Genomic DNA, 115343 nt, shown 5'->3' with positions numbered 1-115343 from the left:
AGATTTTCTCGAATCGCTCCCGGTCTTCGGCGGTGTCAATCGAGTCGGGCGAGGTGCCCCAGATTTGGGTCTGCGGCGAGTCGCAGATGGGCAGCGCCTTTTGCAGCGGCAGGGCCAGCTTGAGCGGGGTCTGGCCACCAAACTGGTTGATAATGCCAGCGGGCTGCTCCGCTTCGATAATATTCAGCACGTCCTCTTTGGTGAGTGGCTCAAAATAGAGGCGATCGCTCGTGTCATAGTCCGTAGAAACCGTTTCCGGGTTGGAATTGACCATGATTGTCTCAAACCCTTCGGCTTGCAGCGCAAAGGACGCATGGCAGCAGCAATAGTCAAACTCGATGCCCTGCCCGATGCGGTTTGGCCCGCCGCCCAGGATCATGACCTTGCGCCGGGTTGAGGGCAAGACCTCCGACTCTGGCGCGGCGGCTTGTTCCGAACCTGCGTCTCCATTGACCACTTCGACGGGTGTTTCGTAGGCGGAGTAGTAGTAAGGCGTTAGCGCCTCAAACTCGGCGGCGCAGGTATCTACGGTTTTATAGGTGGGGACGATGCCCAGGGCCTTGCGGAAAGCGCGAACCTCGTCTTCGGTGGTTTTGGTGGCAAAAGCAATTTGGCGATCGCTAAAGCCCTGCTGCTTGATCGCCAGCATTTGCGCTTGAGTGAGGCTGTTGAGCGGGGTGCGCTTGAGGAATTTCTCTGTTTCCAGCAGTTCTGCCAGCTTGTCAAGAAACCACGGGTCGATGGCAGTGAGTTCGTAGATTTCCTCCACCGTCATGCCCATCAGCATGGCGTGGCGCAGCGTAAACACCCGATCCGGGTTCGGAGTCCGCAGACCCGCACGAATTTGCTCCAGGCTGGGCAGTTTTTCGGTTTTGTCGCAGCCCCAGCCCGCGCGGCCCGTTTCGAGCGATCGCAGCGCTTTTTGGAACGATTCTTGGAACGTGCGCCCAATGGCCATCGCTTCGCCCACCGACTTCATCTGCGTCGTCAGCACGGGCTGAGAACCAGGAAATTTCTCAAAGGCAAAGCGAGGAATTTTCGTCACCACGTAGTCGATCGTGGGTTCAAAACTGGCGGGCGTTTTCTTGGTGATGTCGTTGGGGATTTCGTCGAGCGTATAGCCCACCGCCAGTTTGGCCGCCATCTTGGCAATTGGGAAGCCTGTCGCCTTGGAAGCCAGCGCCGAACTGCGCGACACGCGGGGGTTCATCTCGATCACGATGAACTCGCCCGTGTCGGGGTTCACCGAAAACTGAATGTTGGAACCGCCCGTTTCCACCCCGATTTCGCGGATGATCTTGATCGACGCATCCCGCAAGCGCTGATATTCCTTATCCGTCAGGGTTTGCGCCGGAGCAACGGTGATCGAGTCGCCCGTGTGAACGCCCATCGGGTCGAAGTTTTCAATCGAGCAAATAATCACAACGTTATCTGCCAGGTCGCGCATCACCTCCAGTTCGTATTCCTTCCAGCCCAAGAGTGATTTTTCGATGAGAATCTGCGACACCGGGCTGGCATCTAGACCCGACTGAGCAATTTCCTCAAATTCTTCCTGGTTGTAGGCAATGCCGCCGCCCGTGCCGCCGAGGGTAAAGGCGGGGCGGATAATCAGCGGGTAGGAGCCGATTTCCTGGGCGATCGCCCTCGCTTCGTTCATGGTTTGCGCTAGCCCCGACGGGCAAACCGGCACGCCAATCCGCGCCATTGCTTCCTTAAACAGCTTGCGGTCTTCCGCCATCTCGATGGCAGGCAGCTTTGCGCCGATCAGCTCTACGTTGTAGCGCTCCAGCACGTCAGTTTTGGCCAGCGCCACTGCTAGGTTCAGCGCTGTCTGTCCGCCCATCGTCGGCAGCAGCGCATCAGGGCGCTCCTTTTCGATCACCTTTTCCACCATTTCCGGGGTCAGCGGCTCGATATAGGTGCGATCGGCCGTCTCCGGATCGGTCATGATGGTTGCCGGATTGGAGTTGATCAGCACCACTTCGTAGCCTTCGTCGCGCAGCGCTTTGCAGGCCTGGGTACCAGAATAGTCAAACTCGCAGGCTTGCCCAATCACGATGGGGCCAGAGCCAATTAGAAGAATTTTGCGGATATCAGTACGGCGGGGCATAGCGGCAGCCTGGGGAACTAGCGGAAATCCAAAACATTGTAGAGGGTTTCTCGCAAAACAGATTGTGCTTTTATCATCATCTCCAGATTTGTCAGCAGGTTAACCCAACCTGCCTCGAACGCTGAGCGGTTTAGCAGAGGCTGTAGAGATTCCAGGGCCACCCCACAGCCCAAATCACGCCGTCAGTCTGAGTTTGTCTAAGTTTCTGCCAGCCTTACGCCTATAGACAGATTTCAATCCTTCCGCAAGGTTCAAGGTTGAATTGATCGCTCGATTTGGGAATTCTGAGTAGCAAGTTTTCATAACTTTAAGATCGTTTACTTTGGCAGAGCTTTAGGGCGATCGCCCCCCAGCACCCTCTCCAGGAACCTCCCCAGCGCCCCTAGACAACCAGCCCTGAATCTTCCCGAATTTCCCACTCTTCGTCCACCTAACGTTTGCAGCCAGTTATGACCTCCCAGCCTTCTGAATCTCAGGGTTTTCAGTCGAGCCAGCCAGTCGCTTTGTCCAGCCAATCGCTTAACAAGCCACCCAAACCAGCCCAATCTGACCCCTGCAAGGCATCCCTCGATCTGGAGCGAAAGCTCTCCTTGCTAATCGACCGCAGCCCGATGGCCGTGATCGAGTGGAACTCCCAGCTACAAGTTATAAGCTGGAACGCAAGCGCAGAGAGAATTTTTGGATTTAGTGCGGAGGAAGTTTTAGGACGCAACGCCAATCAGTTCATCCTGCCAGCGTCGCAGTTTGATCTGGTGAACGAAATCGTGATGCAGATCCTAAAGCAAAAAAATGGAACCCACAGCATCAACGAGAACCAGACTAAGGACGGCCGCACCATTACCTGCGAATGGTTTAACACGCCGCTGGTCAATTCCAACGATGAGGTGATTGGCATTATTTCGATGGTGAGCGATGTGAGCGATCGCCGCCAGACGGAGCAGCGCCTTCAAGATTCCGAGCGATTTCTCGACAGCGTGATCAACGGCAACCCCGACCTGATGGTGGTGAAAGACGAGCAGTTTCGGTTTGTCTTGGTCAACGAGGCGCTGTGCCAGCAGCTTGGGCGCGATCGCAGCGAACTCATTGGCAAAACAGACTACGACCTGTTTCCAGCAGCAGAAGCAGACCAACTCCGCAGGATCGATAAGCATGTCTTGGCAACAGGGGAAGAATATGTAGTTGAACACTCCGCCAAGCTAGCCGATGGAGAAACTCACTACTTCATGGATCGCAAGACGCGATTTCAAGATGCCAAGGGCCACTACTTCATCATCGTCACTGTGCGCGACATCACCGAGCGGCGGCTGGCGGAGCTGGCGCTGGAGCAAGCAAAAGCCGAACTAGAAGAAAGAGTGGAAACCCGCACGGCGGAGCTAAAAGAGCAAGAGCAGTTTCTTCGCAGCATCTACAACGGCACCGATCAGGGCATTTTTGTCGTGGATATTAGCCCAGAGGGAGCGTTTCGAGTCGTGGACTGCAACACTACGCTGACTCGCATCACAGGCATTCCTCAGCAAGCTTTTAGAAATAAGACGCTGGCAGAGATCTTTGACCCGGTTCAAGCCAAGAGCTTTCAGAAGAACTATGAGCGCTGTGTTCGAGCAGGCATCTCAATTTCCTACGAAGAGCGGATTCGCTATTCCGACGGCGATATCCAGTGGTTTGACACCACCCTATCGCCGATTCGGAATGCGGAAGGGCAGGTCTATCGCATCATTGGCACCACGATCAATATCACCGACCGCCGCAGAACTGAAGATGCGCTGACGGCCAGTGAAAACCGCTATCGGCTGCTGGTGGAAACGTCGCAGGATTTGATCTGGTCGTGCGATCGCGAGGGCTGCTTTAGCTTTGTAAATGCAGCCGTTCGCACCATTCTAGGCTATGAGCCTCAGGAAATGCTCGGTCGTCCCTTTAGCGACTTTTTGGCACCGGGACAGCTAGAGCAAGATCGGGAAATCTTTCGACGGGTGGTTTCTGGGACATCAGTGCTGAACCACGAGTCGGTGTATCTTACAAAGGACGGTCAGCGAGTGACGCTGCTGTTTAGCGCGGCAGTGCTGCGCGACGACCAGGGGAATATCTTGGGCAGCACAGGCACCGCCCGCGACATCACCCGCGAAAAGCAGATGCAGCAAGAGCGATCGCGCTTGATTGAGATTCTGGAAGCCAGCCCCGACTTGATTGGCACGACCGCTCCAGACGGAACGCCCTTTTACATGAATCGGGCTGGCCGCCAAGTGGCTGGCATTGCTCTCGACGCTTCGCTTGCAGACTACTCCCTCACAAACTTCCATCCTGCTTGGGCTACAGAGCGCATTTTGCAAGAGGGGATTCCTGCTGCTGTTGAACAAGGGGCGTGGATTGGCGAAACGGCTGTTCTGACGCATGAGGGCGAAGAAATCCCTGTTTCGCAACTAATCATTGCCCACAAAAACGCTGAAGGACAGGTCGATTATCTGTCTACAGTAATGCGCGATATCCGCGAATTTCGCCAGGCCGAGGCAGCATTACGCGAAAGCGAGGAGCGGTTCCGGCTGGTGGCTGAGCAAACCGGGCAACTCATCTACGACTATGACTTCAAGTCTGGCAAAATCCGCTGGGCGGGAGCGATCGCCCAAATGACCGGCAACACACCAGAGGAGTTTCAGCAGGTGGACGTTGAAGCTTGGGAGCAGCGCATTCATCCAAGCGATCGCCAGCGGGCGGCCAAAATGCTGGAAAAAGCCATCAACGAGCGATCGCAATACCATGTGGAATACCGTTTTGCTCAGGCCAACGGCAGCTACATCTTTGTGGAAGATCATGGCGCGCTGCTGCAAAACGAAGCGGGTGAAGTCTATCGTCTGGTAGGCATCATGAACAACATCACCGAGCGCAAGCAGGCTCAGCTTGAGCTAGAACGCTCCGAAGCCACCCTCCGCCAGCGCAGCGAAGAACTCCAGAACGCGCTGCAACAGCTTCAGCGCACCCAGTCGCAGATGATTCAGGCTGAAAAAATGTCGAGCCTGGGGCAACTGGTGGCCGGCGTGGCCCATGAGATTAACAACCCCGTGAACTTTATCTACGGCAACCTGTCTCATGCCAGCAGCTACACGCAGGACTTGCTGGGGCTGCTAAGTCTGTATCAGAAGCACTATCCCGTGCCCCATCCCGAAATTCAGGACGAGGCAGACGCGATCGACCTACCGTTTGTGCTGGAAGATCTGCCCAAGCTTATCTCTTCAATGCGCGTGGGAGCAGAGCGCATTCAAAAAATCGTCGCGTCCCTGCGGACCTTTTCAAGAATGGACGAAGCCGAGTTCAAATCTGTAGACATTCACGACGGCATCGACAGCACGCTGATGATTTTGCAAAATCGGCTCAAGGGCAAGAGCGATCGCCCCGAAATCCTGATCCTCAAGGAATACGGCAACCTGCCCCACGTCGAGTGCTATGCGGGCCAGCTCAACCAGGTGTTTATGAACATCCTCAGTAATGCCATCGACGCGCTCGAAGAGGCGATGGCCCAGCCCAACAGCCCATTTCGGGACAAAAAACGCCAGCCCAGCATCAAGATCCGCACCGATTTGCTGAATGGACAGTGGGTGTTTATCCGCATCTCCGACAACGGCCCCGGCATCCCTGAAGCCATTCGGCAGCGTCTATTCGATCCGTTCTTCACAACCAAGTCCGTCGGCAAAGGCACAGGCATGGGGCTGTCGATTAGCTATCAGATTGTGACCGAACGCCACAGCGGAACGCTAGAGTGCCACTCGGAACCGGGCAACGGGGCGGAGTTTGTGGTCAAGATTCCGCTGAAACAGATGAAGCCCGCCGAGTCGGGCGATTCGCGAAGCAATCCCTACGGGAATCGCCCCAGCAGCGAGCAGTCCAGCAGCTAGCTAACCCATCAGTCGCCCCGCCATCGCACCCGTCAGGACTGATGCAGACCTCTACACTCCCAGCAGAGCGGCTACCCTGGCTGCAGCGCTTCGCCCGTATCGGGATCAAACAGGTGCAGCTTGTCAGGCATCAGCGACAGCCACACCTCATCTCCGGGCGAAACGGCGCGATCGGGTTCGATGCGGACTTGCAGCCAGGGTTCCTCACTGCCGGGTTCATGAATACTAACGCTGAGGAAGGTATCGGCTCCTAGCGCCTCGATGCGGCGGACACGGCCGGGCAGGTTTTTGGGGGCGGGTAAGCTGAGGTTGAGGTGTTCGGGGCGGATGCCCAGCACGAGCGATCGCCCCGCATAGGGTCGCAGCAGCAGTTCCCAGCTTTCGGGCAGCGTCATGCGGAACTGGGGATGGGCAATGACCAGCGGCGGCTGCACCTGCACGGGCAAAAAGTTCATCGGCGGCGATCCGATAAACTCTGCCACAAACCGATTCGCCGGACGATTATACAGTTCCAGCGGCGTGGCGATTTGCTGAACCTGGCCCGCATTTAGCACAGCAATGCGATCGCCCATCGTCATCGCTTCTGTTTGATCATGCGTCACGTAGATCGTCGTTGTGCCCAGCTTGCGCTGGAGGTTCACAATCTGGGCGCGGGTTTCCGTCCGCAGCTTGGCATCCAGGTTGCTCAGCGGCTCGTCCATCAAAAACACCTGCGGATTTCGCGCCATCGCCCGCCCCAGCGCCACTCGCTGCTTTTGACCACCCGAAAGCTGCTTGGGCAGGCGGTTCAGCAAGGGTTCGATCTGGAGCATCTGGGCCACGGTCTGCACCCGCTGGGCGATCGCCCGTTCGCGCTCGGTCACGTAGCGCAACCCCTTGGGCAGTGGACGAGTCGCCGCCACCAGCCAGTCTTGCCACCAGGACGGAGTGTCAGCAGGTTCCGTCAGAGCGCGGGCCGCACGGCGCAGCCCAAAGGCCAGATTGTCATACACCGTCATGTGGGGATAAAGCGCGTAACTCTGGAACACCATTGCAATATCCCGCTGGTTGGGCGGCAACGGGTTGACGAGGCGATCGCCCACATAAATATTCCCAGCAGTTGCCGTTTCCAGCCCCGCAATCAGCCGCAGCAGCGTACTTTTGCCGCAGCCGCTCGGCCCCACCAGCACCATAAATTCGCCATCGCGCACGGTCAGGTTGATGCGTCGCAGCACCGCCGACGAACCCGCCTGGGATTTGCCCTCAGCTTTGCCCTTCTGAAAGCTTTTGTAGAGATTTTCTAAGACAACCTGAGCCACCGTAGTTCTATTGACTCCTAGAGCGTGTGCGATTGAGAAGACCTGATTGAGAAGATGAGATGACGTGATTGAGAAGACCTGATTGAGATGCTCTGATTAAGATGGCCTGGTTTGAGGCACCAAGCGGGACGGATACGAGGAACTTAACAATCTATTGCAAACTCATACAGACTATCGGGAACTCTATGGTAATGAGGGAATATACAATCACGGTTTAAGCAGCAGGTCGAGCCGCCTGCAACTGTCCGCCTGCAACTGCAACAAACCCGCGCTGAATCGCTCCCTGTCAAACAGCAAAATGGTTTATTTCTCCGGTATCCTGCGCTCAAGAGGCTAAATCTTGTCTGAAAGCTCTAGTAGTTTATCAGAGGGCATTTGAAAAAATCTAACGCAGAGTCTTCTAGCAACGAGCTTGGCGGGTCTGTCATGGAAGCACCCGATGTCGATGTGATTAATATTCTGATTGTGGACGATACGCCCGCCAACCTACAGTTGTTAACGAGCTTGCTGCGGCGCAGAGGATATGAAGTGAGAGCCGCAAACAGTGGCGCTTTGGGATTGGCGATCGCCCGCGCTACGCGAACCGAAGTGGTGCTGCTCGACATTTCGATGCCCGAAATGGACGGCTTTACAGTTTGCGAACAGCTCAAGTCGGACCAGCGCACGCGAGATATTTCCGTCATCTTTGTCAGCGCCCTCAGCGAAGTCGTAGACAAAGTAAAAGCCTTTGCGGTAGGCGGGGTGGACTATATCACCAAACCCTTTCATGTGCAGGAGGTGGTGGCACGAGTCGAGACGCATCTAACCCTGCGCCGACTCCAGCAGCAGCTCCAGGCGCAAAACGAGCGGCTACAGCAGGAAATGCGCGATCGCCTAGCCGCCGAAGCCGCCCTCCAAGCCGCCAACCTGGAGCTAAAGCGCCTCGCCAATTCCGACGGGCTGACCCAGGTCGCCAATCGCCGCCGCTTTGATGAATACCTGTCGCAAGAATGGCAGCACATGCTGCGCGAACAGCAGCCCCTCTCGCTGATCCTCTGCGATGTAGACTGCTTCAAGGCCTACAACGATGTCTATGGCCACCAAGAGGGCGATCAGTGCCTCCGACAGGTGGCCCAGGTGATTGACGCTGCCGTAAAACGCGCCGTAGATCTGGTAGCCCGCTACGGCGGCGAAGAATTTGCAGTGATCTTGCCCAACACCGTCCGCGAGGGAGCGCAGCAGGTCGCCCAGGAAATTCAGGCAAGTATCAAAGCGCTGGCGCTGCCCCATGCCGCCTCGTCCGCTGCGCCCATTGTCACGCTGAGCCAGGGCATTGCCACGCTGATTCCCCAACTCGACGAGGAACCCGACCAACTGATTGCCGCTGCTGATCAGGCGCTCTATCGAGCCAAGCAGTCTGGGCGCGATCGCATCGTAGTGGCGACTCCAGATTCCTAACCGCCGATCCGAACCGCCGATCCGAACCGCCGATCCAGCGCTACTCCAGGGGCTTCTGGCTGGGAACCCCAACCGGACGGGGAAACTCCGCCGGGGTAGGCGCGGTTTTTCGCAAATACAGACAGTGGCGGGCGGCACGGCTGATCGGCGTGGTGAAGGGTGCGATCGCCTCCAGGTTCCCCCCCAGAAGTTTCAGAACCGGCCTCAGCGCAGCAGTTTCCGCCTCGCCCCACTGCCCGCGATACAGCACCGCCACCCCGCCCAGCTTCAGCAGCGGCAGCGCATATTCGGCACAGACTGCCGCCGGAGCCACCGCCCGCAGCAGCGCCCCATCATACTGTTCGCGGTGTTGCAGAGCTTGCCCCACCGATTCAGCGCGATCGCAAAGGGTCTGGGCATTTTGCACCCCCACCTGCACCAGCACCGTTTCCAAAAACGCCAGCTTCTTGCGCGTCGAATCCAGCAGCGTCACCTGGGCCTGGGGCAGGGTCAGCGCAGCAGGAATACCAGGAAAGCCTGCGCCAGTGCCGATGTCGATCAGCCGCAGGGAGGACGGGAGGGCTGGAGGATTTTCCAACGTGCCGCGCCTCTCACAATCGCTAACTCCCAGCCCCCACTCCCGAACCCCCACCAGTCCACTCATCGAGTCCCACAGATGCTTTTCCCAAAACTCTTCAGGGTCGGTGATGCGGGTCAGGTTGAGGCGCTGGTTGCCGTCCAGGATGTAGGTATAAAGCTGCTGAAACTGCTCTTGCTGGGCGGGGGTGGGCTGCCAGCCGAGGGTGGTCTGCCACAGTTCGGGCAGGGTGGGGAGCGTGGGGAATGACGCAGCGTGGCTCATGCTGAAGGAGGTATCGGCGGCGGCTAGGCGCTGGCAGTGATGAAGAGGGACGGCTCGACGGACTGGAGTTGGCCGTGGTGCAGCGTCCAGCAGCGGTCGGCGATCGCCGCCAGTTCGCTGGCATCGTGGGACACCACCAGCAGACACCAGTCTTGCTTGAGCCGCGCCAACACGCTGACCAACTGCTGCCGCATCGACCAGTCCAGCCCAGCGGTGGGTTCGTCTAGCAGCAGCAAAAAGGGCTGGCGAATCAACTGCACGGCCAGCGCCAGTCGCCGCTGCTGGCCCCCGCTGAGGTCGCGGGGTGATGTGCCCAGAGAGAGATGATCCAGACCCACTTCTTGGAGCGCGTGATGGAGGCGATCGCGGCTCAGTTCGGGATGGCCCAGCCGCAGTTCTTCCAAAATTGTGCTGCCGCAAAAGTGCCGCTCTGGAAACTGAAACACCAGCCCCGCCAGCTCCCGCAGATATTCCGGGTTCAAGTCCTGATCGCGCCAGCGAATCGTGCCCGACGTTTTCTTGGCCAGCCCGCTGAGGATTTCCAGCAGCGTGCTTTTGCCAGAGCCGCTCGGCCCGACGATCAGCCCCAACTGCTGCGGAGCCATGTCCAGGCTGATGTCCTTTAAAATCGGGCTGGGCGTGGCGGCAGGATGATAGCTAACGTCGCGCAGATGGAGCATGGGGAGAGATCAGGGCTTAAGATCAGGGCTTAGAGAGCGAGGATCAGCGTCAGAGATCAGGCAGGAATCAGGTCTGGGCGTGCAGCAGCATGGCGGCGTAGGGGGTCTGGTGCTGGTGAGCTTTGCCGTCGGAGCCAAACAGACGGATCTTTTCCATAATGACCGATCGCATGGCGGCGATCGCCTCTTGCGTAACATCCAGCAAGTCTTGCTCATCGTCACCGCAGACCTGTCCCGCCAGCGTCGCCATATACGCCTGCCGCACCTCAGTATTGACGTTAAACTTGCACACGCCAAGCTGAATCGAACGGCTAATCATCTCTGCGGGCAAGCCCGATGCGCCGTGCAGCACCAGCGGAATCGAGAGCCGCTGCCGGATTCTCGCCAGCCGATCAAAATCGAGCCGGGGCGGGCTTTTATATTCCCCGTGGACGTTGCCGATGGTCACGGCTAGCGCGTCTACCCCCGTCGCCGCGACAAATTCCACCGCTTGATCTGGGTCGGTCATTTTGGCTTCCTTTTCCGCAATGGTCAGCCCGTCTTCGATGCCGCTAATCCGCCCGATTTCCGCCTCGACCACTGCGCCATAGCGATGCGCCAAGGCCGTCATGTCGCGGGTAAAAGCCAGATTTTCGGCATAGGGCAGCGGCGACCCGTCCGCCATGATCGAGCGCATCCCCGCCGTCAGCGCGTCCTGAATATCGGCTGCGGAGGTGCTGTGGTCGAGATGCACCGAAATAGGAACCGATGCAGCCCGCGCCGCTTCCAGACAGAGCGCCACTAAGGGCGATCGCCCATACTTCAGCGCACTCGGATGCAGTTGCAGCATTGCCGGACTCTGCAACGCCTCCGCCGCCTCCACCACCGCCTTCACGCCCTCTAGGTTATAGACGTTAAATGCACCAATGGCGTAGGCATTGCGCCGCGCTGTTTCCAGCAGTTCTTGGGTGGAGGTGAGCATGGGTTTGAAAGAGATGAGGCGGGGCGGAAGAGAAAGGTCGCTCTTTCCTTCATTCCATCATCGCATCATCGCATCACCCCGCTGACCTCACCCGCTCCCGCGCCCCCTCGCCCCGCCGACCCACAGGCACATGCTCCGTCGCCGCCGCCAGCCCAAAGACGGGCATATTGCCGTAGATCGCTTCGTATTGCCCCGGCTGAATTAAGTAGGTTTCGTGCCAGATGCCAACGCTGCCATCGCTGCCCACGGCCTTGTTAAACGCCTGCCAGGCCGGGAGGTGCGGTTCAGACGGACTGCGGGCAAAGCGCTCCAGGTCTTCAAACGATCGCCAGTAGGACATCATCATGATGCCCAGGGGAAAGAGCCGAAAGAAGCTCTCTGCACCCAAAAAGCCCTTTTCGGGATGTTCCGTCAGCGTTTTGATCATCGGCCCCATCGCCTGGGCAACGGGCAGCCATTTGCCAAATGCCCACGGCTGATTCACGCGCATCCCAATTAGAAACACGACAAACTCGGTGTCGATCTGCGCGGTATAGCGACCAGGCCTGACTAGAGAATGAGCCGTTTGAGCAGAGCTTTGAGCTGAATCGGGCCGGGAAGGTAGTGGGTTCATCACCAGACTCCAGAAATTCAAAAAGTAGATTACTCAATAAATTGAGTATAGTCAGTATGGTATATTCGCATTGTTGAATATGTCAAGGATTGGGTTAAGACATCCCGATGGCGATCGCCCATGCAATTCTCGCGGCCCTGCTCCACAAGCCATGCAGCGGCTATGACCTGGCAAAACGGTTTGACCAGTCGGTCGAAAGTTCTGTCGGCTTCTTCTGGACGGCCAGCTTTCAGCAGATTTATCGGGAACTGGGGCGACTAGAAGAAAAAGGCTGGCTGCAAGCGGAAACTGTGCCGCAAGACCACCGCCCCGACAAGCGGATTTACTCCGTCACCGAGGCGGGGCAGCAGGCGTTGCGCGAGTGGATCGCCGAACCCGACGACCCCATGCCCATGAAAGACGACCTGCTGGTGAAGCTCTATGCGGGTCATCTAGTGCCGCCCGAAGCCATGATTCGCAAGCTAGAAACCCAGCGCCAGCAGCACCAGCAGCGCCTCGCCATCTATCAGGAAATTCAGCAGAGTTATTTCCAGCATCCCGACACCCTCTCGGCCCAGTCGAAATACGTCTATTTAACGCTGCTGAATGGGCTGCACTATGAGCAGGGCTGGCTCGCCTGGTGTGAAGCGGCGATCGCCCTTCTGCAATCTTGAGGCTGCAATCTGGATGCGGCAGAGAAGCGCCGTCGCCTCAATAGCATCGTCCCAAGGGCGAAGACTAAACAGCAGGCTAGCGGAGAAACTGGGGGCGGGCCTGCTGCGTTTGCTGGAGCAGCGCTTCCAGGGCGGGCCAGTTTTGGGTTTCGACGTGGTGAATCATTTGGTCGAGGCGATCGCGGTATTGATGCAGCCCGTGCAGCAGCGCCGTCTGGTTGTATTGCGCCATCATCACCCCCAGTTCGGGGTTGCCGCCGCCGACGCGACTGGTGTCCGCAAAGCCAGAGCTGGCAAGGCATTGCGCCAGTTGCAGCACCTCTGCATCGGGTTCCGCGAAGCAGGTTGCAATCAGCCCTGCGCTGACCATCACAGGCAGATGGGAAATCAGGGCAACGGCGCGATCGTGGGCGGCGGGCGGGCACTGGTATAGCCGCGCCTGGAGCGATCGCACTAATTCCGCAACCGTTTCCAAATCGGCGGGTTGGGTGCTGTCGATGGGGGTCAGCACGTAGGGGCGATCGACAAATAAATGGCGCTGGGCAGCCTCCAGCCCGCTTTCGGCCGTGCCCGCCATCGGATGTCCACCGACAAAGTGGGGCCAGCGTGGGGCGATCGCCCCTACAATCGGCTGCTTCACCGATCCCACATCGGTCAAGATGGCATCGGGCTGCAAGTGTGGCAGCAGCGCCTCCACCGTCGCCTCCATCGCCCCCAGCGGCGTACACAGCACCACCACCGCTGCTTCTGCCATCAGCGCCAGGTCAGGACTCGCCCGATCCACCACGCCCAGGGCGATCGCCCGCTCACAGGTTTCCGCCCGACGGCTCATGCCCAAAATCGTGTGGCCGAGCGATCGCCAGTCCAGCGCCAGCGACCCACCAATCAGCCCCAGCCCAATAATGCCAATCTTCACAGCCCGCGCTCCGCCTGGTTTATCGTGCAGTCCCGTTATTTTACCGGAGAGGGGATGGGACGGAAAAAACGAAAAACGAAAAACGAAGCCTCTTCACTCTTCGTTCTTCATTCTTCATTCTTCTCCCCTCCCTCGCTCCCCCCAACACCACCAAGCGAGTATGTCACAATGAAGGACAGTCCACCGGAGAATGAAACCAGCGCGTGATCGAGGTCGAGGTTCATCAACAGCTACGGGCGTTTTTGCGGGCGCAAGGCGAACCCTACTGGCCCCATCATTTGACGATGGCGCGGCTGGTGGCGCGGGCCCTGCGGCTAGGGCGCAGTGCGCTGGTGCAGGCGGGTGCGCCGTCGGGCTATCATGGGCGCTATCGGCTGAGCTATTTGATGCCCGCGCTGCTGTGGCCTGAGGCGACGGTGCTGGTGGCTCCGGAGGCAGTGCAGCAGCGCCTGCTGATGGTGGAGATTCCCCGGTTGCGCCAGTGGATTCCGGCAACAAAGGCAATTCGGACGGGCGATCGCCTCCCGCAAGACGGGTTTCAGGGTTTGCTGCTGACTACGCCCCAATCCTGGCTGGCAGATCGCCTGCGAAATGAAGGCCGCTTTCCGCCCGCAGTGCCAACCATCTTTGACGGTGCAGATGATCTGGAGTGCTGGGCCCGCCAAGAGTTAACCGTTACGCTCCGTCCTGCCGACTGGGACGCGCTGATGCTGGCCTGTCCTAGCCAAACGGAGCAAATTAGAGATATGCGGGTGCGGCTCACCCGCCAGTTGTTTCAGCATCCGGCAAATCCCTACGATTGCTATCTGCTAGATGCAGCCGAGCTAGCGGTATTGAGCGAACTGGCACAGCGGCTTGCCGAGGAAACCGCTGCCCTGCCCGATGTCTGGCGGCAGTTTTGGCAGCACTATCCGCAGCCGGGGCAGATGATCTGGGCAGATGTAAACCGTCGGCTGGGTCAGTTTGCGATCGCCTGTGCGCCCGCAGACCTAGCAGAACTCCTGCGCCCCGTGTGGATACAGCAGCCCGTGGTGCTGGTGGGCGGCGCGGTGGATCAGGAAACCGACGCGGAAATCTATCGGCAGCGCATTGGGCTGGAGGATGTTACCTGTCTCAAGTTTTCGCCCGATCGCCAGCACGAGCTTATTCATCTCTACCTGCCCGATCGCTTTCCCCTGCCCAACACGCCCCAGTTTCAGCCCGCGCTGATGAGCGAACTGCGGGCCATGCTGGCGGCGAACGTAGCACAGCAGGGATTAACAGTGGTGCTAGTGGGGGATGTGCCGCTGCGATCGCAGCTTGGGTCGCAACTGGCGGCGGAGTATGGCTCCCGCGTGCAGGTGGAAAAAACCTGTCTGGATGAGCGCGGCATTCTGGTATGTGGCTGGGAGTTTTGGCGAGAGCAGCAGGCCGTCTTGCCCGCGCCCAGCCTGCTGGTCATCACCACGCTGCCCATTCCGTCGCTAGAGGAGCCGCTGGTGTCTGGCCGCGTCGCCTACTACAAACAGCAGCGCCAGGATTGGTTTCGGCTCTATCTATTGCCCGAAGCGCTGAGCGAACTGCAACGGGCGATCGCCCCTGCCCGCGAGTCCCAGGGTGTGGTTGCTCTGCTCGACACCCGTGTAAACTACCGCAGCTACGGCCAACAAGTCCTCGCCGCCCTAGCTCCCCTGGCCCGGATTAATTACCTCGATGCCAGCCTCTTTCGACACCTCGAAGGCATGGGCATTCTGGAATAGCCGGATAGAAGCTGCTCGCGCTCCACACAGTATCAACTCCAGTTATCACCCAACGCCGCTGTCACTGCATCTGTCATCGCACCTGTCATCGAGTGCATTCTGCTTTTGCGATGAGTATAAGTGCTTGGTTTTAGTCTTTACCGATATTGCTAAGCTCTGAGTATCGTACCCTTACCCGATACCCCGGTTGACTGACAAAAGTTTCTTAAAAGCTGCTGACCAGCTTGTGGTGGGGTAGTTTCGGAGAACTGAGGAGAGAGGAGAGCCAGCGTTCTAAGCTTAGATACCACTCAAAAGCGCAAATGTTGTGAACTCCTCTCTCTAAGTAGATAGACCAGATTAAAAAACAGATCCTGAACCCTGCGCCGCCCGCGCAGCGGGCGGCGCAGGGTCTTTGGGTTTTATATTTATTAATGTCCACCTAGCTTATGCCGTCGATTAGTTTTGTCAGTCAGCCGGGCTTCGCCAGATCTTGTGGTGTACATGGGTGGACTACCTTGGGTGTGGTGTACGGCGAAGCGAACCTGTGTACTAGCCCCTGATAGTCAAAACATCTCTGAAGTTGGCTCTCAATAACCAAGCCCTACAGTTGTACTATTCAAACACCCTACGCCAAAAACCGACCCGCACTAAGCTTGCAGAGCTTGATAGAATGGGCTTTTTAGGGTTTTCCTAATTTATGGGCGATACTGGATTCGAACCAGTGACCCCTTCCGTGTGAAGGAAGTGCGCTACCACTGTGCTAATCGCCCGCAGTCTTTTAATGTAGCACAAGCTTCTTAAATCCACAAACTTTTCAAAATACCGATTTACTCGCACCCCTGCTCAACTCAGGGGCTTTTGCACTACCATAGAAAGGTTGTAAAAATCTGAACCGTCGGCAGCTATGGCAGTTCCTAAGAAGAAAACCTCCAAATCAAAGCGCGATCAGCGCAAAGCCACCTGGAAGCGCAAGGCCGCTCTGCAAGCTCAGCGTGCGCTGTCTCTGGGCAAGTCGGTGTTGACTGGCCGCTCCACAGGCTTTGTCTATCCCCAACCGGAAGAAGAAGAGTAGAAACGAGACGGATGGTGGCAGATCGTCTGACCCTGCATTAGCATCCCTGAGCATGGTTCATGCTGTCAGCGCATCATGCTTCAGTGCAATAATTTAGGAAGAGGCGATCGCCCCTATTGGTGTGAATCTATAACCCAACTAAAACCCACCTAAGCGGACTCTATGCTAGGCAAGTTTTTTAGGCCCCCCGCACCAGAGCAACGGGATCGAGTTCCGCCTGGGCAACACCTCGCTAGCGGTTTCCCAGTCCTGACCTACGGAGCAACCCCCGACATTTCCAGCGATGTTTGGGAGCTAAAGATTTGGGGACTCGCTGAACCGCTGACGCTGACCTATGCAGATCTTTTGAGCCTGCCGCAGACGGAATTCACGGCTGATTTTCACTGCGTCACAACCTGGTCAAAGCTGGATGTCCAGTGGACAGGAGTCAAGGTGACTGATCTGATGCGGCAAGTCAAGCTTAATCCCAGCGCTACCCACGTCATGCAGCACAGCTATGGTGGCTACACCACGAATCTGGAGCTAGCTGACTTTTTACGAGAAGAGAACTTCCTGGCCCACACGCTGGCGGGCGAGCCTCTGCCTGCCCCACACGGCGGCCCAGTTCGGCTGGTGGTGCCGCACCTCTACGCCTGGAAGAGTGCGAAGTGGATCAACGGGCTGGAATTTTTAGACCACGAAGAGTTAGGTTTTTGGGAAAGAAACGGGTATCACCGCCGGGGGGAACCCTGGGCAGAGGAGCGGTACAGCGACTAATCTGCACAGCACTTGACAGCACGAGTGCCTAGTTAACAGCACAAGTGCCTAATTAGCCGAAGCTCGGCAGTTGGGCGATCGCCCTTGGCGATTACGTTCTAGGCGATGACTCAATGGCTACGGCTTAGCACGTAGTCAGCCAATTGAATCAACGCCTGACGGGACTCCGAAGCGGGCAAAATGCTAATGTGCTGCACGGCAAGCTGAGCATGGTGGTTGGCTAACTCGCGCGATCGCTCTAATCCCCGACTGTCTTCAATCAGCGCTAGCGCCTGTTCCAGATCGCCTTCTTGGGCAAACTCCCGCTCGATTAGCACTTCCAGATAAGGTTTTTCCTCAAGGGCATAGAGCGCTGGAGCGGTCAGGTTGCCGCTTCGCAAATCGGAACCCGCAGGCTTGCCCAGGGCATCAGCAGAACCCGTAAAATCTAGCAGGTCATCCACGATTTGAAAAGCTAGACCGATATGGCGACCATAACTATACAGATGGTGACAGGTCTCTGATGAGGCATCACTCAGCACGCCTGCCGCCTTGGCACTGTTGGCAATAAGGGACGCGGTTTTGTAATAGCTCTTGTCGAGATAGGCTTCCAGGCTAGTTCCAGTGTCAAAGCGATTTAGCCCCTGCTGAATCTCGCCTTCAGCAAGATCCATAATCACCTGCGACAGCAGCTTCACTACTTCCAGGTTATCCAAATTTGCCAGATACCATGAGGACTGTGCAAACAGAAAGTCACCCGCCAGCACTGCTACCCGATTGCCAAAGCTGCTGTGAACCGTCGGCACACCCCGCCGCAGTTCTGCCTCATCCACAACATCGTCGTGAACCAGGCTGGCAGTGTGGATCATCTCGGTGATCTCAGCTAAGCGGCGGTGTCGGGGCGTGATGTCGGGGATGCTGGTGGCTCTGGAAATGAGCAGCACAATCGCTGGTCTCAGACGCTTTCCACCCGCCCCAAACAGGTGCTCCGCTGCCGCGTAGAGGATGGGATGGCGAGCACCGACCAGTTGCTTTAAGTTGTCCGTCAGTTGACAGAGATCGGCATCGACAGGTGCAAAGAGAGAGGTGACTGAGGTCATGGAGACGCAGCGATATACTTAGTTACGAAATTTTACATATTTGCCTTTATTCTAAGCTACCCCCTCCCATCTGTGGGATGAAATTCTTGATAGAAATGCCAGAGTTCACTGAACTGATAAGCCTTTCAGGATTATTACAGTTTTGTAAACATTCTCTCATGAACTTGACTGATATGTTATTCTTATAGCTACAAGGTATCCAACAATTAAATATTTTAAGAACCTTCCTTTTGAGAACCTTCCTCTGGAAGTTTTTTCTAGAAGTGCTAACTAAAGGGCGGCTCTGGGATTGCTACTTGCCTAGCAGCTTATGAGCGTGTCTACCCGGTGCCCCCTTACCTGGTAGATTGCTTTTGGGAGGTTGGTGCAGCAGTCGGCGATCGCTGTCTTCAAAGCTCTGGTACGAGAACGTTAAGCCACGGGTCTTTCTGGAGGTCTTTGTGTCTTCTGTTCTCGCCAAGAGTTTTGGTCGCCGCTTCCGGTGCTGCTGAGTTCAGGGTATATGACCTTAGTGATCCTGTGAATGGGACGGCATTTTTGTATCAAATGTTGTCCCAGATCTGATCATGGGGTATTCGCTACCAGCGTCTTGGATTCTGATTCAGATATTGACCATCTGGGTCAAGGAGCTAGCTTCGGCTTGCTCTCAATGCTTCGTTTTTTTCAATACTTCGTTTGACGAGCCAGATGCATCGCCCATCGGTCTGGAGTTTACCAGGCTTGTAGGTTGCGGCATTCGACTCCAGACGTGGACGAGTGATGTCTGCCAAGCCAGAGGCAATTGCTTTTGGGCGATCGCCCTCGGTGGTATTTGGTAAGGTGTCGCTTCTGGTTGGGTTACGGTCGGTTTGGTTACGGTTCACTGGCTGGATGCAAGACTTACTTGCGGCAGCGCAGTGACTTGTTTTGCTCAGATTTGATTTGCTTATGGGTCTTTCGACCCTTTCCCTATATTTTTCCTGTAAACCGTAATGTTTAATGGAATGGTTCGCCATGGCTTCCTTCGGTATTCCGCTCACGATTCCCATCCTGGCTGCTTTTTACCTGCTGGCAGTGTACTTGCTGCTGATGGTAGTGCAGCGATCGCAGCCGTAATCCTTGCCCCACAGGCTTCCTAGCTTTAGCCACAAAATGCTTTAGCCACAAAACACGCTTTATGCTATGCAAGCTCTCAGAAACCCTCCGAACCCCGCCATTGTGCAGGAGACGGAGGGTTTTCTAGTTCGTCGAAAGGCATATTCGATCTGGCTGCTATCCCGCTGGCAGCCCTAATCGCGGTTAATATCATCCACCGTGCGAAAAATATTGAACAATGCGCCAATCGGGTTCAGCACCGCACCAACCGCCCCACCAATTACCCCCAGAACATCGGTCGTCCTAGCCCGACCCGAAGGACTAACCACCACAATGTCATTGCTTCGCAGGATCGGGTTGGTTTCGTCATTCAGGTTAGCCGATAGGTCTACCGGAATTTCGCGTCGAGCCACAGTTCCATCCGGATTTAGCCGGATCAGCGTGACCCGGCCCTTGGAAGCCCGAACATCATCAAACCCGCCCGCCGCCAGGATTGCCTGATTGAGAGATGTGTTTGGGCTAACAGAAACCGTGCCCGGCCGAACCACTTCACCCACCACATTGACGCTAATCGTGTCGGGAGAGAAGCTAGCAGCAGCGAGACGTTGGCTTTCATCAGGATTCAAAGCCGTTGCCGTGGGCACGATCACCGTATCGCCATCCCGCAGGGTCACATTTTGCTGCAAGTTGCCAGACTGCAAGAACGCCCACAAATCAACCAAAATAACCTCTTCGGTGCCATTCAGGCGCGGGCGACGAACTTCCACATTTCGCACGTCTGCAAGCTGCGTAATGCCGCCTGCGGTCTGAATTGCTTCAATAACCGTGCGAAGTTCTCCCGCTCTGGCTTCGCCACGGGTTTCTAGCGTGGTCTGTCCGGCTGGGCCTGTTCCCACGCTTTGTCCTGTTGTATAGGCTCCTGGACGGTTCACTTCGCCGACGATCGCCACTCGCATGGGGCGCGGTGTGAGCAGCGTCACCGTCACAATCGGCTCCCGAATAAACTCGGCATAGCGGCTGGCGATCGCATCTGATGCCTCTTGCAGCGTCAGTCCCCGCACATTGACTTTGCCAATCCACGGCAGGTTCAGCGAACCGTCTACCAGCACCGAGTAGCGGGCATTTTCGCCGCTCAGGTTAGGCACGTTGAAAATGTCAATTTGCACTGCGTCGCCTGCACCCAGGACATAATCGGACTCGTAGTTGGGCGGCAGTGGGCGGCCCTCCGGCGGCATCGGTGCGGCAGGCTGGACATTGGCGCTGGCATTAGAAGATGGAATGGCGGTCTGCGCCAGAACGGGGGCAGTGTAGAGCATCACCAGCCCAAAGGCGATCGCCCGCACAATCCGACGAGGGGCTTGCTGGGGTCGCTTGGGCTGACTGGGGGCAAACGACGTTTCAGGATAAGAAAACAGCATCTCCAACCAGACCTCAGGGTGAACCTGACTGTGCGTTGTCAGGGGTGGGCAGGATGACGGGCAGTAAAAGCAGGGGAGAAATAGCAGGGGAGCAAGGGGGGCGATCGCCCAATTTCAGGGAAAACGACTCGGTATCTAAACCTGAATCTAAAACTGACGATTAGTATCGTTGAGTATCAATATGGAAAGCAATATTGCAGGATTAATATAGCAGTCCTTTTTGGAAAGCAAAATCGCAACGCCTGAATCGCTCAAGCCGGCAATTAGAAATAAAAATCGAGGTTGGGCTGCCCAAGCGGAGTTGCCCAACCCCAATGAAACCTAAAAGAAACCTGAAAACCAAGCCTGGAAAAACCTTGAATGCCAAGGACTGTCAGGACTCACTGGGAGATGGGCAAGAAGATGTGCAACTTGGCCAATTCCCTCACCCTAAATTCCTCTCCTAGGCACTGTTTTAAAACTTTCTAGGTCATTGATTGCCCTGAGTCGATCCCCTTCCTTCAAAAGGGGGACTTCCGGAGTGGCCCGGCTCGGTTCCCCCCTTGTTAAGAGGGGCTAAGGGGGGATCAAAGGATTTTAAAACACGCACTAGAGTGGGACAGGAACTTCAAGCCTCTCTTGCTCCCCTTCTCCCGACTTGGGAGAAGGGGTTGGGGGATGAGGGCAGATTGAAAGTTGCACATCGCGTTGCTTAAATCAATACCGGAACCTTGGCTGGGGCAAAGTAGGCATCTTGCTCAGCCCGCAGTTTGTCGCACAGGCGACCGGCTGGAAGTTCCACATCATCGTAGGTCAGCACCTGATCGCGGGGGATATCGCGCTTCAGACGACACCCTTCTGCCAAGCCCATCGGCAGTAGGCGCTGCGCCTGCGTAATTTCCGCCGTTTCGCACTGGCCGTAGGTCATGTAGTAGCCGATGCCGTCCAGGGTTTCGCCGGCCTTCAGGTCAATTTTGGCAGTTGCAACGACATCCACCTTGGGGCCCGCCGCAGGAGCGAGAACCGCATCCTGGAACAGCACCACGCGGGCAACGGACAGCGGCACTTCAAAGTGGCAGAGGTGGTACGGTGTGTAGAAGCTGTAGAGCGGCCCTTCACCAAGCTTGTACAGGTTGAGATAGTGCTTTTGTTTCGGGTCGTCATGAGTCCCGAAGACAAACACGCCAGGGCCCGGACGCACGCCCACAACGTAATCCACAATGCCACCCAGAGACTTTAGCTCGTCCACGTCATACAGCTTGGTGCAGTCGTCGATGTGGCCGGTGTATTTCAGGTTGAACTGCTCAACCAGCGCGTCGGCATTGCGGTTAAAGTCGTAGCCATACATGCCGCGTTTGGCAACGGTCATGCCTGTGGCATTAGCAACGATCGCCTGCTCAAAGGAAATCTTGGTACCGTCGGCGAAGCTGGTGACCATATGGGCTTTTTGCCCCCACTGCTTGGCAAAGCCTTCTTGGGTGGTGGGGTTGCGGTAGGGGTCTTGCAGGCCCTTGATGTTGCCGCAGAGCAAGGGGGTGAGGCCGATGCTCTTGACGAAGCGGTAGAGGTTCATTTGCACGCCGGGCTGGTCGCCATCGCAGGCCGACAGCACCACGCCTGCCCGATCGGCATAGACCTTGAGGATGGGGCCGATGGTTGCGTCTAGCTCGGCGTTCATCAGCACGACGTGCTTTTTGTGGGCGATCGCCTCTAGCACCACCTGCGCGCCAAACTCGATCGCGCCCGTCACCTCGATAATGGCATCAATGCTTTCGGCGCGACACAGCAGCATTGCGTCATCCGTTGCGGCGGGAACCCCCTGGACGATCGCATCTTCCAGTTCACCCAGCGTCTTCACCGTGCGGATATTGTCCAAACCCGCTTCGCTGTAGGCGCGAACTGCACCCTCTACGCTGCGGTTGAAAATTGCCACCAGCTCCATACCCGGAACGGAATTCACAATCTGATTGGCGATGCCGCGCCCCATGAAGCCCGCGCCCACCATCGCCACCCGAATCGGGTTGCCCGCTTCCTGGCGAGTCTTTAATGCGGTGTCTATGATATACAGCATTTCTATACTCCTACTGCAACGTTCTCAAACAGCGCCCAAGCAGCGTCCTTCTCAGAAATGACGGTCACCTCCATCGGCCACTCAATGCCAAAGGCTGGGTCGTCATAGCGGAGGCCGCGCTCATAGCCAGGGGTGTAGAATTCACCAACCTGGTACACCACCTCTGCCCCATCCGTCAGGGCTTGATAGCCGTGGGCAAACATCTCTGGTATGTACAGGGCACGGCGATTTTCAGCCGTCAACTCCACGCCGATATGCTGCCTGTAGGTCGGCGAATCGGGCCGCATATCGATAATCACGTCGTAGATTGCGCCCCGCGTGCAGCGAACCAGCTTGGTTTCCGCAGCCGGGGGAATCTGATAGTGCATTCCGCGCAGAGTGCCTGCCTTGTGGTTAAACGACAGGTTGCATTGCGCCACCGTCGGCTTCAGCCCATGCGCCTCAAATTCCTTGGCACAGAAGGTGCGAGCAAACGCGCCGCGATGATCTTCGCGATAGTCCAGGTCGATGATGAACGCGCCCTTAAGTTTGGTTTCGGTAAAAATCATGACTAGCTCCAGAAGAAATCCTTGTCGATTTGCTGCGTGCGAATCAGGTATTCAAGCTGCTTCAGGCGCGTGAAGCCGCGAGCCTCAAACACCTCTTTCGTCATGTCGATCTGGCTAAACACCTTGCGAAGCTGCTCAGCACCCCGACGCGCATCCCACTCGCATTTGAAACCAGGAAGCTGGGTGTTGATCTTTTCAAACGACACGCGATAGCTGCGGTTGTCTGAGCCGTTGTCGCCAAAGCTGAGCTGGCAGCCGGGGAACGTTTCTGCCACGATCTCGGCAATCTGCTTGACCTGATAGTTATTCGCCGTGTCGCCCACGTTGAAGACCTGATTATGAACAATGTCACGCGGCGCTTCCAGCGTGCAGATGATGGACTTGGCGATGTCAAGGGCGTGGACGAGCGGACGCCAGGGCGTACCGTCGCTGGTCATTCTGATCTCTTTGGTCGTCCAAGCCAGACCCGACAGGTTGTTTAGCACGATGTCAAAGCGCATCCGGGGCGACGCACCAAACGCAGTCGCGTTTCGCATGAAGGTGGGCGAGAAGTTGTCGTCGGCCATCGGCTTGACATCACGCTCCACGAGCGTTTTGCATTCAGCGTAGGCCGTTTGGGGGTTGACCGGGGTTTCCTCCGACACGACATCCGTAGAGGCAACTCCGTATACGCTGCAAGAGGACATATACACAAAACGGCGCACCCCTGCCTGCTTGGCCAGTTCTGCCAAGCGGACAGACCCCTTGTGGTTAATGTCGTAGGTAATGTTGGGGGAAAGCTGGCCCGTGGGGTCATTGGACAGTTCCGCCATGTGAACCACGGCTTCTACGCCTTCTAGGTCTTCCAGCGTAATGTGGCGGATATCCTTGTTTAAGGTTTTCGCAGTTTTATCTGTGCCGTTATAAAGCCAGCCGACTTTATAAAAACCTGTGTCTACGCCAATCACGTCAAAGCCGCGATCCATCAACAGCGGTGCTAAAAGGCTGCCCAGATATCCTTCGGTTCCAGTGACCAATACTTTCATGCTGTGGATTCCTGTGTTGTGTGTACTGTAAACGCTGATATGCCAGATGTTCCGAGACTGGCTTGGGCTGCTCAGAAGGGACGAGAAGGTGTGAACAAAAGGGGGATTTTAGAGCTAATTTGTAAAGGAGCCTGAAAGCCTTGTTAATCAAGGATTTCCGAGAAACCGCTTTTCCTGGGCAAACATGACCTCAAAGCCACACATGCCAAGAGTTTCAGGCTTCTTAAGATTTGCTTCATAAATTAGCTCTTAGGGGGCGATCGCCCTTAGACCGCTTGCACAGGGGACGTGGCAGGCGAAAACTGTTCGGCAATCTGCTCGGTGACGGCCTTGCCAATCTCCAGCGAGGAGGTCGCCGCCGGAGACGGCGCATTGCAGACGTGGATGGAGTTTTTCCCCTTCACAATCAAGAAGTCGTCCACGAGCTTGCCATCGTTCATCAACGCTTGGGCCCGCACGCCCGCGTGGGTCGGCACCAGATCCTCAGACTGCACTTCGGGGATGAGCCGCTGCAAGCTCCGCACAAAGGCTGCCTTGCTAAATGAACGGATGATTTCCTGGATGCCCTCGTCAGCGTGCTTTGCCGCCAGCTTCCAAAAGCCGGGGTAGGTCATCACCTCAGCAAAATCCTTGAGGTCAAAATCGGTTTTCTTATAGCCCTCGCGCTTGAGACTCAGCACGGCGTTTGGGCCGGCGTGGACGCTGCCGTCGATCATGCGGGTAAAGTGAACCCCTAGAAACGGAAACGCCGGGTTGGGCACGGGATAAATCAGCCCCTTTACCAGATAGCGCTTTTCGGGCGTGAGTTCGTAATATTCTCCCCGAAAGGGCACAATCTTGGCTTCGGGATCGACCCCGCCCATCTTGGCGACGCGATCGCTGTGCAGGCCAGCACAGTTCACCAGCAGCTTCGCCTCAAACGTTCCGTTGTTGGTTTCCACTGCCTTTCCATTGGTCAGGTCAACGATGCGCTCTACCTTAGTATTCAGATATAGCTCACCGCCTTGGGCCCGCACCAGTTCTGCATACTTCTGGCAGACCTGCTTGTAGTCGGCAATGCCCGTCGAAAATACACGCACCCCAGCCAGACAATTCACATGCGGCTCAATCTCTCGCACTTCTTCAGCCGAAATTCGGGCGACCTGGATGCCGTTTTGCAGACCCCGCTGATAGAGATTTTCCAGCAGCGGTAGCTCATGCTCCTCGGTTGCCACGATTACCTTGCCGCAGACCTCGTGGGGGATGTCATGTTCGCGGCAAAACGCCACCATCGACTGGCAGCCGTCGCGGCAAAACTTTGCCTTGAAGCTGCCCGGTTTGTAATAAACGCCGGAGTGAATCACGCCGCTGTTGTTGCCCGTTTGGTGAAAGGCCCACCGGCTTTCTTTCTCAAACAGGACAATCTTGGCATCTGGGTAGCGACGACCCAGCGCCATTGCTGTGGATAAACCAACGATGCCACCGCCAATAATTGCAAAATCGTACATGAATCTCCGTCCTTAGGATTGGCTATTCGTCGCTTGAGAACCCGCCGAACAAGGTTCGACGCGGTTCGCGCGTTGCGTCAAGTCACAGCAGTGTTGGTTTAGAAACCCAACCCAAAGCACCCCTACCAGGTCTTCCAAGGGGCTTTTCCTTTTTTCCAGAGTTCGTCCAGGTAGTTCTTATCCTTGAGGGTATCCATGGGTTGCCAGAAGCCTGCGTGCTTGTAGGCAGAGAGTTGACCCATGTGCGCCAGCTTTTGTAGCGGCTCCTGTTCCCACACAGTCAAGTCGTCTTCAACGTAGTCGATGACCTCTGGCTCCAGCACGAAATAGCCGCCGTTGATCCAGGCTCCGTCGCCCACAGGCTTTTCGTGAAACTGGGTGATTTTGGTCTGCTCTTCGCCGAGGGCGATCGCCCCAAAACGACCCTGGGGCTGCACTGCTGTCAGCGTTGCCAGCGTCGATTGCTGCTTGTGAAATTCCACTAATTCGGTGATGTTGACATCACTCACGCCGTCGCCGTAGGTGAAGCAGAAGGTTTCATTCCCAATATGCTCTCGAACGCGACGTAGACGGCCCCCGGTCATCGAGTTTTCGCCCGTATCTACCAGCGTGACGCGCCAGGGTTCGGCATAGCCGGAGTGAATGTTCATCTGGTTAAATCGCATGTCAAATGTGACATCCGACATCCGCAGAAAATAATTTGCGAAGTATTCTTTGATGACGTAACCCTTATAACCGCAACAAATAATGAAGTCGTTGATGCCGTGGGCAGAGTAGATCTTCATGATGTGCCAGAGAATTGGCTGTCCGCCTACTTCCACCATCGGCTTTGGCTTGATAGATGTCTCCTCGCTCAAGCGAGTCCCCAATCCTCCAGCTAAGATGACTGCCTTCATAGGGTTACCCTGTGTAAACTCTCTAAGCCTATTTTTAAGCAGACTCCCAGGAATGCTCGTAAAATTTCGAGGATCTGAAGTGAAGATCAAGTAAAGCAGCGGGCTAACAGGACATTTACAGAGAACTTCATGTGAGATTTTTGACAAATTTACAGAGATAGGTTCATGATTTTCTTATTTTTATGAGCAGGTAACTCGTGAAATTACATAGGTTTTGAAGGCAAGCTGTACAGTCACCCGATCGAAAACCTGTCTTGAACGTCTGGGCTACGTGAATTCATGCGAAGTCATTTGAAATTAGAGCCAATCTGTAGAACCAATCTGTAGAACCAATCTATAGAGCCAATCTATGAAGCCAATCGAGCTTGACGGATCTTGCGAACTTGCCCCTTGCGTAGGCTTGCGGACTTAGAGGCTTAGAGGCTTAGAGGTTGGCGATCGCCACTGCTTCCATCTCCTCTGCCAGCGGAAAACCAAACACTCGCGCATAGAAATAGAGTTCACTGTCCAGCGCCCGTTTAATGTTCTCTGCTTTGCGGAAGCCGTGTTGTTCGCCCTGAAACAGCACGTAGGCGACGGGCAGTCCCTTTTCTTGCAGCGCGTTGACCATCATCTCCGCCTGATTGGGCGGCACGATTTTGTCTTCATCGCCCTGGAAAAAGATGAGGGGGCAGTTGAGCCGATCGATGGCATAGATGGGCGATCGCTCGATATACAAATCTCGGCGGGCAGGGTAGGGGCCAATCAGCCCGTCCAGATAGCGCGATTCAAACTTGTGGGTGTCCTTTGCCAGCGCCTCTAGATCGCTTACGCCGTAGTAGCTGGCCCCAGCTTTGAACACATCACGAAACGCCAGCGCCGCCAGCGTGGTATAGCCGCCCGCGCTGCCGCCGTCGATGCAGAGGCGATCGCCATCCACCCAGCCCTGGTCTGCCAGATACTTCGCGCCATTCACGCAATCGTCTACGTCCACAATGCCCCAGTTGCCCTTCAGCCGTTCGCGATACTCGCGCCCGTAGCCCGTGCTGCCGCCATAGTTCACGTCCAATATGGCGATGCCCCGGCTTGTCCAGTATTGGATGCTGGGGCTGAAGGTGGCGCTGGTGGCAGCGGTGGGCCCGCCGTGAATTTTCACCAACAGCGGCGGTTTTTCCCCGGCGGGTGCGATGAAATCCTGATTTTGGGGCGGATAGAAAAAGCCGTAGGCAGTGAGGCCGTGGGTCGTGGGAAACTCGATTGCCTGCGGTACAGAAATGTAGCCAGGATCAATTTCCAGCGTGCTAGAGCGTCGCAGTTCCGTGATTTGCCCCGTAGACAGGTCGAGATGGGCGATCGCCCCCGGTGTGGTCGGCGAACCCGCGCCAAACACCACCGAGGAACCCGCCACCTGAAGGCCGCCAATGCTGGTGTAGGGGGTGGGAATCTCGGTGAGTTCCAGCGTGCGCGTGTGCAGCCGCGCCAGTTTAGAAATGCCGTCTTCGCTGTAGGTGCAAATCAGCGACTCTGCCGACTCAAAGCCGTAGGTAGACATGCCAAACACCCACAGCGGCAGCCCAAACTCGGCAGACTTGAGACAGAGCGGCTCTGGTGTGGCAGTGGCAACGTTCCAGCGGTAGAGGTTCCACCAGTTCGTGCGATCGCTCACAAAGTACAATTCTCCATTCGGCGACCAAGCGGGCTGAAAAATCGACTCCGCCTCGCCGCCAACAATCTTCTGCGGTTCTCCCAAACAACCGTCTGCATTAACCTCCGCAACCCACAGTGTCGTGCCGTCCCACGGCATATTCGGATGGTTCCACTCGATCCAGCACAGCCGCGAGCCGTCAGGACTCAGCCGGGGAAAGGCGTAGAAGTCGCTGCCCGACACCAGCACCGTTCCTGCATCTAGCCCTCCATCTGTGGATGAGAGGCTGACAGACACGATCGTATTCACAGGTTCGTGATCATTTTGGGAATAATCTTCGCGCACACAGATGAGGCGATTTCGCACGCGATCGCACACGGCATCGGCATAGCGAAATGCACATTCGGGCGTAATTGGCTGCGGCGCTTCACCCGGACTTATTTGATACAAGCGCTGATCCGCAAAGTTCGAGAAATATACAATGCCATCCTGCACGATGTACGCACCGCCGCCATACTCATGCACGCGAGTCCGAACGTTAAACGGTAGAGGAGTGAGATCCAGCGTGGAAGCATCTAGAGCATTGGAGGGCGATCGCCGCACCACCACGTTCCGCCCGCCCTCCGACGGCCGCCCCTCACTCCAGTACACATCGCCGCCATCCAGCCGCACCTCCCCCAAGCGCAAGCTTCCCGCCACAATCAAGTCTGAGGTAATAGGCGATTTCCAGGAGCCAAAGGGGGCAATCTGCGGCATGATCACGGGTTTCCTGCTAACGTCTGCGGAGCAAAGGGAGTTCTCACATTCGATGTCTGGCACAGGATGTCTGGCACAGGATGTCTGGCACAGGATGTCTGGTACAGGACTTGATGGCAGTTGCACAAGGGCTGATGGCATTCTGACATCGAGCCTACATTCAGGAAAAGCCTGGGTTCAAACCCCTAGCTTCACAAGCCCATCTAGCTGCCAATGTATCGCAGAATAGCCCGGAGTTTGCGGGTTTGCCGATATCATAGTCTTCAAAATTTAGGAAACTGACCGTGCCTGCACATCGCTAGGACTTACGCAGTTGGACAATTTCTCGCGGGCGCAGCCCGCGAGAAATTGTCCAAAATCCAGGAAGCCTATCGCAAGTGTGTAAGTCCTGATCGCATAAACTTCAGCTTTTTGGAGAAACTGCATGAAGGTTGCTGTTTTTAGTACCGAACCTTACGATCGCAAGTTTTTGGACGCTGCCAATGCCGCTGCTGGATCGCCCCACGAACTCGTTTATTTTGATGTTCGTCTGGAACCCAAAACGGCGCTTCTTGCGGCTGGATTCCCCGCAGTCTGCGTGTTTGTGAACGATGATGTCAGTGCTGACACACTCCGCGCCTTGGCAAACGGAGGAACCTGCCTCGTCGCTCTGCGCTGTACAGGATATAACAACGTCGATTTGGAAGTGGCCGCCGAGTTAGACATGAAAGTCGTGCGGGTCGTTGCCTACTCCCCCTACTCCGTAGCAGAACATGCGGCCGGGCTAATTCAAATGCTCAATCGCAAGCTATACCGAGCCTATAGCCGCGTCCGAGACGACAATTTTTCGCTTAACGGGCTACTGGGCTTCGATCTACACGGCAAAACAGTTGGCGTAGTAGGTACGGGCAAAATCGGCGTAATTTTTGCCCAGATTATGCACGGCTTCGGCTGCCACCTGCTAGGTTACGACCCCTACCCCAGTCCCAAGTTTGAGGCGCTAGAAGATGCCCGCTATGTGGATCTGCCAGATCTGCTGGCTCAGTCGGACATTATCTCGTTGCACTGCCCGCTGACCCCTGAAAATCATCACCTGATTAATGCCACCACGATCGCCCAAATGAAAGATGGTGTCATGCTGATCAACACCAGCCGAGGCAAGCTGATTGACACCAAAGCGGCGATCGCAGGCATTAAATCAGGCAAAATCGGCTACCTGGGCATCGATGTCTACGAAGAAGAGGAGGAGCTATTTTTCCGCGACCTCTCCGACACCGTGATTCAAGACGACACATTCCAGCTTTTGCAGTCCTTCCCGAACGTTGTCGTTACAGCACACCAGGCCTTCTTTACCCGCGAAGCCTTAAACGACATCACCACCACCACCATCACCAGCATCAGCGATTTTGAGCAGGGCAACCCGCTCAAGGACGAGGTGAAGCTGCCGCAGAAAGTCGCCACGCCCGCCTGATTCCCTGAATAGCTCCCCTGAATAAAATAATTTGTGGAATTGGCATAAGACTTACGCAGATGGACGGTCAACTGGGGGGCATCCCAGTTCTGCAAGTTCGCCCTCATCCCCCAACCGCTTCTCCCAAAACGGGAGAAGGGGAGCCGGATTCAAAGTCCCTCTCCCGCTCTGGGAGAGCGATTTAGGGTGAGGGTTACAAAAGTGGGATATACTCGTCAACTGAAGCCTTTGGTCAGGCTTTGGGCTGTTTCGTAGACCACGGTTCCCCAAAGGCCGTATAGGGAATTCGGGTTACCTAAGCGATTCGGAGGCAATCACTGCAAAAATCCACTGCAAAAATCCACTGCAAAAATCACTGCAAAAATCAAATCACTAAAAAAAGCTGCTGTGAAACCACAGCAGCTTTTTTAGTAAGAACTGAAGCAGAGCTATCTAAACACGCTAAACACGCTTCACAGACTGCCCTATAGCTGAGGCACGTAGGACTCCTTCTCCGGCACGTCTACATACTCAGCCACGATGCGGCGGAACTCGTCTCCGTCAATCGTTTCCTTTTCAATCAGCAAATCGACCAAGCGATCGATCACCACGCGATTGTCTCGAACGATACGGCAAGTTTCCTCGTAGCAATGTTCCACGATAGAGCGAACCTGGGCATCAATCCGAGCCGCGATCTCTTCGGAGTATTCTGAGCGGGTCATCCAGTCGCGCCCCAGGAAGACCTCACCCTGCTGGCTCTCCAGAGACACCGGGCCCAGATCCGACATACCAAAGCGCGTCACCATTTGCCGCGCCATGCCTGTCACCTGTTGCAAGTCATTGCCTGCGCCTGTGGTGACTTCGGCATCGCCAAAAATGACCTGTTCCGCAGCGCGTCCGCCTAGGGCACCCATGATGCGGGCCAGGATTTGCGAACGAGAGATGAGCGCCTGGTCTTCGCTGGGCGTAAACCAGGTCAAGCCCTGAGCCTGTCCGCGAGGGATCAGCGTCACTTTCTGCACCGGGTCGTGATCCTTGACCAGCGTGCCAACGATGGCATGGCCAATTTCGTGGTAGGCAATCAGGCGCTTGCTCTTGCTATCGACCAACGGAGTTCCCTCCATACCAGCCACCACGCGATCGACGGCATCGTCGATTTCCAGCATGGTGATTTCATCCTTGCGGCGGCGGGCAGTGAGGATGGCGGCTTCGTTCAGCAGGTTTGCCAGGTCGGCCCCAGAGAACCCTGGCGTGCGGCGGGCGATCGCCTCCAGAGACACTTCCTTCGCCAGCTTCTTGTTGCGGGCGTGGACTTGCAGCACCTCTAGGCGACCTTTGATATCCGGCGGCGACACCTCCACCTGTCGGTCAAAGCGGCCAGGTCGCAGCAGCGCAGAATCCAGCACGTCAGGACGGTTTGTGGCGGCGATGATGATGATGCCCGTGTTGCCCTCAAAGCCATCCATCTCAGTGAGCAACTGGTTCAGGGTTTGCTCCCGCTCGTCGTTGCCGCCGCCGATGCCCGCGCCGCGCTGCCGACCCACTGCGTCGATCTCGTCGATAAAGATGATGCAGGGCGCGTTTTCCTTGGCTTTTTTGAACAGGTCGCGGACGCGGGATGCACCCACCCCCACAAACATTTCCACAAATTCTGAGCCAGAAATGCTGAAGAAGGGAACGCCTGCTTCTCCGGCGATCGCCTTGGCCAGCAAAGTCTTCCCGGTTCCCGGCGGCCCCACCAGCAGCACGCCCTTGGGAATCTTCGCCCCCACAGCGGTAAAGCGTTCCGGCTTTTTCAGGAAGGTCACCACTTCTTGCAGTTCTTCCTTGGCCTCTTCGATGCCCGCTACGTCGTCGAACATCACGCCCGTTTTGGCTTCCATCATGAAGCGGGCACGAGACTTGCCGAAGTTCATCGCCTGCCCCGGCCCACCGGGCACGTTGCTAGAGCGACGGAACAGCAGGAACAGCCCACCAATCAGCAGAATGGGGAACAGCAAATTGCCGAGCAGTCCCCAAATCGCCGCATCGTTGCGGGGCGGATGCACATCAAAACTGATGTGGTCAGTTCTCAACCTAGAGACCAACTCTGGCGCATTGCCTGGCAGATCAACCCGCAGTCGCTGAATCCGATTATCCAACTCTGGATCAACGGCTTCTACAATAGCCGTACGACCGCCCTCATACAAATCCACGCTGGTCACACGGCCCGCATCCAGGTATTCCAGAAAGCGGCCGTAGGTCATGCGGGTGCTGGCGGTGTTTCGCCCCATGTCCATCGGGGAGGTGGTAAATGCACCCTGCCAAAAGAAAAAGCCGACCACCAGGGCTGGCAATGTCCAAAGGAGGATGACTCTCCAGGAAAGTTTCATAACGCCAGGTGCCTCTAAAAACTGCAACTAAAGACTTGGACTAAAGGCTCGAACTTAAAGACTCAAGAGCTTAAGACTCGAAGCTGCGAAGACTCGAAGACTCAGAAAAGGACTGACAGCGTTGAACGACCGGGCAGAGAATGAGCCTGCGTCAGACAACTTTCGACAACTTTACGTTAAACCAATTCATTCAGCCAATGCTTATAGCTAGAACTTGTAAGAACAAGTCAACACCCGTCAACCACTATCAGGAAATTAGGGTTCACCCAATGCAAACGTCCAGTATGTCTAGACAGAGAAGACAACCAGAGTGCTTCAGGGAACTTCTATTTCTGAGAACGAATCTTAACTAAATTTAACTTAATTTCTGAAGTTCGGACAACTTATAGTTGCAGAGCCAGTTACAGTGCTAGTTGCAGAGCCAGTTACAGTGCTAGCTACAGATCTAGTCACAGTGCTAGCTACAGGCCCTCGCCCTGTCGGGTTGCGTGTGGTTGGCTGAGGTCAGGGTTTCACCCTGGGCTAGCTCGATGGTCGCAGGTGCCGCCAGTGAAAAATTGCGCCGAGCAAAGCGGCTAAGCCCATCAGCACGCCGGGTTCAGGAGTGGATTGGGGCGATCGCCCGTGCAGCACAAAATTGAGGTCGGGCGAAGAACCGTCCCAGCGATGGTTCACTGCCTTAAACGTCGTGAGGTTGGTGGCGGGGTTGTAGGAAAAATTGTCCAGGATAGTATAGCCAGATCCGATGCCCCGAAACTCTAGCTGGCCGGGGTTGCTGCCCTGGGTTGACCAGTTGCCCGGAAGGGCGATCGCCAGTTCATAGTCCGGCGGAATCAGCCCCGTATTGGAGCCGCCGCCTAGAAACTCCAAATCCCAAGCCTCCCCGTCGAAGGAGCGCACCAGCCAGCTTTCGCTAAAGTTTCCCCCTGGCGCGGTGGCAACGGGCGTGTCGTAGCGGATTTCAAATCCGCCCGGGCCGCCGTTCGACACGATGAAATGGGTAAACACATTGCCGCTCTGAGTGACGCTGGCGATGCTATTGCTGCCAGACGGCAAGCCGACGAAATTTTGGACGCTGGTTTTTAGCTGGGTGTCGAGCGTAATCAGGTCGCCCCGCTCGGCATCGGTGGTGTAGGTAATGCGGTAGGACGCAAGCGCATCGGCAAAGTCGGGCTGGCTAAAGCTGAGGTCATAGGCAGACTGGCGCGAGTTGAAGCTGAAGGATGTGGCGGGTGACACACCTGCGCCAAGGACAAGGGCGATCGCCCCCACAGAACCCAGCAGTACCCCTAGCACGCCAGATCGAAGGGCAGGGCTTGGAAGCGCAGATAGAAGGTTATCCGAAGCGTGGGGCGATCGCTCGTCACGCCTGAAAGACTTTGGATCAGCAGCATCTACAGCGTAAATTCTATACATAGAGGTTATGGGAGGTTGTAGAAAATTTTGTGGAGAAGTTCAACGACGCGATTCTGAAAAGAGCAAATTTTAAAAGGGAAAAGCAAAACCGCCTGGTTCAGACCTTGCAGCGAACGGACTTGAATCAGTAGATGCCCAGACCCTATAACCACGCTAATATCCCGATATTGCACTAAATCTTTTGACCCAAAGACTCTAGAAAACCAAATTTAAGCATTTCTTATACCCGCTGATTTCCCCCAAGCAAGTTTTTACCCTGTCATCTGCGCTGGAGTAATGCCTAAAATAAGGTGGAACTGCCGCAAAGGGAAAAGATTCTCATGGGACTGTTTGATCGTGTAAGCCGGGTGGTGCGGGCCAACCTCAACGCCGCCGTTAGCTCTGCCGAAGACCCCGAAAAGATTCTGGATCAGGCGCTGATCGACATGCAGGAAGACCTGATCCAAATGCGTCAGGCGGTGGCTAGCGCGATCGCCAGCCAAAAGCGGATGCAGCAGCAGTATAACCAGGCGCAGACCGAAGCCAACAACTGGCAGCAGCGAGCCCAATTGGCCCTGCAAAAGGGCGACGAAAGCCTTGCCCGCGAAGCACTAAACCGCAAGAAGGTGCAGCTTGACACCTCTGCTGCGCTGAAGACCCAGCTTGACCAGCAGAGCGCTACAGTGGACACCCTCAAGCGCAACCTGATTGCCCTAGAAGGCAAGATTGCCGAAGCCAAAACCAAGAAAGACATGCTCAAGGCCCGCGCCAGCGCCGCCAAGGCCAACGAGCAACTGCAAAACACCGTCGGCAAGTTGGGCACCAGCACGGCAATGGGCGCATTTGAGCGCATGGAAGAGAAGGTGCTGCAAATGGAAGCCCGCTCTCAGGCTGCGGCCGAGCTAGCAGGAACCGACCTGGAAATGCAATTTGCCCAGCTAGAGTCGAGTACGGATGTGGATGCTGAACTGGAAGCCATGAAGGCACAGCTAATCGGCGGCGCGTCGCCCGCTCAGAGCCAACTGCCCGCCTCTGCCCCCAGCACTACCACAACCGATGCTTCGGTAGATGCCGAGCTAGAGCAACTGAAGACCCAGCTCGACCAGCTCTAACCGACTGGGTTCAGCGCTTTCGATTAGCACTTTCAATATAAGGTGGACAAACTTCAAAGCGAGATGATGCAGGAGGATTCTTCGGGCGCATCTCGCTTTTTAGCAGCAACTTCGGCTGGGTTTTGCGAGTTTCGCGATGCTGCCAAGGTTCTCCCCGGCGTGTGGCACGATGGATAGGTGCCCTTTGTGCGGCATCAACCCAAGCACTTTAGCAAGCTGATTAAACGTTTTATGAGTAGCAGCGTGGTGGTCATTTCTGACTCCGAGTTTGAAACGACCGTTCTGCAAACCGACCAGCCCGTGCTGGTGTATTTTTGGGCCCCGTGGTGTGGGCCGTGTCGCCTGATGTCGCCGATGATGGAGTCTGTTGCCAGTCAGTATGGCGATCGCCTCAAAATTGTCAAAATGGAAGTCGATGCCAACCCTGAAGCAGTCGCCCGCTACAAGGTAGAAGGCGTGCCTGCCCTGATTCTGTTCCGAGAAGGACAGCCCGTGGAGGCGATCGAGGGTGTGGTCAACAAGCAGCGGATTGAGGGCTTTTTGGACGCGCACCTGCCCCAGCCCGCATAGCGCTAAGCCTACGGGGTTCTATAGCAGCCAATCCCGCTCCGCTAATGTCCCTCCCAGCGCTTGAGCGGCACACAGTCGATATCGAACTGATCCAGCGCTCGCGCTACGACAAAATCCACCAGATCTTCCACCGTCTGCGGGTGGTGATACCAGGCCGGAATCGCTGGCACAATCCGCGCTCCGGCTTCCGCCAGCGTCGTCAAATTCCGCAAATGAATCAGGCTAAAGGGCGTTTCGCGGGGTACGATCACCAGCTTGCGCCCTTCTTTTAGCTGCACGTCTGCGGCCCGCTCCAGCAGGTCAGAACTGAGGCCCGCCGCCAGCTTGCCCACGGTACTCATGCTGCACGGCATCACCAGCATCCCCGCTGTGCGAAAGGAGCCGCTGGCAATATTAGCCCCCACATCGCCCCAGGGATGACAGCGCAATTTTCCCCCCTGTGCCACGCCCGCCTGCTGCCGCCAAAACTCCTCCTGCTGGGCAGGCTCCGCAGGCATCCGAATGCCCAGTTCTGCCTGCCACACCATGTAGGTTGATTTGGACGCGACCAGTTCGACGGCATAGTCCGCCCGCAGCAAAAACTTCAGCGATCGCACGGCATAGATCAGCCCGGACGCGCCCGTAACACCGAGGATAAGGGGGAGGGAAGGAGTTTGAGACTGCAAGAGACTGGGGGAGATGAGGAAAAACAGAGCTGATCAACCATTCTCTTCCTATTATCACCCTTGGGCTTCGGGACGCAGTGGGCTTCGGGGCGCAGAAAGATGCGATCGCCCCCGCACGCCCCCTTCCGTGCCCCAGTCAACCTCCCAGAATCAAAAATCAGTCCATTTCAAGGCGCAGAGTTGTACCCTTGGGAAAAGACAAGGATCATAGAGAGCGATCGCCCCCCGCAATTCCCCCTTCCCTCTTCGTTCTTCGTTCTTCCCCCTTCCCTCTTCATTCTTCCCCCTTCCCTCTTCCCCCCGTGTCCTCCCCCTCCCCACCCCCTTCCCGCTCTCGCCGCATTCCCAGCCAGCGCTGGCACATTGCGGATGCCGATCCGGAGCGGGCGGCGCGGCTGGCAGCAGCGGCCGATCTCAGCCCTGTGCTGGGGCAGGTCTTGCTAAATCGAGATATCGACACGCCCGACCAGGCGCGAGTATTTCTCAATCCTGAGTTGATGCAGCTAGCCTCCCCGATGGATGAGTTTCCTGACCTGGCAGAGGCGGTGAGCATTTTGCAAACGGCGATCGCCCGACAGCAGCGAATCGCCATCTGCGGCGACTACGATGCCGACGGCATGACCAGCACGGCGCTGTTGCTGCGGGCGCTGCGATCGCTCGGTGGGCGTGTCCAGTCAGAAATTCCCAGCCGCATGACAGAGGGCTACGGCATCAACCACCGCATCGTGGAAGACTTTCACGCCCAAGGTGTGCGGGTGATCTTGACCGTAGACAACGGCATCGCGGCGGCGGGGCCCATCGGCTTTGCCCGCGATCTGGGGATGCACGTCATCGTCACCGACCACCACGACATTCCACCCGAACTGCCCCCCGCCCACGCCATCCTAAATCCCAAATTAATTGCCGAAAGCTCGCCCTATCGAGGGCTGGCAGGCGTGGGCGTAGCCTACATTCTGGCCATTTCGCTGGCGCAAGCACTGGGGCAAACCCAGGATCTCACCGGGCCGCTGCTAGAGCTATTCACCCTGGGCACGATCGCCGACCTAGCTCCCCTGACGGGGGTAAATCGGCGCTGGCTGCAACGGGGACTGCGGCGGCTGCCCAAGTCGCAACTGGCAGGCGTACAGGCTTTGATCCAGGTGGCGGGCGTGAATCCAGAGCAGGACGCGCTGAAGCCGGAAGCCATTGGGTTTCGTCTGGGGCCGCGGATCAACGCCGTGGGGCGCATTGCCGACCCAAATATAGTGATTGACCTGCTAACGACGGACGATCCGGGCGTGGCGCTAGAGCGGGCAATGCAGTGCGAAGAGGTAAACCAACTGCGGCAGCGGTTGTGCGAATTGATCGAACAGGAGGCGATCGCCCTTGCCGAAACCTACGCGCCCAATCTGCAAAACGACCGCGTGCTGCTGCTGGTGAAGGACGGCTGGCACCACGGCGTGATTGGCATCGTCGCATCGCGGCTGGTGGAGCGCTACGGCGTGCCCGTGTTCATCGGCACGTACGAAGAAGGCGACCCGACGCGGATTCGCGGCTCAGCGCGGGGCATTCCCGAATTTAACGTGTTCGATGCGCTGCAATGCTGCGCCGATATCCTCGACAAGTTTGGCGGACACCGAGCGGCGGGCGGCTTTTCCCTGGCCACAGAGAACCTGGAAGAAATGCGATCGCGCCTGCGAATCTTCGCCAACATGCACCTGCAACCCCAGCACCTGCGCCCGCTGATCGAAGTCGATGCCCAGGCAAACCTGCACGACCTCACCCTCGACCTGTATCAGCAAATCGACCAACTCCACCCCTGCGGCATTGGCAACCCCGACCCCGTCTTCTGGACTCCCAATGTCCGTATTGTGGAACAGCAGGTGATTGGCAAAGACCGCTCTCATCTGCGGGTCGTCGTGGCTCAGGACGACGATGAGTACGGCATAAAGGCGATCGCCTGGCGCTGGGGTGAATATTGCCCCCTGCCCAGCCCCATCGACATCGCCTATCGCCTCCGCCTCAACGAGTGGAACGGTCAGATGAACGTGGAACTTGAACTCATCGGCATCCGCCTTCCCGGTGGTGTTCCTATCCCCGATCTGCCCGACCCCCCGCCCGACCCGCCCGAACCCGCCAGCGATTCATCTCCCCAAAGCTCCCCCTCCCCCGTTTCCCTGCCCGGACTCCCCTTCCCCTTCAACAACCGCACCTACACCTGCCATATCACCACCGTCGAGGGTCAGCGCGAACTGCACATCTACAACCCCGACGGGCAGCTTTTGGCCACTCGCCCCAGAGAAACCTGGGGATTTTTGGGCGAGAGCCGCGCCGAGGCTCAACCTGTGGATGTCTCCCAGCCGCACTATTTCAACCTGATTCGTGCCGCCCTCAACGCGCTGGAAATCGCGGAAAAAACCGATCTGCTTAAAAAAAAAGATCGACTCCTAGCTGAAAAAGACCAGCATATCAGCGCGCTCACCCAGCAGCTTGCCCATTTGCAGCAGCAGCTAGACTGTCTCTCCGCCGAACAGCCGCAGACTCCGCGCTCCCAGACCCAGGCAGAACCGGATCACGCCGAAAATCAAACGCGCCGACCAGCCACCATCCCGCAACCGCAAGCCCAAATCAACACCATGCAGAATGCTGTCTCGGCAGAATTTGCATTGGAATCTGCGTTACCGAATCAGCAGGCGAGTTCTGCAAGCCCAACGCCCAGCGCCCCAGTCTTTCCTAAACCTGCTTTCCCCAAACCTGCATTTCCCAAAAATATCAAAGCGCACCTTGGCAAGAAAGTCTGGTATTGCCTCAATCCCCAAAGCCAGCAGGACTTACAAACGGCTCAGCGGCTGATGGGCGAGTCTGGGGGAGAAACGGACGCTGCCGCAGCGGATTATGCTGCTGCGGATTATGCTGCTGCCGATTATGCTGCTGCCGATTATGCAGCCGTTGGGCGATCGCTCTGTGCGGTCGTGCTGCGGGAGGTCGTCGAGCCGTTTATCACGGCGCTGGGTGAATACTGGCTAGAGCAGACAGGCGACACGCAGCTTGGCGACCTTTCGCTCGATCCAGAGGAGTTCAAAACGCCCAACGCCCTTCATATTTTGGCGATGCTCCTTGCGCCCACTTGGCAAGCCATTCGAGAATCCGCGCTGAAGATGCCGCTGGAACCCGCCGCTGCGGATCTCTACGTCTTAGCAGGCAACCCCGACGACGAAGCCGCAGCGGATGCCCGCTATCAGGTTACGGAGTTTCTGCAAACCTGGGAGCATCCGGTGGCGGGCTGGATGCAGCGTGACTCTACTGCTGCTGCGAGTCTGCTGGCGCAGGTGGGGCAATTGAGTTTGGGGGCATTTGGGAAGGGGCGATCGCTCTATCCCTGGCAGTTGAACGGATTGCAGCAAAAGATTTTGGGAAAGTCGGCTAAATCGGGGCTATTGCAATCGATCTACGGCGGCTCGTAGCAAGGCAATCAGGCAGATGCGGGATTGGTGGGTATGCAATCACAAACTTCGTCCCTGGCCACAAACTTCGCCCTTGGTTCTGTCAGCTTATCGGTGGGTAGGCGATGGCTGCTCCGCAGGGCTTACGCCAACGCCCCCAATTGCGAAGGTTCAGTCCTTCGAGATTGGGGTCAAGCCGCACACTCCCAACAGCTTTCGGGTCAGCCGCAAAGGTTTAGTAGCGACAGACCTTGGTCAGTGTGCAACGTCCCAAAAGGTATCTGGGGGGCGATCGCCCAAAGGTACGGGTGCTGCCAGATGAAGGGCGATCGCCGAAAAACGAACCTGCACCTGTTTGATCTTACTCATTCTTATTCGTCCTCCAAAAGCAAGAGTTGTTCGTCGATTTGCTGAAGCTGTTCGCGGGCGATCGCCTCAGAAATCACCCGCTTTCGCAGGGCCTCTTGCAGGGCGCTTTTTTCCGAAAGCAGCAGATGGCGGCGGATGGCATCGAGTTTGGGGCGATCGCCCGCGTCGATTGCGCCAGAGTCCGCCCGCTGGTTGTAGCGATCGCGCAGCAATTTTTCGGCGCGGGCCACCTGGACTTGATAGCGCGATCGCAGTTCCTCATATACCGCCTTGGGCAATACGCCCGTCTTCAGCAGGCTTTCTAGCTCGTCCTGGGCAGCTTTGGCGGCGATCAGTTGCGCCTGCAATTCCTCGGTTTGGCGGCGGGTTTCCGACAGGGGCGATAGCTTTAGCTGCTTCACCAGCCACGGCAAGCTGAGGCCCTGCCCCACCAACGACAGCAGCACGGCTCCATAGACCAGCGCAATCAGATCACCGCGTTCCGCTAGGCTAGCAGGCAGGCTCAGCGCCAGCGCCATCGACAGCGAGCCTTTGATGTTGCCCAAAAACATCACATGCTGCCAGCGTAGGGGAATTGGGCGATCGAAGGGCCGCAGCAGCGCCAATAGCGGATAGACCGACAGCAGCCGCCCCACCTGATACGCGGCGATCGCCAGCAGCACGGCCGGCAAATTGCGCCACAGCGTAAATAACTCCAGCTCCAGACCAATCAGCAGAAAAATAAACGTATTAACCCCAAAAGCAGCGTAATTCCAGAAGTTATATAGCGTGATGCGGCTGGAGGCAGAAAATCGCCGCGATAGCCCCGCATTTCCCACGATTAATCCAGACACCACCACCGCAACCACGCCCGACACCCGCAGCAACTCCCCAAGCTGATACGCCCCCAGCGCCAGCGCCACCGTCAGCAAAATGCCGCTGAGGGGATCATCCGACTGAGTAAAAAAGCCTGCACAGAGATAGCCCAACACCAGCCCCAGCAGCGCCCCGCCCGCAATCACCACCACAAATCGCTGCACGCCTTCCGTCAGCGTCACCGAACCCGTCAGATGCGCCTGCAAAATCAGCCCAAACAGCACCAGGGCAATGCCGTCGTTAAACAAGCTCTCGCCTTCCACAATGGTCGAAAGGCGACCCGGCACAGCAACTTCTTTGAACACGGCAATGACCGACACCGTATCAGTAATCGCCAAGATCACCCCCGCCAGCAGCGCCGGAATCCACCCCAGACCCAGCCCAAACTTCAGCACCAGCGCAGTGATACCTGAAGCCAGCACCACACCTGGCCCCGCCAGCAGCAGAATTGGCCTCAGAGTGCTGCGGAGGCGGCTAATGTCAGTGTTGATGGCAGATTCAAACAGCAGAATGGGCAAAAACAGGTTCAGGATCAGCGAGGTGTTGAGGCCAACTCGCCGGGGCAACAGTTCGGCGATCGCCAGCCCCGCAATCACCAGCCCCGTCACGTAGGGCAGCCGAAACCGCCGCGACAGCAGCGCCACCGCCGTCGCCACCAGCAGCAAAATAATCAGCACCGGAATCAGCTCCGGCACATCACGGGTCGCAGTGGCAGCGGTTCCAATCAACATTACAGGCTCAAAGTTCAATCGGTTTAGATCCAACAGGTTTAGCGTTGAGTAATCCTGCTGACAAGACGAAATGAGGCAGTTGCTATAGCCTAGCTGCAAGGGGTTGAGGCAGCGTTCAAGGTGACTTCAAACCGAGACTGAGAGGGCATTGGCGCAAGCCTTGCGGCACCGCATCGCCCCTTAGGAATCGGGTTGACAAAGCCCTGAAATCATACCGTTTTCTCAGCTTCACCTTAAGGAAATCCGGTAATCTGGGCAAGAATTCCAATTTGCCCCTAGCTTGAGATCTAGTTTTGCAACTGGTTTCGCAGCTAGTAAGTTGGCGCTAGTGACGCAGCAACTGAAAGCTGCCCATTGAAACCCTCCCACACCCAAGGAGATTTACCCTATGACCGTTAGAGTCGGCATCAACGGATTTGGTCGCATCGGTCGCCTAGTGCTTCGCGCAGGCATCAACAACCCCAAGTTTGAATTTGTCGGTATCAACGACCTCGTGCCCGCCGACAACCTCGCCTACCTGTTCAAATACGACTCCACCCACGGCATGTATCACGGCACGGTGGAAGCCACCAGCGACAGCATGACCCTCAATGGGCACAAGATTCCCTGCATGGCCACGCGCAACCCCGCAGAACTGCCCTGGGACAAGCTCGGCGTAGACTACGTGGTAGAATCCACTGGCTTTTTCACCGACTACGAAGGCGCATCCAACCATCTCACCGCAGGCGCAAAGCGGGTGCTGATTTCGGCTCCTACCAAAGACCCCGAAAAAGTCCCCACCTACGTCGTTGGCGTGAACCACGAAGACTTTGAGCCTTCCAAAGACGTGATTGTCTCCAACGCAAGCTGCACGACCAACTGCCTCGCCCCGATCGCCAAAGTGCTGCACCAAAACTTCGGCATCGCTGAAGGACTGATGACCACCGTTCACTCCATGACCGCCACCCAGCCTACCGTCGATGGCCCCAGCAAAAAAGACTGGCGCGGCGGCCGCGGTGCTTCGCAAAACATCATTCCTTCGTCCACAGGCGCAGCCAAAGCCGTGGCGCTGGTGCTGCCGGAGCTAAAAGGCAAGCTGACGGGCATGGCTTTCCGCGTCGGCACGCCCGATGTGTCGGTAGTTGACCTCACCTTCAAGACCGAAAAAGCCACCACCTACGAGGAAATCTGCGCCGCCATGAAGGCCGCTTCCGAAGGGCCGATGCAGGGCATTCTGGGCTATACCGAAGAAGAAGTGGTGTCGATGGACTTCCGCACCGACCCACGCTCCAGCATCTTCGATGCCAAGGCCGGCATCGCGCTCAATTCCAACTTCTTCAAAGTCGTGTCTTGGTATGACAACGAGTGGGGCTATTCCAACCGCGTCCTTGACCTGCTCTTGCAAATGGGCGAAGAGGATGGGTTGATCTAAGAGGGTGTTTGAAAAGGTATCGCCTGTAATGTCAAGCACTCAGAGATCCCCCCTTGGCCCACCTTAAAAAGGGGGGAAACCGCCTTAAAGTCCCCCTTTTTAAGGGGGATCTAGGGGGATCTTGAGGGGGGAAACCGCCTTAAAGTCCCCCTTTTTAAGGGGGATTTAGGGGGATCTTGCACGCTTTGCTCCAAATAGTAGGACTTTTCAAACATCCTCTAAGACCCAGTGTGCAGCTTTACTGCCGCCTTGTCCTAATATCAACCCTGTTGAGATGAGGTTTAGATTTTTTGTAGAAGCTCTGCTATGTGGGGCTTCTACAAAAATTATTGAGGAATTATTGAAGATACTAAGTACTCTGTAAATTAAGTATCTGACAGTTTTACTCCTGACTGCCTGACACAAGTGGTTGAAAGAGTTGAGACCTCGTCAACAGAGGGAAAAGGTGAGCTGACATGAGACGCTGAAATTTGCGTCATCTCAGGGTCTGTATCATGCCAGCCACCACCTGCCTCTATGATCAAGTGCTGTCGTTATTGCGTCAATCCAGTAATGCCCGCGACCTGCGCCACCTCAAAGCGCTGGCGTGGATGGTGACGGCCCTGGTGTGCAGCGGTCGGTTGAGCCTGCCGCAGTGGGAAGCCTATGTGCCCAGTCGGGCCCGTCAGGCGCAAAGCACTGAACGCCGGTGGCAGCGCTTCCTAGGCAATCGCCGGGTGCGGGTCAAAAGTCTGTACGTGCCGCTGGTGCTAGCCGCCATCCATCGCTGGCAAGGTCGGCGGCTTTACCTGGCGCTCGATACGACGGTGTTGTGGAATCGCTACTGCAGGATTCACCTGACGGTTACCTGTTGCGGACGAGCGGTGCCGCTGCTGTGGCGGGTTTTGGAGCATCCCAGTGCCACCGTCAGCACGAAGCGATACCTCCCCATGCTGCGGTTAGCCCATCGGCTGTTGCAGTCGTACCCCGATGTGATGGTGTTAGCCGACCGCGGGTTTGCTAACCATGACCTGCTGGAGTGGCTAAGCCAAAGTCGCTGGCACTATTGTTTACGCTTGCCCAGTGACGTAGTGGTGCAGGGTCCGCGCCGTCATCCTGTTAAGGTAGGCTATCTGTGGCCTCCCAAAGGTGAAGCTCGACTCTATGAAGGGGTGGGAATCTGGAGCGAGGGGCGCTGGCGCTGCAATTTGGTGCTGGCTCATGTCAAAGGCGTCGAGGAACCCTGGGCGGTCATCACTGATGAGTCTCCCTCCCTCAATACCCTGTGGCAATATGCTCTCCGCTTTCGAGTCGAGGAGCTTTTCCTCGATTCTAAATCTGGTGTCTTTGAGTTAGAAGCTTCCGGCATCCGCTCCGCTCCGGCTCTCGAACGCCTCTATCTGGTCGCGGCGATCGCTATCCTTGATGGCACGACCCAGGGCATGGCGGTGCAACTCGATGGGCTACGCTGCCAGGTTGACCCGCACTGGAGGCGAGGGATTAGCTATCTCAACATAGGTTTGCGCTGGCTCAAGGGTGCCGTCAATAAAGGGCGAACACTGCTTCAGCCGATTGCCCTATTTACCGTTGACCCTGAACCCCTGCTTGACTGACAAAACAGGTTAAAGCTGGAACGAAAGCCATGCGGGAAGCAGAGCATGATTTAGGCTGAGAAGTAACCACACAAACCAGTCAAATCAATGTCACCGACTTCCCGTCTTTATGATGCGTTGAATGATTTTCTGCGTCAATGCGACATTCAGTGGCAGGATGCTCGCCATCTGCAAACACTGTGCTGGATGATCATTGGCATGATTGGAAGCCAAAACGTTCATCTCAATGGATTTGGGGTGTATGTGAGGAGTCGCGCTCAAATGGCTCAATCCCACCAACGCCGGTTTCGCCGCTGGTTGTCGAATCGGCGGATCAATGTCGCGTCCGCTCATCATGCGCTGATTGGGCAGGCTCTGTCCAACTGGCAGACCCAACGACTCTACTTAAGCCTCGATACAACGGTCGTATGGAATTGTTTCTGCATCGTCTGGGTCGCAGTGGTGTACCGAGGAAGAACGGTTCCGGTCGCTTGGAAAGTGGTGGCGCAATCAAGCAGCACCGTCAGGTTGTGGACGATTCAACGGGTACTGCGGCAAGCGCAACGGCTGATGCCCGAAGGTGTCGCGATTGTCCTTTTGGCAGACCGAGGGTTTGCCGATGGCAAGTTGATGAAATACCTCCGGGAGAATCTGGGTTGGCATTTCCGCATCCGCATCAAACGCTCCTTCCAATTTCAGCACCAAGGGCAGTGGCGCCAGGTATCGTCGGTTCAATTGCAACCAGGACAAGCTTACTTTACGCCTGCAGTGTCGGTGGGTAGAACAAAGCCCTACGACAATGTTTACCTTGCCTTTGCCCACGACAAACTCAGCAGGGAGAATTGGACAATTGTGAGTGATGAGCCGACGAACTTGCAGACGTTTGCCCAATATCGACTGAGATTTCAGGTGGAGGAGTCGTTTTTGGATTTGAAGTCCAACGGGTTTAATCTCGAAGCCTCCAGACTCAGAGACGAGGTTGCCCTTTCCCAGTTGTGTGGGGTAATCGCCTTGACGATGCTGTTCTTAGTTCTCCAAGGGGGGCAAGTGGTCGCATCCGGCAAGCGTCGCCAAGTCGATGCTCACTGGAAGCGCGGCATGAGTTATCTCAAGCTGGGCTGGAATTGGATTCGGCTGGCTATCACTCACCAGTGGAAGATTCACGTTTATCAGTTCCTCTCCTGTTCACCTGACCCTCAACCTGCCATCGCATCAAGGCGACAACACGATGACTCCCTAAAGCGTGAATTCACTGTCCTCAGCCGTATTCCAGCTTCTTAGTTTTGTCAGTCAAGCAGCCCTGAACCCTGTTTTGCCTCTAAAAAAGCTGAAGCCCACTATTATGACCGCATTTGGTTTTCTAGAATTCAATCCTTGTGCTGCCAGCCGACACCCGGGCAGTCCGCATAAAAAGATGTGTCAGGCAGTCAGGGGATCGACTCCGGGCAATCAACGACCTAGAAAGTTTTAAAACTTAGAACAATGCCTAGGGCGATTTGGGTCATCTGGAGCAATCTGTGAGCAACAGGAAATTGATAGGCTAAAGTCAAACTTGGTCGTAAGCTATAGAGACTCAGCTTGCTCTGGTGAGCGCTATGCACATTCACACCCTGGAACCCTGGCAACACCCACACGACTTTTTGATCCGTCAGGATCGGGCAGAACGCAAGACCCAAATTGTGCTGGTTCTGACTGCTGTCACGATGGTTGCTGAGATTGCAGCGGGAACCCTGTTTGGCTCGATGTCGCTGCTGGCCGATGGGTGGCACATGGCAACCCATGTTGCAGCATTTGGAATTACGGTCTTCGCATACCAATACGCCCGGAAACAGGCCAACAATCCCCAATACACCTTTGGCACGGGGAAGGTTAGCGTGCTGGGTGGGTTTACGAGTGCGATCGCCCTGGCGGTGGTAGCGCTGCTGATGGCGATCGAGTCGGGATATCGGCTATTTCAGCCCCAGCAGATTCAGTTTAATGAAGCCCTCTGGGTGGCGCTGCTGGGGTTGGGGGTGAATTTGGTCAGCGCTGTGCTGTTGCAAGATTCCCACGATCCTTCTCATAGCTATTCCCACGACCCTGCGGCTCCTTCTCACCAGCTGCATCTTCCGCACGAGACGGCGCACTCGTCCCATACCGACCACAACCTGCGGGCTGCCTATGTTCACGTCCTGGCAGATGCGCTGACCTCGACGCTGGCGATCGCCGCCCTTCTAGCAGGCAAATTGGGAGGCTGGACTTGGCTCGATCCAATCATGGGCGTGGTCGGCGCAGTGGTGATTGCTCGATGGGCCAATAGTCTGATCCGAGAAACGGGGGCCATCTTGCTAGACGGCGCAACCGATCGCACGGTTCGGCTAGACCTGATCAGCGCCATCGAAGCCGATGCCGACAATCGGGTGGTTGATTTGCATGTGTGGAACGTCAGCCCGGCTCATCTGGCTGCCACCGTTGCGCTAGTCACCCACGAGCCGCAGCCACCAGAGCATTACAAAAACCTGCTGAAACATATCCCCGCGCTCTCTCACGTCATCGTTGAAGTCAATCCCTGCCAGGGAGAGGCCTGCATGAGTCTGTCGTCTAAAGCGCTATGAGAGCGCTGTGAGGCTGTATCTTCTTGCTTCTACACAACTGAGTCATATCAACTCTGTTGGTGTAGGACTTAAGTTTTTTGCGGAGAGGCTACGCCAGCGACTTATTATATTTCTTGATAAAAAATAAACCCATTTCGCTTACTTCCCAATTATGTGCAACGTCTCAAGCCAGATTTTGAGTTCTTGTTCAGCCAGATTTTTATCGGTTAGCTCTTGTTCCTGATGGGCAATGTAGGTGTTCCGAAAGTCGTTGATGCGGGTGACGGTTAGGAGCATCCCACTTTCGATGAAACAGTCAACTGGCGAGCTGTCCATTGAGGTAGGCACAGCGCAGACTCAACATGGCATTAACGGAGGCCGTATTCCAGCGAGCACCCGAAATTTGGAGGCGTCGCCCAATCTGTTTGACAGCCGATTCTACGGCTCCTGATCCAATAGAACAGAGTTGCTCAGCCTGGTAGAACCCATAATTCACGATGCGAGAGCGATGGGTGCTCAGATAGGCTTCAAAATTGCGGGCTTGCTTGCGCCGACAGTCGGCAAAGAGGGCCCTGGCGGCTTCCACTTGACCTTGCCATAACAGCATTTCCGCCGCTGCTAAGCGCTTGAGCGACCCACCGACTTTGTAGAGGTTTTCTTTGAGATGGTACCAATCGAGGATTTCCCAACGGGTCTCAACGGTGGTGAGTTGAGCAAACAGATTCCACACCCCAGCGTGACCATCGCCCAGACAGACCAGTGGGGAGAGCAAGCGTTGAGCGCTGAGATAATCAATCAAGCTGTCATTGTCTTGGAAGAAGGCGTTGTAATAAATCCCCTCCACCCGCACCGCTTTGTAGTCTCGCCACGGGCTATCGGACTCTAGCAGGTCACGCAGACGGACTTTGCCGCCATCAATGCTGACCTCACTGACGCCTTGTTTAGCCTCGGCAGACTCGAACGACTGACGCCCCACCAGACGTTGTTGGGTCGAGTGCCCGACCCGCATCCCGGTCAGGGCTACGATGTCATCCTCTGCATCTTGAAACGATTCGTTGGCACTTAAGCGTAGGTTGGCTTTCTCTAGGCCACCACTGAGACGGCTGTAAGCCTTTACGCCTAACCGTTCTGCCTGACTTTGACGAATCTCAAGGACCCCTACCAAACTCTTCAATCGGCGAACCCGGCCTCGGGCGGGGTAGGCTTTCTGGTTGACAAAAAAAGGGCAACTCGAGGGCTCACCTCCTCTAGCATTTGCCGTCGTACAGTCTGCTCGATGCCTTCTAGACTATCGAGCCCCTCTCGGTTGCTATTGCGATACAAAATCTCGGCGATCTCTGCTGTACAAGTTTCCAATCGCTTTTGGTCTTCAGGTGTCATGGTGAGTCATCCCTGGGGCTACCCTCCCATTCTCACCCTTCGCACTGTTTTCGCGAAAGTGGGATGCTCCCTGACGGTTTCCAGAACTTTGCGTCCGCTCTGAAACCGCAACTGAGTTTTCAAGGCTTCAAACATACCGCCGATTTTCGTGGTGTCATTAAGTGCATAATCTAGACACGATTGCAGCAAGCCAATGAGCGACAAGCCATTATTGAACACCAACGTTCGTTTCAGGTTTTGTGCCAATTTGCGGTAATAGTCCCCTGATTTACGGTCAACACCGCCCAGATAGGGAGCAAACCAGGCTTTTTGGTCATCCACGATAATGGATATCTCTGATTGCAGTCGCCTTACCAGACGGTCTTTCACCCTGGTTGACTGACAAAGGTTACTTAAAAGCCGCTGGCTACACAACAGTCGTCTGAACGTTTATCGCTTGTACAAGCCGTTGATTCAGGCAGTGTTAGCGGATTGGGCTGAAGCGTGTCTGTACCTGAGTTTGGACACCTCGCCCTGTCTGCGCCCTCTCTCGCCTCTGGTTTCTCTTGGCGGTCGCGACCCTTTATGCCACTGCCCAAGGGATCGAGGTGGTCGCAACGGGTAAACGTCGTTGGGTTGACCCTCATTGGTTTCGCGGCAATAGCTACTTTCGGATTGGTTGGGATTGGGTAAAAGCAGCTTTAGAAAATGGTTGACAACTCATTCATCATGTCCGTTTCAGCCATAGCTGCGATCCTCAACCCCCGATGGACTCTCGCAAACAGCATGAGCGGCGCACCGACCGAATCGAGTTCAGAATACGCACGTACTGCTATGCCGTCGATTAGTTTTGTCAGTTAGCCAGCACTGGGCCTCATTGGGATATTAGTCGTTGTATTCCCTTCATGAACTTCGCGTATTAATCCGGTTGCGAGTCCTTGGCAGTGTAAATAGCAGAAGAAAGCGTGCCCCCCTTACGGTTTTTTCGGATAACTTCCGTAAACGCTGGTGTCTTTTCTGCCAATCTTCCGGACGTTTTACCGCAATGTCTAACTTCCAAAAACACACTGCCTCCGTTGCAAGTGCGCTGATCGTGTTGAGCGGTGTTGCCTTGCCTGCCCATAGCCAGTTGCAGCCCGCAGCGCCAATTTCTGTTTCCCAGTCTGTGTTTGTTGAGGATGCTTATACCCTGGGGCCGAGCGATCGCATTCAGGTCACCCTCTTTCGAGTGCCAGAATACACTGGCCCCCAGCAAGTTTTGGTAGACGGCACGCTCAACTTGCCCCTGGCCGGGTCTGTGTTTGTAGAAGGACTGACGCTTCAGCAGGCCGCAGCGGCAATTTCTGCCCGCTATGCGCCGTTTTATCGCCGTCCGATTGTCACCCTCAGCCTGCTGTCTCCCCGCCCGATTCGCTATAGCGTCGCTGGAGAAATCGATCGCCCCGGATCTTACACCTTCAACATATCGGGCGATCAGGGGGGGCAAACGCTTACTACCGCTAGGTTGCCAACGCTGACGACTGCTCTGCAAAATGCAGGGGGAGTTACCTCCTCTGCCAATGTCCGCCAAATTCAAATTCGCCGCACCCAGCGCCTCAGCCCGACCCAAAGCACGACACAACTGATTACTGTGAACCTCTGGGAGTTGTTGCAAGAGGGCGACCTGACCCAAGACATTACCCTCCGAGACGGCGACACGATTCAGATCCCAGCGGCAAGCACGCTGAATCTGGCGGAAACTCGCCGCTTGGCAGGAGCCAATCTGTATGCCGCAACGCGCCGCCCGATTGACATTGTGGTGGTGGGTGAGGTGAAGCGGCCGGGCACGCATACTCTAGCGCTTGGCACGGGCGGCAATAATGCTGAAGCGCTGATTCCCACAGTGACTCGCGCGATTCAGGTGGCAGGTGGCATTACCGAAACGGCGAATGTCCGACAGATCCAAGTGCGCCGACAAACCGCTAGTGGTCGTGTGCAAACGCTGGATGTCGATCTCTGGGATCTGCTGCAAACGGGCAATGTGAATCAGGATACAGTTTTGCAAAACGGCGATACGGTCTATATTCCGGTTGCGACTGCGCTCGATCCGGCTGAGGCAACGGAACTTGCAGCCGCAACCTTCTCGCCCGCGTCGATTCAGGTCTACGTGGTGGGCGAGGTGAACCAGCCTGGAATTGTGGAAGTTCCCCCGAATACGCCACTCAATCAGGCGATTTTGGCGGCGGGTGGTTTTAACAATCGTCGGGCTCGGCGCGATTCGGTGAAGCTGATCCGATTGAATCCTGATGGAACGGTGGCAGAACGCACGATTGAAATCGACTTTGCCAATGCATTGAATGATGCGGATAATCCAGCCTTGCGAGGTAACGATGTGATTGTGGTTGGGCGATCGGGATTGGCCAGCTTCTCAGACACCTTGGGAACGATTACAACACCCATTGGGCAGATTTTTCCGATTGTGAATATTCTGCGATTGTTTGGCCTTTAGTGGTTTGGAAAAGGTGCGTAGAGGCGATCGCTATTTGAAGTGAAAAATTTCGTTGACGAATCTCATTTCAAATGGCGATTTCAACCACAGCCAATAAATTTAATCCAATGAATTTAATCGGATTATTCTGGCTAAAATCGTGTATTTCTACACGTTGTTATCTTGAAATATCTGGGCAAATTAGTTCCTATTCCGCAGATTTTTACTTGTTGAATAAAACCAGGTTTTCCTGATCAATCACTTGAATTTAAAGATATTTTATCCGGATTTCCGATCGTTTTTAAGAAAGATTACTTGACCGACTTCAAATCATAGAATTTGGGCACTGGATTGACCAGAGTTGTTTCCCAGAGTTATTTCATAGATAGCCATCCGGCAGATGGATACCTTAATGAATCCTTAGTGGATTGATAGTTACATAGTTCAAGAACAATAATTTGGAAGGTAGGAGTAGAAGCGGAACAGAACCAAGGGCGATCGCCACCCACTGAAATTGAGCTTCTAAGTAGGTAGACATTAATAAATATAAATCCCAAAGACCCTGCGCCGCCCGCGCAGCGGGCGGCGCAGGGTTCAGGATCTGTTTTTTAATCTGGTCTACCTACTTATCAGAAGAAATGCACATAGAAGCAGAATGCCAGTCTTACTGCTAACAATACGAGGCCATTCATGACCTACAAAAAGCACGCACTGATCACAGGCATCACAGGACAAGACGGGTCATACCTGAGCGAGATGCTCCTAGAGAAGGGATACGAAGTCCACGGCATCATCCGCCGCACCTCCACCTTCAACACCGACCGCATCGACCATATCTACGAAGACCCCCACAACGAAAACGCCCGCCTGTTTCTGCACTACGGCGACCTGACCGACGGCACCACCCTGCGGCGCATCCTCGAACACGTGCAGCCCCACGAAATCTACAACCTAGGCGCACAATCCCACGTGCGCGTCAGCTTCGATGCCCCCGAATACACCGCCGATGCCGTCGGCATGGGCACCCTGCGGCTCCTAGAAGCCCTGCGGGACTACCAGCAGCGCACCGGCAACGAAGTCCGCTTCTACCAAGCAGGCTCCTCCGAAATGTACGGCAAAGTGCAAGCCGTGCCCCAAAGCGAAAGCACCCCCTTCTACCCGCGCAGCCCCTACGCCTGCGCCAAAGTCTACGCCCACTGGCAAACCGTTAACTACCGCGAATCCTACGGTCTGTTCGCCTGCAACGGCATCCTGTTCAACCACGAATCTCCCCGCCGGGGCGAAACCTTTGTCACCCGCAAAATCACCCGCGCCGTCGCCCGCATCGTCGCCGGTCAGCAAAAGAAACTCTACATGGGCAACCTAGATGCCAAACGGGACTGGGGCTACGCCAAAGACTACGTGCAAGCCATGTGGCTAATGCTGCAACAAGACCAGCCCGACGACTATGTCGTTGCCACTGGCGAAACCCACGAAGTGAGAGAATTCCTGGAACTCGCCTTTGGTTACGTCAACCTCAACTGGCAAGACTACGTCGAGTTCGACGAACGCTACCTGCGCCCCGCCGAAGTTGACCTGCTGATTGGCGACCCCACCAAAGCCAAGACCCAACTCGGCTGGCAGCCCAGCGTCAGCTTCGAGCAGTTGGTCTACCTGATGGTCGAAGCCGACCTCAAAGCCCTGGGTCTCATCCCCCTCAACGGCAACAGCGCCCAGACCGTCCTCGACCACGCCACCATCCGGCAAGCCGCAGGCACAAGCGCAACGCCCTAGGGAAAGAACGAAGAGGGAAAAACGAAAAACGAAAAACGAAAAACGAAAACCCGCTCTTCCCTCTTCCCTCTTCCCTCTTCCCTCTTCCCTCTTCCCTCTTCCCTCTTCCCTCTTTCCCCTATGCCCCTCTCCTTCTCCAACCAACGAATTCTCGTCACGGGCGGTGCCGGATTCCTCGGCAAGCAGGTGGTGAACCAACTCATCCACGCGGGTGCCGACCCCGCCAAGATTACGGTGCCCCGCTCTCGCGACTATGACCTGACGCAGATGGAGGCGTGCCGTCGCGCCGTTGACCAGCAAGACATTGTGATTCATCTCGCAGCCCATGTCGGCGGCATCGGGCTGAATCGGGAAAAGCCTGCGGAACTGTTCTACGACAACCTGATGATGGGGGCGCAACTGATTCATGCTGCCTATGAAGCGGGGGTGAAGAAGTTTACCTGTGTGGGCACGATTTGCGCCTATCCCAAGTTCACGCCTGTGCCGTTCAAGGAAGATGACCTGTGGAATGGCTACCCGGAGGAGACCAATGCTCCCTATGGGGTGGCGAAGAAGGCGCTGTTGGTGCAGCTTCAGGCGTATCGTCAGCAGTATGGGTTTGATGGCATTTACCTGCTGCCGGTGAATCTGTATGGACCGGAGGATAATTTTGACCCGCGCAGTTCTCATGTGATTCCGGCGCTGATTCGCAAGGTGCATGAGGCGCAGTTGCGCGGGGAGAGGACGATTCCGGTGTGGGGGGATGGTTCGCCGACGCGGGAGTTTCTCTATTCCACCGATGCGGCGCGGGGGATTGTGATGGGGACGCAGTTCTATGCGGAGCCGGAGCCTGTGAATTTGGGGACGGGCTATGAGATTTCTATCAAGGATCTGATTACGCTGATTTGTGAACTGATGGACTATGACGGGGAACTGGTTTGGGAGACTGATAAGCCCAATGGGCAGCCCCGCAGGTGTCTCGATACGCAGCGGGCTAAGGATAAGTTTGGCTTTACCGCAGAGGTGGAGTTTAGGGAGGGACTACGGAACACGATCCACTGGTATCGAAATCATGCCAGTAGGATTACAGGTTAGCTGGATAAAGGTTGATTAAGATTCGGTAAAGTTTAGCTTGAGGTCTGTAGCTTGAGGTCTATCGCTAGAACAGTCTAAAGCAGTCGCGAAAGATTGACACGGGAACAATCCGACGTAATCAGAGTCTATCCAACGGGCACTGGATACTGCGATCCCTTTCAGGATATTTGCGTAATGTAAATTGTGTAAAAATAGCGGAGTCAGGTGAAACTTCGAGCTTTTTTCTGTAGAATTACGGAAGTATCTACCAAGCTATCTTTACAAGAGCAGGGTCATCTCCGCTGGTTTCGTTCACTGGGGTTATCTATCCAGTTTCCTAATCTTGGGATCTGCCTGTATCTACCGCTTCATCTCTCTTGTAAACCGTTTCAGGTGTTGTGCTAGCAAGGTTGTCGATCGTGCGATCGCCCTATTCAGAAAGCTTGAGATTTTTTGAGCGGTTTTGAACCTAACGTAAAAGCGCCGCCAGCATTTACCTTATAAAGCATCTGCCCTATAAAGCATCTATCTCTACATCAAGCTTTGGCTGCTTTTTCAATGCCTGCTGCATCTGACAGCCATTAAGGGGCCTATATCAATTCTCGATTTTAGATTTGTGATTTTGGGATTGCCGGTCAAGCATCTGTAGAGCTTCCAGTAATTTCATTCGCAGCGCTACTGGCGAAAGTTGATCATTGAGCATCAGCCAGGCCTTGAACCTACAATGAGCGCTTTATCGCGCACGAAACTACATGAAGTTATGAGTAGGCAACTGCTGCTTTTCCAGTAGCGCCTCATGACTTATTTTCATCTACTGCTCTCTTCGCTCTTCTACCACTCTACTGAGGGTTATTAGATAGGGGAAGATTTCCCATTTCATTTTGATAGGTTCATTGAGCTTTGGTTGAATGCAAAGCGCCTTTTAAGCGCTCAATCGGATCAGGGAATTACTGCAACTGAATAGTGAGCATCTCCACATCAATTCACGAAGTTCAGTTTATCCCGAAGTGTTAACTTATGATGTCCCAGAGCAAGCCTCCAACTCAGAATGTGATTGGGTTTCCAGTTACAGCTCTTAGCTTTTATGAACAGATAGATTGGATGCTGGAATGGGCCGCGCAGCGCTTGAGTAAGACCGTCTGCGTTGCCAATGTGCATATGCTGATGGAAGCAACCTGGAACAAAGAGTTTGGCGCTATTTTGTCGGGCAGCGATATGGTAACGCCGGATGGAATGCCGCTTGTTTGGTTGATGAGTTGGATGGGGCGCTATCGGCAAGACAGAGTGGCTGGCATGGATATTATCTTGGGGCTTTGTGGGCGATCGCCCTCTCGAAACGTCAGCATCTTTTTCCTGGGCTCCGATGCAAACACCTTACAAAAAATGCGCCAACGGCTGCGCCACGAATTTCCAAATCTGGAGATTGCAGGCATGGAACCGTTGCCCTTTCGCCCGCTTACTCCTCAGGAAGATGAGAACATTACGCGGCTAATCAACGAGAGCGGCGCAGGCATCGTGATGGTGTCGCTGGGCTGCCCAAAACAGGAGCAATGGATCAGCGATCACAAAGACAAAGTGAATGCGGTGATGATTGGGCTGGGTGGGGCATTTCCTGTCTATGCAGGGGTGCAAAAGTGGGCACCGGAAATCGTCAGGCAATTGGGATTTGAATGGCTCTATCGTTTAATTCAAGAGCCAGGACGTTTGTGGAAACGTTATGCAAAGACAATTCCGCCATTTGCAGTTCTGGCACTGTTGCAAGTTGTGAGTACGCTGAGTCGTGAGGACATGAGTCTGCAAACTCGCAGCAGATAGCTTGGAGATTTGTCAGACGCAATCAGCCAACGGCTTGGTGCAGCAGAGGTCGCACCTTTGGCTTGGCCCAAGCATCTAGCCTAGGCGGCTTCAGGTAGCCGGATGGTTGCCACACGCTGCGACAAACTGGGCTGCTAGCTCCGGCCGCGCTCCCCAGTGGACGTGCAGATAAGAGGCGTGCAGGGTGGGCGACTGCCAGCCTTCGGGAATGGCAGGGCTTTGGGGGTCGTAGGGTTGCAGGTGATAGAGCGGGGTTTCGGAGGAGTGAGTCAGGTGCGATCGGTGAAACTCGTGCCCCCAAAGCGTTTCGCCCTGGCGATAGAGGAAGGTGTCTTGCTGGGCGATCGCCCGTCGATAGCCGAGCATCAGCCGCTTGCCCATGACCGCTTCTGTTGGCAAAACGCCCGCCATCTCCCAGGCGTTTCCGTCAAAATCCACAATGTTTTGGCTGAGGTACATTAACCCGCCGCACTCCGCATAGGTCGGCAGCCCTGCCCGAATGGCGGCTCCCACGGCTGCCCGTGCCGCTGGGTTGGCTGCCAGTTCTGCGGCAAACACTTCCGGGAAGCCGCCGCCGAAGTATAGCCCGCCTACGCCCTCTGGCAAAGCTGCATCTTGCAGTGGACTCCAGAACACCAGTTCAGCGCCCAGCCGCTCCAGCAGTTCCAGGTTATCGGCATAGTAGAAGCTGAAGGCGCGATCGCGGGCAACGGCCAGGCGGATTTTGGATTTTGGATTTTGGATTTTGGCATCGGCGGTGGGTATTGGTGGGGGCGGCGTTTCGATTTTGCCAAGTTTGCCAAGTTTGCCAATTCTGAGTAAGGGGCGCAGCAGGTTCCAGTCGAAGCTGGTTTCTGCTAGGGACGCGAGGCGATCGCACAAGGGTCTTAGCTCCGGCAGTTCGTCTGTGGGCACGAGTCCCAAATGGCGATCGGGGAGGGCGATTTCGTCTTGGCGACGCAGCACGCCGAGGATGGGCAAGTCCAGCGGCTCCAGTGCCTCTTTGAGCAAGGTTAGATGGCGATCGCTGCCTACCCGATTTAGCACTACGCCCGCGATGGATAAACGCGGGTCAAAGCTGCGATATCCGTGGGCGATCGCCGCCACCGAACGCGACATTCGGGCACAATCCAGCAGCAGCAGCACGGGCAGGTTCAGCAGCCGGGCCACCTGGGCCGTGCTGGCTACGTCTTCGCGGCCGCTGGCCCCGTCGAATAGCCCCATCACCCCTTCGACTAGGGCAAATTCTGCGTCCTGACTTGCAGAGGTAAAGCACTGCTGCACATAGGTTTCGGAGGTCAGCAGTGGATCGAGATTGCGGCAGGCGCGACCCGTAATAAACTGATGGAACATGGGGTCGATGTAGTCTGGCCCCACCTTGAACGACTGGACGCGATCGCCCCATCGGGTCAATGCCGCCAGCAGCGCCATCGTTACCGTCGTCTTGCCTACACCGCTGCGTTCTCCTGCCACCACCAGCGCCATTGTTGCATCCCAGCCACGTCACTACAGCGTCATTTTAGCGTTCGACGGATTGCATCGAGGACGTGCGCCTTTGCATCCTTGATAAATGCTTTAGAATGATTCCCCCCGGCGAATTTCCAGGGAATAGCAAAAGCGATCGCCCCGTGAAATGGTTTCCCCGTAGGCAACGGGGCGATCGCCCGTGGTAAAGGCGGTGTGGCGATAGACAATCAGCGGATGTCCCAGCGGAACCTCTAAATGCAGGCTCTCTTCTGGATTGGCATAGGTGCATTCTAGGATGGCTTCTATGCGGGCGATCGCAATGCCGTGCTGCTCCAGCACCGGAAACGTCATTTGATGGGCTGAATCGACCGCAAAAAATGTTTCAAACGGCGGCGGCACATAGGTCAAGTCCAGCGCTCCGGGTGCGCCGTTAATCTCCAGCAGTTTCTTTTGAAAATAGGCAGTGGGCGTTTCAAACAAGTGCTGAGCGACGACGGGAACCTCGACCAGACCAGACTCCAGCCGCTTCGCCAAAAGCGAAATGCCTTGCTGCGCCATGTCCGCTTCCAAAAACACCATCGGGCTAGACAGGGAGTAGGTGACCTTGCGCCGCTCCGTAACAAACACGCCCTTACCCTGGCGAGAGACGACGAGGCCCTGGCTGATGAGATTGGCGATCGCCTGTCGAATCGTCGTTCGGCTCACCCCAAACCGCTCCACCAGTTGGTATTCGCTGGGCAGTTGTTCTCCTGGCGGATAGTCGCCGCCGAGAATTTGGCAACGGAGTTGTTCAGAAATTGCAAGATGCAGCGGAGTGGACATGCTATCGGCTGGGTAGACTTGGTATGCAACCAGTCTACGAAACCAGCCAATCTATGCAAGAACAGTCCACAAAAAAATTGGCGCAGCGCGTCAACTATTCTGGACAAGAACTATTCTGGACGAGAACTATTCTGGACGAGTTGATAGAAACTCCGCGATTAAACCAGACATAGAATCCTGTTTTTGCTTTGCCTTCTTGTGAGAATTCTGGATGCTTCGTATGCCGCCTGCCACCAGCAAACCCGATAGCGCACTTCCCAAAATGCAAAGCCCAATATTTCGCACAGCAATATTTCGATATTGCTCCTTTAAGGCTAGTTCTTGGGGCATTTCGGATGAGGGCAGGGTGTTGTAGTTCGTTACAGCCGTGACAGACAATCCAAAGACAACCCCAGCCGTGAGCAATGAGGGAATCAAGATTGTTTTGATGGGAGACTGGCTCATCTTAGTACACGTTAGAGAAAATTCTCGACAGATATTTTTCACTTTGCCTTCTCAGCAATGTTGCTGATTTGATGCCGCAAATTTGATTTTGCTGATTTGACGACATCGCCTCGGCTCTAAGAGGGTGTTTGAAAAGGTATCGCCTGTAATGTTAAGCACTTAGAGATCCCCCTAGCTCCCCTTAAAAAGGGGAGAAACCGCCTTAAAGTCCCCCTTTTTAAGGGGGATTTAGGGGAATCTTACACGCTTTGCTACAAACAGTAGGACTTTTCAAACATCCTCTAAAGCTAGAGAGGAAGCAGTAGCAGATTGCTGCAACATCGCAGCCTGACTAGGCATAGTATAGTAATCCACTCAGCGCAATGGCTGTTATCAATTGCCTAGTTGGCTGATCTTTACAAGAAAAATAGCCATATAAAAACTAGATGATCAGCCGCTTTATCTTTATCAAGTCTTGATTTAAATCTTCCGGTTGCGCTGTAAAAAACTGCTCGCTCGAAACAGTTGATTTGCAATCGGCTCACTCTCCGGATCTGAATCAATCGAATTGAAAAGGTTGATAAAGGTTGTCAAAAGCTGTCATTTTTGCTGAAAAATACTTGATGATTTTCTAATTCGATCTGCTTGCCTCCAAGAGGCAAGATAGAGTCTGAATCCACAAGCTTTGTTCTGAGACATTGGCGATCGCCCCCCAAGTTCTAGCCTTATGGATAAGAGATTTAGCCTGTTCATCATCGTGGTTCTGGGGTCTGTAGCCGCCATGCTGGGTATTCCTGGACTCCGAGCATTCCTGACAGGCTTTGCTCGTCCGGAGCCGTCTAGAATAGTTGCTTCCGAAACAGGTTCTCTCACAGGTTCTCTGTCTCAGCGGCTGCAAAGCGGCAATCTAGAACGCCTGAAGCAAACGCGCAAGTGTCCCCGCTGCAACCTGAGTGGGGTGGATTTGAGCGGACTCGACCTGAGCCGGGTTGACCTGCGAGAGGCAAACCTGACGGCCGCTAAGTTTGACAACACCAAGTTAATTAATGCCCAGCTAACCCGATCCAATCTGACCGATGCTAGTCTACAAAGTGCCAATCTTCAGGGTGCAGATTTGCAAGGCGCGGTGCTGAATCGCACCAACTTTCGGAACGCTCAGATGATGCACGCCACCTTAGAAAAAGCAGACTTGCAGCAGGCAACGCTGACCGGAGCCGAGATGCGGGCCGCCAACCTGACAGATAGCCAAATGGAACGGGCGAACCTAAGGCAAACCAGCCTCTACGGCGCATTGCTGAGTCGGGCAAATCTGGCGATCGCCGATCTAAGCGATTCCGATCTGCGCTATGCCAACTTCCTGGATGCCAATCTACAGGGCGCAAACCTCAGCAACGCCCAGCTAGAGTTTGCCATTATGCCCAACGGCAGCACCTATCAGGGTACTGTGCCCTATTAAATACCCGATTAGTAAATACCCGATTAGTAAATACCCAATTAGTAAATACCCGATTAATTCTCTATTAACCTTGCCAAAACTCCAATCAAGCAGGTTCTAGCCTCATTCCGTTTCGCTGAGTTGTTATGTTACTTTCTATATCACCGCTACGGGATCGATTACGTTCGCTAGACTATCGCACTGCCCGACATTTCCTACAGGCTGGTGCGGTGTTGGCAGCGGTCTTGCTCCTGTCTCGCTTCTGTCAGCCAGGACGGTTTTCGCTGGGTTCTCGAAGTGATATTGATCTGCAACTCAGCGTGTCGTCAGAGGGTTCCGGTGTGTACGCGATCGCTGGTACAACCAATCTTCCTGATAATGCTCGATTGGCGATCGCCGCTGTTCGCTATCTGGAGCCAGCGCGACAGTCTGGCGTTTCCTCCAACGCGAAGCCCAGTTATTCCATCCTGGCCTATCAGACGGCAACCGTGACCAATGGCCAATGGCAGGCCCGGCTTAACTTGTGGCAGGTTGCGGAGGATGGTCGCTATCAGGAATCGTGGCAATTTGAGCAAGCTGCCCTCCGGCTGAATTTGGAACCCAGCCAAGACGTGATCTTTTTGGCAACGCTGAACCCGGTCGGCAAAGTCGAGCAACTGCCCGCGCTAGAACAGCAGCTTCGCAATAAAAAGCTGACCATCAGCGGCAAACATCTCTACACCGCCGCGGACGGGCAGCACTATATCCAGGTGCATCAAGCGCAGCCTGTTGCCCTGCCTGCCGACCGCACCACTCCGCCCGTCCGTCGCCCCGAAGACCTAAACGGCGGCTGGGGTGAGCGCTATTTGATGCCCGGTGAGCCGCCCAATCCCTACGTGCTGGAACAGCCGACAGAGCGACAGACCGATGCGCCCATGCGCCGCGAGGAATTTTTGTGGTGAGGGTGTTGGATTTTGGATTTTGGATTTTGGATTTTAGATTTTGGGTTGCCGATTTTGGGCTGCTCGTTTAGCTAATATCAAATCTCCAAAGATCTGCTACATGTAAGAAGACGTTAGAGCGAGCCGCCATGAGTGGAGTCCTCAAAATCGATATCGCTGAAACAGCAGAAGAACTAAAAGCCGTCTTGGAACAACAGCAACGGTCATCACAGCGCCGTAAAGTACAGGTGTTGTGGTGGTTAAAAACCGGACAAGCGAAGAGCGTTGAGCAGTTAGCCCAACTGAGCGGTTGCCATCGCACGACCGTGTCTCGTTGGCTGAGCCAGTATCGACAGAGTGGACTCGAAGCGTTGGTGAAGGTGGCATCTCGCAGTGGACGACCGCGAGCGATTAGCGGTGAAGTCCTGGCATCTTTGGAACGGGAACTGCAAGATCCAGAAGGCTTTAGCAGTTATGGAGCAGTGCAGCAGTGGCTCGCAGCGGTGCATGGTCAACCCGTCCCCTACAAGACGGTGCATAAGACGGTGCGCTATCGGCTCAAAGCGAAGCTCAAAGTGCCCCGTCCGGTGTCAAAGAAGCAGACTCCTGGGGCGTGCGAGTCCGTTCAGCAAACCTTGCAGCCCAGATAAGCCAGTCGATTCCGCCAGCCTTGAGACAACGCTACGGGGGGCGAATCCGCTATTGGTGCAGCGATGAGAGCCGCGTCGGACTGCTGACGGTTCAACATCGCAAGTTGACGGGCTTTGGGGTGCAGCCGATTGGTTCAGTTCAATGGGACTTTGTGTATCGGTGGCTGTACGGTCTAGTGGAACCGCTGAGCGGTGCATCGTGGATAGTCGAGTTTTCTCATCTCGACAGTTCCTGTTTTGAGGCGTTTTTGCACAGCTTTGCGGCTCAGTTCCCCGATGATTTACATCTGATTCAGGTGGATAATGCCGCAGCCCATACGGCTCAGACCCTGACGATACCGGACAATGTCATCTTGGTGTTTCAGCCGCCTTATTGCCCTGAGGTCAATCCCATTGAGCGGGTCTGGCGGGAACTCAAGCGGGAGCTAGCTTGGGTTCACTTTGATGATGTTTGCCAACTCCAGCACGCCATCAGCCAGTGGGTTTGTCGCCTTTCGGCGGAGTCGCTGCGATCGCTGACTCAGTAGGATTGGATTGTCGATGCTCTATGTGTAGCGGGTATTTAGAGAGTTGATATAAGTAGGTAGACATTAATAAATATAAAATCCAAAGACCCTGCGCCGCCCGCGCAGGGTTCAGGATCTGTTTTTGAATCTGGTCTATCTACTTATCGCCGAGTTTTAGAGCTAATTTGTAAAGGAGCCTGAAAGCCTTGTTAATCAAGGATTTCCGAGAAACCGCTTTTCCTGGGCAAGCATGACCTCAAAGCCACACATGCCAAGAGTTTCAGGCTTCTTAAGATTTGCTTCATAAATTAGCTCTTAATACAGGTTGCTAACTCTTGAAAGCCAGAAATTAATCTGTGGGGCAGCCTTCGATGAAATCCACCGCCTGATGAATGGAGCCGGGCTTGGTGGCCATGAGAATTGTGGAACCCGCCTCCAGCACCGTGCTGCCCTTGGGAATGACCAAGTTTTCATGATGGTGGGGCTGATAGCCGATGATCAGGGAATCACGAGGAAAGCGGGGATCTTGGGCAATCTCAGCGAGGCTGCGGCCGACAACGCGGCAACTCCCTGGAATATGGAGCTTGAGGATTTCGATTTGCCCTTGGTCGAAGTGCATGATGGACTCGACCTGGGGATATTCGATGGCGTTGGCCATGGTGGATACGGCCAGGTCGATGGCGTTGACGACGGTGGTTGCGCCCGCGATGCGGTAAGGTTCGGCAAAGTCGCGATGGCGCATCCGCACGACAATCTGTGGCACGCCGTAGTGCTTGGCCAGCGTCACCATTGCCAGGTTGAGCGCGTCTTCTCTTAGCACAGCGGCGATCGCATCGGCTTTGCGAATGCCTGCTTCCAGCAGCACTTCGGTACTCACGGCGCTGCCCTCAAACGCCATTGCGCCGATCTGTTCTCGCGCATAGCGGCAGGCGTTGGGGTCAATATCCACCAGCGCCACGGTGTGCCCCAGTTCTACGAGCGTTTGCGCCAGACTGATACCGATCACACCCGCACCCCCGATCAGGACATACATGCTAGTCTCCTGAGTTGACCCGTAATATTTTGGTAAATCTTTTTGGTAAATCTGGGCAAAGCCTGATTGGATCAGGACTCACGCACTTGCGATAAGTTTTCTGGGTTTTGGACGATTTCTCACGGGCTGCGCTTGCGAGAAATCGTCCAACTGCGTAAGTCCCGTTTGATTTTGGATTGGAGATTTTGGATTTTGGCGAGGGTGGTCTGGATGGGCCTTAGCCCCATCTCTTAACCTCTGCATCCTAGTCTTCCAAATAGCCCAAGTCGCGCAGGCGGCGCTGAACTTCGGGATCGTCGAAGCCGGGGGCACGATGCTGTTCCGTCGCACCAGCGCGATCGCCATACTCCACGCCCTCGCCTGCGTATTCCCCGACAAATTCCCCAACAAACTGCTGCAAGCACTCCTGGAGAACCTCCACGTTTTCCGGCAGAATGTCGCTGAGGTTGAGGGCTTCGGTGGGGTCTTGCTGAAAGTCGTACAGCTCTAGGCGATTCGCGAAGCCATCTGTCCCAGAATCGCCCCCCGTTTCGATCAGCTTGTGGTTGCCAATCCAGACGGCGCGGCGCGGCTGATCGCAGGCGCGGGCCAGCACCAGTTCTGGCTGCCGCTTGTAGAGCAGGTTTACCACGTTTTGCGGCGGAATCGCTTCGGCAAACACGCGGCGATCGCCCTCGCTGCCAGGGGGGTGCGCCAGGGTCAGGGTTTCCTCCATTTCGTTGGCCAGTCCAGCACTGGTCAGCACCGTGTGGAACAGACGACGAGTAGAAACTACATCCTCGCGCACCGTGCCCTTGGGCAAATTGCCACTAGGGTCGTGAATCATCAGCGGCACTTGAATTAGCTCGTTGTAGAGCGTGATGGAGTGGCCGATGAACTGCTTTTCGCCCAGGTGTTCGCCGTGGTCGGAACACACGATGACCAGGGTGTTGTCCAGTCGCCCGCTCTCCGCCAGCCTGCGGAAAAACGCGCCCAGCAGCTCGTCTTGATAGGCCACCTCCGCGTCGTACATGCCGTCCAGCGTGGCTTTCTGGCGCTCGTCTAGCACCTCCGCTAGGGGAGCCAGCCAGCCGTAGATGTCGCCATTAAACTGCTTCAGGTAATGCTGCGCCGCCTTGTCGCGCAGGACGTTTGGCGCAAACCGCTCCACATACTGCCGGGGCGGGTGGTAGGGCATGTGCGTGCCCATCAGGTTCAAAAAGCTGAAAATGGGCTGATCGCTATCAAGTCCTTTGCGGTCGATCAGCAGTTGGGCCGCGTCGTCCAGGGATTTGCGCGTGTTGCCCTTAAAGCTCAGCGCCGTTTGCCAGAGGGGAACCATCAGCGGCGTAAAGGACAGCGCTAGCATCAGCTCCGACCTCGCAAAGGAGTCCTGCACCCGGTTCAGCAAGTTGGCGAGCGATCGCTTAAAAAACTGCCGATATTTGCCCACCAGCCCAGACGGAATGCCGGCCTGGTTGGGCCGCGAGGTGAGCAGGCCGCTGTAGTTCAAAAAGCTGTAGAAGCCGCGCCGCAGTCCGTTGTTGATCACGCCCACCAGCGGATTGTTGCAAAAGCCCGCCGTATAATAGCCGCCTGCGCTCAGCCGCTCTGCCAGCGTGGGAATGTGATCGGGCAGCCGCGAGTAGGACTGCAACACGCCATGCGCCGAGGGGTAGAGTCCGGTGAACAGGGTGGCGTGGGAGGGAACGGTCCATTGCGCCGCAGACACCGCATGGTGAAAGCGGGTAGACGTTGCGGCAAATGCGTCTAGATGGGGCGAGGTCGGCAGCGGGTAGCCATAACACGAGAGGCGATCGCGCCGCTGCGTATCCAGCACAATAAACACAATGTCGGGCCGCGCCGTGGACATGAGCCAACTCCCAGCGTTGAGCATTTACCCCTTAGATCATAAGGGAGGGTTGCCGGATTGGGGTCGTGCGGGAGAGGGAGGGAAAAATGAAAAATGAAGAACGAAAAATGAAAAACGAAAAATAAAACCTCTTCCTTCTTCTCTCTTCCTTCTTCGTTCTTCGTTCTTCCCTTCAACCCTGCACTAAACTAAGGGGCAACCAGTTTGAGTAACCATTGCAAGGGGCAGAGCGATATGCGCGATCGCATTGTGCCAGGGCCAGGACAGGAGTCGGTATGGGATTATCCCCGTCCACCTCGGCTAGAGGCAACGTCAAAGCGGGTGCAGGTGGTGTTTAATGGGGTGGCGATCGCCGACACGCAGCGGGCGAAGCGGATCTTGGAAACGAGCCATCCGCCTGTGTACTATATCCCGCCGGAGGATATTCGTATGGACTATCTAACGCCGACTCCGCGCTCTAGCTTTTGCGAATGGAAGGGGCAGGCGGGCTACTATACCGTCACCGTGGGCGATCGCACGGCGGAAAACGCGGCCTGGTTTTATGCCAACCCGGTTAGCGCCTATGCCGAAATCAAGGATCACGTTGCGTTTTATCCGAGTAGAATGGACGCTTGCTATGTCGATGGTGAGCAGGTGCAGGCTCAGCCGGGTGATTTCTACGGCGGCTGGATTACGCAGGATATTGTCGGCCCGTTCAAAGGAGGGCCCGGCTCCTGGGGATGGTAATCCTAGGTCGGATTTCTGATTTGGGTGCAGACAGCAGCGCTGTTTTGAGGCGCGTGCTGTTTGGCAAAGCTTCTACTGATCAAAACATAGGACAACAAGGCGGAGTCCCCAGGCTGGTTCAGGTCTGGATGTGACTCCGCTGATGATGCAGAGATTAGGTTTGCTCATGACGGTTTTGCGAGAGACAGGTTTGCAACAGACAGGGTTGCAACAGGTGAGATTGCGACAAACAGGTTTGCGGCAGACGGGTTTGCTACAGATCTTGGCTGGGCTTCGGTGGCGAGGCGTGGCGAAGCTTCTGGTGGCGGTGCTGCTGACTGGGAGCCAGTGGGGGCTGGCGGGCAGCCGCGTGGCAGAGGCGCAAATCCAGCCCTACTGTAATTTTTCTGCCGAAGACATTACTCAAAAGCAGACGTTCTTGGTGGGGGCGTTGCAGGGCGATCGCAATGCGGGCAATCGCTATCGCAACCTGATCGAGCAGCATGGCGATCGCCTGCGGCGCTGTCGGCGCGAAAGCTGGCTGAAAAATCAGGCGGTGTGGCTGCGGCTCTATCCGTGCGATGCGCGGCCGGGGGCCATTGAGTACCTCATGGATCAGATTGTGAACCGGGGCTATAACCAGGTTTATGTAGAAGTCTTTGGCGGCGGGCAGGTGCTATTGCCGCGTGCGGAAAATAATACGCCCTGGCCGTCGGTGGTTCGCACGCCGGGGTTTGAAAATCGAGATTTGCTGGCAGAGGCGATCGCCAAGGGGCGCGAGCGGGGGCTACAGGTCTACGCCTGGATGTTTAGCATGAATTTTGGCCATACCTATGCCCAGCGCCCCGGTGCAGAGCAAATTCTGGCCCGCAACGGACGCGGGCAAAACAGCATGACCTTTAATGGCGCAACGGGGATTAACAGTCTTGGCGAGGTGGTGTCGGAAGAGGTGTTCATCGACCCCTACAATCCCCAGGCCAAGCTGGAGTTCTATAACCTGGCGCAGGCGATCGCCCGCCGTCGACCAGACGGCATGTTGTTTGACTACATTCGCTATCCCAAGGGCAACGGCAATGCGTCCGTTGCAGGGCGGGTGCAAGATTTGTGGGTCTACAGCCCTGCTTCGCAGCAGGCGTTGTTGCAGCGGGCGCTAAATCCCAGCGGGCAAGACCTGATTCGTCGCTTTTTGCAGCGGGGCTACGTCACAGCGCAGGATATCCAGGACATTGCCACCGCCTACCCGCTGGATGGACAACCGCTCTGGCAGGGGCGATCGCCCGACCCGCTCTATGCCTCCCTCACGCCCGACCAGGCCCGTCCCTCCCTGCAAACAGAACTCTGGCAACTCAGCGTAGCTCACGCCTTTCAGGGCGTACTCGATTTTCTGACCGCAGGCACTACACCTGCCCAGCAGGTCGGCATTCCTGCGGGCGTGGTGTTCTTCCCAGAGGGCAACCAGACCGTGGGCGCAGGGGGCTACGACTCGCGCTTGCAGTTTTGGGAGCGCTTCCCAAGCAATTTGGAATGGCATCCCATGTCCTATGCCACCTGCGGCCGGGCTGACTGCATTGTGCGGCAGGTGCAGCGCGTGCTGGCGGGCGCACCCGCAGGGACGCGAGTGATGCCCGTGCTGGCGGGCACTTGGGGACGCTCGGTCAGCAACCGCCCACCGCTCGAAACCCAGATGCAGTCCATCCGCCAGTCTGCGCCTCAGATCAACGCCATCAGCCACTTCGCGCTGTCCTGGCAAGACCCAGAGGGCGATCGCACGCGCAAGTCTTGCCGACTACCTTAAGATGCCCGGAGTAGGATTACCTTAGCCAGAGAGATTTCTAGTTCCCTGCGCCTGTTGGGTCAAATGCACCAACTCCGGCAAGATTAGCGCGTCCATTGCAAGGCGAACCGCATTGCTAGAGCCAGGGAGAGAAAAAATCAGCGTGGTGCCGCGCAGTCCGGCGGTGGCGCGAGAGGCGATCGCCCGCGACCCGATTTCTTGATAACTCAGCCAGCGAAAGACTTCGCCAAAGCCAGGGAGCGTCTTGTCCAGTAGGCTTTCAATCGCATCATAGGTCGTATCGCGGGGAGCAATGCCCGTGCCGCCGTTGAGGAGGATAGCGGAAATATCCGGGCGATCGCACAGTTCCAAAACTCTGGCGCGGATTTGGTCGGGTTCATCCGGCAAGATTTCGTAAGCCAAGACGCGGTGTCCGCTGGACTGGAGGCGATCGCTCGTCAGTTGGCCGCTGCGGTCAGTTTCCGGCGTGCGCGTATCGCTCACCGTAATTACGGCACAGCCAACTGACGGCTGTTCTGTATCTGGGTGGGGAAGCGCTGCATAATTCATAGACGCTTTAAGAGCTAATTTGTAAAGGAGCCTGAAAGCCTTGTTAATCAAGGATTTCCGAGAAACCGCTTTTCCTGGGCAAACATGACCTCAAAGCCACACATGCCAAGAGTTTCAGGCTTCTTAAGATTTGCTTCATAAATTAGCTCTAAGAGTCCCCAAAGTTCTGTAAAGCCTAGGACTTAGTGAATCCGAGTCCATGCTCTTCAGCGTAACGCTCCATGAACCGCATAAATCGGTTCCACTCGTCTACGCTCTTAATCACGTAGACCGCCTCAAGTGCTGCTGGCTGACCATTGATAAACTTTGCCTTGACCTCACGGGTGACTAACTCACCTTCCTCGTCGAGCAGGTACATCCCTGTAATATCTTCGGTGCTCTCCACACTCAGGGCTTTGGGGTTCTCAAAGTAGAAAGTAGCTGTCCCGTTAGTGCCGTCCTTAGAACGGGTCATCCGCACATCGGGAACGACCTCTTCTGTGATCCCCCTAGAAAACTGGATTTCAGCCATAACCTCTCCTTTACAAACTGTTACCGTCGGCCTAATATTCCATCTTCGCACGGTAGCAGCCCACTAAAGCAGCAACCCTTCTAATCGCGTGCATCTGTACTTGTGCATCTGTACTTGTGCATCTGTACTTCAGTCAGGGAACTCACCAAACAAAGAACTTCAGGATTTATGCAGGGAGGCAATTTTTCGTAGGGGCAGCCTACAAAAAACTGTCCAAAATCCTGAAAACTCATTGCTAGCGCACAAGTCCTGTGAGATCGCTAACCTTACCCAAAAAACAAAACAAGGAGTCTGAACGTATGATGCAGCTTTCCGATCGCAACCTAGAATCCTCATCTCACTCCATGGCTGACGCTTCTGACAGCAATTCTGCCGATGCTTCGAGGTGGATTGCTGGTCATAGCACAACAGCGTGGGTGTATCAGTTTTTCTCTGCTCGATCGCCCATCTCGCGAGAGGACATTAGCAGAGTTGTCTATTTCCACTTCGTCCTAGACTTGTTCGAGACTTTAGTTTGCGAAAAAACGATTTCCCTCAGCAAACTCGAAGAAGTCGTGCAGCAATACCAGCTACAAGAGGAGCGGCGGTCTGTGGATTACCACGATTGCCTGGCAACCTATCGAACGCAATATCTCAACAGCGATGGGGCTGCAAACTGGCGATTTCGAGAAATCTATTTTCACAGCTACGAAGAAGCCTTGCTTGTGAAAAGCGTGCTGGAGAATCAAGGAACCCAAAGCGCGTCTCGCATTCTGGTTGCCTTGCTGCTGCTCACGTGTCGCTATCGGAATTGTCTATTTCGTGGAGAAGTCAGTTGGAGTACCCTGCCACGTCGAATCCCGATTCTCAAGTCAGCAAGCCATCTGCTCATGCAATTTCTAGATCGCTGGCAAGACAGGGTTCCAGAAAACTCAGCAAACCCTTGACGTAGAACTGTACTTAGTCCAGGTAACTGCACTTAGTCCAAGTAACTGCATTTAGGCAAAGGACTTCCCACAGCCGCAGGAGACGCTCAAGACGCACTCCTGTTTGACAGGATTGCCGACGGGCCAATGATCTGCCAGCGGGCGATCGTTGGCCCTTTTATTCTGGCTTTGGTGAGCAGGTGAAACTACCATCAAACTCTGTTAAACCGATACACTTGGAACATTCGTTAGAACGTTAACCGGTAAGTAGGTGGACATTAATGAATATAAAACCCAAAGACCTTGCGCCGCCCGCTGCGCGGGCGGCGCAGGGTTCAGGATCTGTTTTTTTAATCTGGTCTATCTACTTAGAACGTTAACCGGTAGAACATTAATACGTTTGAAACGAAGCATCGGCTTTCCTCAAGTCTGCACCTTCAGTTGCACCTTCAGTCTGTACCTTGTTAGTGTTCTGGAGCCACGCTATGGCGATCGCCCCTTCCCAGCCCGCCCTATCGCTTCCCGACCACACCCAACTGCCCGAAACCGACGGCACGTTCGTGAAGAATTTTCAGGAGCATCCCCAAAGCTTGCTGCTCACCGATTCCATCCGTCCCGTTCTAGACGCACTGCATCCTGACGGGCAATACGCCATCGGGCAAGACTGCGGTATCTATTGGCGGCTGACCGACCCTCCGGAGCGCGGAGCCGAAGCCCCCGACTGGTTCTATGTGCCCAACGTGCCGCCCCTGCTCGACGGTCAGCGGCGACGCTCCTACGTCCTGTGGCAAGAAATCATTGCGCCGCTAATTGTGATTGAGTTCGTCTCCGGGGACGGTTCCGAGGAGCGCGACACCACCTCGCCCCTGGCTAGCCCAGAGTCCAAAGCGGGAAAATTCTGGGTCTATGAACAGGCGATTCGCGTCCCCTTCTACGCCATTTATGAAGTAGACAAAGCTTCGGTGGAGGTCTACGAGCTAGTCGGCAACCACTATCAGCGCTGCACGCCCAACGAGCGCGGGCATTTCCCGATTGACCCCATCGGCGTGGAACTTGGCATCTGGCAGGGACAATACCTGAATCAAGATTTGCCCTGGCTGCGCTGGTGGGATTGTGAGGGCAACTTGCTGCTGAACGGCGACGAGCGGGCAGAACAAGAGCGACACCGGGCAGAACAAGAGCGACACCGGGCAGAACAAGAACGACAACGGGCGGAACAAGAACGACAACGGGCGGAACAAGAACGGCAGCGGGCTGATCGCCTGGCCGCCAAACTGCGTGAGATGGGCATCAACCCAGAAGACCTGTAAGCACCTGGGGCTTTAGCAACCTGGATTCTTTAAACAAGCCGACAGACTCCGCAAACCCCGGCGGCTGGAACTATCGTAGGAGCAGTCTCACCCAAGGAACTGCGCCATGACGATCGCCGTTGCCAACCTGCCCGCCCTGCCTCCCACCACCCACTACGGCTTGCCCAACATCTGCGGCTGGGAGGCGGAAATCAGCACCGTGGTGAATCACAGCGACCCCATCTGGTTGCCCTACACTGCCCTGCGGCTGGAACACATCACCAGCGGATTTGCCTGCGCCCTGCATATGCACCAGCCCACTATTCCTGCAGGCTGGGACGGGGCGCTGATCAGCAATTTGCAGTATATGTTCGAGCATCCGGGCGAAGGGGATAACCACAATGCGGGCGTGTTTGCCTGGTGCTATGGGCGCATGGGCGAGTTTATCCCCGAACTAGTAGGCAACGGCTGTCAGCCGCGCATCATGCTGGATTATTCCGGCAACCTGCTCTGGGGGCTGGTGCAGATGGGGCGGGAAGACGTGCTGGGCAACCTGCGGCGCATCACCTGCGACCCGCACTATCACCCCTACGTGGAATGGCTGGGGACGATGTGGAGCCATGCGGTGGTTCCCTCTACGCCGATTCCCGACCTGAAGCTGCATATCCAGGCATGGCAGCAGTATTTCGCGGCGCTATTTGGCTATGAGGCGCTGCGCCGAGTAAAGGGCTTTTCACCGCCGGAGATGCACCTGCCCAACCATCCCGACACGCTGTATGAATACCTGAAGGCACTGAAGGAGTGCGGCTATCGCTGGCTGCTGGTGCAGGAGCATTCGGTGGAGCGGCTAGATGGGTCGAGCCTGATGCAAGACCAGAAGTATATTCCCAATACGCTGGTGGCGCGAAATTCTCACGGCGAGACGGTGCGGATGACGGTGCTAATCAAAACTCAGGGGTCGGACACGAAACTGGTGGCGCAGATGCAGCCCTATCACGAGGCGAAGGGGCGCAGGCGGCAGGAAATTGGCGGCGTGTCGGTACCCTGCTGCGTGACGCAGATTGCCGATGGGGAAAATGGTGGCGTGATGATGAATGAGTTTCCACGCGATTTTCATCCCGTTTGGTATCAAATTCGAGATGGACATAGCAGCGGTACGGTCGGGCTGAATGGCACGGAATACCTTGAGCTAATCGAGGCGGCGGGCGTGAACCCGGCGGACTATCCTGAGATTCAGGCGGTGCAGCAGCACAAGATTTGGCAGCAGGTCGATCCGCAGGACGCAATGCCGGAGAAGGTGCAGGAGGCGATCGCCCAAATCCAGGCCACCGATCCCCAATTCCACATGGACGGAGCCTCTTGGACAAACGACCTGAGCTGGGTGGCGGGCTATGAAAACGTGCTGGAGCCGATGAACCAACTCAGCGCCGCCTTTCACCAGAAGTATGACCCGCTGGTGCAGCAAGACCCCGGCATCACGCGCCAGCCCGACTATCAGCAAGCGCTGCTTTATAACCTGCTGCTGCAAACGAGCTGCTTTCGCTATTGGGGCCAGGGCACCTGGACGGATCATGCGCGGGAGATTTTTCGGCGGGGGCAGGGCGTGTTGGGTGGATGAGGATTTTGGATTTGGCTTTGGATTTGGGATTGCCGATTTTGGGCAGGTTTGGGGGCAGGAATGAGAGCGATCGCCCCCTAACATCCAAAATCTAAAATCCAGAATCCAAAATCCCCTAAATGCCCGCCAGCGCCGCCTGAATCACCGCCCGCTGCTCGTCGTCATAGCGCCAGCGGTTCAGAAATTCAGCGTAGGGGCCGTCGCCGGTTTTGGCGCTGTTGCGGAGTTGCTGCGCTTTTTCAGTCACCTGGGGCAGGCCGACCCTGCGGATCAGATCGAGTGTGCGGCGGCTGACCCGCTCGGAACCCTGGGCCATGTCTTCGGCTTGGTTGCGGCGATGGGCGATCGCCATTGCGGAAGACATGGCCACGTTTTTCACCAGCAGTTCCGCGACGGTTCCGGGGGAAGATTGCAGCGCTTTTACCACGGCTTCTGATGGCGCATCTGCCAAGGCGCTGTCGCTGGTGAGATAGGTGACGAAAAAGCCCCGCGCCCCGTTTTCGCTAGACACCAGGGCGGCGATCGCCTGCTCCTCTGCTTCATCCGACAGCGTGCCTGCCGCCATCTGTGCCATCAGGTCTTGCGTCAGGGCGATCGCCTGTTCAAAAGACAGATCCGGGGGAAGGGTGAGGGGGTTGGTCATGGCGGCCTCCAACTCGGTTTCCCCAGGATCATATAGCAGGGAAGCGGGATCAGTTTATTCCAGCCGCTTATTCCAGCCGCTCGCCCCTTTCTACGCCATCACCCGTCCCATCTCTCGCTGCTCCAACAGATCTAGCACCTCCCCCGCAGCGCGATCGCACACGCCGCCATCTCCTAGCACCTGGCGCAATCGGGCATAGTCTTGCTGGATTTGGTGGCGGCGATCTGGGTCGAGCAGCAGCGCCAGCCCCTCGCGGGCGATATGCTCTGGGGTTGCGGCTTCCTGCAATAGTTCCGGCACAATCGGCTCCATCATCACCAGGTTGGGCGGCGACATGAAGGGAATCGAAAACTTCAGGAAGCGGCGGGCGATCCATGCGGTCACGCGGCTGACGCGGTAGATGACCACCTGGGGCACACCTGCCAGCGCAATTTCCAGGTTGGCCGTGCCAGATTTGGTCAGCGCTAGGTCGGCAGCGGAGATCACGGTCTGGGTCTGCTCGGTCACGATCGTTGCCCGCAGCCCGTAGCGCCGGATCGCCTGCTCAACAGAGGTCTGAAACTGCGACAGCGAGAGAGGAATCCAGAGATGCGCCTGGGGCAGGGCGGCTTGAATTTGCTGTGCTGCCTGACACAGCACAGGCAGCAGGTGTTTGACTTCCTGGCGGCGAGAGGCGGGCAAGAGGGCGATCGCCACTTCATCTTCGGCAATGCCCAACTGCTGACGGGCTGCGGCGCGGCTGGGGAAGGTGGCGACGCGATCCACCAAGGGATGCCCAACGTAGGTCGCGTTTGCGCCCCATTTTTCGTAATAGCGGGCTTCTTCAGGAAAAATGGCCAGGAGGCGATCGCTCAGGCTAATCACCTGTTGCGTTTTGGCCGGACTGAGCGACCACACCCACTCCTGCGGCGCGATGTAGTAAATCAGCGGCACTTGGGAAAAGTGGCGACGCATATAGGTGCCGATGCGCGAGTTTGGTCCAAAGTAGTCGATCATCACGACCAGATCGGGCGGATGCTGCTGCAATTGCTGCTGCACTCGCCGCTGGAGCATCAGCGTCGGCAGCACAAAGGGCAGTGCTTCCACAATGCCGACGGAACCAATGGCAGTTGTGTCGCCCAAGAGAGTCGCCCCGGCCGCCGCCATGCGATCGCCCCCCAGGGCCAAAATCTCCAGCGCCAGTCCGCGTTTCTCGGCCTGCCGCCACAGCGCCTCCACCAGCAGCGCCCCCTGCAAGTCGCCTGACACCTCGCCCGTGCTGATCAAAATCCGAGCCGACCGGGCCGCAGGCGGGTGGACTGGCTCAACCGTGTCCATCAATCTGCGCCTCGGTTGCGACCACTCCCCGGAATCAGCCCCCGACGGCTTGGCAATTGCGACAGTTGCAAAAATTGCCGTAGATGCTGCAAGGGTTCGCAGTCGGGCAGCAGGTCGATCTGCTCGATTGCCTGATTCAGCGGCAGCCCAGAGCGATAGAGGGTGCGAAAGGCTTTTTTGAGCGCTTGATAGGTGCGTCCCTGGTCGGCATCCATCAGCCCAGAGCGGCGCAGACCCACCAGATTGAGCGATCGCACTCTGGCCGGGTTGCCCTCCACCAGCATATAGGGCGGCACGTCGCGGTTGATTCGGCTCATGCCGCCGACCATCGCCAGTCGCCCCACCCGCACAAACTGATGGATGCCCAGCACGCCGCTAATCGTCGCCCGCGCCTCGATATGCACATGCCCAGCCAGCGCGGTGCTGTTAGCAATGACCACGCGGTCTTCGATGACGCAGTTGTGCCCGACATGCACGTAGGCCATCAGCAGGTTGCCATTGCCAATCACCGTCGCCTCGCCTGTGTAGGTGGCACGGTTGATGGTTACGTACTCTCGGATCAGGTTGTCGTCGCCGATCTTGACCTGGGTGATCGCACCGTCGTATTTCAAGTCCTGCGGGGGCAAGCCGATGGCAGCACCCGGAAAGATCTGGTTGCGGGCTCCGATTTCGGTCCAGCCATCCAGCACCACATGGGCCCCCACGACCGTCCCTGGCCCCACCTTCACCCGATTGCCAATGACTGCATAGGCCCCAACCTGAACCGTCGGATGCAGTTCAGCGTCGGGGTGGATAACAGCCGTAGGATGAATCAGGGTAGTCAAGGATCAGTCCACCAGTGAAAACATCAATTCGCCTTCGGCAGCCAGTTGCCCGTCTACCTCTGCGCGTCCATACATCTTGCCAAAGCGGCGTTTTTTGACCCAGAGCAATTCAACGGCCATGATGATTTGGTCACCGGGCACAACCGGACGGCGAAACCGCACTTTGTCGATGCCTGCAAACATAAACAGACCGTCTTGCACGTCGGCCATCTGCGTCAGCACCACGCCGCCCACCTGGGCCATGGCCTCCACAATCAATACCCCCGGCATAATAGGGCGACCCGGAAAATGACCCTGAAAGTGGGGTTCATTGAACGTAACATTTTTGATGCCCACGGCCCGCTTTTCGGGAACGAATTCGATGATTCGATCGACCAGAGAGAACGGATACCGATGCGGCAGCAGCTTGTGAATTTCCTCCACCGAAAGCACAGTCGGCGGTGCAGAGGGCGTTTCAGGAGCGGCTTCTGGCTCAGCCTGAATGGGAGAAACGGGGGAAACGGTGGTATGGAGGTCGGTCAAAATGGTCATGGGCTGACAGAGGGGAATAAGAGGGGAATAATGGAATCGAGGGTTTGAAAGGTGGCTGGAGATGGACAGCAGAGTCAGACAAGAGCGGCAATAGGGCTACGGAAGCCGGGTGTGGGAAGATTGGGCAGCAGCGGCGCTGAGAATCGCGCTAGGGCGCAAACGGGGACAGTCGGAGGCGGCGAGCCAGTTCCGTATGCAGTTGGTGGCTCGCTTTGTAGGCGACCAGGTGCGCCAGGGGCATCCAGCCGAGCAGACTGATGTCTCCTACTAAGTCTAAAAGTTTATGACGCACTGGTTCATTTGAAAATCTCAGGGGTGGGTTTAGCCATCCGTCGGGGCCGCACACCAGAGCATTGTCCAGGCTACCGCCGCGAATCAGGCCGAGCGATCGCAGTTGGTCGATCTGATGGGCCAGACCAAAGGTGCGGGCGGGAGCGATCGCCCTTTCAAAGGGTTCTGCGCTGGGCGACCAACTGACCCACTGGTTGCCAATGGCGGGCAGGTCAAAGTCGATGCCGTAGCTAAAGCGCAGTTCTGAGGCGGGGATCGCGGCTACAAACGCATCCTCGTGGCGCACCCAGACGGGTTCTGGCAGGGGAACCAGAGCGCAGGAGGCGGACTGGGGCATGATCCCGGCGGCGGCGATCGCCCTGGCCCAGTCCTGGGCGGAACCATCTAGCAAGGGCACTTCGGGCCCGTCGATTTCGATGCGAGCGTTGTCAATGCCCATGCCCACCAGCGCCGCCAGCAGGTGTTCCACTGTGCGGGCGTTGGCAGTCCCCTCAGCGGTTTCCACTGCCAGTTCGGTCGAAAGCCGCGTCTCGCGCACCTGGTCAATGTGAGCCGGAATGACGGGCTGCCCCGGCAGATCTACCCGCACAAAGTAGCGCCCATCTCCCGGTTGAGCAGGCAAAATCCTGACCTGGGTGGGTTCGCCCAGGTGCAGCCCCACCCCCGACTGTGCTAAGGGGCTGCCAAGGGTATGCTGCTGATCCCTCAGCAGACCGGGAGCCGAGGCTTCGCGACGGTTGGCGGATGGGATGCTAGAGAAAGAGAGGACTTGTTCCATTGCGATCGCCCAGATGGCGGTATCAAAACCTGACGGGTCTTAACTAAGGCTACTGCTAGAAGCGTTCCCCAATGCCAAAGTGAATCCGACTGTCGCCTTCATCATTAAAGCCCAAGTCTACCCGGATTGCGCCAATCGGCGACTGCACCCGAATTCCCAGCCCAAAGCCAATCCCGGTTCCTGGCTTGTCGCGCACCACAGCGGGCTGTCCTGGCACGTCGCTGCCCGTTCCCAGGTCGCTGCCCACGTCTACAAACAGCACGCCGCCGACAATTGAAAAGATGGGGAAGCGGTATTCTACCGTACCCAGCACAAAGGCGCGACCGCTGCCCACATCGCCCGCTTCATAGCCGCGCACCGAGTCTGTGCCGCCCAGCGAGAAGGCCTCGTAGGGCGGCAGATCGCCAAACACCACGCCGCCCTGCACGTTGAAGGCTAGCGTTTCGGGCCCTTCTGTGAAGTCGGTGATGTCTACGGGGAAATAGCGGCTATAGCTGCCTCGCAGTCGGTTGAAAAAGATATTCCCCTGACCTACAGGAATCGACTGATCCGTTGCAATCCGGAGGTTATAACCCCGTGTGGGGGCAACGGCGCTATCGCGGCGATCCTGACTGGCGCTGAGCTGCACGAGCAAAATATCATCCGTGCCCGACTCGCTGAAGCTGAGCTGGTTGCCCAATTCGTCCACTGGAGCCAGATCGCCATCGGCATCTTGCAGGCGGATGTTCTGATATTGCAGCCCGGCCGTGGCTCGCCAGCCGTCGCCCAGGGGGCGGCCAAAGGTCACGCCGCCGCCAATCCGCCGCACGCGAGGGCGATCGCCATTTTCCAGTGTCACCTCCGTCTCGCCGCCCTGAAACACCAGCGGAATCGACCGACGGCTAAAGGCGTTGACCGTATAGGAGGTGCGGTTTGGATCACCCGCAATCCACGGGTCCGTAAAGCTAATATCAAACAACAAATCCCGCTGACCAAACTGCACTTCTGCGCCGAGTCGCTGGTTGTTGCCGCCCAGGTTTTGCTCCTGATAGCTAACCGTGCCAAACAGACCGCTAGCTGAACTCACGCCCACCCCAGCGGAGATCGAGCCGCTGCTCCGTTCCACGGCGTTGATGGTCACGTCCACCTTGCGGGGGTCGTCACCCGGATTCAGCGTCACCTGCAAGTCGTCGAACAGCCCCAGCCGAAAGGCTCGCTGGAGGTCTTGCTGAATCTGGTTCTGGTTGAACACGTCCCCAGGCTTAGTTTCAAATTCCCGCGTGATGATGAAAGCGCGGGTGCGGCCTCGAATCGGGTTGCCGTCATCGTCCTCGGTTTCGCCGTCTTCGGTTTGAAAGGCGACGTTGATATCCTCGATCACGCCCTCTGCCACCGAGAGCGTGACCACGCCATCTTGGCTGATGCGGGGTGCGTCGATCACCTGCGCCAGCACATAGCCGTTGTCCTGATACCAGCGGTTGATGTTGCGGATACCCGTCTGGAGCTGGTTCAGGTTCAACACGCGGCCGTATTGCGTTCCAAAGGTCTGGTCAACCACCTGCTGGGGCAGCACCTCGTTGCCCTGGATTCGCACTGCCGTTAGCACCGGGTTGGGCTGCACCACGAAGGTGACCCGCACGCCCAGCGGCGTATCTTCGGGAACCGCCCGCACGTCCGCGAAAAATCCTGTGGCAAACACCGCGTTAATATCCTGCTGAAGCTGGGTGCGCGTAGTGGTTGCGCCAGCGCGAGTTCTGATGGCGTTAAATACTGCGTCCTCTAGCTCCGGGCTGGGGGCCCCGCTGACGACCAACTCAGACACCAGCACCCGCGGTTCTTCCTGGGGCGGGGCAGCCTCAGCAGGGGCGGGCTGTCCGTCGGCGGGCTGGGGCTGGGGGATAAATTGGGCTAGCTCAATGGGGTTGCCCAGGCGGGAGGTTCCTGTCTGGGGCACAGCCAGTTTAGACAGAGCGGAGGGAGTTGCAGGTTCTGCTGCCTCTGTTCCCGGCGACTGGGCTGCCAAAGGGGATACTCCTTCCAGCGGTTGCTCAGCGGGCTTGGAGGAAAGCAGGTTGGCCAGCACAGTTGCATCTCCGTTCACCGAATGGGTCGGAGCCGCTGCGATCGCCCCTTCTGGAGTGCCCGATGCGGCATCCACCTCAGCGCGGGCGATCGCCCCTGGCAGCAGATCTGGCTTGACTAGGCTCGGCGGAACGGCTCCATCTCCCACAGCCGCAGCGGATGCGTCAACTGGCTCATGGGGCGACTGCTGAACCTGACTTTGGGACAACTGCTCAGAGAGGGGGGCAGTTTGAGCGCGCGCCGCCTGAGCCGCAAGACCTGAAACGGAAGAAATGGCGATCGCCGCCAATACGACAGGAGAAAAACGCATAGGTTTTAACACGTCCACACACCACAGACAGGAAGAACTGAGCAAAACAATCGGCTAGGTCAGCCAGGAACGATTCGGATCAGCGCGACGGCATAGCCCAGTCGAGATAGCCTAGTCGAGACGCAGATCGGAATTGACGAGCCGAGTGCGATTCCCGTAGGGATCGCTTCGCGAATCGCAATTCCGAGCAAACGGAGCAATTTTACAGCATTGGCAACGCCCTTCTAGACGCTTTGTGCCAGAACTCGCTGTAGCACCTGCTGGTACGCAGCCTCCACATCGCCCAAATCGCGTCGAAATCGGTCTTTATCCATCACCCTGCGGTTAGGGTCAGACTCCGCCTGATTCCACAGACGGCACGTATCGGGACTAATCTCATCCGCCAGCAGCAGCTTGCCTGCCCCATCGACCCCAAACTCCAGTTTGAAGTCCACCAGTGTAATCCCACACTGATTAAAGAACTCAGACAGCACTTGGTTGACCCGCAGCGCCATCTCCCGGAGTTGTTGCACCTGATCGGGCGTAGCCAGCTCCATCACGCGCAGCCGATCTTCCGTCAGCAGCGGATCGCCGAGGGCATCGTTTTTCAGGTAAAACTCTACCAGCGGCGGACTGAGCGGGGTTCCCAATTCCAACCCAGTCTGTTGACAGAGACTCCCCGCCGCAATGTTCCTGACCACCACCTCCAGGGGCACAATCGATACCCGCCGCACCCGCATGGTGTTGGATGTGGGGCAGTCGATCAGGTGGGTCGGCACGCCCTGCGCCTCTAGCAGGCGAAACAAGTGCTGCGACATGGCGCAATTCACCTCGCCTTTGCCGGAAATCGTGCCGCGCTTTTGGGCATTAAACGCGGTTGCATCATCTTTGAAGTAGGTCAGCAAGACTTCTGGATCGTCGGTGGCGTAGAGGATTTTGGCCTTGCCCTCGTATAGTTTTTGGGCAGCAAGGTTTTCAAGGTTTTCAGCGGCAGGATTTTCGGCAACAGGGTTTTCGGCGGCAGGATTTTCGGCAGCAGGCGGTTCAAAGGCATTCATGGCAGCAGGGGAAAAGAAACTCCAAAAGAACATTCTATGCAAGGCGATTCGGGTTCCGTCGGATGGCTTAATCCAGCGGCTGGTGAAACTGGTTCCAGGCGGCGGCGGCTTCGGGGCTGGAGGGCACACCGCGCCGCAGCAAGGCAACCCCATCCTGAAAATCCATCAGCCCAAAGCTGCCGTCTCGGAGCCAGCCGAGGACGCGGTTGGTCATGCCAAAAAAGCTTCTGCCTTCGTCAGGAAAGGCCGCCGAAAAGCGCAGTGGATACCAAAAATCCAGCACGGCATATTCCACGCCAATCTGCTTGCGGTCGTCGTTGATCAGGCGCGTGCCCGGATAGCGCAAGACTTCGCGGCGGCTGGAGAGATGCGCCACGATGTTTCCCGTAGCGGTGACGCTGGCATCGCTGGGGATTTGCCGCAAGAGCGATCGCACGGCCTGGGCGTGTTCCCACTGGCGGGCGGGCGACGTGTAGACCCACGGCTGGATCGAGTCGGGAATGAACACCGACAGCGCCCGATTGGGATTTGACGCAACTGTGAACAGCAGCGCCAGCCCCAGGCAAAATAGCCAAAACTGCCGCAAGCGGGGGCGAAACCAGTGGGGATGCTTGTGCCACCAGAGGATTGCGCCGTAGAACAATCCTGGAACCAGCGACACGGCATAGCGCAGGTGCATCGACAGGGCGGTAGGGTCTTCTTGCAGCAGCAGCTTGAGCAGCGGAAACCCGGTCAACAGCCACGCATCCAGCGAAATCACGGGCACAAACGCCAGCGGCAGCCATTGCGCCAAGACATAGCTGAGGGTGCGTCCCGGTGGGTTGACTACTTCTGCCAGAACCTGGTCGGGGTTGCGGATCATCGCCCACAGCACCTCCAGTGTCGAAGCCTCCTGCCCGTTAGTGAACCGTCCAAACTGCTCCACCATAAACCGCCGCGAAATGTCCGGCGCAAACAGCGGCATCACCCAATTCGTCAGCAGCAGCATATAGCCCAGGCTGAGGATGCACACCGCCACCCCAGCCCGCAAAAAACGCCGCGATGCTGCCATGTAGAAACCCACGCCAAAGGTAATCACCCCGGCATCTTCGCGCACCACCAGCGTCAGCCCTAGCAGCAGCCAAAACAGCCACCAGCGCCGCTTTTCCATCGCCCATAGCAGGCCAAAGACAAACAGCGGAATTTGGGAGAAATCGTGGAAATTGGCCAGCGTCGGCGCGATGACCGCATTCGCGCAAAAGTAGCTGACGGCAATCAGCGCCGACACATGGGGCGGGTGATAGTGACGGGCCAGCGCGTACAGCACCAGTCCGCCCGCTGTCATCAGCGTCACTTGCAGCAGCGACAGCCCCGCAGGGGACTGAAACAAAGCATAAATCGGCAGCCAAAGCAGCAGCGCGGGGGTGAAATGCTGGGCGAGGCGGCGATAAAACACCTCGGGCAGTTGGTTGTCTAGCTGCACGGCGCTCGATTCGCTGGAAGAGAGGGAGCCTTCAAACCAGCGCCCGTGCAGGCTATTCCAAAACACCTGGTTGAAGATGCCCTGGTCGAACGACACAAACGTCGGGAAAAAGTTATAGAACCGTTGCAGCGCAAAAATGCTGCACAGCACCCAAAAGAGGGCCGCCGCGATCAGCACTGTCCGCCAGCCCCAGTCAAACTTGCGTTTTGTGCGAGGCTCTGGCCCCTCACGTCGTTCATCGCCCATTGTGTTTACTCTCGGCTCACTCTCGGTTCACTCTCGGTTCACTTTCTGGTTTTCTACCCGGTCTAGCTGCTACGGGCGCTGGAGGAGGCGATCGCCCATGCGGTTGCGGTGTTTGTCGATGGTGATGAGGCGAATGTAATCCTTCGGATGTTCTGCAATGCAGCGTTCCAGCGCGGCGATCGCCTCCTCTGGGTTGCCGTCGTAGGTTCCAAAACACTGCCACGACCCCATGCGATAGCGTCGCTCATCCACATACTCAATACCGAGTCGCAGCCCTCCTGCCAGGATGCTGCGAATTTCCTCAGCGACCTCTGCCGCAATAGCAGGCCGCGTTCCAGTGGGGGAAGTTTTCAACGATGCCATCCCGTTCCCGTTGGCGGACTTGGCGGGTGGAGGTTCGGCCGACCCAGGGCGATCGCCATAATACATAAAGGATTTATCGGATTTGCTGATCGAATGGCTTGCGCGGTTCGCTGAGCGGGGGCGATCGCCCTTCAGCACCTCGTTATATTCAGATACCAGCCGCAGTTCACGAATGCGTTCTTGCTCCTGCACCATCTCTGTGCCAATCTCAATTAAATGTTGCAGGCTAAAGTTGGGTTTTTGAAATTCCGTCGGCTTGCCATCGCTGTGAACCACCTCCTGCGAAATCTTGTCGATGCCGACCTGGTGAATGAGCGTGCGAACCTGTTCATCATACAGGCGCGATCGCAGTGCGCCAAAAAAGTCCGTTGCCTGTTCAGCAAAGTGATCCACCAGCGCTTCCACGTCCGATCGGGGAACGCCATCCGCCTCAAAAATGCCCGCCACAATGCCCAGCCGATCGTCCCGCGTCGGGTCCCAAAAGAATTTCTCCATCCGTCCATCGCGGATCAGCGGCGCATACAGCGTTGCAAAGTCATTGCCCGTCACAATAATCGGAATTCGCTGGGTCGGCTCTGCGTCATAGCTGCCCGGAAGCTGCACATTAGTCGGGTTGTCGGCAATGTTCATCAGCGTGGCGTTGACCAACTGCGTGTTCACGGTATATTGCGTGCTGGCATCCACCCGCCCAATGCCTGCATCTACGTCGTTGATCATCAGCACTGCCATGCGCCCGTGGGTGCGGCTCCACTCGCCCGCCTCCCGATAGCGCAGCCGAATCAGCCGCGCCGGATCGCCCGCATCAGGACTTTCCAACTCGCCTGCCGACATATACACCGCCCCCAGCCCCATGCGCTTAAACACCAGCTCGCACATGAAGGTTTTGCCCTCGCCTTTGCGCCCATGAATCCCCAAAATCAGCGGCACCTTGACGTTGGGCAGCGCCAGAAAGTTCTTGGTGATATGCACCGAGAGGCGATCCAGAAATTTGGGCGGAATGTAGTAAGACATGTTGAGACAAGACGGGACGAGGGATAGACTCTGGATTTGCGGCTTGAAACTTGCTGCTTGATATTCATCACCCTGTCCATCATCTCATCATCGCCTCGCATCCAGAGTGTTTAGACCTCACGCATCTATCACGCATTTATTCAGTGTTTATTTGGTGCGTATTCATGTTTATCCAGTAGACCTCTTGCATAAATGCTTTTCTGAGAGCGTGAATCGTTGGGCAGCACCGCCGTCCAACGATTCACGCAAGAGGTCTAGTGTTGATTCAGTAAACCTTTGCCAGAGCGCGGCGGCTCAGGGAGCATTACAGGGGAATCGCCTAGAATAAGACTCAGCCCTACAGCCCGTCGCCTCTTCAATTCGCCCTTCGCCCCTGGAGCCTGTCTCATGGTGCAAGTTCCCACAAAGCCGCTGACCCTGGAAGAATTTCTGGCGCTGCCCGAAACCAAGCCCGCCAGCGAATTCATCGACGGCATTATCCTTCAAAAACCCATGCCCCAAGGAAAACACAGCGCCCTCCAGGGAGACTTGACAAGTGCGATTAACGCAGCACTCAAGCCGTCAAAAATAGGACGTGCTTATCCAGAATTGCGCTGCACGTTTGGGGGACGCTCTATCGTGCCCGATATCGCCGTTTTCCGCGCCGACCGCATTCCCAGAGACGGCAGCGGCGAAGTGGCAAATACGTTTAACCTGCCGCCCGACTGGACGATAGAAATCCTCTCGCCCGGACAGAGCCAGTCCAGGGTAATTCGCAACATTCTGCACTGCCTCAGCCACGGCGCGGAGATGGGCTGGCTGCTCGACCCGGAAGAGGGGTGCATCTTCGTCTACAGCGCAGATCACTTAATGCAGCTCTTTGATCAGCCGGATAGCGTGCTGCCTGTGCCCGCCTTTGCTGGGGCGGTGCGGCTGACGGTCGGGGAAATTTTTGGCTGGCTGCAAGCGTAGAGGGGGTGTCTCATGGTGCAAGTTCCCACAAAGCCGCTGACCCTGGAGGAATTTCTGGCGCTGCCCGAAACCAAGCCCGCCAGCGAATTTATCGACGGCATTATCCTTCAAAAGCCCATGCCCCAAGGAAAACACAGCGTTTTGCAGCGTGAACTAACCTTTGCTATTACGGCTGCATTTCGTGCTGATGGCGCAGGGCAAGCGTTTCCAGAATTGCGCTGCACGTTTGGGGGACGCTCTATCGTGCCCGATATCGCCGTTTTCCGCGCCGACCGCATTCCCAGAGACGGCAGCGGCGAAGTGGCAAATACGTTTAACCTGCCGCCCGACTGGACGATAGAAATCCTCTCGCCCGGACAGAGCCAGTCCAGGGTAATTCGCAACATTCTGCACTGCCTCAGCCACGGCGCGGAGATGGGCTGGCTGCTCGACCCGGAAGAGACGTGCATCTTTGTCTATGGCGCAAATCAGTCGGTGCAGCTATTTGACGAGCCGGATAGCGTGCTGCCCGTGCCTGGATTTGCTGGGGCGGTGCGGCTGACGGTCGGGGAAATTTTTGGCTGGCTCCAAGCATGACGATGAATCGCGTGATTGTGGCGTGTCATGAAGTTAGGCTAAATTTCTGGATTGTTAGCGGCAGGTTTGATCCCCCTAAATCCCCCTTGGCAAGGGGGACTTCTGGACAGCGGCTCGGTTCCCCCCTTTCTGAAGCGGGTCTAGGGGGGATCTCAGAGTCTTTGCGTGCGAACTGATCCCCCTCAATCGCCCTTGGCAAGGGGGACTTCCGGAGTGCGCTTCGCGCAGAAGAAAAGAAAAAGGGAAAAGAAAACAGGGAAGAGGGCAAAAGAGCCAAAGTATAAAGGGCTACTGAGTCCAGGGGAAAACACAGACCACCCGAAACCCGATGCTAAAGTTGCGGCGGCGCGGCGTGCTACGGTTGCGATAGGCAGAGCGGCAAAAGGCAGGAAGGTCGCCCCAGGAACCGCCCCGCACCAGCCTGTAGCGATCGTTGCCTTCGGTGATCCAAGCGCTGCCATCGGTGGGCGATCGCTCGTAGGTGGAGTGCCAGTGATCGAGACACCATTCGTAAACATTGCCGTGCATATCGCCCAAGCCAAAGGCATTGACCCCAAAGCTGCCGACTTTGCTGGTTGCTTGGCGATAGATTCCGGCGGTGCCGTTGCCATATATTTCGGTGCCCCTGTAGTTGGCAAGGTCGGAGCGCAGGGTGTCGCCCAGGTGGAACGGATCGGTGGTTCCGGCGCGGCAGGCATATTCCCATTCGGCTTCGCTGGGCAGGCGGTAGGTCTTGCTGGTGTGCTGAGAGAGGCGATCGCAAAACTCGATCGCGTCATACCAGGAGATACTTTCGACGGGGCGATCGCCGCCTTTGAAGCTGGCTAGGTCTGGATCAAGCTCTCGATTCACCGGGGGCAGTGCTGTAGCCACGGCTCGCCACTGCGCCTGGGTGATGGGAAACTGGCTCATAGAAAAAGGCGGCACCGTGACCCGATGCTGCTGCTCTACGTCCAGCCCTGCTGTTTCTGGAAGGTTGTATTGATCTTTAGTTTGGACTAACTGGCATCACAATAATGCTCAACAGGATGCCATAAAGAATCTGCTCAACCGTTCATAACAGTTGAACTTAAGGAATTGGATACAATCCTGCTCGCAGTTAAGCTGCTGTTGCAACCGGACTGTTCAGGGATTGTTCGGATGTCTTGCGTTTCGAGGCTCGTTTTTTGACCATCGGATAGCAGGGACGAGGAGTTGGCTTGTGCCCCTTGCCTCGTCCTGGCGATTTACCACGAGGTTTAGGCGCAGGAGCAGGGGTGCCAATCGCTGCCAAAATGCCTGCAAACGCTTGTGCGACCCGACCCGGAGTCAACGTTTCTTGCGGTGCCTGCCAGGGCAAGGGGTGGTCAGTACAGTCCTTTCGCGCTAACCACAACTGCCAACTGAGCAACGGCATCAGGCTGCTCCACTGTTCGGTTGCCGATACAGAACTGAACTGGGGATGTGTCCAATATAGCCTCTGCTTGGCAAAGCGATACCAGTGTTCAATGGCAAAGCGACGGAGGTAGTGCAACCACAGGGTTTCTAACGGAGGCATCTGCTCACCCAGCCAAACTAACCACAAAGGAGCCAAGCGTCGCGTGCTGCTCTGTGTCTCCAGCACCTCCACGCGCAACACTTCCATTGCCCGTTTGGGGGATTTGCGGAAATGGTATGCACTCCAACGACTGACCCGCACTCGTCCCCAGTTGGGATCATCGACTTCAACGGTTTCGACCGGGACACTCCAAGTGTCAGGGTCATTGAGTTTCATCTTATGTCCATGCTTGGCAGGTGCGCCTCGCCCTCGATACGCTGGGGGCGCGCCATAGACACATCGATTGGATGTAACCCGCAGCAGCAAGTCTGCCTCAATCCCTGCCGTTTGGTTGACAAAACTGGCATTGCCGTACCCTCGGTCGTAGATCGCCAACGGACGCACCGCTAACTGCCGAGTCACTTGTTTGAGTTGGAATGCCGCTTTACTGGCGGGTGTTTCAAAGCTGGTGATGCGCTCATGCCGCAATGGTAATGCCCAACTGCCCCTGTCTTCAGCAATCCAGGCTAAGGTACTGTAGTTTTGTCCGGCTATCGGGGCATGTCCTGTTCTGCCTGATAAGGTGCGGTCTTTCAAACGCCTGGCAGCAGGACGGTTCCACCGACTCGCATCACCTGCCAACAACGGTTGCTGCTGAGTCGGTATCTGCTGCACCAACAGCTTCAGCACCTTTGATCGGGGTAGGCGGCTATCGCGCAACGCTTCATAGGTGCTCGACCACTGGCGACGAAAGACAGGACTCTGCGATAGCCTCACAAACGACACGATGCACGCACTCACTAACACGGCATCCATCAGATCAAACAGGGCATCTCTGGCGTTTCCCAAGCTGGCATACAACGTTTGGCGAAATTGCTGAAGTTCGTTGAAAATCATGGGGTCAATGTTGGTTGTACTTCATTGACCTTACGGCAGTCGGTGCTTCTCATTGACTGCCTTCCTCTTCACCATTAGTCCAAACTAAAGATTGATAGTAATCGCGCCCTTCTTCCTCTGGCGGCGACCCCATCAGAAACTCTCCGCCAGGGACTTTCACCAAGTTGAGAATCTGCTCCATCGGCAGGGTTTCTTGATAGACCGGAATGGGCTTGACCTGCGTGCTGATCTGCCCGTCTTGCAGTTGCACCATCAGCATGGACACGGGCTGTCCGCTGGGTGCGCCGATTAGCCCCAGGGCGCGGGCGGCTCCCTGGCGCAGGGTCAGCGGCTGCGTTTCGTTGCTTAGAATTGCTTGGAGTTCGGCTTGCCCGGCTTTCATTGCGCCCAGCGCTTCGGCTGCGCCCCGCCGCACGGCCAGTTCGTCGGGCTGCTTGGGGTCATGGTCGGCTTGCAAAAGAGCGATCAGCTGGGGAGCGAGGTCGGCTTTTAGGCTGTCGCTACAGGCTCCCAAACTGCCCAGCGATTTCAGCGCTTCCTGGCGGGCTTCCAGGGTTTGGTTGGGGTTTTTGGCCATGCCCAACAGATTAGGCACGGCTTTGGCGGCGGCAAGTCCACGCTTGCCAAGGTCTTTTGCTGCGCGGATGCGATATTCTTCGTCTGGGTCGGAGAGGTCAGAAATTAGAAGGCTGATGCGGCGTTTTTCCTCAATTTTTTGCAACTCGGCGGGGTCGAGGCCGGCTTTGCGGGCCAGCAAATCTGGGATGTCTTCTGGAACCTGGGCTTCCTTTTTTTTCACCTGGCAGCAGTCGCGTACTGCCAGCAAAAAGCCTTGAATCGCGGTGGGAGAGTCGTTGCCCTGTTCTAGCACGAGGTCAATCGAGTCTAAAAACTCTGTCCAGGATTCTGCTGGATTTTTTCGACACTGATCGACCCAGTGCAGCGCTGCCAAATATTCTGCCAGCGGGTCTAGCACAATGCGGAGCTTGTCTCCCGGCTCTAGCGTTTGCACTAGCCGCAGCCGGGTTTCCAAATAGACCAGCCGCGCTGGGATGTCGTCTGCGCCGTTTTTGGTCAGGGCTTTTTCAATATCTGACTTAGCCGCAGTGGTGGGGCGATAGGTCTGTTTTAGGCATTCCCAGGCAATGTGCTGGGCATCTTGCTGCACGGCCAGGTTGTCTCGGCGGTTGGCTTCTTCGATGCTGCGATTGAGCTGGTTGAGATAGCTCAGCATCAGTTCGGGCACAGAGGACGGCAAAATGCCCCCCACACCTTCTTGCTGCTCGATCATCTGATCGGCATAGAGCCGGGCCAGCAGCACGGTGATATTGCGCTGACCCACCATCTGCGACAGGCGACGGCAGCCGTTGAAATAGTCTTCGTCTTCAAACAATCCTCGCTTGTTGCGGGCTTCTAGATAGGCATCCATAAAGCGAGACAGACTGCTGCCCTCGATTCGCAGGGGCTTCAGAATGGTTTTGGGCAGGTTGCCGAGCGGTTCCGGCAGGCGAGAGGTGACGACCAGCGCCCTAGCCGGAAAATCGGCTAGATATGGCGTGATTTGTTTGCGAGTCTCCTCGCCCATTTCAGAAAGGTGATCCACGATGACCAGCACCCGCCGCCGCTGCAACAGCTTTTCCAAAAGCTCTGGCGCAATGGGATTGGGCTGATCGGTGAGGGTGTTGATCTGGCCGCGGATGACTTCAAAGAGTGTCTGTTTGTCGTCTAGCTCGGTTTCCACCAGCACGGGCAGCAGGCGATGCTGGCACAGTTGTTTATTCAATCCCCAAAGAGCGATCTGGCAGGCGAGGCTGGTTTTGCCTGCGCCGCCTTCTTCGGTAATCAGCAAGATCGCTGTGTTTTTGGAAAAGGTGGGTTTGAGCGCTTCTCCGATCAGCTTTTCATCAATGGGCTGGTTGTTGAGATAAACGGGCAGGGGAATGTGGATCGCCCGCTGGCTGACGGTTGGCAGGTCTAGGAAGGACTTTTGAGCCGTTTGCCAGTGCTGGTTCACCTAGGCATCCAGAACCCGGTTGCGATATTTCAGAAACCGCACGATGCCCAGCGGAATTTTCCAGCTTGTGTAGGGGATGGACAGATCGCTGGAGGGTAGCCTGAGCAAGAGCAGCGGTCGGAACCCCAGCACGCCCAAATAGCTCAGCAAAAGCAGCGTGCCGATGCTGATCGACACCTAGTGCTGTTGCCAGAGTTCGGCGATGGGATGGGCGGGTTCGGCGGTGGCTTCGGGCGGCGCGGAGCTGGTGCGGGACTGGGTAAGGGACTGGGTAAGGGATTGGGCAACTGCTGGGGCTTCTGTGGCAGTAGACAAAACCAGAGCGGCAAGGAAGCTGAGGAGGGGCGACTGCAAAGAGGGCATGGATGGGTTTCGCTTGAGAATCGATGCTGCCAATACAGATGCACACCTTGCTGCATCTTAGTGTCTATTTCAACACCCTTTTTCCAGATTCAGGGAAAAAACTTTAGGAAATTCTCTCGTGAAGCGGGGTAGAACCTCCCTCGCCCGATCGCATCACGGGAAGGCTGACGACCTGAACAGGCTGTCTCGATCGATCTATTCTACGTCTGCCCTCATCCCCCAACCCCTTCTCCCAAGTAGGGAGAAGGGGAGCAAGCGTGGCATATCCTGTTGCTCCATGTTGCAATAAGAAAAGGCACCCCCGATGGGAGTGCCTGCAACCAGCTAACTTTTAGGAAATGTTCGGGAAACTGGTGGAGCGGAGATGGGAAGCAGATGAGAACCCGCTATGACCCTAGCTGATGCTGGCGTGGCTGCGGTCGTAGCTGTCCCAGAAGCCGGGCTGCACCTTGCCTTGAATGTGTCCCCAGTATTGGCTGGTGGTTCCGGCATCTAGCCCGACGTTGGCCGCCAAACGGGTCAGCATCGCTTGCTGGCGGCGCTTCACCAGTTTGTGGTGATTCATCATCAGCTCCCGCGCTCTCTCTTCGATGGAAACGGAGGCTGCGGGCTGGGCTACGGGTGCAGGGGCCGCAGCAGGAATGGTCGCGGCTGCGTCAGTTGCCACTGCGTCAGTTGCAACGGGTTGATTGGTCTGATATTCGTTGCCCCGGAACTTCAGTTCAGTAGTGGTTGGGTGGCTGTTGTTCAGGTTGAGGGGTTGGGGATCGTAGTTGTAGGTTACGCCACGATAGGTGAGTTTCATAGGATTCGCCTCTCTTTTTGAAGGGTAAGGGTGAGGCGCGTTCCTTCGGGATTGCTCCCTACTTCCGTCTCTTTTGAGCGATCAGGCTTCGAGCGATTAGGCTGATTGAAGCTGACAGCGGGGAGAGATGAACGATTTATTTTCTGTATCTATTGTTACTATTTTGAATTTATCTGTCAAGGGTTCCTGGCTTGATTTGGGCGGAGTTTTCTAGAAATCACCCGATTGGGCGATCGCCCACGCCGATCACTCCGCCCGGTTCTGTGGACGGGCGGGCAGGAGTCAGCAACGCAAACTCTTGGTAAATCTGCCATTCATGTCCGTCGTGTTTCAAGAGCGTGAGGCAATCGCCCGAAAATCTCAGATCCAGCGGGCGTTCCTTCAGCAGGGCCCAGGCTTGCTGAAACGTGTAGGGGGTGATGTTGCGCGAGGCGACCGTGACGTGGGGCGTAAACCGCCGCCGCTTTGCCTTGGGATCGACGATGCCGAGGGTTTGCTCTAAATGCTCCGCCAGGGTCGCCTGAAGCGCCAGCAGCGCCGGAGACCTTTCGACGTGGATATACAGCACGCGGGGCGAAAACTGGCCAAACCCTAGCAGATGTACAGGTACGCTGCTCTGTCGCTGGGCAAAGGCGGCGAGTTCTTCGGTGAGGCGATCGGCGCGGGCCGGCGACCACTCAAACGGTGGCTGAAGCGTGACGTGGGGCGGGGCTTTGGCCGTGTGGGTCTGAAAGCGATCGCCCAATTCCTGAATTACGCCATTGGCATAGTTTTGAATGGCAGGGGGGGGAACCAGGGCAATGAAAAAGCGGGCGGTTGTATCAACCATGTTGGGGGAAAAACAGGGGGCACTACATGGCGCTGAACCGGGGGTGCGATCGCAACATTGTGGGTTCAAACTCTTGCGCCCACTGGATAAATGACTCCGGCAGGGCTTCAGAAGTTTGTCGAGTCAGCAGGGCGGTGTAGCGATTTTTTTGCCGCACCACCACTGCCCGATAGTCTGCACTATGAATCACCGCATGACGAAACCCATCTAGCTTCAGCGAAGACATCAGTAGAGACTGCAACCCCAGCGCCTGAAAGATTGTTTGCACCCAACTGACATCGCTGCTTTCGGCCGTGGTGAAGTATTCCTTTGGCAATCCGCTCAGATCAAAAATAGCAGCCCCGATCAAGTCATCGGTGTATTGACTACTGGAGGCTTGGCGTTGGGTCTCTTCCATGAGGGAGCTGCTGACCAGCATCGACGGGGCTTGGAGATGCACGACAGGATGTACAAACGGCTGTGCAACAGGCGGATTGGCAACAGGGTTGTTCACACCGACTCACCTCAAGCGAAAAGACCACATCCAGAAAGCATCACACTCTCATCATTCCCAATCTAGAAACGGAATCACCGGGGAACGACCGTAGAATTGCCTGTTGCACCATGAACCTATGCAATGTTTGCATAATGCAAACGCCGCTTAATGTAATGCTTTGATGACGCTTTGATGACGCTGGCGCAAAGGATTTTCACTTTGCCAGATTCTTTTACCAGATTCTTTTACCAGACTCTTTTACCAGCTTTTTTCACCAGACTTTTGACAACCCTATCAGACTAAGCGGCCTGCTCAAAAGACGGGCGACGCACCATATACACCACCAGCCCTACAAACGGTACCAGACGGGCGATCCAGCTAATTGCTGGGTTGACCCACTGGCGACGAGCCATGTCATCGGACACTAGCCATCCTTGAAATAACCAAAATACGAGCAGGTCGATCAGGAAAGAATAGGCGAGGCGATCGCCCTGCAAAATCTCCATCAGACTGGCCCAGCGGGTTGGCCCGTCGCCAAACTCAGGGCGGCCCGCCACTGCCCAGACAACCGACGCAAGGGCGATCGCCCCCAGCACCAGCGGACAGGCTCGGTTTTCGGTTATTTGCTCTAGGCGGCTCAGCGGCGGGGTCGGCGGCTCCGGATTCGGTCGTCGCAGCGCCAGCCAGGGCAGATAAAATACGTTCGTTAAAAATGCTGTGCCCAGGAGAAAGGGTAAAATCGGCAGCCGCTGCCCCCGCCCATCGATGGCAAAGCCCCACAGCAGCAGCCCCCAGCCCACCGTCAGGTTAAACAGCGCCTCTAGCCCAGGATGTAGCACTGGGGCTACGGCGGGAAAGAGCGCAGGCAGCACTAGCCCAAAATTCAAACTGAGGGCGATCGCCTCTTGCAGGGTGGCGGGCGACGTGTGCAGCAGCGACGGCCCCGGCGGCAGGTCGCTCAGCAGCACATAGCCGACGTAGGCCAGCCACACCAGCCAAACCAGGGGCGAAACCCAGGCCGCCTGGGCGGGGCGATCGCCCTTGGTCTGCGTCGAAGAATCGCCCAATACACCAGCAGTTTGCGAATCAGAAATTGACATTAATCGGCATTAATCGGCATTCAATGGGGTCTTGATAAGGGGAATCGATTTAGATTTTGGATTGGCGGTTTTAGATTGCTGGCCCGAGTGTCTATGAGGCTTTCAGCGATTTCACCAGTTTCGCTGTTGGTGCGGATTGATATCCAGAACGGTAAGTTAGGCCAGCAAGAAGGTCGGTTAGCTTCGCTGGAATACCTTTTCGCTGGAATACCTTTTCGAGCCTTATCTTTGGCTTCGGAATCCGTGTTCCCTTACTTCGTGCCATAGAGGCGATCGCCCGCATCGCCCACGCCAGGAACAATGTAGCCATGCTCGTCCAGTCGCTCATCCACTGCAGCCGTGTAAATGGGCACGTCTGGATGCTGCTCATGAAAACACTGGATGCCTTCTGGAGCCGCCAGCAGACAGACAAACTTGATCGACAGCGGATTGGCTTCCTTGAGGCGATCGACGGCGGCGACGGCCGAGTTGCCCGTAGCCAGCATCGGGTCTACAACGAGCATGTCGCGGTGTTCGGTGTCGTTGGGCAGCTTCAGGTAATATTCCACCACCGTCAGCGTGGTCGGCTCCCGATATAGCCCAATATGCCCGACCTTTGCGGTGGGAATTAGCTCCAACATGCCGTCTAGCAAGCCCTGCCCCGCCCGCATGATCGAGACAATTACCATATTTTTGTCGGCGGCCAGCACGGGCGCATCCATCTCGGCCAGGGGGGTGCGGATTTTTTCATACTTCACAGGCAGGTCGCGGGTGACTTCGTAGGCCAGCAGCATGGAAATTTCCTTAAGCAGTCGCCGAAAGTCTTGCGTGTGGGTTTCTGCCTGACGCATCAGGGTCAGCTTGTGTTGCACCAGCGGGTGCTTGATGACGTTAACTTCGGCCGGAAAGACAATCGATGAGGATTTAGATGGGGGTTGCTCGGACACGGTTTTTACCAGACCTTTTACCAGATGCTCGTTTTTGTAGTGCAGCCTGAATTTCTCATGGCCCGATTTTAGTGCATCTCATCGATGGGCGATCGCCCTTCTTGCTCCTGTCTTGCCTTAAATTTGCAATTCTCCAGTCGGGTTCTTTTGCTAGGGCATTAACGGCTGAGAGATCAAATGCTACAATCTCGCTTTACACAATTTGGTTACACAATTCGGCAAGTAATTCGGCAAGTCTTATTGGCAAGTTTTATTGGTGAGTCTTGTGGGCAAGTCTTGTAGGCGAGTCTTATCAGCCAGTCTTCGCCAGTCCTATTAGCCAGCCTCAACGTTGTCGATCTGAAAACGGGCTAAAGAACTTGCTAAAGTTTGTGAATCATTCTCAGGGTGTCTTTTCGCTATGACAGACGCACAATCAGACGCACAATCCAAAGCCAAGCCCAAACATATTATTCTCACGTCTCATCGCAATCGCCTGGGAGCCAAGACTACGCCGATTCTCTGGGGCGCAGCCAACCCGGTCGAGCGCGGCCCCATCATCGGCTCGGTTCGCAGCACGGCCCAGCGCAATGTGATTGGGACGCACGGCGGCTCCTATAGCGTCTATCGGGCGCTGGCCGTGGCCAGTGGGGTGCTTGACCCAGAGCATCGGGCAGATTTGACCAATACCGCTCCGGTTTCGGCGATTGGCCCCTACGCCAGTTGGAAAGATCCCGAAAAGATTGTCTCACTTGATCCGTGGGGGGCGATCGCCAGCGAGATTTTTGCGCCCCATTTCCCCAGCGACTACGACATTCGTCCCACCATCGCCATCACCAAGGCACACATCTTCATTCCCGAACTGCGCGACGAAATCGCCAGCGGCCGCCTGCGGGTAGACGGCAAGATCCTCAAAGAAGACGGCAATTTGGTGGTGACGAAGGCCGCCATCGACCCGGTTTGGTATCTGCCGGGGATTGCCAAACGGCTAGACGTGGAAGAATGGGAACTGCGCCGCATTTTGTTTCAGCAGACGGGTGGCATGTTTCCCGAACTGGTGACGCGCCCCGATTTGCAGGTGTTTTTGCCACCCATCGGCGGCACGACAGTTTATATCGTTGGCGACGAAACGACTATTGGCGACCCAGCCAAGCCGCTGGCCGTGCGGGTGCATGACGAATGCAACGGCTCCGATGTGTTTGGCTCTGATATTTGCACCTGTCGCCCCTATCTGGTGCATGGCATCGAGGTTTGCATCCAGACAGCGCAGGAGGGCGGAGCAGGCATTATTGTTTATTGCCGCAAGGAAGGTCGGGCCCTGGGCGAAGTGACCAAGTTCCTGGTCTACAATGCTCGCAAGCGCCAGGAGGGAGGCGATCGCGCTGATGCCTATTTCCTGCGGACGGAGTGCGTGGCGGGGGTGCAGGATATGCGCTTTCAGGAACTCATGCCCGACGTGCTGCACTGGCTGGGCGTGAGCAAGATCGATCGGCTGGTGTCGATGAGCAATATGAAATACAACGCGATTACTCACGCGGGCATCGAGGTCGTGCAGCGAATCCCAATCCCGCCAGACCTGATTCCTGCCGACGCGCAGGTAGAAATCGAAGCCAAAAAAGCATCGGGCTACTATTCCGAAAACGGTGTGTTGACGACCGATGCGCTGGCGCAGGTGAAGGGACGGGATTATTAGGATTTCGGTAAGGGTTCAGGAACCGTAGAACAACTGAACGACGGGGAACAACTGAACGGCGGGCGATCGCGGGCTGAGGGGTGGTGTTTTATCAACAACCCCAAACAGCCCGCTTTCGGTATTTGTACGCAGGCGATTGAGGACTATGCCCCAGTTTTTGAAAAACACTTGCCAATTTAATCGCCAAAATCACAGAAAAAATACAAATTTCTCCTGTTAGGCTTCATGTTTGATGGGGAAATATAAAGATATAGCGCTTCATAACGGCGATCGCGCATCTAGAAGAGGAAGCTCGTATGAGCAGTAACAAAATTACAGCCCGGATCGAGTCCGAGATTCAGCGGTTATCTTCCGAGCATGGCTACAGCGATTCAATTCTGCGAGAATTCGCGCTCTTTGTGCTTACAAAAGAGTCTGCAAAATCAAAGTCTGCTGCAAAGCCGAAGCCGCCCAAAGTCAAGAAGCTAACCGTTACACAAGTCAAGCAAGCAATCTACGATCATTTCGGCGTAAAAGACACCAAGGAACTCAAAAAGTCTGGTGCATTTCAGCTTGCAACTAGCAGCATGGGCAACATCAGCCTTAGCAAGAAGGATGACTGGGAGCAGCTTTATCGGAAGCTAATTGGTATTTTGCCCGGTGAAGAAAACGAATCGGGCTATGGCTGCGTCAATGGCATCAACATTTTCAAATACGATATGCCGTGGAAAGCATTTGGGCTTGATCCTAAAGTCAACTCTACTGAGGATGTCAAAGCCGCCTATCGGGATCTCAGCAAGATCTACCACCCAGACAATTCCGAAACAGGAAATGCAGAAATTTTTGACCGATTGACCGTGTTCTACAAGAGTTTGACCGAGAAGTTCTAAATATGGCAAAAACCTACATCAGAGCAGAAGACTTGCTAAAGCTTCTCAAAATCTCTTCCCAGGAGCTAATCGAAATTGAGAAGTTCTTTGATGCCATTCCTGATGATGAGTGGGAATTGGAAGAAGGGAAAGATTATCGAGTGGTTTCAAGCAACGGAGCCAGAGAATATACTCAGTCGGGAGCGTACACTCTAGCTCGATACCTTGAGGCTACGAAGAAACTGAGTTTTTGGGATTCTCTCAAAGAGTGGTTTTTGCACACCAGAGAAAAGATTCGTAAGAGCTTCGTCCGTAAGAAAATTTTGGATAACTGTGCTTCGCTGATGCGGCGGAGCGATCAGTATTGGGTGAGCCAAGCAGATGCAGTAGCAATTTTCGGGACAAATATCCAGACGCTTCGCCGGATGGCTGAATGTACCCAAAAGAGCGATCGCCCGCTAATCAAAGGACAGCACTACCAGGAATTTATTGACGAGGGCGGAATTTTCTACTCTCTGGAAGGCATTTATCGACTTTCTCTAGCATTCTCAACTGAACTTACGCTTAAAAATCGTCGGGACGAATGTCGGGATGTCGGTGAAGAAATCAGTCCTCAAGTCTCAGACATTATTAAGTTGATTGAGTCTCGTGAGAAGCGGATTTCCAAGTGCAAGGAAGAAGCCAAAAGGCGGGATAAAAAGACTTGTCTTGTCACAGGTCAAAAACCGGATCGGTACCACCGATTTAATTTGGCAGCCCATCACCTCTATTCTTCCAGTGCGTATCCTCACTTGGCAGATAGTTTGGATAATATAATTACGATCTCCGAAGAGGTTCACACTAGATTTCACCGAGAGTTCATGAGTGGAACGGGTAAACCTTGTACGCCTGATGACTTTATTAAATTTGTTCAGCAATATTATCCGGAGAACAGTAACGTCATCATTTGGCTAGAGGGACAAAGGCGCAAACTGGGACAGCAGGAACCTCTAGGTAAGAGAAATAATCACGTTCTCTATCTGCCTCTAAGCCGAGTCATTTAGCTTCTAGACAGGCTTGCCCTGAGCGATCGCTCCAGCAGCAAGGGCGATCGCTTTTGGTTGTTTTCTAGCCTGTTTCAGCGCAATACCTGCTGCGAAATGGATACGCACTGCGCTTGCGGCAAATCATGTCGGGAGTGCGTTTTTTGGGGGGGGGGTGACGAGCGGCGGGTGTTGGAGGGATGAGCGTGGATTAATAAAGCGCGGCTTAATAATAGGTTCCAGATTTGCGGTGCTGGACAGCGGTCACTCCCACGGTTTCTAGCACTTTGCCATTGTCTACGCTGGCGTAGATCAGCCAGTGATCGCCGCACTCCATCCGGTTTTGCACCTGGCATTCCAAAAAGGCGATCGCCTCGTCCAGCACCAAACAGCCGTTGCTGGCGGGGTGATGAGCCACGGCCGCAAAGCGGTCTTCTCCGGGCTGCATTGGCTTTTGGAAATGGCGGCGCAGGTTACGGCCTTCTTTGAGGATATTCAGCACGAAGCCGTCGCCCGTTTCGGGCAGCAGCGCCTCGGCCTGGTCTTTGGCAAGCGCAATGGTCAGACCCGGCGGATTGAAGGTCGCCTGCGACACCCAGGAGGTGAGAACCCCGATATCGGCGCTGCCCTGCTTTGCAGTGAGGACGCAGAGGGAACCTGTGACGCGGCCGACAGCTTGTTCCGTGCGATCGCTGCGGGCATCCACCGCAGGCTGGCGCAGGGTGCGAGTTTTTCGCGTCTTTTTGAGGATTTGGGCAAATTCGGCCCCGGCGGCTTCGCATTGCTGCAAGACCTCCTCGGTGGGCGAAAACTTCACCCGCAGCGTCTCAAAGCCCAGCGTATAGCCCGCATCTTGCAGCTTGCTCTCCAGCAAGTCTACCGCTTCTCCGCTCCAGCCAAAGGAGCCAAACACGCCCGCCAGTTGGGTCTTTGGCGCAGTAGACAGAACAATGCCCAAGGCGGTCTGAATCTGGCTGGGGGGATGGCCCGCCAGCGTGGGGGAACCGATGATGAAGCCGTCGGTTTTGGCGATCGCCGCTGTGACCTCGTCTGGGTCGGCAAATTCGCAGTTGATCGAAGCCACCGTCACGCCGGCCTGGGTCAGCCCACGGGCGATCGCTGCTGCCATTGTGGCCGTGTTGCCATAGGCGGAGGCATACAGCAGCGCCACACTGAAGTCCTGCTGATCCTGCTGCTCGCACCAATAGCGATAGTCAAACACCAGACGGCTGGCGCTGTAGCGCACCAACGGCCCGTGCCCCGGAGCCAGAATCAGCGCCGACTGAGTGACTTCGGCCAGGCGATCGAGGGCGGCTTCGACCTGCTTAGACTGGGCCGCGTGGATGCAGTCAAAATAATAGCGGCGGTCATCGGTGAGCGATCGCCAGTGTTCGTCGTACAGCGCGTCATCGCACACATGCGCCCCAAACAGCTTGTCGGTATACAGGATTCGGGTCGCAGGGTCGTAGGTGCAGAGCGCATCGGGGTGGCGCGGCGTGGGCGTGGGGATAAAGTGCAGGCAGTGCCCCTGTCCCAGATCAATCGTATCTTCGGCGTTTGCCACCAAAATCCGCAGCGCCTGCTCTGGAAACGACTCCCGCAGCACCACCTCTGCGGCGCGGGTGCAGACAAAGGTAATCTGTGCTGCTACTTCGGGGTTGAGCAAGTCCTTCAGCGTAGACAGCCGATTGGGGTTGACGTGGCTGAGAATGACATAGTTGATCCGCTGGAGGTAGACATGGTGCGCCAGCTCTTCGATAAACAGCCCGCTGAAGGAGGCTCCGGGCGGGTCGATGAGGGCAATCTGGTCTGCCTGGATCAGGTAGGCGTTGGCAGTGGTTCCCTTTTGGCGGGCGTATTCCACCTCAAACTTGAGTCGGTCAAAGGTGCGCGATCGCAGCACTAGAGTATTTGCACCGACTTCCGCCACTTGCACGTCTTTGGGTCTTAGCTCAGCCATAGGAAATCCTTAGTGTGGCAAGGGTTAGGGACAAGTGAAAAAGGGTTAAAAGAAGAAGATTGCGCTGGGGCTACAGCACTCCTCTGCGGAGAAAGGTACGCGCTGCCCCAAAAGAGCAAATAGCCTATAATCGCCCGCGTACCTGACTAACTTCAGAAACGTGATAAGCGCCTCGCGAGGAAAGAGCCTAAGGGCCAGTATCTCTCATCTGGGTGGCCCGATCGTCAGTCCGAGTAGGAAACTCGCCCCAGGCAGCGCGGCGACGACGAGACACAAACTTTTCAGGGTCGATGCCCTCAAACGTGGGTGGCAGCCACACCCTTACCACTAGAAGCAGCGCCATCACCACCAAAAAGGCGCAGGCCGAGAGAATCTGCGTAGAAGACGTTTCCAGCACGCCGCGCACAATCACTTCGCGCAGCACCGACACAATCGAAACCTCAACTGCCACGCCAATGGACACGCGCTGTTCTTGCAGGTAAATAATCAATAGCCGAAATAGCTCCACCAAGATCAGCAGAAACAGAATGTCGGCGGTGACTTCTTGAAAATTGAGCGGTGGCAGCAGCGACAAAAACATCTGGCGAATTTGCAGCACCATGAAGCTAAACAAACCCACGCAGAGCGAAATCACAATCCAGTCTTGAATGGTTTCGAGGGCGTGAACTAGATGATCGCGGGTGAGCCAGGAGAGGCGATCGCCCGAATCAGACTTAAGCGGCGTTTGCATGGAAATCCTCCAGCCTTGGGTGGTTTTTTCCACCTTAGTTCAGCCTGGTTTATAGGTAAAGAGTTTTTGCATTCAATTAAGTTATACGTAGAATTCAAAATTTCAGTCACTCGGACAGCCAGATTCCCGATAAATCCAGGACAAAACCGGGAAGAAAGCCTTCCTCCGGCAGCGATGCAGGGTTTTCCAGGCGTTCTGGCGGGCGATCGCGCCGATACACCTCGAACTGCCGCGTCCTGGGGTCGATTAGCCAGCCCAACACCAAACCGTTTTCGATGTATTTCCGCATCTTGGCTTGCAGCACCGGCCAGTCGTCCGACTCGGAACAAAGCTCGATGACAAAATCCGGACAGAGCGGTGGAAACCGTTTGCGATCTTCAGGCGCTAGGGCATTCCAGCGCTCTTGCCGAACCCAGGCCGCATCGGGCGATCGAATTGCGCCATTGGGCAACCGAAAGCCAGTAGATGAGTCGAAGGCAACGCCCAGCCTTGCTGTACGATTCCATAGCCAAAGCTGCCCTGAGATATCAAGATTTCGGTTTCCGGTCTCTCCGCCTGTGGGTGGCAACAGAATCAGTTCTCCTGTTGCAGATCGCTCGATTCGCACATCTCGATTTGCCCGCGCCAACCGCTCGAACTGCTCGTCGGTCAGTGCGATCGCCGTTCCCAGGTGGAGAGTGAGGTTCATTTACGATTCGGGTGAGAGGGGTTGTCTCTAGTAATGCAATTTGCAACTTTCAGTCTGCCCTCATCCCCCAACCCATTCTCCCAGGGCGGGAGAAGGGGAGCAAGAGAGGCTTGAAGTCCCTCTCCCAGAGCGGGAGAGGGATTTAGGGTAAGGGGGAGCGGCAAAGTTGCACATTGCGGCTCTAATATTGCAATATTGCGTCTCTAATAATGATTACCCACTTTGCGGTGGTGAACCGCTGTCAGCGAGTCGGGCTTGGAGACGCGACCCGTGTCTACGCGGCTATAGACGATCCAGTGGTCGCTGCACTCCATCCGGCTGACGACTTCGCACTCCAGGTAAGCAAGGGCATCGGCCAAAATGGGCGAGCCGTTGGCGGCGGGATAGGTTTTGATGCCTGCAAAGCGATCGGCACCCGGCGGGAAGCGCTTTAGGAAGTGCTTCATGAGCGGCTGATAGTTGCCTTCTTCCAGCACGTTCAGCACAAAGCGATCGCCCACATGCATGAAGGACTCAATTGCCCGATCCTTGGCCACCGCAATGGAAATACCCAGCGGTTCCAGGCTGGCCTGGGCCACCCAAGACGCTAGCATGGCGCTGGCGGCATCGTTCTTTTGAGCAGTGATAATGTAGAGTCCGCCGCTGAGGCGACCCAAGGCTTTGTCCAAGTCGTTGTCCAGCGACTTCATTTGTTTGATCGAGCGATCGCGCGTCAGCCATTGCCCCAGGTCGGTTCCGGCTTCGTGGCAAAGTTGCAGCGTCGCGTCGGTCGGCGTTTCCTTGATCAAAATCGGCGCGAAGGCTTCCGTCAGCCCAATTTCCTGAAAACGATTCCGCAGCGGGTAGACCGATTCGTCATCACCACCACCACTTTCAAACAGACCAACCGCCTGCTTGGCGTGGGCTGCGGCCAGGATCGTGCTGAGGGCGGCTTTGGTAGAAACTGCGTCGGGGCCAGACTGTGGCGGCATCCCAATCACCAGCCCTGCGGCAATGCTCACCAGCACGCTGATTTCGTGGGGTTCTGCCACCTTCAAGTCCACTAGTTCCACGGCCACGTCGGTCTTGCTAATGCCGTGGGCGATCGCCTGGGCCAGTCGTTCGCTGTGGGCATAGTCAGCGGTGTAAAACACGGCGACCGTGGTGGCTGCTTTGGCCTGGGCCTGGCTCCAGTCGCGGTAGAGGCCCATCATTTCGGGAACGTGGTGGCGCAGCAGCGGCCCATGCCCCGTGGCGATGGTTTGAATATCCGGCAGTTCGCCAATCCGCTTCAGCGCCGCCAGCACCGAGCGGGCGTTGGGGCCCATCAGGCAGTCGTAATACAGCTTATAGTCGGACTCCAGCGGTGCAAGGTCTTCGTCGTAGGTGCGCTCGTCGCAGAAGTGCATCCCGAAGGCATCGCAGGTGTAGAGGATCTGCGTCTTGTGGTCATAGGTAAAGATGGTGTCGGGCCAGTGCAAGTTGGGCGCAGAGACGAATTCCAGTTCGTGACCCTGACCCAAATCGAGGCGATCGCCGCTTTTCACCAGCTTGCGCTCGAAGGGCTGATGCACCAGGTCTTCGAGGAACTGGATCGCCACCTTTGCGCCGACGACGGTGATTTTTGGGTTCAGTTGCAGCACGTCTTTCACCAGACCGCTGTGGTCGGGTTCTGTATGGCTGATGATGAGATAGTCGATCTCGACTGGATCAATCAGCCCGGTGAGGCAGTCTAGATAAAGCTGGCGAAACTTTTCGTGGGAGGTGTCGATCAGCGCTACCTTGTCACCGCGGATCAGGAAGGAGTTGTAGGTGGTGCCGTTTTCTAGGGCAAACTCGATGTCAAAGCGATCGCGATCCCAGTCGAGTGAGCGAATCGCGGTCGTGTCTGCTGCGAGGGGCGCAGTTTGGAGGGTGAGTCGCTTTTGGGCGCGGTCTACTAGAGCCACCATATACCTAGAACCTCCTGGTGATAAACAAAAGTTCTGCCAGAAATAGCCAGATGCAAAAGCTGATTGATAGAAGTCGATTGCGAAAATTCGTTAAGCAACCTGTCTCTATTATCACCCTGTTCCTGAGAGTTTTGTAAACTTTCAATAAGTAAACCTGCTTATTAACGGAACTTATACTCACCGGACTATTCAATAGGCTTTATAAATTTTCTGGCTAATTCCTGGCAGATTCCTGGCAAATTCCTAGCCGATTCCTGACTGGATTTCTGGCTAGGTTACTTGCTGAGCTGCCGTCCCCTACTGAAGTTTTCTACCCAAATTTTCTGCTCCGACTCCCCAAAGTTGACATAGAATGGCGGCGATTCTCCTCATCCTCTAACGCGCTTTTTAGCCATTCGCCATGTCCTTACGTCTTTTTCTACAGTCCGGCGTTGCAGCCTGCGGCCCAATCGGCTCGACTCGCTCCCTGGCGCTTTGGCTGGGGGTGGCGATCGCCAGCCTGTTTGCAACGGTGTCCCCCTCCCTAGCGCAATCCGTCGGATCGTCTGCGGCCGGATCACCCGCGCAGGGGCAGCCGATTCGGCTCAGTCAGGCCGCCCTCGACGACACACTCCAACTCAACGACAGCAGCGATGCCGTTGCCCAACTGCAAACCCGACTGACGCAATTGGGCTACTACAGCGGGCCAATTTCGGGAACCTTTGGGCCGCTGACGCAGGAAGCCGTTATCAAATTTCAGGAGGCGCAAGGTCTGACGGCTGATGGCATTGTGGGACCGGCAACGGCATCGGCTTTGGCTCGTGCAGGGAGTCCTGCGTCGGGAGCGGTTTCGTCGTCCGATTCTCTCCTGCAAGTGGGAGATACAGGGCCAGCGGTGACGGCCCTGCAACAGCGGCTAACTACAGCAGGTTATTACCAAGGCCCCGTAGACAGCATCTTCGGTTCACAGACGGAAGCGGCGGTGCTGGCCTTTCAACAAGCACGGGGGCTAACGGTAGACGGCATCGCGGGGCCGGCGACCTTGGCGGCGCTGGCAAATGCTCCCCAGGCGATCGCCCAAACCAGCCCCCCCGCCACACCTTCAGCCAATCCTCAAGGTTCTGCCCAGCCTGTTTCCCCGCAGCCGATTACCGCTGCGCCGCCGCCCGTCCAGTCCGCCCCTGTCGAACAGCCCGGCCTAGTGACGACCCAACCGCCCGGAGTCGTTGACCCAGCCAGCCCGGTCGTCTCTGTGCCGCCGATCGCCCCTACCGCACCCCCCATTGCCACAGCCCCGCCAGTCTCACCAAATCCTGTACTGCCGCCGCCCAGCGCAGGCGTATTAGAGTTGCAAAAGCAGCTATCGGAGCGGGGGCTGTATCAGGGTCCGCTGGATGGCGTGATGGATCTGGCTACTCAGCAGGCAATCGAGCAGGCGCAGCGCAACCACGGCCTTAGTCTGGGAGATTGGGCCCCTTAGTCGCGATTGTGTTGATGTTGGATTTTGGATTTGTGGTTTTGGATTGCTAGTCCATCGTTTGTAGGGATTCTAGCAATTTCAGCAGTTGCTATGCCTAAGAGAAGGAAACATCGCGAAGCAAAACAGCGTGCAGCACTTGTCTACACGCTGTCTGGTATTCACTAAAACTAGGTCTCTATCCCTGAACCTATGTGTGGCGCAGAGCTAGTCGATGAAGCCCATCAGCACGTCACCCGTTTCGTTGGCAACATCATTGGAGGCGATGGGGCGACCGCCGGGCAGCAGCGAAGCTTCGAGCAAGCGCGGATCGCTGGCGACGATGGGGCGACCGCCGGGCAAGGTCAGGTCGTCGCGTACCAACAGATCAGTCGCAAACACCGGCCGCTGTCCCGGCAGTACGTCGTCCAGCACTTGCAGATTGCTGGCTTCAATAGGGCGGTTGTTCAAAATCGTGCCATAGACCTCTAGCTTGCCTGCGGCAATCGGGCGTAGACCAGCCACCGAGAAATTTTCGTAGACTTCCATCTGGGCAGGGCCCACAGGGCGATCGCCCACATATCCCGATAGTTCACCTGCCTTCTTTCGCGGCTGCACCGAAAGCGCCGTTACATCGCTCGTATTCTCAGCAGGGGTTGTCTCTTCGGGTTTCACAGTATTTGCCACGTCACTCACAGATTCCTCCTTTGGGGCACTTGCCACACCGCGCCCATTGCTTTGACCGACCTCAGCACCTTCCATCTGATAGGCACTCCTTATAAAACGACATAAAACGACGATGATTAAATACTTCTCAGAGTCTTTCAGATATCGCTAAACGCCTTAAAAGCCCTTCACTAGAGTCCGTCCACCAACACAATGGTTCCCTAAAACGTCAGTCCCCTAGAAGCGAAACTGCCGCTAGTAAATCCATAAAACCGAACCTCCCCCACTGTGTCTCGAAGTGCAAACTCTCAAGCAAAAGCCTCTAGGCCAAGTGTCAAAGCTGAATGCGTTGGCACAGTTTGCTCAGGGCACATCGCATAAGAGCAGGGTTGGCAGGCGAAACTAAACAAGTAGCGCCTGCTACGCTTAGCGCCGGCTAGCCATATTATACGGGCTTGCGGCTCTAGCTTAACTTCAGTGTCTCCTATCAAAATCATAGTAATAATTTAATAACTTTTTGAAATACCTTAACAAAGAAAAACTTGTCATTTGGTAGAACGCCTGAACTAAAATCTAAACGCCAAGTGGTCTAAACGCCAAGTGGTCTAAACGCCAAGTGGCACGGAAATCCACACCTGCCGCTGTTGGATGCCCCGCTGCAATTCTGCGCGTATTTTGCGTATAACAGAGAAGGCAACTCCTCTCCAGGTTATGGCTCCATGAAACCGCGCACAGTATCTCCTCTAGGCTCGCCGTTTGATTCGCCCCAGGTCATGGTTGACGCGAGCACAACGGATAAGAGATTTGGCGAGGGCAGCAGGATGGAGTTTTATAGCCAGGACGAAGTGCAGCATATCCTTCAGGTGGCGATCGCCCGCCAGGCCCAGTCTTCTGGCACGGTGGAGCATCTGACCCGCGCTCAACTGCTGGAAATTGCAGAGGAACTGGGCATTTCTCCCGGCGAACTCCACGAGGCCGAAATTGAGTGGCGGGCCCAAAGCGGCGAGATGCAGGAGCGGCAGGCGTTTGACCAAGCGCGGAAGGGGCGGTTTCAGCGGCGAGTCACGCGCTACTTGATTGTCAACGGATTTTTGGCAGGCTGTGCGCTGCTGGCGAGTGGCGGCGCGAGTATTATGGGAGTACCCTACATTGCGCTGTTTTGGGGCATGTTTTTGGCGCTGGACGGCTGGAATACCTATGGACTGACGGGCGATCGCTATGAAGATGCCTTTCGCAGGTGGCAGCACCGCCATCGCCTCAAGCGCTCTGTACATTCATTGCTGACCCGTTGGCTCAAGCCTTAGCATGTTTTCTAGACGAAAAAGGCTTTACGCTAACCCTTAAACGGTTGCATGAGTTGGTTGCATGAGTTGCATCAACTGTTGCGGTGCCAAGATTGGTGGGAATTTTAGCGATAGGTTTCCCCAATTTTGAGCGCCGGTCATGGGCAAGCTGCTGTTGCGGGTCGTCTGCTCGAAATTTTGATGCAGGGTCGCCGAAGCGCTACCAACTGGCTAGAATGACAGTTATCGCCATATCTGGTGAACTTCGCAGACTACAGCGCCTGGCCTTTGTTCATCCTGCGTTCAGGTCGTCGCTACACGGCTGTTCCTCTTGCAGGATTCGGCAGTGTTCTCTGGTGCGGCTTCCGCCCTGTGTCGTCCTGGGTATTCTGCAAAGTTTTGCGGATCTGGATCGGAGTTCATTGCTTTGCTGGGCGGATGCTTTAGCTTTTTGGGTCAGCAAGTTGCGGTTGACTGTAGCGTCCTAAAGCCAGTCCCTCTTGCAGGTGACCTCAGTAGCCAGCGGTTTGAAAACCGTAAGTTTTGAAAACCGGACGCATGGTCAGGGCGATCGCCCCTCTTCTCATTCCTCCCTTACTCCTTGCCAGGTCGAATTCATCGGAGCCTTGAGTCGGATGCCGTCAGACCCGAATATTGGTCGCATACTCCAAAATCGCTATCAGCTTGTCGGCCTGCTGGGGCAGGGGGCGATGGGCAAGGTCTACGAGGCGAGGAATAACCTGCTGGGTGGGGTGCCAGTGGCGGTCAAGTTTTTGTCGCAAACCCTGCTGAATCAAAAGATGCGCGATCGCTTCATGCGCGAAGCCACAACCTGCGCCCTGCTGGGCCAGCGGAGTATGCACATCGTCAACGTGACGGACTACGGCGTAGACGAAGACGAAATTCCCTACTACGTGATGGAATACCTCAAGGGGGATAGCCTGAGCGAAATCATCATGCGCCAGCCGCTGCCCCTGCCCCGCTTTTTGAACCTGACGCGCCAAATTTGCCTGGGCTTGCAGTGTGCCCATGAGGGTATTCCCGTCGATGGCGAGATTTGCCCCATTGTGCATCGCGACATCAAGCCTAGCAACATCCTGGTTACTCGTGACCTAAGTATGGGCGAGGTGGCGAAAATCCTGGACTTTGGAATTGCCAAAACGCTCCAAGCCGACAGCAACCAGACCAACTGTTTCATGGGCACGCTGGCTTACTCTTCACCAGAGCAGATGGAGGGGCACGAGCTAGATGCTCGCTCTGACATCTACAGCTTGGGCGTGATGATGTTTCAAATGCTCACGGGCAAGATGCCGCTGAATGCCGATACCCATAGTTTTGGCGGCTGGTATCGTGCCCACCATCAGCAGCCGCCGCGTTCGCTGGCCGAGGCCAATTCCAGCCTGCGGGTGCCCAAGGCGCTGGAAACACTGATCATGAGCTGCCTGGCCAAGTCGCCGGGCGATCGCCCCCAAAGCGCCAACGAGGTGATTAAGCAGCTCAAGCCATTTGAGGAGCGCTACATTCCGGGACTCAACGTGGCAACGGCCATCGGAGACACGCTCAACAAAGTGCCCGTTACCAAGACCAAACCGCCGCTGACTTCCGACACGATTGGCCGAGCCTATTCCTGGCCTGCCAACAAGCCCATCGGCGACATCTCGTTTCCCAATCCCATCCGTACCGATCAGGGAATGCTGCCTAGCATCTGGGTGATGCTCTCAGAACAGGAAATCTTTTCTCGCCAAGCCTGCACCCGCTACAATCAGTTTCTCTTTGCTCCTGCGCCGCATCCGTCGCTCCTCTGGCTGACGGTGCTATACACGCGCAAAGCGGGCGCACGCTGGCTGTCTTGCTATCTGGACTTGAAAACGCCCCAGGGACAGCAAATGACGCGACTTCTGAGCGAGTCGGGGCAATATCGGCTGCTGTTTTTTGCCAAAGAGGAGCCGCAGCGCTGTGCCAACGTGATGACCTCGACCATTGCCCTAGCCCAATGTGAACGGCTTAACTTTAGTTTGGACTAACTGGCATCACAATAATGCTCAACAGGATGCCATAAAGAATCTGCTCAACCGTTCATAACAGTTGAACTTAAGGAATTGGATACAATCCTGCTCGCAGTTAAGCTGCTGTTGCAACCGGACTGTTCAGGGATTGTTCGGATGTCTTGCGTTTCGAGGCTCGTTTTTTGACCATCGGATAGCAGGGACGAGGAGTTGGCTTGTGCCCCTTGCCTCGTCCTGGCGATTTACCACGAGGTTTAGGCGCAGGAGCAGGGGTGCCAATCGCTGCCAAAATGCCTGCAAACGCTTGTGCGACCCGACCCGGAGTCAACGTTTCTTGCGGTGCCTGCCAGGGCAAGGGGTGGTCAGTACAGTCCTTTCGCGCTAACCACAACTGCCAACTGAGCAACGGCATCAGGCTGCTCCACTGTTCGGTTGCCGATACAGAACTGAACTGGGGATGTGTCCAATATAGCCTCTGCTTGGCAAAGCGATACCAGTGTTCAATGGCAAAGCGACGGAGGTAGTGCAACCACAGGGTTTCTAACGGAGGCATCTGCTCACCCAGCCAAACTAACCACAAAGGAGCCAAGCGTCGCGTGCTGCTCTGTGTCTCCAGCACCTCCACGCGCAACACTTCCATTGCCCGTTTGGGGGATTTGCGGAAATGGTATGCACTCCAACGACTGACCCGCACTCGTCCCCAGTTGGGATCATCGACTTCAACGGTTTCGACCGGGACACTCCAAGTGTCAGGGTCATTGAGTTTCATCTTATGTCCATGCTTGGCAGGTGCGCCTCGCCCTCGATACGCTGGGGGCGCGCCATAGACACATCGATTGGATGTAACCCGCAGCAGCAAGTCTGCCTCAATCCCTGCCGTTTGGTTGACAAAACTGGCATTGCCGTACCCTCGGTCGTAGATCGCCAACGGACGCACCGCTAACTGCCGAGTCACTTGTTTGAGTTGGAATGCCGCTTTACTGGCGGGTGTTTCAAAGCTGGTGATGCGCTCATGCCGCAATGGTAATGCCCAACTGCCCCTGTCTTCAGCAATCCAGGCTAAGGTACTGTAGTTTTGTCCGGCTATCGGGGCATGTCCTGTTCTGCCTGATAAGGTGCGGTCTTTCAAACGCCTGGCAGCAGGACGGTTCCACCGACTCGCATCACCTGCCAACAACGGTTGCTGCTGAGTCGGTATCTGCTGCACCAACAGCTTCAGCACCTTTGATCGGGGTAGGCGGCTATCGCGCAACGCTTCATAGGTGCTCGACCACTGGCGACGAAAGACAGGACTCTGCGATAGCCTCACAAACGACACGATGCACGCACTCACTAACACGGCATCCATCAGATCAAACAGGGCATCTCTGGCGTTTCCCAAGCTGGCATACAACGTTTGGCGAAATTGCTGAAGTTCGTTGAAAATCATGGGGTCAATGTTGGTTGTACTTCATTGACCTTACGGCAGTCGGTGCTTCTCATTGACTGCCTTCCTCTTCACCATTAGTCCAAACTAAAGGCTTAAGCAATGGCTGACGATGGGCCAGATGACCCCCGGACTTAACCAGTTCAATACCACGAAAACCCAGCTCAAGCTGGCGCTGGAAGATCTGAAGCCCAAGATTTTGATGAAGCTCGAATCGCTTTATGACGACGGTGTTGACCTGTCGGGCTGAGCGGGTCGCAGAAACCTCAGAGCAAAAAGCGCACGGTGACAAACAGGGCGCTGGTAATCAGTTGCGCCACCATCACCGGAAAGCCGTAGTGAAAGAACCGCTTGAAGGAGATGCGGCGGCCGTGCTGCTCGGAAATGCCAGCGGCGACGATATTGGCCGACGCGCCGGCCAGCGTGCCGTTGCCGCCCAGCGTTGCGCCAAACATCATGGCATAAAACAGCGGCAGCACCTCTGGCGGAAACTGACCCCCATAGCTCGGTTCCAGCACTTCCTGGCCTGCCATGCCCACATTGACCAGATATTGCTTCAGCAGGGGCACCATTGCCACCACCAGCGGAATGTTGGGCACGACACTAGACAATAGCCCCACCAAAAACAGCAGCAGGATGGAACCCAGGAAAATGTTTTGTCCCAAAATTGTTGCCAGGATGCCAGAGATGCCGCCGATCACGCCAGTCTTTTGCAAGCCGCCAATCAGCACAAAAATCGACATAAAGAAAATCAGCGTACTCCAGTCCACGTCGCGCAGGATGTTGTTGAGCGTATCAATCTTGCTGTGGTGTGCCAGCAGGAGGGCCAGCGCTGCGCCCATCAGCGCCACGCCTGCTGGGGAGACGGGGACGGGCAGCGACTCGCCAATGACGAAAAATATCAGCACCAGCGCAACGATAATCGCGCCGACAGACAGGACGCGGGGATGATTGATTTCTGGGTGAGGCAACTGGTCGAGGTTGGTTAGCTCGGTCCGCCAGATTTTGCGAAATAGGACAGGGGTCATGAGCAGGATGGTGAGCAGGGCGATCGCCCCTCCCAGGCTCAAGCGGCTGAGATACTCGACAAAGCTGATGTTGATGGCATCGCCCACGATAAACGTTGCCGGATCGCCCACCAGCGTTAGCAGTCCTGCACTATTGGACACCAGCACCATCAAGATCAGCAGCGGCACAAAGTCTACGCCCACGTCGGCCGCCAAAGGGGGCAACAGCGGAGCCAGCAGCATGACCGTCGTGGCATTGGGCAAAAAGGCGCAGACTAGGGAGGTGATGCCCGTGATCGCCAGCAGCAGTCGGCTGCCCTTGCCCTTGGCCAGAATGACCATTTGGGTCGCCAGATAGTCGAAAATCTTGGTTGGCTCAAACGAGCGCACCAGCACCATTACGCCAAAAAATAGGGCGATCGTGGAATAGCCTGCGCCAATGTAGCCAATCGCTTCGTTGAGCGTCATGACGTTGGTAAACACCAGCAGCAGCGCCCCCAGAAAAGCGGCGATGGTAAAGTGTATCCACTCCGTCATGACCAAAAAAATAACCGTGCAAAACAGGCCCAGAGCAAGAATTGCGGGTGTGTTTTCCAAGGCTGTTCTCCCTGTATGGATGAGTGGCAAGCAATAAACCGGAGCGGAGATAAGGGAATGACTGCATGGAAGCTCAGCCTTTAAGTGTCTCTTCAGGTGACGGTTTGGCGCAAGGGGAATGGAGGATGGGGGACGTGTTTTTTGGGACGCGGGAAAGCAGGGAATTTTTCGGACACTTGGCTTAGTGTAATTTGGGCTTGGGCAAAATTTGGCGATCGCCCCTCACTTGGCAGGGCGACCCCCAGCATACGGTCTGCGCGGGCATGGAGTGAAACACAGCGCTGCGGGCCCCAATCACGGTATTTGCCCCAATTTTGACCCCTGGCGCGATAAAGCAGTCAGCGGCGATCCAGGCTCCGTTGCCGATGGCGATCGCCCCAGTGATCAGCCCAAAGGCAGGATCGGTCACGTCATGGCTGCCAGTACACAGGTAGGTCTTTTGAGAAATGACGCAGTGCGTCCCCACGCGAATCGGGGCAAGGCTGTAGAACACCACGTTGTCCCCCACCCAGCTATGGTCGCCAATCTCGACTTTCCAGGGATAGGTGAATCGAGCCGTAGGGCGAATCACCACACCCCGCCCAATCTTTGCCCCAAACAATCGCAGCAGGGCGCGGCGCGGTGCATGGTGGCTATGCAGCGTCAGCGGAAAGGCGATCGCCTGCACCAGCCACCACAGCATCACCACCCAGCCCGGCCGCCCCCGCACAAAGCCGCGTGGGTCATATTGCCGCAAATCAACTAGGGGTGGCGCATCCAGCCCAGGTTCCGGGACGCTCCCTTCTGCCGCTAGCCTCCGTTCTGCCGCTGGCCCAATCGGTGTCGGGTTGCTCAACTCAGCAGAATCTTGCCCTTTTTCTGCCATTGAGTCTTCCTCCCATCCAAACCTTGAGTCGGGCATCCCGAAATCCTGCAATTCAAAAGCGAGCGATCGGCAGCGGTGAAGCTGATAGGAACCCCTGAAACACGCTATTCAAAACGCAGCCCAATTCCCAGCGGTCTGCGTCTCTAAAGTAGCGAAAGTAGCGTTTTCCGCACTTCAGCCGCCCCTAGCTTCTGCCCTAATATGTAATGTAAATCAACGGTTGAAGGTGCAGTTTGAAAGGCAGCCGTTTTGCGCTAAACGTTTGCGCCTGATTTTTGCACTCAGAAACCTGCGTTGAAGTTAATATCGCTTGGCAGTTTGGTTCAGTTTTCGGAAGGTGGGGCTGAAAATGGGATTTTTCGATTCTGAAATCGTTCAACAAGAAGCACGTCAGCTATTTGAAGACTACCAATCGCTGATGCAACTGGGGTCGAGCTATGGCAAGTTTGACCGCGAAGGAAAAAAGATTTACATCGACCAGATGGAATCGATGATGGAGCGCTACCGCATCTTCATGAAGCGCTTTGAACTGTCAGAAGATTTCACCGCACAAATGACCGTTGAACAACTCAAAACCCACCTCGGTCAATTTGGCATCACGCCCCAGCAAATGTTTGACCAGATGCACGCGACGCTAGAGCGCATGAAGGCAGAGCTAGAGAAGAGTTAAAGAGCATAGGGTTCAAGGTTAGAAGTTGTGTGCCTCAACCCTAACTCCCACCGCTCTCGCGAGATGCCAGTTCTTGCCAGTCCACCTTGCCCGCGTGGATACTGGCTTGTTCGGTAGGAATATCTTCGGGCAGCAGCGTGGTCAGCACTTCGTCGGTGAGGTTGGAGAGAACTGCGAGGCGGTTGGCCTGCTTTTCGATGGTTTTTTCAAACAGGTTGCGGACGGTGCGCCCGTTGCCAAACGTGCGATCGCGCTTCACATACAGCGCCTCAAATCTCTTGAGGAGCGTATCGCGGGCTTCGGGCGTGAGCGTGAAGTGGTTCTTCTTGCCCATGCTTTCAAAAATCGCCAGCAGTTCTTCTGGCTTGAAGTGGTCGAAATAGAAGTAGCGGTTAAAGCGCGACTTCAGCCCCGGATTTGATTCGATAAACACCGACATCTCATCGGTGTAGCCCGCAACGATTACCACGAGGCGATCGCGATAGTCTTCCATTCGCTTCAGCAGCGTGTCAATCGCCTCCTGCCCAAAGTCCTTGCCCGTTTCTGGCGGCACCAGCGCATAGGCCTCGTCGATAAACAGCACCCCATCCAGCGCTGAGGTCACCACTTCATCCACCTTTTTCGCCGTTTGCCCCACATAGCCCGCCACCAGCCCCGCGCGATCGGTTTCGATCAGGTGCCCCTTTTTCAAAAAGCCTAGCCCCTGAAAAATCCGGCTCATAATGCGGGCAACGGTCGTTTTCCCGGTTCCCGGCGGCCCGCAAAACACAGAGTGCAGCGACACCTGGGTTTGCGCCAGCCCGCGCTCCTGCCGGATTTTCTGCACCTTTAGGAAATTGGTCAGGGTTTTCACCTCTTCTTTGATATTGTCCATGCCGACGAGGTTATCCAGTTCCGCCAGCGCTTTTTGCAAGATCTGGTCTAGTTCCTCTGGTGTTTTTTCTGGCACTGCTGCTTCGTCTGGGAGACTGGGGTCGGCAGGAGACGGGGCAGCGCCGCCCGTGGTTTGGGGCAGGGGCTTGGGAAGGGCGTTGGCAAGTCCCTGTTCGTAGCTCTCTAGAGGGGCGATACTGTGTAGCCCTTGCCAAATTTTCGACAGCGCTTCCATTTCCTGCATGGAAATCACGTCATCTGCCTTGGCGACCACCTGCGCGAATTTGTAGATGACGTTTACAGCCTCGCCAAGAAAATCCGTTCCCCGTTCTTCGTCCAGTTTTTTCACTAACGAGGGCAGGCTGAGTTGGTCGGGCTGAGCCGATGCTTTCACGCGCTCCAGAATGGTTTGTAGCGTGATTTTTTGATATTTGAGGCGATCGTCGCTGGAAAACTCCCATTTGCTGTTGGCGACGCTGAGGGTGTCTTTGTCATCGCGGATTAGCGCGTCCATCATCAGGTAGGCCAGCAGTTCCGCCGACCCGATTTCGTTGTTGCTACGCCCGCAGATCTGCACCACTTTGGCAAAATCCGTCAGCGCAACTTCTGCGAGGCGCGGGTCATATTTAAGCAGCGGCGCAAGGGATTTGTGCAGGTCGGTTACGTCTTGTCGCACTTGCCGAAAGCCAACAATTTGCCGAAAATCCACAGAATCCTCCTAGGCCGCTAGAGAAATTGTCTTAGAACACCGGTGGCACAACGTCGGGAAAACGGTGGCACAACGTCGGGAAAAGCTGTAGATATCTTAATCGTTTGCTGCGAATAGCGGCGGCTGCAAACCTGCTAGGATGGGCAAAAAATCGGCTGTAAACGCATTTGTAAACGCATTTAGCGATGAAAGAAAAGTTTCTGGAGTGGTTAAACCTGGCGCTGATGGCAAACCTGTTTTTTGTGCTATTTGCCTTTGCATGGTTTGCGATCGCCCTCCTCGGCAAATCCCTGAACCTCCCCCTGGGCTTCGATCTGTGGTACTCGCTCTGGGAACCCGTCTTTACGCCAGCCATTGGCATTTTGATGGCAGGCGCAATCCTCAGCGGCATCACAGGCTGGGTTTCCAAAAAGCTCAGCCCCGAAAAGTAATCGCAAAATCTCAAGGGTCGTCTTTAAAGAACAGGAGGCTGGGCGGTGTATTGCGTCCGTCCAGCCTCATACCGAAACTGGCAAACAAGACAAATAAATTAGCCAACTCAACTAGATTTCTTCATCTTCTTCAGCATCACTTTCTGCATCTGCTTCTTCTTGCCTGCGCTTACGCATCATCTGCACTCCCATCCCAATCAATCCTGGTAACAGAGCAGGGGTAGGAATTCTGTTGTCTGGGGTGGGAGTTGGAGTTCCAGTTGGCGGGGGCAATGGTGGCTCCTCACTCAGCGGCGATGGCGATGGCGTTGGCGTGGCCGAAGGCATCGATATCGGGGGCGGCGGGGGCGGTGTGACTGAGGGGGTCGGGGTCGGTGGCGTTGGTGGTGATGGCGTTGGTGGTGATGGCGTTGGCGTGACCGAGGGTGTCGGTGTCGGCATCAGTGGACGACGTGCTACACGACCACTACCGCCCGAAGTCCACCCAAGGATCATCACCAGAAGCCAGCTAACGAGTGCAATAATTTCAGCGGTTCCCATGACGTTGTGATTGAGTTTAGTTTCTAGATGAAATTGACGAAAACTGATGCACTGTTCGAGGCGATAACCAGATCTCTGCAAAGCTGATTATGAGGCGCTTAGCAGTTTTTGCCGGATTGGAGAGCAGCAAACTCCCTAGTTGGAATTTGGAAAACAGAGTTGCCATCTATTAGGAAGGATTAGACATGGGGCGATCGCCATCATCTCACCGTCATCCAGTACAAGTTTCTGGCGACAAACCCCTGCCTTTTGCGTACTAGCTTTCTGCATACTAAAAGCCTTCAAAAGCCATGTCGTAGGTTCAGCAATTTCCAGATTCCGGTTCACAGGTAGTGTC

Annotated in this window: 95 protein-coding genes, 1 tRNA gene and 1 riboswitch (1 of these 97 running past the window's edge); of the genes, 38 read left to right on the top strand and 58 right to left on the bottom strand. The window is 56.0% G+C overall.

The window, feature by feature from the left end; all coding sequences use genetic code 11:
• On the bottom strand, window positions 1-2110 hold the 5' portion of the coding sequence (gene carB, locus HPC62_RS12740) for a carbamoyl-phosphate synthase large subunit (protein WP_172356206.1). 1190 nt of this gene lie to the left of the window's left edge; only the first 2110 of its 3300 coding nucleotides appear in the window; it begins with the start codon at window positions 2108-2110; the stop codon falls past the left edge of the window.
• Window positions 2111-2559: 449 nt separating this feature from the next.
• On the opposite strand from carB, the gene HPC62_RS12735 reads away from it, so the two are divergent.
• The gene (locus HPC62_RS12735; protein ID WP_172356203.1) at window positions 2560-5994 is read left to right on the top strand and encodes a PAS domain-containing sensor histidine kinase; all 3435 of its coding nucleotides are present in this window, start codon (window positions 2560-2562) and stop codon (window positions 5992-5994) included.
• A 71-nt stretch (window positions 5995-6065) separates the two neighbouring features.
• Here the strand turns inward: HPC62_RS12735 and HPC62_RS12730 are convergent, their stop codons facing one another.
• Entirely contained in the window at window positions 6066-7292 is a 1227-nt protein-coding gene (locus HPC62_RS12730) for an ABC transporter ATP-binding protein (RefSeq protein ID WP_172356201.1), read from the bottom strand.
• Window positions 7293-7718: 426 nt separating this feature from the next.
• Here HPC62_RS12730 and HPC62_RS12725 point away from each other — a divergent pair, with 426 nt between their 5' ends.
• Window positions 7719-8729, top strand: a complete 1011-nt coding sequence (locus tag HPC62_RS12725; protein ID WP_172356199.1) for a diguanylate cyclase domain-containing protein — start codon at window positions 7719-7721, stop codon at window positions 8727-8729.
• A gap of 40 nt (window positions 8730-8769) precedes the next feature.
• Here the strand turns inward: HPC62_RS12725 and rsmG are convergent, their stop codons facing one another.
• The 4 genes from rsmG to HPC62_RS12705 form a co-directional block, all read right to left on the bottom strand.
• On the bottom strand, window positions 8770-9570 hold the full coding sequence (gene rsmG / locus HPC62_RS12720; RefSeq protein ID WP_172356197.1) for a 16S rRNA (guanine(527)-N(7))-methyltransferase RsmG: 801 nt from the start codon (window positions 9568-9570) through the stop codon (window positions 8770-8772).
• Window positions 9571-9593: 23 nt separating this feature from the next.
• Window positions 9594-10250: an ABC transporter ATP-binding protein gene (locus tag HPC62_RS12715; RefSeq protein ID WP_172356195.1), complete on the bottom strand. Its 657-nt coding sequence runs from the start codon at window positions 10248-10250 to the stop codon at window positions 9594-9596.
• Window positions 10251-10317: 67 nt separating this feature from the next.
• Window positions 10318-11211 (bottom strand): class II fructose-bisphosphate aldolase, encoded by an 894-nt coding sequence (locus HPC62_RS12710; RefSeq protein WP_172356192.1) that lies wholly within the window; start codon window positions 11209-11211, stop codon window positions 10318-10320.
• A 73-nt stretch (window positions 11212-11284) separates the two neighbouring features.
• Window positions 11285-11824, bottom strand: coding sequence for a DUF4188 domain-containing protein (locus HPC62_RS12705; protein WP_172356190.1), 540 nt, complete (start codon window positions 11822-11824; stop codon window positions 11285-11287).
• 107 nt (window positions 11825-11931) lie between these two features.
• Here HPC62_RS12705 and HPC62_RS12700 point away from each other — a divergent pair, with 107 nt between their 5' ends.
• Window positions 11932-12477: a PadR family transcriptional regulator gene (locus HPC62_RS12700; RefSeq protein ID WP_172356188.1), complete on the top strand. Its 546-nt coding sequence runs from the start codon at window positions 11932-11934 to the stop codon at window positions 12475-12477.
• Between the two features lie 76 nt (window positions 12478-12553).
• Here HPC62_RS12700 and HPC62_RS12695 read toward each other — a convergent pair whose 3' ends face one another.
• Window positions 12554-13393: a prephenate/arogenate dehydrogenase gene (locus HPC62_RS12695; RefSeq protein WP_172356186.1), complete on the bottom strand. Its 840-nt coding sequence runs from the start codon at window positions 13391-13393 to the stop codon at window positions 12554-12556.
• A 203-nt stretch (window positions 13394-13596) separates the two neighbouring features.
• Between HPC62_RS12695 and HPC62_RS12690 the strand changes: the two genes are divergently transcribed.
• Complete coding sequence (locus HPC62_RS12690; RefSeq protein WP_172356184.1) at window positions 13597-15132, top strand: helicase C-terminal domain-containing protein; 1536 nt, start codon at window positions 13597-13599, stop codon at window positions 15130-15132.
• A 680-nt stretch (window positions 15133-15812) separates the two neighbouring features.
• Here the strand turns inward: HPC62_RS12690 and HPC62_RS12685 are convergent.
• Window positions 15813-15884, bottom strand: a tRNA-Val gene (locus tag HPC62_RS12685).
• A 134-nt stretch (window positions 15885-16018) separates the two neighbouring features.
• Between HPC62_RS12685 and rpmF the strand changes: the two genes are divergently transcribed.
• Both rpmF and HPC62_RS12675 read left to right on the top strand, forming a co-directional pair.
• Complete coding sequence (rpmF, locus tag HPC62_RS12680; protein ID WP_172356182.1) at window positions 16019-16186, top strand: 50S ribosomal protein L32; 168 nt, start codon at window positions 16019-16021, stop codon at window positions 16184-16186.
• Window positions 16187-16348: 162 nt separating this feature from the next.
• Entirely contained in the window at window positions 16349-16942 is a 594-nt protein-coding gene (locus HPC62_RS12675) for a sulfite oxidase-like oxidoreductase (RefSeq protein ID WP_172356180.1), read from the top strand.
• Window positions 16943-17052: 110 nt separating this feature from the next.
• Here HPC62_RS12675 and sds read toward each other — a convergent pair whose 3' ends face one another.
• The 8 genes from sds to HPC62_RS12635 form a co-directional block, all read right to left on the bottom strand.
• On the bottom strand, window positions 17053-18021 hold the full coding sequence (gene sds / locus HPC62_RS12670) for a solanesyl diphosphate synthase (RefSeq protein ID WP_172356178.1): 969 nt from the start codon (window positions 18019-18021) through the stop codon (window positions 17053-17055).
• A 1268-nt stretch (window positions 18022-19289) separates the two neighbouring features.
• Window positions 19290-20513 carry a polysaccharide biosynthesis/export family protein gene (locus HPC62_RS12665; protein WP_172356176.1) on the bottom strand — a complete coding sequence of 408 codons (1224 nt, stop codon included), beginning with the start codon at window positions 20511-20513 and terminating at the stop codon, window positions 19290-19292.
• 691 nt (window positions 20514-21204) lie between these two features.
• On the bottom strand, window positions 21205-22560 hold the full coding sequence (locus tag HPC62_RS12660) for an NAD(P)H-dependent oxidoreductase (protein ID WP_172358931.1): 1356 nt from the start codon (window positions 22558-22560) through the stop codon (window positions 21205-21207).
• A gap of 5 nt (window positions 22561-22565) precedes the next feature.
• Window positions 22566-23111 (bottom strand): dTDP-4-dehydrorhamnose 3,5-epimerase, encoded by a 546-nt coding sequence (rfbC, locus tag HPC62_RS12655; RefSeq protein ID WP_068509017.1) that lies wholly within the window; start codon window positions 23109-23111, stop codon window positions 22566-22568.
• Between the two features lie 2 nt (window positions 23112-23113).
• Window positions 23114-24136 carry an NAD-dependent epimerase/dehydratase family protein gene (locus tag HPC62_RS12650; protein WP_172356174.1) on the bottom strand — a complete coding sequence of 341 codons (1023 nt, stop codon included), beginning with the start codon at window positions 24134-24136 and terminating at the stop codon, window positions 23114-23116.
• A 266-nt stretch (window positions 24137-24402) separates the two neighbouring features.
• The gene (gene lhgO, locus HPC62_RS12645) at window positions 24403-25623 is read right to left on the bottom strand and encodes an L-2-hydroxyglutarate oxidase (RefSeq protein WP_172356173.1); all 1221 of its coding nucleotides are present in this window, start codon (window positions 25621-25623) and stop codon (window positions 24403-24405) included.
• A 122-nt stretch (window positions 25624-25745) separates the two neighbouring features.
• Window positions 25746-26519, bottom strand: coding sequence for a glucose-1-phosphate cytidylyltransferase (rfbF, locus tag HPC62_RS12640; RefSeq protein WP_172356171.1), 774 nt, complete (start codon window positions 26517-26519; stop codon window positions 25746-25748).
• Between the two features lie 424 nt (window positions 26520-26943).
• Window positions 26944-28899: a S9 family peptidase gene (locus tag HPC62_RS12635; RefSeq protein ID WP_172356169.1), complete on the bottom strand. Its 1956-nt coding sequence runs from the start codon at window positions 28897-28899 to the stop codon at window positions 26944-26946.
• Between the two features lie 424 nt (window positions 28900-29323).
• On the opposite strand from HPC62_RS12635, the gene HPC62_RS12630 reads away from it, so the two are divergent.
• Window positions 29324-30349, top strand: a complete 1026-nt coding sequence (locus HPC62_RS12630; protein ID WP_172356167.1) for a 2-hydroxyacid dehydrogenase — start codon at window positions 29324-29326, stop codon at window positions 30347-30349.
• Window positions 30350-30813: 464 nt separating this feature from the next.
• Here HPC62_RS12630 and ftsH2 read toward each other — a convergent pair whose 3' ends face one another.
• Together ftsH2 and HPC62_RS12620 are read right to left on the bottom strand one after the other, a co-directional pair.
• Entirely contained in the window at window positions 30814-32700 is a 1887-nt protein-coding gene (gene ftsH2, locus HPC62_RS12625) for an ATP-dependent zinc metalloprotease FtsH2 (RefSeq protein WP_172356165.1), read from the bottom strand.
• 522 nt (window positions 32701-33222) lie between these two features.
• The gene (locus HPC62_RS12620) at window positions 33223-33996 is read right to left on the bottom strand and encodes a hypothetical protein (RefSeq protein WP_172356163.1); all 774 of its coding nucleotides are present in this window, start codon (window positions 33994-33996) and stop codon (window positions 33223-33225) included.
• A 440-nt stretch (window positions 33997-34436) separates the two neighbouring features.
• Between HPC62_RS12620 and HPC62_RS12615 the strand changes: the two genes are divergently transcribed.
• Together HPC62_RS12615 and trxA are read left to right on the top strand one after the other, a co-directional pair.
• On the top strand, window positions 34437-35207 hold the full coding sequence (locus HPC62_RS12615; RefSeq protein WP_068516133.1) for a PspA/IM30 family protein: 771 nt from the start codon (window positions 34437-34439) through the stop codon (window positions 35205-35207).
• A 231-nt stretch (window positions 35208-35438) separates the two neighbouring features.
• A complete protein-coding gene (trxA, locus tag HPC62_RS12610; protein ID WP_172356161.1) occupies window positions 35439-35777 on the top strand; it encodes a thioredoxin in 339 nt (112 codons plus the stop codon).
• A 41-nt stretch (window positions 35778-35818) separates the two neighbouring features.
• Here trxA and HPC62_RS12605 read toward each other — a convergent pair whose 3' ends face one another.
• Complete coding sequence (locus HPC62_RS12605; protein ID WP_172356159.1) at window positions 35819-36442, bottom strand: flavin prenyltransferase UbiX; 624 nt, start codon at window positions 36440-36442, stop codon at window positions 35819-35821.
• A gap of 302 nt (window positions 36443-36744) precedes the next feature.
• Between HPC62_RS12605 and recJ the strand changes: the two genes are divergently transcribed.
• Complete coding sequence (gene recJ, locus HPC62_RS12600) at window positions 36745-39885, top strand: single-stranded-DNA-specific exonuclease RecJ (RefSeq protein WP_216655250.1); 3141 nt, start codon at window positions 36745-36747, stop codon at window positions 39883-39885.
• Window positions 39886-40235: 350 nt separating this feature from the next.
• Here recJ and HPC62_RS12595 read toward each other — a convergent pair whose 3' ends face one another.
• Window positions 40236-41819: a cation:proton antiporter gene (locus HPC62_RS12595; protein ID WP_172356156.1), complete on the bottom strand. Its 1584-nt coding sequence runs from the start codon at window positions 41817-41819 to the stop codon at window positions 40236-40238.
• A gap of 388 nt (window positions 41820-42207) precedes the next feature.
• On the opposite strand from HPC62_RS12595, the gene gap reads away from it, so the two are divergent.
• The 4 genes from gap (at window position 42208) to dmeF (ending at window position 47395) form a co-directional block, all read left to right on the top strand.
• The gene (gap, locus tag HPC62_RS12590; protein ID WP_172356154.1) at window positions 42208-43230 is read left to right on the top strand and encodes a type I glyceraldehyde-3-phosphate dehydrogenase; all 1023 of its coding nucleotides are present in this window, start codon (window positions 42208-42210) and stop codon (window positions 43228-43230) included.
• 494 nt (window positions 43231-43724) lie between these two features.
• Window positions 43725-44822, top strand: a complete 1098-nt coding sequence (locus HPC62_RS12585; protein WP_225906619.1) for a transposase — start codon at window positions 43725-43727, stop codon at window positions 44820-44822.
• An 87-nt stretch (window positions 44823-44909) separates the two neighbouring features.
• Window positions 44910-46082, top strand: a complete 1173-nt coding sequence (locus HPC62_RS12580; RefSeq protein ID WP_172356152.1) for a transposase — start codon at window positions 44910-44912, stop codon at window positions 46080-46082.
• Between the two features lie 314 nt (window positions 46083-46396).
• Window positions 46397-47395, top strand: coding sequence for a CDF family Co(II)/Ni(II) efflux transporter DmeF (gene dmeF / locus HPC62_RS12575; RefSeq protein ID WP_172356150.1), 999 nt, complete (start codon window positions 46397-46399; stop codon window positions 47393-47395).
• Between the two features lie 295 nt (window positions 47396-47690).
• On the opposite strand, the gene HPC62_RS12570 is transcribed toward dmeF, so the two are convergent.
• Both HPC62_RS12570 and HPC62_RS12565 read right to left on the bottom strand, forming a co-directional pair.
• Window positions 47691-48754, bottom strand: a protein-coding gene (locus tag HPC62_RS12570; protein ID WP_172355863.1) for an ISKra4 family transposase whose coding sequence is annotated in 2 segments (ribosomal slippage) — window positions 47691-48598 and window positions 48598-48754 — 1065 coding nt in all. Because the reading frame shifts where the segments join, the coding sequence is not laid out codon by codon here.
• 18 nt (window positions 48755-48772) lie between these two features.
• Window positions 48773-49075 carry a hypothetical protein gene (locus HPC62_RS12565; protein ID WP_216655249.1) on the bottom strand — a complete coding sequence of 101 codons (303 nt, stop codon included), beginning with the start codon at window positions 49073-49075 and terminating at the stop codon, window positions 48773-48775.
• A 703-nt stretch (window positions 49076-49778) separates the two neighbouring features.
• Here HPC62_RS12565 and HPC62_RS12560 point away from each other — a divergent pair.
• The 4 genes from HPC62_RS12560 to HPC62_RS12545 all read left to right on the top strand — a co-directional run bounded on the left by HPC62_RS12560 (window position 49779) and on the right by HPC62_RS12545 (window position 55841).
• A complete protein-coding gene (locus HPC62_RS12560) occupies window positions 49779-51221 on the top strand; it encodes an SLBB domain-containing protein (protein WP_172356147.1) in 1443 nt (480 codons plus the stop codon).
• A gap of 669 nt (window positions 51222-51890) precedes the next feature.
• The gene (gene gmd, locus HPC62_RS12555) at window positions 51891-52973 is read left to right on the top strand and encodes a GDP-mannose 4,6-dehydratase (RefSeq protein WP_172356145.1); all 1083 of its coding nucleotides are present in this window, start codon (window positions 51891-51893) and stop codon (window positions 52971-52973) included.
• A 120-nt stretch (window positions 52974-53093) separates the two neighbouring features.
• Window positions 53094-54047 carry a GDP-L-fucose synthase family protein gene (locus HPC62_RS12550; RefSeq protein ID WP_172356143.1) on the top strand — a complete coding sequence of 318 codons (954 nt, stop codon included), beginning with the start codon at window positions 53094-53096 and terminating at the stop codon, window positions 54045-54047.
• A gap of 996 nt (window positions 54048-55043) precedes the next feature.
• Window positions 55044-55841, top strand: a complete 798-nt coding sequence (locus HPC62_RS12545; RefSeq protein WP_172356140.1) for a WecB/TagA/CpsF family glycosyltransferase — start codon at window positions 55044-55046, stop codon at window positions 55839-55841.
• A gap of 90 nt (window positions 55842-55931) precedes the next feature.
• Here HPC62_RS12545 and HPC62_RS12540 read toward each other — a convergent pair whose 3' ends face one another.
• From HPC62_RS12540 to HPC62_RS12530, 3 genes are all read right to left on the bottom strand, one after another.
• Window positions 55932-57326, bottom strand: a complete 1395-nt coding sequence (locus HPC62_RS12540; protein ID WP_172356138.1) for a cobyrinate a,c-diamide synthase — start codon at window positions 57324-57326, stop codon at window positions 55932-55934.
• Between the two features lie 90 nt (window positions 57327-57416).
• On the bottom strand, window positions 57417-58130 hold the full coding sequence (locus HPC62_RS12535) for a GntR family transcriptional regulator (RefSeq protein ID WP_172356136.1): 714 nt from the start codon (window positions 58128-58130) through the stop codon (window positions 57417-57419).
• Window positions 58131-58256: 126 nt separating this feature from the next.
• Complete coding sequence (locus HPC62_RS12530) at window positions 58257-58574, bottom strand: hypothetical protein (RefSeq protein ID WP_172356134.1); 318 nt, start codon at window positions 58572-58574, stop codon at window positions 58257-58259.
• A gap of 706 nt (window positions 58575-59280) precedes the next feature.
• Between HPC62_RS12530 and HPC62_RS12525 the strand changes: the two genes are divergently transcribed.
• From HPC62_RS12525 to HPC62_RS12510, 4 genes are all read left to right on the top strand, one after another.
• Window positions 59281-60009, top strand: a complete 729-nt coding sequence (locus HPC62_RS12525; protein ID WP_172356132.1) for a pentapeptide repeat-containing protein — start codon at window positions 59281-59283, stop codon at window positions 60007-60009.
• A 209-nt stretch (window positions 60010-60218) separates the two neighbouring features.
• Entirely contained in the window at window positions 60219-60929 is a 711-nt protein-coding gene (locus HPC62_RS12520) for a hypothetical protein (protein ID WP_216655248.1), read from the top strand.
• A 128-nt stretch (window positions 60930-61057) separates the two neighbouring features.
• Window positions 61058-61558, top strand: a complete 501-nt coding sequence (locus HPC62_RS12515) for a helix-turn-helix domain-containing protein (RefSeq protein WP_172354232.1) — start codon at window positions 61058-61060, stop codon at window positions 61556-61558.
• Window positions 61559-61578: 20 nt separating this feature from the next.
• Window positions 61579-62085, top strand: a complete 507-nt coding sequence (locus tag HPC62_RS12510; RefSeq protein ID WP_172356128.1) for an IS630 family transposase — start codon at window positions 61579-61581, stop codon at window positions 62083-62085.
• A 328-nt stretch (window positions 62086-62413) separates the two neighbouring features.
• Here HPC62_RS12510 and HPC62_RS12505 read toward each other — a convergent pair whose 3' ends face one another.
• Complete coding sequence (locus HPC62_RS12505; protein ID WP_172356126.1) at window positions 62414-63097, bottom strand: potassium channel family protein; 684 nt, start codon at window positions 63095-63097, stop codon at window positions 62414-62416.
• 244 nt (window positions 63098-63341) lie between these two features.
• Window positions 63342-64949 carry a sulfatase gene (locus HPC62_RS12500; RefSeq protein WP_172356124.1) on the bottom strand — a complete coding sequence of 536 codons (1608 nt, stop codon included), beginning with the start codon at window positions 64947-64949 and terminating at the stop codon, window positions 63342-63344.
• A gap of 234 nt (window positions 64950-65183) precedes the next feature.
• On the opposite strand from HPC62_RS12500, the gene HPC62_RS12495 reads away from it, so the two are divergent.
• Window positions 65184-65675, top strand: coding sequence for a DUF427 domain-containing protein (locus tag HPC62_RS12495; protein WP_172358929.1), 492 nt, complete (start codon window positions 65184-65186; stop codon window positions 65673-65675).
• A 286-nt stretch (window positions 65676-65961) separates the two neighbouring features.
• Complete coding sequence (locus HPC62_RS12490) at window positions 65962-67449, top strand: family 10 glycosylhydrolase (protein ID WP_216655247.1); 1488 nt, start codon at window positions 65962-65964, stop codon at window positions 67447-67449.
• Window positions 67450-67470: 21 nt separating this feature from the next.
• Here HPC62_RS12490 and HPC62_RS12485 read toward each other — a convergent pair whose 3' ends face one another.
• On the bottom strand, window positions 67471-67998 hold the full coding sequence (locus HPC62_RS12485; protein ID WP_172356119.1) for a MogA/MoaB family molybdenum cofactor biosynthesis protein: 528 nt from the start codon (window positions 67996-67998) through the stop codon (window positions 67471-67473).
• A gap of 175 nt (window positions 67999-68173) precedes the next feature.
• A complete protein-coding gene (gene psb28 / locus HPC62_RS12480; RefSeq protein ID WP_172356118.1) occupies window positions 68174-68509 on the bottom strand; it encodes a photosystem II reaction center protein Psb28 in 336 nt (111 codons plus the stop codon).
• A 344-nt stretch (window positions 68510-68853) separates the two neighbouring features.
• Between psb28 and HPC62_RS12475 the strand changes: the two genes are divergently transcribed.
• From HPC62_RS12475 to HPC62_RS12465, 3 genes are all read left to right on the top strand, one after another.
• Entirely contained in the window at window positions 68854-69435 is a 582-nt protein-coding gene (locus HPC62_RS12475) for a hypothetical protein (protein WP_172356116.1), read from the top strand.
• 464 nt (window positions 69436-69899) lie between these two features.
• Window positions 69900-70724: a Uma2 family endonuclease gene (locus tag HPC62_RS12470; RefSeq protein ID WP_172356114.1), complete on the top strand. Its 825-nt coding sequence runs from the start codon at window positions 69900-69902 to the stop codon at window positions 70722-70724.
• A gap of 106 nt (window positions 70725-70830) precedes the next feature.
• Window positions 70831-72321, top strand: a complete 1491-nt coding sequence (locus HPC62_RS12465) for a polysaccharide deacetylase family protein (RefSeq protein WP_172356112.1) — start codon at window positions 70831-70833, stop codon at window positions 72319-72321.
• A gap of 115 nt (window positions 72322-72436) precedes the next feature.
• On the opposite strand, the gene HPC62_RS12460 is transcribed toward HPC62_RS12465, so the two are convergent.
• From HPC62_RS12460 to HPC62_RS12420, 9 genes are all read right to left on the bottom strand, one after another.
• Window positions 72437-72964: a hypothetical protein gene (locus HPC62_RS12460; RefSeq protein ID WP_172356110.1), complete on the bottom strand. Its 528-nt coding sequence runs from the start codon at window positions 72962-72964 to the stop codon at window positions 72437-72439.
• Window positions 72965-73054: 90 nt separating this feature from the next.
• Complete coding sequence (lpxB, locus tag HPC62_RS12455) at window positions 73055-74281, bottom strand: lipid-A-disaccharide synthase (protein WP_172356107.1); 1227 nt, start codon at window positions 74279-74281, stop codon at window positions 73055-73057.
• Window positions 74281-75105, bottom strand: a complete 825-nt coding sequence (gene lpxA / locus HPC62_RS12450; protein ID WP_172356105.1) for an acyl-ACP--UDP-N-acetylglucosamine O-acyltransferase — start codon at window positions 75103-75105, stop codon at window positions 74281-74283. The genes lpxB and lpxA overlap by 1 nt, the downstream gene beginning before the upstream one ends.
• 3 nt (window positions 75106-75108) lie before the next feature.
• The gene (gene fabZ, locus HPC62_RS12445; RefSeq protein WP_172356103.1) at window positions 75109-75636 is read right to left on the bottom strand and encodes a 3-hydroxyacyl-ACP dehydratase FabZ; all 528 of its coding nucleotides are present in this window, start codon (window positions 75634-75636) and stop codon (window positions 75109-75111) included.
• A gap of 148 nt (window positions 75637-75784) precedes the next feature.
• Window positions 75785-76705, bottom strand: coding sequence for a UDP-3-O-acyl-N-acetylglucosamine deacetylase (lpxC, locus tag HPC62_RS12440; RefSeq protein WP_172356101.1), 921 nt, complete (start codon window positions 76703-76705; stop codon window positions 75785-75787).
• A gap of 55 nt (window positions 76706-76760) precedes the next feature.
• Entirely contained in the window at window positions 76761-79076 is a 2316-nt protein-coding gene (locus HPC62_RS12435; protein ID WP_172356099.1) for a BamA/TamA family outer membrane protein, read from the bottom strand.
• A gap of 224 nt (window positions 79077-79300) precedes the next feature.
• On the bottom strand, window positions 79301-80113 hold the full coding sequence (gene purC, locus HPC62_RS12430) for a phosphoribosylaminoimidazolesuccinocarboxamide synthase (RefSeq protein ID WP_172356097.1): 813 nt from the start codon (window positions 80111-80113) through the stop codon (window positions 79301-79303).
• A gap of 67 nt (window positions 80114-80180) precedes the next feature.
• A complete protein-coding gene (locus tag HPC62_RS12425; protein ID WP_172356095.1) occupies window positions 80181-81821 on the bottom strand; it encodes a DUF2079 domain-containing protein in 1641 nt (546 codons plus the stop codon).
• 69 nt (window positions 81822-81890) lie between these two features.
• A complete protein-coding gene (locus HPC62_RS12420) occupies window positions 81891-83195 on the bottom strand; it encodes an AAA family ATPase (protein WP_172356093.1) in 1305 nt (434 codons plus the stop codon).
• A 387-nt stretch (window positions 83196-83582) separates the two neighbouring features.
• Here HPC62_RS12420 and HPC62_RS12415 point away from each other — a divergent pair, with 387 nt between their 5' ends.
• Window positions 83583-84146: a Uma2 family endonuclease gene (locus HPC62_RS12415; protein WP_172356090.1), complete on the top strand. Its 564-nt coding sequence runs from the start codon at window positions 83583-83585 to the stop codon at window positions 84144-84146.
• Window positions 84147-84158: 12 nt separating this feature from the next.
• Entirely contained in the window at window positions 84159-84722 is a 564-nt protein-coding gene (locus tag HPC62_RS12410) for a Uma2 family endonuclease (RefSeq protein ID WP_172356088.1), read from the top strand.
• Window positions 84723-85010: 288 nt separating this feature from the next.
• Here the strand turns inward: HPC62_RS12410 and HPC62_RS12405 are convergent, their stop codons facing one another.
• From HPC62_RS12405 to upp, 10 genes are all read right to left on the bottom strand, one after another.
• Window positions 85011-85634, bottom strand: coding sequence for a formylglycine-generating enzyme family protein (locus HPC62_RS12405; RefSeq protein ID WP_172356086.1), 624 nt, complete (start codon window positions 85632-85634; stop codon window positions 85011-85013).
• Between the two features lie 187 nt (window positions 85635-85821).
• Window positions 85822-87135, bottom strand: a complete 1314-nt coding sequence (locus HPC62_RS12400; protein ID WP_172353244.1) for an NF041680 family putative transposase — start codon at window positions 87133-87135, stop codon at window positions 85822-85824.
• A 49-nt stretch (window positions 87136-87184) separates the two neighbouring features.
• Window positions 87185-89149, bottom strand: a complete 1965-nt coding sequence (locus tag HPC62_RS12395) for an NACHT domain-containing protein (RefSeq protein WP_172356083.1) — start codon at window positions 89147-89149, stop codon at window positions 87185-87187.
• Window positions 89150-89326 carry a hypothetical protein gene (locus HPC62_RS12390; protein WP_172356081.1) on the bottom strand — a complete coding sequence of 59 codons (177 nt, stop codon included), beginning with the start codon at window positions 89324-89326 and terminating at the stop codon, window positions 89150-89152. It abuts the gene before it with no gap.
• Entirely contained in the window at window positions 89327-89512 is a 186-nt protein-coding gene (locus tag HPC62_RS12385; RefSeq protein WP_172356079.1) for a hypothetical protein, read from the bottom strand.
• Window positions 89513-89906: 394 nt separating this feature from the next.
• Window positions 89907-90317 carry a DUF4278 domain-containing protein gene (locus tag HPC62_RS12380; RefSeq protein WP_172356077.1) on the bottom strand — a complete coding sequence of 137 codons (411 nt, stop codon included), beginning with the start codon at window positions 90315-90317 and terminating at the stop codon, window positions 89907-89909.
• A 34-nt stretch (window positions 90318-90351) separates the two neighbouring features.
• Window positions 90352-90453: riboswitch (Glutamine riboswitch) on the bottom strand.
• A gap of 81 nt (window positions 90454-90534) precedes the next feature.
• Window positions 90535-91146, bottom strand: a complete 612-nt coding sequence (locus HPC62_RS12375) for a 2'-5' RNA ligase family protein (RefSeq protein ID WP_172356075.1) — start codon at window positions 91144-91146, stop codon at window positions 90535-90537.
• A 22-nt stretch (window positions 91147-91168) separates the two neighbouring features.
• Window positions 91169-91639: a hypothetical protein gene (locus tag HPC62_RS12370; protein ID WP_225906620.1), complete on the bottom strand. Its 471-nt coding sequence runs from the start codon at window positions 91637-91639 to the stop codon at window positions 91169-91171.
• A gap of 281 nt (window positions 91640-91920) precedes the next feature.
• Entirely contained in the window at window positions 91921-92721 is an 801-nt protein-coding gene (locus HPC62_RS12365; protein ID WP_205369534.1) for a hypothetical protein, read from the bottom strand.
• A 251-nt stretch (window positions 92722-92972) separates the two neighbouring features.
• Entirely contained in the window at window positions 92973-93551 is a 579-nt protein-coding gene (gene upp, locus HPC62_RS12360; protein ID WP_255548927.1) for a uracil phosphoribosyltransferase, read from the bottom strand.
• A gap of 496 nt (window positions 93552-94047) precedes the next feature.
• On the opposite strand from upp, the gene HPC62_RS12355 reads away from it, so the two are divergent.
• The 3 genes from HPC62_RS12355 to HPC62_RS12345 all read left to right on the top strand — a co-directional run bounded on the left by HPC62_RS12355 (window position 94048) and on the right by HPC62_RS12345 (window position 97210).
• Window positions 94048-95319, top strand: a complete 1272-nt coding sequence (locus HPC62_RS12355; protein ID WP_172356073.1) for a GTP cyclohydrolase II — start codon at window positions 94048-94050, stop codon at window positions 95317-95319.
• 296 nt (window positions 95320-95615) lie between these two features.
• The gene (locus HPC62_RS12350) at window positions 95616-96188 is read left to right on the top strand and encodes a DnaJ domain-containing protein (RefSeq protein WP_172356071.1); all 573 of its coding nucleotides are present in this window, start codon (window positions 95616-95618) and stop codon (window positions 96186-96188) included.
• A 2-nt stretch (window positions 96189-96190) separates the two neighbouring features.
• Window positions 96191-97210 (top strand): hypothetical protein, encoded by a 1020-nt coding sequence (locus tag HPC62_RS12345; RefSeq protein ID WP_172356069.1) that lies wholly within the window; start codon window positions 96191-96193, stop codon window positions 97208-97210.
• Between the two features lie 205 nt (window positions 97211-97415).
• Here the strand turns inward: HPC62_RS12345 and HPC62_RS12340 are convergent, their stop codons facing one another.
• From HPC62_RS12340 to HPC62_RS12325, 4 genes are all read right to left on the bottom strand, one after another.
• Complete coding sequence (locus HPC62_RS12340) at window positions 97416-99149, bottom strand: diflavin flavoprotein (RefSeq protein WP_172356067.1); 1734 nt, start codon at window positions 99147-99149, stop codon at window positions 97416-97418.
• Between the two features lie 187 nt (window positions 99150-99336).
• Window positions 99337-99879 carry a phosphate-starvation-inducible PsiE family protein gene (locus HPC62_RS12335; protein WP_172356065.1) on the bottom strand — a complete coding sequence of 181 codons (543 nt, stop codon included), beginning with the start codon at window positions 99877-99879 and terminating at the stop codon, window positions 99337-99339.
• Between the two features lie 106 nt (window positions 99880-99985).
• Window positions 99986-100567 carry a Uma2 family endonuclease gene (locus HPC62_RS12330; RefSeq protein WP_172356063.1) on the bottom strand — a complete coding sequence of 194 codons (582 nt, stop codon included), beginning with the start codon at window positions 100565-100567 and terminating at the stop codon, window positions 99986-99988.
• Between the two features lie 203 nt (window positions 100568-100770).
• Window positions 100771-102498: a diflavin flavoprotein gene (locus tag HPC62_RS12325; RefSeq protein ID WP_172356061.1), complete on the bottom strand. Its 1728-nt coding sequence runs from the start codon at window positions 102496-102498 to the stop codon at window positions 100771-100773.
• Between the two features lie 400 nt (window positions 102499-102898).
• Between HPC62_RS12325 and HPC62_RS12320 the strand changes: the two genes are divergently transcribed.
• Complete coding sequence (locus HPC62_RS12320) at window positions 102899-103957, top strand: peptidoglycan-binding domain-containing protein (RefSeq protein ID WP_172356059.1); 1059 nt, start codon at window positions 102899-102901, stop codon at window positions 103955-103957.
• 204 nt (window positions 103958-104161) lie between these two features.
• Here the strand turns inward: HPC62_RS12320 and HPC62_RS12315 are convergent, their stop codons facing one another.
• The gene (locus tag HPC62_RS12315) at window positions 104162-104695 is read right to left on the bottom strand and encodes a hypothetical protein (protein WP_172356057.1); all 534 of its coding nucleotides are present in this window, start codon (window positions 104693-104695) and stop codon (window positions 104162-104164) included.
• Window positions 104696-105318: 623 nt separating this feature from the next.
• Between HPC62_RS12315 and HPC62_RS12310 the strand changes: the two genes are divergently transcribed.
• Together HPC62_RS12310 and HPC62_RS12305 are read left to right on the top strand one after the other, a co-directional pair.
• A complete protein-coding gene (locus HPC62_RS12310) occupies window positions 105319-105903 on the top strand; it encodes a 2TM domain-containing protein (RefSeq protein WP_216655246.1) in 585 nt (194 codons plus the stop codon).
• A 614-nt stretch (window positions 105904-106517) separates the two neighbouring features.
• Window positions 106518-107906, top strand: coding sequence for a serine/threonine-protein kinase (locus HPC62_RS12305; RefSeq protein WP_172358924.1), 1389 nt, complete (start codon window positions 106518-106520; stop codon window positions 107904-107906).
• Between the two features lie 97 nt (window positions 107907-108003).
• On the opposite strand, the gene HPC62_RS12300 is transcribed toward HPC62_RS12305, so the two are convergent.
• Window positions 108004-109317, bottom strand: coding sequence for an NF041680 family putative transposase (locus HPC62_RS12300; RefSeq protein ID WP_172353244.1), 1314 nt, complete (start codon window positions 109315-109317; stop codon window positions 108004-108006).
• Window positions 109318-109435: 118 nt separating this feature from the next.
• Here HPC62_RS12300 and HPC62_RS23970 point away from each other — a divergent pair, with 118 nt between their 5' ends.
• The gene (locus HPC62_RS23970; protein WP_267313410.1) at window positions 109436-109564 is read left to right on the top strand and encodes a hypothetical protein; all 129 of its coding nucleotides are present in this window, start codon (window positions 109436-109438) and stop codon (window positions 109562-109564) included.
• A gap of 16 nt (window positions 109565-109580) precedes the next feature.
• Here the strand turns inward: HPC62_RS23970 and HPC62_RS12295 are convergent, their stop codons facing one another.
• On the bottom strand, window positions 109581-110918 hold the full coding sequence (locus HPC62_RS12295; protein WP_172356055.1) for an SLC13 family permease: 1338 nt from the start codon (window positions 110916-110918) through the stop codon (window positions 109581-109583).
• Between the two features lie 181 nt (window positions 110919-111099).
• Complete coding sequence (gene hpsU / locus HPC62_RS12290; protein WP_172356053.1) at window positions 111100-111783, bottom strand: hormogonium polysaccharide biosynthesis acetyltransferase HpsU; 684 nt, start codon at window positions 111781-111783, stop codon at window positions 111100-111102.
• 349 nt (window positions 111784-112132) lie between these two features.
• Here hpsU and HPC62_RS12285 point away from each other — a divergent pair, with 349 nt between their 5' ends.
• The gene (locus HPC62_RS12285) at window positions 112133-112453 is read left to right on the top strand and encodes a DUF1825 family protein (protein ID WP_172356051.1); all 321 of its coding nucleotides are present in this window, start codon (window positions 112133-112135) and stop codon (window positions 112451-112453) included.
• Between the two features lie 40 nt (window positions 112454-112493).
• Here the strand turns inward: HPC62_RS12285 and HPC62_RS23730 are convergent, their stop codons facing one another.
• A complete protein-coding gene (locus tag HPC62_RS23730) occupies window positions 112494-114035 on the bottom strand; it encodes an AAA family ATPase (RefSeq protein WP_205369546.1) in 1542 nt (513 codons plus the stop codon).
• Window positions 114036-114220: 185 nt separating this feature from the next.
• Here HPC62_RS23730 and HPC62_RS12275 point away from each other — a divergent pair, with 185 nt between their 5' ends.
• Window positions 114221-114466, top strand: a complete 246-nt coding sequence (locus HPC62_RS12275) for a hypothetical protein (RefSeq protein WP_172356049.1) — start codon at window positions 114221-114223, stop codon at window positions 114464-114466.
• Between the two features lie 111 nt (window positions 114467-114577).
• On the opposite strand, the gene HPC62_RS24310 is transcribed toward HPC62_RS12275, so the two are convergent.
• Window positions 114578-114658, bottom strand: coding sequence for a hypothetical protein (locus HPC62_RS24310; protein WP_449369353.1), 81 nt, complete (start codon window positions 114656-114658; stop codon window positions 114578-114580).
• Between the last annotated feature and the right edge of the window lie 685 nt (window positions 114659-115343).

It is taken from the genome of Thermoleptolyngbya sichuanensis A183 (assembly GCF_013177315.1).
Taxonomy (GTDB): Bacteria; Cyanobacteriota; Cyanobacteriia; order Elainellales; family Elainellaceae; genus Thermoleptolyngbya; species Thermoleptolyngbya sichuanensis.
This window is presented reverse-complemented; position numbering and strand designations above follow the sequence as displayed.

What these genes read in the sequence shown, in the direction of transcription:
- HPC62_RS12735 (WP_172356203.1), top strand. Translation starts at nt 2,560, where the DNA reads ATGACCTCCCAGCCTTCTGAATCTCAGGGTTTTCAGTCGAGCCAGCCA.
- HPC62_RS12725 (WP_172356199.1), top strand. Translation starts at nt 7,719, where the DNA reads ATGGAAGCACCCGATGTCGATGTGATTAATATTCTGATTGTGGACGAT.
- rsmG (WP_172356197.1), bottom strand. Translation starts at nt 9,570, where the DNA reads ATGAGCCACGCTGCGTCATTCCCCACGCTCCCCACCCTGCCCGAACTG.
- HPC62_RS12715 (WP_172356195.1), bottom strand. Translation starts at nt 10,250, where the DNA reads ATGCTCCATCTGCGCGACGTTAGCTATCATCCTGCCGCCACGCCCAGC.
- HPC62_RS12710 (WP_172356192.1), bottom strand. Translation starts at nt 11,211, where the DNA reads ATGCTCACCTCCACCCAAGAACTGCTGGAAACAGCGCGGCGCAATGCC.
- HPC62_RS12705 (WP_172356190.1), bottom strand. Translation starts at nt 11,824, where the DNA reads ATGAACCCACTACCTTCCCGGCCCGATTCAGCTCAAAGCTCTGCTCAA.
- HPC62_RS12700 (WP_172356188.1), top strand. Translation starts at nt 11,932, where the DNA reads ATGGCGATCGCCCATGCAATTCTCGCGGCCCTGCTCCACAAGCCATGC.
- rpmF (WP_172356182.1), top strand. Translation starts at nt 16,019, where the DNA reads ATGGCAGTTCCTAAGAAGAAAACCTCCAAATCAAAGCGCGATCAGCGC.
- HPC62_RS12675 (WP_172356180.1), top strand. Translation starts at nt 16,349, where the DNA reads ATGCTAGGCAAGTTTTTTAGGCCCCCCGCACCAGAGCAACGGGATCGA.
- sds (WP_172356178.1), bottom strand. Translation starts at nt 18,021, where the DNA reads ATGACCTCAGTCACCTCTCTCTTTGCACCTGTCGATGCCGATCTCTGT.
- HPC62_RS12665 (WP_172356176.1), bottom strand. Translation starts at nt 20,513, where the DNA reads ATGCTGTTTTCTTATCCTGAAACGTCGTTTGCCCCCAGTCAGCCCAAG.
- rfbC (WP_068509017.1), bottom strand. Translation starts at nt 23,111, where the DNA reads ATGATTTTTACCGAAACCAAACTTAAGGGCGCGTTCATCATCGACCTG.
- HPC62_RS12650 (WP_172356174.1), bottom strand. Translation starts at nt 24,136, where the DNA reads ATGAAAGTATTGGTCACTGGAACCGAAGGATATCTGGGCAGCCTTTTA.
- lhgO (WP_172356173.1), bottom strand. Translation starts at nt 25,623, where the DNA reads ATGTACGATTTTGCAATTATTGGCGGTGGCATCGTTGGTTTATCCACA.
- rfbF (WP_172356171.1), bottom strand. Translation starts at nt 26,519, where the DNA reads ATGAAGGCAGTCATCTTAGCTGGAGGATTGGGGACTCGCTTGAGCGAG.
- HPC62_RS12635 (WP_172356169.1), bottom strand. Translation starts at nt 28,899, where the DNA reads ATGCCGCAGATTGCCCCCTTTGGCTCCTGGAAATCGCCTATTACCTCA.
- HPC62_RS12630 (WP_172356167.1), top strand. Translation starts at nt 29,324, where the DNA reads ATGAAGGTTGCTGTTTTTAGTACCGAACCTTACGATCGCAAGTTTTTG.
- ftsH2 (WP_172356165.1), bottom strand. Translation starts at nt 32,700, where the DNA reads ATGAAACTTTCCTGGAGAGTCATCCTCCTTTGGACATTGCCAGCCCTG.
- HPC62_RS12615 (WP_068516133.1), top strand. Translation starts at nt 34,437, where the DNA reads ATGGGACTGTTTGATCGTGTAAGCCGGGTGGTGCGGGCCAACCTCAAC.
- trxA (WP_172356161.1), top strand. Translation starts at nt 35,439, where the DNA reads ATGAGTAGCAGCGTGGTGGTCATTTCTGACTCCGAGTTTGAAACGACC.
- HPC62_RS12595 (WP_172356156.1), bottom strand. Translation starts at nt 41,819, where the DNA reads ATGTTGATTGGAACCGCTGCCACTGCGACCCGTGATGTGCCGGAGCTG.
- gap (WP_172356154.1), top strand. Translation starts at nt 42,208, where the DNA reads ATGACCGTTAGAGTCGGCATCAACGGATTTGGTCGCATCGGTCGCCTA.
- HPC62_RS12585 (WP_225906619.1), top strand. Translation starts at nt 43,725, where the DNA reads ATGCCAGCCACCACCTGCCTCTATGATCAAGTGCTGTCGTTATTGCGT.
- HPC62_RS12580 (WP_172356152.1), top strand. Translation starts at nt 44,910, where the DNA reads ATGTCACCGACTTCCCGTCTTTATGATGCGTTGAATGATTTTCTGCGT.
- dmeF (WP_172356150.1), top strand. Translation starts at nt 46,397, where the DNA reads ATGCACATTCACACCCTGGAACCCTGGCAACACCCACACGACTTTTTG.
- HPC62_RS12560 (WP_172356147.1), top strand. Translation starts at nt 49,779, where the DNA reads ATGTCTAACTTCCAAAAACACACTGCCTCCGTTGCAAGTGCGCTGATC.
- gmd (WP_172356145.1), top strand. Translation starts at nt 51,891, where the DNA reads ATGACCTACAAAAAGCACGCACTGATCACAGGCATCACAGGACAAGAC.
- HPC62_RS12550 (WP_172356143.1), top strand. Translation starts at nt 53,094, where the DNA reads ATGCCCCTCTCCTTCTCCAACCAACGAATTCTCGTCACGGGCGGTGCC.
- HPC62_RS12545 (WP_172356140.1), top strand. Translation starts at nt 55,044, where the DNA reads ATGATGTCCCAGAGCAAGCCTCCAACTCAGAATGTGATTGGGTTTCCA.
- HPC62_RS12540 (WP_172356138.1), bottom strand. Translation starts at nt 57,326, where the DNA reads ATGGCGCTGGTGGTGGCAGGAGAACGCAGCGGTGTAGGCAAGACGACG.
- HPC62_RS12535 (WP_172356136.1), bottom strand. Translation starts at nt 58,130, where the DNA reads ATGTCCACTCCGCTGCATCTTGCAATTTCTGAACAACTCCGTTGCCAA.
- HPC62_RS12530 (WP_172356134.1), bottom strand. Translation starts at nt 58,574, where the DNA reads ATGAGCCAGTCTCCCATCAAAACAATCTTGATTCCCTCATTGCTCACG.
- HPC62_RS12525 (WP_172356132.1), top strand. Translation starts at nt 59,281, where the DNA reads ATGGATAAGAGATTTAGCCTGTTCATCATCGTGGTTCTGGGGTCTGTA.
- HPC62_RS12515 (WP_172354232.1), top strand. Translation starts at nt 61,058, where the DNA reads ATGAGTGGAGTCCTCAAAATCGATATCGCTGAAACAGCAGAAGAACTA.
- HPC62_RS12505 (WP_172356126.1), bottom strand. Translation starts at nt 63,097, where the DNA reads ATGTATGTCCTGATCGGGGGTGCGGGTGTGATCGGTATCAGTCTGGCG.
- HPC62_RS12500 (WP_172356124.1), bottom strand. Translation starts at nt 64,949, where the DNA reads ATGTCCACGGCGCGGCCCGACATTGTGTTTATTGTGCTGGATACGCAG.
- HPC62_RS12495 (WP_172358929.1), top strand. Translation starts at nt 65,184, where the DNA reads ATGCGCGATCGCATTGTGCCAGGGCCAGGACAGGAGTCGGTATGGGAT.
- HPC62_RS12485 (WP_172356119.1), bottom strand. Translation starts at nt 67,998, where the DNA reads ATGAATTATGCAGCGCTTCCCCACCCAGATACAGAACAGCCGTCAGTT.
- psb28 (WP_172356118.1), bottom strand. Translation starts at nt 68,509, where the DNA reads ATGGCTGAAATCCAGTTTTCTAGGGGGATCACAGAAGAGGTCGTTCCC.
- HPC62_RS12475 (WP_172356116.1), top strand. Translation starts at nt 68,854, where the DNA reads ATGGCTGACGCTTCTGACAGCAATTCTGCCGATGCTTCGAGGTGGATT.
- HPC62_RS12470 (WP_172356114.1), top strand. Translation starts at nt 69,900, where the DNA reads ATGGCGATCGCCCCTTCCCAGCCCGCCCTATCGCTTCCCGACCACACC.
- HPC62_RS12465 (WP_172356112.1), top strand. Translation starts at nt 70,831, where the DNA reads ATGACGATCGCCGTTGCCAACCTGCCCGCCCTGCCTCCCACCACCCAC.
- HPC62_RS12460 (WP_172356110.1), bottom strand. Translation starts at nt 72,964, where the DNA reads ATGACCAACCCCCTCACCCTTCCCCCGGATCTGTCTTTTGAACAGGCG.
- lpxB (WP_172356107.1), bottom strand. Translation starts at nt 74,281, where the DNA reads ATGGACACGGTTGAGCCAGTCCACCCGCCTGCGGCCCGGTCGGCTCGG.
- fabZ (WP_172356103.1), bottom strand. Translation starts at nt 75,636, where the DNA reads ATGACCATTTTGACCGACCTCCATACCACCGTTTCCCCCGTTTCTCCC.
- lpxC (WP_172356101.1), bottom strand. Translation starts at nt 76,705, where the DNA reads ATGGAACAAGTCCTCTCTTTCTCTAGCATCCCATCCGCCAACCGTCGC.
- HPC62_RS12435 (WP_172356099.1), bottom strand. Translation starts at nt 79,076, where the DNA reads ATGCGTTTTTCTCCTGTCGTATTGGCGGCGATCGCCATTTCTTCCGTT.
- purC (WP_172356097.1), bottom strand. Translation starts at nt 80,113, where the DNA reads ATGAATGCCTTTGAACCGCCTGCTGCCGAAAATCCTGCCGCCGAAAAC.
- HPC62_RS12425 (WP_172356095.1), bottom strand. Translation starts at nt 81,821, where the DNA reads ATGGGCGATGAACGACGTGAGGGGCCAGAGCCTCGCACAAAACGCAAG.
- HPC62_RS12420 (WP_172356093.1), bottom strand. Translation starts at nt 83,195, where the DNA reads ATGTCTTACTACATTCCGCCCAAATTTCTGGATCGCCTCTCGGTGCAT.
- HPC62_RS12415 (WP_172356090.1), top strand. Translation starts at nt 83,583, where the DNA reads ATGGTGCAAGTTCCCACAAAGCCGCTGACCCTGGAAGAATTTCTGGCG.
- HPC62_RS12410 (WP_172356088.1), top strand. Translation starts at nt 84,159, where the DNA reads ATGGTGCAAGTTCCCACAAAGCCGCTGACCCTGGAGGAATTTCTGGCG.
- HPC62_RS12405 (WP_172356086.1), bottom strand. Translation starts at nt 85,634, where the DNA reads ATGAGCCAGTTTCCCATCACCCAGGCGCAGTGGCGAGCCGTGGCTACA.
- HPC62_RS12400 (WP_172353244.1), bottom strand. Translation starts at nt 87,135, where the DNA reads ATGATTTTCAACGAACTTCAGCAATTTCGCCAAACGTTGTATGCCAGC.
- HPC62_RS12385 (WP_172356079.1), bottom strand. Translation starts at nt 89,512, where the DNA reads ATGCCCTCTTTGCAGTCGCCCCTCCTCAGCTTCCTTGCCGCTCTGGTT.
- HPC62_RS12380 (WP_172356077.1), bottom strand. Translation starts at nt 90,317, where the DNA reads ATGAAACTCACCTATCGTGGCGTAACCTACAACTACGATCCCCAACCC.
- HPC62_RS12375 (WP_172356075.1), bottom strand. Translation starts at nt 91,146, where the DNA reads ATGGTTGATACAACCGCCCGCTTTTTCATTGCCCTGGTTCCCCCCCCT.
- HPC62_RS12365 (WP_205369534.1), bottom strand. Translation starts at nt 92,721, where the DNA reads ATGTCAATTTCTGATTCGCAAACTGCTGGTGTATTGGGCGATTCTTCG.
- upp (WP_255548927.1), bottom strand. Translation starts at nt 93,551, where the DNA reads ATGCGTCAGGCAGAAACCCACACGCAAGACTTTCGGCGACTGCTTAAG.
- HPC62_RS12355 (WP_172356073.1), top strand. Translation starts at nt 94,048, where the DNA reads ATGACAGACGCACAATCAGACGCACAATCCAAAGCCAAGCCCAAACAT.
- HPC62_RS12350 (WP_172356071.1), top strand. Translation starts at nt 95,616, where the DNA reads ATGAGCAGTAACAAAATTACAGCCCGGATCGAGTCCGAGATTCAGCGG.
- HPC62_RS12345 (WP_172356069.1), top strand. Translation starts at nt 96,191, where the DNA reads ATGGCAAAAACCTACATCAGAGCAGAAGACTTGCTAAAGCTTCTCAAA.
- HPC62_RS12340 (WP_172356067.1), bottom strand. Translation starts at nt 99,149, where the DNA reads ATGGCTGAGCTAAGACCCAAAGACGTGCAAGTGGCGGAAGTCGGTGCA.
- HPC62_RS12335 (WP_172356065.1), bottom strand. Translation starts at nt 99,879, where the DNA reads ATGCAAACGCCGCTTAAGTCTGATTCGGGCGATCGCCTCTCCTGGCTC.
- HPC62_RS12330 (WP_172356063.1), bottom strand. Translation starts at nt 100,567, where the DNA reads ATGAACCTCACTCTCCACCTGGGAACGGCGATCGCACTGACCGACGAG.
- HPC62_RS12325 (WP_172356061.1), bottom strand. Translation starts at nt 102,498, where the DNA reads ATGGTGGCTCTAGTAGACCGCGCCCAAAAGCGACTCACCCTCCAAACT.
- HPC62_RS12320 (WP_172356059.1), top strand. Translation starts at nt 102,899, where the DNA reads ATGTCCTTACGTCTTTTTCTACAGTCCGGCGTTGCAGCCTGCGGCCCA.
- HPC62_RS12315 (WP_172356057.1), bottom strand. Translation starts at nt 104,695, where the DNA reads ATGGAAGGTGCTGAGGTCGGTCAAAGCAATGGGCGCGGTGTGGCAAGT.
- HPC62_RS12310 (WP_216655246.1), top strand. Translation starts at nt 105,319, where the DNA reads ATGAAACCGCGCACAGTATCTCCTCTAGGCTCGCCGTTTGATTCGCCC.
- HPC62_RS12305 (WP_172358924.1), top strand. Translation starts at nt 106,518, where the DNA reads ATGCCGTCAGACCCGAATATTGGTCGCATACTCCAAAATCGCTATCAG.
- HPC62_RS12300 (WP_172353244.1), bottom strand. Translation starts at nt 109,317, where the DNA reads ATGATTTTCAACGAACTTCAGCAATTTCGCCAAACGTTGTATGCCAGC.
- HPC62_RS23970 (WP_267313410.1), top strand. Translation starts at nt 109,436, where the DNA reads ATGACCCCCGGACTTAACCAGTTCAATACCACGAAAACCCAGCTCAAG.
- hpsU (WP_172356053.1), bottom strand. Translation starts at nt 111,783, where the DNA reads ATGGCAGAAAAAGGGCAAGATTCTGCTGAGTTGAGCAACCCGACACCG.
- HPC62_RS12285 (WP_172356051.1), top strand. Translation starts at nt 112,133, where the DNA reads ATGGGATTTTTCGATTCTGAAATCGTTCAACAAGAAGCACGTCAGCTA.
- HPC62_RS12275 (WP_172356049.1), top strand. Translation starts at nt 114,221, where the DNA reads ATGAAAGAAAAGTTTCTGGAGTGGTTAAACCTGGCGCTGATGGCAAAC.
- HPC62_RS24310 (WP_449369353.1), bottom strand. Translation starts at nt 114,658, where the DNA reads ATGGGAGTGCAGATGATGCGTAAGCGCAGGCAAGAAGAAGCAGATGCA.